Source organism: Desulfoconvexum algidum, from assembly GCF_055382125.1.
This window is the reverse complement of the sequence record NZ_AP042394.1, coordinates 3,630,001-3,745,343: the sequence shown is the minus strand read 5'-3', so window position 1 is coordinate 3,745,343 and position 115,343 is coordinate 3,630,001. Positions and strand designations below refer to the sequence as shown.

The window sequence follows — 115,343 nt, the reverse complement described above, 5'->3', positions numbered from 1 at the left end:
TATCTCATACGAAGACGTCGGTATCCGGTATAAAGGGAACAGCAGTTACCAGTCTCAATGGATAAAAAATCCGTTGAATATCAAGCTCGATTATCTTATTGAGGACCAAAATTTTGACGGGTACGGAACTCTTAAACTTGCAAACGTGTATAAAGATCCCAGCTTTGTCCGAGAAGTCCTCAGCTATGAAATCGCCGGGAAATACATGCCTGTGAGCCAGGCAAATTTTATCGATGTATATATAAACGAAATCCACATAGGGCTCTATACGAGCGTTCAGGATGTGGACAAATTTTTTCTTAAAAATCATTTCGGAAGTAAAAACAACCCCTGTTTTAAAGGAGAGGTCGATAATATATTCCAATCCGGGAATGTGTGGGGGTATATTGATGGGAGTGAGGAGAGTTATTACGACTATTACGAGATTGAATCAGATGACGGCTGGGATGAGTTGATCGAATTTTTTTATGTTTTCAATAATTCCACATCCCAGGTAGAGGAGATTCTGAATGTGGATCGTCTGCTGTGGATGCTGGCTTTTGATATCCTGACAGTCAATCTGGATTCACCGATCAACATCGGCCATAATTTTTATCTGTACCAGGATGGGGCAGGCCGGTTTAATCCGATTCTATGGGATTTGAATGAAAATTTCGGTGTTTTCAGCATGCTGATCGATGGGCCTCCTTTAAATATAAGCGGCCTGCAGCAACTGGACCCTTTTTTGAATTCAACTGACCCATCTTATCCCATCGTAAATAAAATTCTTACCAACGCCACTTATAAAAAAATGTACGTCGCACATATGAAAACCATCATTGATGAAAACTTTGAGGATGATTGGTACACAGACCGGGCATTTGAAATTCAGGGCATTATCGAAACCTATGTTCAGGCTGATGAGAATAAATTTTATACAGACAACGATTTTTTTAACAATGTTGAAGATTCAATCGGGCTCGGCCGGGATACTATCGTGGGCATCGCCCAGTTAATGGCATCAAGGGTCAGTTACCTGGATTCACAATCTGAATTCCAGGGCTCTCCCCCTTCTATTTCCGATATTTCCTCGCCGTCGAATGCGTCCTCACAGTCCACCATATGGTTTGCAGTCAATGTACAAGATGCCGTTCTGGTCCAACTTGGATACCGTCAGAGCGGTGTCTTTGTGAAAGTGCCGATGTATGATGACGGCAGTCACGGTGATGGGGCTGAAAATGACGGTGTCTACGGTGTTTCTCTCACCATCGGGTCGGGAGACCTTGCCTATTATATCTATGCGGAAAACAGCAGTGCGGCCGTATTCTCTCCGGCACGTGCGGAAAATGAATTTTATACCGTATCCGTTGCCGATACCCCAGGAGACCTGGTAATCAATGAGTTCATGGCCGATAACGAAACAATTGTCACCGATCAGGATGATGAGTATGACGACTGGATTGAACTGTACAATAACAGTGACAAGGATATCTCTTTAGAAGGCTGGTATCTCAGCGATGACAGTGCCGAGCCCACACAATGGATTTTTCCAGATGTATCAATTTCTGCAAATGGATATCTGATCATCTGGGCGGATAAGGATGAAGAACAGGAAGGATTACATGCAAATTTTAAACTTTCCGCTTCGGGTGAAACCATTTTACTGGCATCTCCCGACCAGACGATAATTGATGAGGTAAGTTTCGGAGAACAATCAGCAGATATAAGTATGGCTCGTTTTCCCAATGGCGGCGGTGAGTTTACACAAATGACGCCAACCTTTTTAGCAGAGAACAAACTGATTGCCGGAGACCTGGATGAAGACGGTGATGTTGACGGAGCGGATCTTGCTGTTTTTCTCTCAGATTTCGGCAGAACGGATTGCAGCGATGACTGCAGCGGCGACATGAATAACGACGGCAAAGTCGATGAAAGCGATCTTTTGGATTTTTCAGCCAATTTTGGTCAGACAGAAGATTAATCTTTTTTTTATTTGGGCCCACATACTCCTTGACAAAAAACAATTATTTTCTTTGCTAATTATCCTTCAATTTTTATTTTATTCTTTTTTGGGCTGGGCTGCATGCCCGGGGAATCTTGACGATACCATCAACACACCGGTATTCAATTATCAGGAAAGCTATACCAATGACAATACGGATCCTGACTTTTTTTCCAACACGAATGCCAACCGGGTGTCCGATGCACTGGATGACCATCATCAGTCTTTTACCGACCTGGGATTTCTGGCCCCTTTTTTCAACACGGATCCTGCCGAGGTCTGCTGCTATGACTCATCCAATATCGGAGGGGCAGATTTCTGCCGGATCTCTTTGGACACGCCGTATCTTCAGCCCCAGGCCGAACCCTGCCTTCGCCTTGTCACCGGGCATGAGCTCTTTCATCATGTTCAGTATGCTTATATCAACAACGGTTCCACCGGGTGCGGCAGCTGCGGCGGCACCTGGGGAAAATGGACATGTGAGGGTACAGCCCGGCTGATGCAGGACAAAATATACACGGATCTTGATCAAAATGGCGGGTGTATTACCTACCTTGATGAAATAAACGATTATCTGAGCAATCCCAATATCACCTTGACAAGCGCTTCCTACAAAGCTGCTCTTTTCTGGAATTATTTGACCGAGCAATTTGGCAGTATCCTTTCCGAGCCCGAGCGGGGTGTTGATGTGATTGAATCCTATTGGAATAATACCGATCCGGACAATCCCGATGCCATGGAGGTTCTCCGTGACACCCTCCATGGCTTTGAACCCGGATTGTCCCTGGAGAAGGTCTTTCAGGATTTTTCCATTACCAACTATACTAAAAACTTTGATCTTTCATCCATTTCTGATTCCCATCAGTATTTTTATATTGATGAGACCTTGAGCGGCGGTGGGACAGTTTATGATCAAGTTTCCCGAAGTTCTGTCGGTTTTTCAAATAGTCTGAGTTCCTCAAGTGTCAATGCCTGGGCCTCCCAGTATTTTGAGGTGGATGTCGACTCGTCCGGTGAATGCGAAATAATTGGTTTTCGCGGTGAAGCATCGGACAATGATGCGGATATCAGCTGGACTGTTATCGGAATTAAGGCTCCGGACCGGGTCGTGGAGCTTCACAAGGGACGGGGAAATTCTTTTTACAAGGCATTTATCAATAACCCTTCAGATCCATTTATTAAGATTGCAGCAGTTGTTACGGGTCTGAGTGAAGGCGGAAGTTTTGACTATGTTTTTGGAAGCGGCGCAGCAAAAATGGTCATCAAAAGACCGACTTTTTCCCGCCAGGCTTATGTTGGAGAGCATGCCGATCCGGATCGCTTCCAGGTTCGTCTGGAGGTTAATGGGCCCTCGGTCATTACCCCCGGCGGTACCGGCAGTATTTCGGTGAAAGGTCTTTCAAAGGAAAATTTTACTGTTTTTGTGAAAAATAGTTCCATCGGGTATTCAGAGGAGGCACCAGTGCTGACAGGTGCCTATGTGGGCGGGCAGTACTGGCTGTCTGTGCAGGCGCCCGTGGCCGATGCCTCCCAGGCCTTTTATGACCTGCGGGTATGCCTGTGTGAGGTTGAAGCAGGAGAGTGCGGGATTCAGTCCACCCAGCGAAACGCCATAGTATATGCCAAGCTGGTCCGCAATCAGATGCTTGTGATCGATAGATCGGGGAGCATGACCTTGCCGTCGGCCACCCCTAAAATAGATGCGGCAAAAGCCGCAGCCAATATTTTTGTTGATGCCGCGGCAGACTTGGATAAACTGGGGGTAATCAGTTTTACCGGAGATCTGAACGAGTGCAACGATGACGCCGAGCTGAGGCATGATCTTCAGGAGGTGAACGACGTCAGCAGAATAGATGCTAAAGATGAAATAAACAATATCAGTGCAGGTGGATGGACGGGAATCGGTGACGGCATGGTTCGTGCTCAGGATCGGCTGGATGCACAGGGAATCCCTTCTGCTGTTGACCATATTGTGCTGTTAAGCGACGGTATGGAAAACGAGGCCCGGTGCTGGGATTCCACTGTTCCTAACTGCAGCAATGGACCATCCCCCTGTGATGATGATGTGAAGCCGATTTTTACCACTGGCCCGGGCAGCGATACCATTATTGATACGATTGCTTTCGGGCCCCAGACTGATCAGAATCTCATGCAGGACATTGCTGCTGCAGGTACAGGGGATTATTACTATGTCGACGTAACAGATACATCTGCATCGGTCAGCGCCAAAAGTTCTCTATTCGGTATGACCATCGGAAATCGGATTTCTGATGTATATTTGTCCATTAACGATTCCATCCAGAAAAAAGACCGGATTTTCTTTGCCACCGGCATGACCGGCGGTATGGTGAATCAGGTCATTCATATTGATGAGGGAAAATTATCCATGGCTGTGTTTGCTTTCAGTTGGGAAAATCCAGGCGCTGTCGCCTATGTTAAACTCTTTGATCCTAATGGAAATGCCATCGGCCCCGGTGATGCTCAAATATTTCAAGATCAAACCCATGTGGTTTACCAGTTTCCTGGAATTGTCCCGGGCGGCAGCTGGCAGGCTGAAATTGTTGCGGATGAATCCACTCATTACATGGTGGCTGTTTCCGGTAAATTTACACAAGGCGTTCAAGCTGACTTATACTTCAGCCAGGCGCCTTCCCAGGATAACTGCCGCATCAGCGCCCAGTTTCTGGCCGGGCTTCCCATGACCGTTCTGGTGAGTCTGGCCGATGGGCGAGGGGAGGTTCTCAATGCAGACGTTCTGGCGAAAATCAGCACACCGGACGGCCAGCTTTTCTCCTTGCCGCTTTTTGATGACGGTCAGCATGATGACGGTGATGCCGACGATGGGGTATACGGGAATGTTTTCACCCGCACGGCTTCTTTTTCACAGCAGGGTGTGTCTGAAAGGGAAGCAGAAAAAAATCCCGGCACCCGGGGGAGCTATATTGTATCGGTTGTCGCTCAAGGTATCTCGAACCAGAAAGAAAAGTTTACCCGGCTTTTGAACCGGGCCTTCCAGGTGTTTGAATGCTATTCTGATATTAATCCTGACGCTGATTATGACGGGATGCCTGACAGGTTTGAATGGCGTTATTCCTGCCTTGACCCTTCCATCAAAGATGCGGATAAGGACCCCGACAATGACGGACTTTCCAGCGGAGCGGAATTTAAACTGGGGACCAACCCCTGTGACCCGGATACGGATAACGGTGGTGAAATCGACGGTTCGGAAGTGAACCGAAACGCCGATCCTCTGGACCCTGCAGACGACCTTTTGCCAAGGCCCTTTGACGCAGAAGTGATCACAACCCTGGGAGATGAAGATCCAACACCTCTTCTTTTTTCAAGAACCAACACAATTCGCTACCCCTCCCACGCTGCATATCGTATGCTTATCTTATTCCGGGGGATTTCTCCTAAAAGACTGATCCAGGTGGCAGAAATAGACCCGAAATCTGCAAAAATGCCGGGAATTTATCTTGACGAGGGCCTGGTAAACGGTCAGCAGTATTTCTATCAATTGATTGCAGTGGGAGAATATGAAAGCCGGAGTGTGCCCGGTCCCATTTTTACGGGAACTCCCAAAGAGGATCCCATACCCCCCAAGGGGTGGGTCACCATCAACCGGGGAACCATTTCCGCAACAGGGCCAATCGTTAAGCTGACTTTTGATACAGAACCCGACGATGCTTTTATCCGGGTTGCCAACAACACCCCGCTTTTCGGCAGTGAACCCTTTACCCGTTTTGCAACGGACTGGATGGAAAATCCTGGTGAAATGGAATGGGAGCTTGAGCCGAATGAAAACGGCTATGCAACTGTCTATGTACAATATATGGACAAGGCTGGAAACATATCCGTGACCTATCACGACAGTATCATTGTGGATCCGGATGAGGATCTTGATAATGATAAAGTAAAAGATGAACAAGACAACTGTCCCATGAGGTTCAACCCGGACCAGGATGACCGGGATGAGGACCAGGTTGGCGATGTCTGCGATAATTGTCCGGATACATTCAACCCAGACCAACGGGATTCAGACTTCAATGGAATTGGTAACGCCTGTGACTGCGCCGGCGGTGACAGGGACAGGGACGGTGACTCTGATGGACAGGATGTTTCTCTTCTGATACAAAATTTAACCGGAAACCTTTACGAATTGAGAGGTTTTGCTGCCGGCTTTGGAAAAATCGGTTGCTTTACTCCCCAAGACGCCAGATAAAAGCGTGAATTTCAGGTCAAGGGCGGCTCCAAACCATTGGGGCCGCCCTTTTTAATTCGCCCGGACCGCTTTCGCTATGGCCAATTCTTTTTTTAGTTGTTTCCGAACTCCCGGGCAAACCTGGCGACATCTTGATAATTAATGCGCCCATTTCCGTCTTTGTCTGCGTATGGCCTATTCAGGTTGGCGTAATCAACGATAAATTCGGAAAGGTCTTCCCCGTCGATATCATTGTCGCCATCCGTGACAAATCTGATTTCATATTCGCCGACAGCTGATGAGCCATTGTTCCCATCCTTAACCAAAACGGTATATGTACCTATTTCAGAGACTGTCCCGGAAATATGCGCAATATCATTGTCATAATCGGACATCAGGTAACTGCCTCCCGATGGGCCGTATAATTCGATCCGGGGAGTCAATTGACCAAGGGCACTTATATCAGTAACCTGGATATCAAAGTTCTCACCGACATTGGCGATGAAGGTGTAGGTATCCAGGTCTCCTAAATCAATGATTTCATATAGAGTATCGTCGTCGTAAATTAATCCCAGTTCATTTGCACCGGGTATTGAGGTAAAATAAATGTCATAGCTTCCTGTGGTCGGAGGACGCACGCTCCAGTGTTTTACCAGCAGGGTATAGGTTCCGCCTTCCGTGATGGTATAGGCAATAACACTGACAACATCCGCGTAGCTTTGCGCTAAGTAGTTACCCCCGGAAGGGCCATAGAGCTCAATGCGCGGATACAGATCGCCGGTGAGACTGGTATCGACCGCCCGGATTTCCACATGATCGCCGGGTTGCGCCTTAAAAGTGTAGGTGTCCAGGTCCCCAAGATCAATGGTTTCTGAAGTCACCGTGTCATTTTCAAGTGTCCCTAGTTCATTTGCACCGGGTATCTGGGCGAAATACACGTCATAGCTTCCTGTGGTCGGAGGACGCACGCTCCAGTGTTTTACCAGCAGGGTATAGGTTCCGCCTTCCGTGACGGTATAGGCAATAACACTGACAACATCCGCGTAGTTTTGCGCTAAGTAGTTACCTCCGGAAGGGCCATAGAGCTCCATTTGCGGATACAGATCGCCGGTGAGACTGGTATCGACCGCCCGGATTTCCACATGATCGCCGGGTTGCGCCTTAAAAGTGTAGGTGTCCAGGTCCCCAAGATCAATGGTTTCTGAAGTCACCGTGTCATTTTCAAGTGTCCCCAGTTCATTTGCACCGGGTATCTGGGCGAAATACACGTCATAGCTTCCTGTGGTCGGAGGACGCACGCTCCAGTGTTTTACCAGCAGGGTATAGGTTCCGCCTTCCGTGATGGTATAGGCAATAACACTGACAACATCCGCGTAGTTTTGCGCTAAGTAGTTACCCCCGGAAGGGCCATAGAGCTCCATTTGCGGATACAGATCGCCGGTGAGACTGGTATCGACCGCCCGGATTTCCACATGATCGCCGGGTTGCGCCTTAAAAGTGTAGGTGTCCAGGTCCCCAAGATCAATGGCTTCTGAAGTCACCGTGTCATTTTCAAGTGTCCCCAGTTCATTTGCACCGGGTATCTGGGCGAAATACACGTCATAGCTTCCTGTGGTCGGAGGACGCACGCTCCAGTGTTTTACCAGCAGGGTATAGGTTCCGCCTTCCGTGACGGTATAGGCAATAACACTGACAACATCCGCGTAGTTTTGCGCTAAGTAGTTACCTCCGGAAGGGCCATAGAGCTCCATTTGCGGATACAGATCGCCGGTGAGACTGGTATCGACCGCCCGGATTTCCACATGATCGCCGGGTTGCGCCTTAAAAGTGTAGGTGTCCAGGTCCCCAAGATCAATGGTTTCTGAAGTCACCGTGTCATTTTCAAGTGTCCCCAGTTCATTTGCACCGGGTATCCGGGCGAAATACACGTCATAGCTTCCTGTGGTCGGAGGACGCACGCTCCAGTGTTTTACCAGCAGGGTATAGGTTCCGCCTTCCCTGACGGTATAGGCAATAACACTGACAACATCCGCGTAGCTTTGCGCTAAGTAGTTACCCCCGGAAGGGCCATAGAGCTCCATTTGCGGATACAGATCGCCGGTGAGACTGGTATCGACCGCCCGGATTTCCACATGATCGCTGGGTTGTGCCGTAAATGTATAGATGTCCGCCTCATCAGCCAAAGAAATCACACCCGATACATGGCCTCCGTTGATCAATGCCGCCTGTGCACTCCCTGCCATGAAGAATAAAAGAACAGATAAAATAATACCAGCCATAGCCTTTTTTGTTTCCATTTAAGTTCTCCTTTTGATAGAGCAGATGAATATTGATTTTTAAACGGTTTTTTTAGAGGACAGAGTGATTTTCTGGAATAATATCAATAAGTTCTCAGAAACAGCGTAATTTCGGAGAGTAACCGTTCCTCTTACCGTTATGATGCATGCGTAAATTTATAGGAGATTAAAAGGCCGAGGTCAATCAGGGAAACCCTTATTTTTTGTTATAATCATAAGAACATAAACCTGGAAGCAGACACTTGATTCATTCCTATAATGAAAATCGCAACCAGGATATTTCGGTTTTGGGATTTAGTTGAAGCAGTCAGTCCTTCCAAATTCATTTGTAAAACTTTGAAGTTCGGACGGACCATAGCCTCCTGGTCCAGTTCCCTGGATGAACATCTGCAGATCCGCGCCATCCAAATCACCATCAGGCTCAAAATTCCAAACACATCCTCCCTGTGTCATTGTCTGCCAGAAACCGGACTTAAGGCTGAAATGATCGGATGCCATTGATTTGACAGGTGAGGACTGGCCCAGGGTGGAAAGGGTATCAAAATTTCCGGACCCCATGTCATTCCCGCCACTGGATACCACACTGGTTTGAATTTTATAATTTGAACTTTTCATGTCGGCGATTGCCGGAAGGACAGAAATCGGTAAAAGAACAGATATAAAAATTATGAGCAGAATTATTTTTTTCATAGATCTCTCCTGACGCGAATTTAGAATGTACGGTTCTTTATTTTTAATTGGCATTATTCATACACCCTTACCTCACCCCCGGTATAAATTTTAAGCTGCCCGTTAAGTTGCATGCCCTTGCCAGGGTTTGATCCGGAAACAAATTTAATGCCGCCGTTGGACCCGTCTGCATCCAGGTATGTTCCGTTTACGGTCAGCTTTGAGCTGTTTAGAAAGGACAGGTCTATGTATGGGTTTGTGGTGCTTGTATACAGTGTAAGGTGTCCGGACGGGACATAGATGCTGGATCTGACAAAATAGGGTCTGTGGTTCAACCGGTTGGGGACACCTGGAAGTGGTGAGATATCAAAGCCCAGGAAATTGAAATTATATTTAGAGCCTGAGATGCTTCTTTTCACCGTGGGCACATTGTCTCCGGAAAACTTAAGATCACCGTCTCCCCGGTACAACATACAATTTCGACCATCATCGGTGCAATTGGGGTAGGCAAGGTTGGCCTGGCCATAGGTATAGGCAACGGTATCCTGGGATAGCCCTTCCCTTCTGAACTCATGTTCAAATGTCCCGTTTCCTGTGCTGGCAAGTCCCATGCAACTTCCGATAAAGGCAAACCCCATGGGGGCATAGTTTTGAATCCAGGATAGATATCGTCGTCACATCTGTTTTTAAATGAGGTGGCCCCGCCGTGATCCAGTTCGTAAAACATGACCGTGCTATCAGACTGGATATGGCTCTGCACAACAGAACCCAGAGCACTGCCGTCCCGGATGGTGTCATAGCCCATGGTTTCAAACCAGTTATGGGCATTCTGGGCATGATCATACCATAGGGGAGCGGAATCATCACAATCCGGAGGATGGTCGGGTCCATGCATGGAAAACCCTTCATAGGGCGCTGGAAGTCCATACCCCAGTGGCTCACCTGTTACGGCATCAATGATATGAACTTTCCTTGCAGTGTCGTCAAGGGTTCGGATGATCCAGCAGGGATTTTGGGGCAAAGGTCTTATCTTAAATATTTTAGATTCAGGGGAAATGTAAACAAGTCTGGTGGACAAAACCTCACCTTCTACATTGGCTTCTGCCATGAATTGATCAATGACAGGCGGCAGTTCATCGGGCAGGTCCTGTCTCCACTTGCGGGTTTCTTCCACTTTTTCGCTGGTTTGGGTATCGAATTGATACCGGATAAAGTTGTTCTCTACAATTGCCTGACCTATTTTCCTCTGGTGGTAAAAGGACACCCGGTTGAGCAATTGATTTTCAAGTCTTATAAAAACACGATCGGTTTTATCAACTTTTCTATACATGGTGCCTGCCTCACATGCCTCCTGTTTATTGCAAGGTCACTATAACAAGAATCTTACCTGTTTTTCCTTTATTTAATATTGGACAGCCCTTGAGGGGACCTTTGACTGCAGCGAAGCCGAAAATATTGTTGCGGTCCAGGAAACAGAGACCAGGATCGACTTTGACCTGCCGTTGAAAACAAGGATTTACGGTAGGGTCAAGGAATCCCAGACCGGAAACTTCCGGGATGATGCCCTGGTGGAAATTCTATCCGCGGATCATTCCCGGGCAGGCTATAAAGTTACCACGGACATCAATGGGGAATATTCTATTTTTGTCGATCCTGGGAACTATTTCAGAATCGGATGGGACCTATACCATTGAGGGGTTGCCCTCGGGCAAATATGTGGTCAAGGCCGTGACCAGTGGGTATGCCATGCAGTGCCGGGAGGCTGAAGTGGTCATGCCCCAGACCACCCCGAATATTGATCTGAGCCTTGAGGCTTATCCCTATTCGGTGGCAACGGTGGCAGAACACATTATTTCACCGCAGGGCGGCAATATTTCCGTCGCAAATGAAACTTCAGGTTTCAATTTTGTCGGGATCGAAATCCCGAGCGGTTCTTTGAGCGAATACAGCCTGATGAGCGTCAGTGAGCTTCCCGCCGAGGTGGTTCCCATGCCCCAGGTTTTGACTGGTATCAATATCCCCATTCATTTAGGTCCTGAAGGGTCCTTGTTCAATGAGCCGGCTACCCTTCAGGTAGAATATACGGACCAGGATCTTGACGCTGCCGGGGCTTTCGATGCGTCGGAACTGGATGTATTCACCTTGAATACTGATACGTTTAAATGGGAAAAGGTGGAAGGCAATAAAATAGTGGATTATGTTCACAAGCGGATAGAAATTGAGCTGAGCCATTTTTTCATTTACCAACTGGCCCGTTCCACTGCGGCCAAAGGAGATTTTACAATGGATCAGGATGTGGACGGTCAGGACATTGCCGCCTACATCCGGCAGACGGCTGACGGCGGATCACCCTGGAGGATCTGGCCGATAACTTTGGCCAGGCAGGATTATAGCCCCTGACCCCCGACTTAGCAAAAAAGGCAAGTAAAAAAAAATGGGTCGGGTTGTCGGGTTGTTTGGGATCGGCTTTTGCTCCGGATTCAGTATTTGCAGCCGAATTTGGGAAAAGGGATTGTCTGGATTAAACATGACTAAGGACCGCAGATGAAATAAAGCCGTTTGATTGGAGATGAAATCTGCAATGGTTGTGAAATGTGGTCTTGTAGGGGCCTGGGAAAGAACCCTGTTGGTCAGGTTCTTTCCCGATTGTATGATAAATGCGGGTTGCTGTTTATTTGCGCCTTCTGAAAATCGCGACAAAAGGCTCGGCCAAAATCACTGGTTTGTCATAATAGTGTGCTGATTTGTTTACCGACTGCCGGTGCTTCCATATTCATCCGCAAAAATAATCAAATCTGCTCCATCGACTGTGCCGTCATTGTCAATATCTGCACTGCAGCTGTTCTGCGAATTGATCTGGATGTAGTAATGGTCATCGAAGGTTGCAGAACGGATGTGGGTATAACCATCCGTGGTCCGGGCCCAGGCCCGCAAATGGAATTGGTAGGCACAGCCGGGGTCCTTCCATGGATCAAGATGTCCGGCTTTCATGGCTGGCCAGGAATCAAGTGTTTTATTGATGCCTTTCCAAACGGGAGGGCTTCCGTCATTTGATCCAACATACTGATCCGCATCAACATATCCTGCATCCTTGTTTTTGCCATACAAAACGGAAAGTTTGTAGTTTCTAAGGAATCCGTTGGGGTGCAAGGCTGTCACGTAAAACTGCAGATTTTCTAGACTGTCGGCCAGATTGATGATACCGCACTCAGGAATAATGGTTCCGTCATCGTATTTCACATTATGAATGTTAGCCTCCACAGGTGTATTGTCAATTCTCAGGATAATACGCGACTGAGCATTTGGGTCTAATGAGACAAGATTTAATGCACTGTCGTATGCTTCATAGGTCAGTGAATACAGCCCATTTTCGAACCAGCTTGTATCCCAGACGATTTTTAAATCCCTGTGAGCCCAGTATCCGCTGTCGGTTCTTTTGTAAAAACCTTTGAGATTTTTCCAGTTTTTCAAAGGGCCGATGGTCTCCCGGGAAGCGGTAACGATGCCGTCTGTATTAACGGTATAAAACACCTTGGTCAGTGCATTTTCAAGGGGTTGATACTGTATTTTAAACGGAGACCATCTGCCCACCTTTATCCGGTAGTATCGAACATCATCGTCAAGGGGACCGAACAGGCCGCTGATCCACAATTTACCACCAAAAGGGGCATCCGCGTAGGGGTAGATATGCAGGTCCGTTGCCGCTTCCGGTGAGACATTGGCCAATCCGCCCTGATTTCCGGTTGTCTGGGAAATTTCTGAAACTGGAATCTTGCCCACCGTCGTAAATACAAAACCGCTCTCTACACTTGAAAAACCAGGGTTCGGCAATCCGTCCATGCCGCCGTAAGCTCCCATGTCGTTTCTGCTGCCATCAATGTCATTGTAGATGGGATTAGGATCTCCGGAATCAATGCAGGGCGATTCTTCATTCAGATAATATCCCCGGATAAAATTTGAGGCAGGCGGAATGAGCAGCGGATCTAAGGATATATCCCCAGTCCCTGGAGCAGATACACCGCCTGATTGTGAATTATAATTATCTGAATTGTTCCAGACGTCATTGTAAGATATTTTAGGTACAGCCAATGGGTCGTGAGAGGCGGCGATGCCGAATGAATTGTCGACAATAATATTATTTTTTATGGTCGGTGCAGATTTATAACACCAGATCCCATCGTCATCATTATCAACAATGGTATTATTGACAATTTGGGTCCCCAGTGAATCCAGCCAGCCGATGTATATGCCGGTACCGTTGGTCCGGGAAACAATATTATTGGTGATCAGCGGCGTGGAATTAAGACTGATGATCCCATAATCCAGAGTGCCGCCCGAGATACCGTTAATGGTGATGATGTTGTTTCTGATAATAGCTGAGGATCCACCGGTGATGCGTATACCGCTGATGTTGTTGGTGACCAGGTTGTTGCTGATCGCCAGACTGCCGCCGCTTATTCTTATCCCGGCATAACCGCTGTCCTGCCTGCTGTCGGTAATTGCGAATCCGTCAAAAACAGCATTGTCCACATTAGATGCAGAAATAACGTTGGACAAATGGCCGCCTTTAATGATGGTGGTCTCAAACCCGGCCCCAAGAATATCTACGCCGCTTTTCAATACAAGATTTTCATTATAGGTGCCGGGTTCCACAAGTATCGTATCACCGTAACCGGCATCATTAATTGCAGCCTGGATGCTTGAATAATCATCAGGCACCGTATACGTTGCTGCCTGAGCCGTCGCGGCCAAAAACAGGACCGATAGGATAAATGTTAAAAATCGTTTCTTTTTCATAAGATTCCTTTAAAATAAAAACAAATGGACCACAATCCAGAGGTTATATATTCGGAATATAAAACCACTTATTTACATTTTCAATATTGACCAAAAATATCGGTTTCTAAGCTGGAGATCAAATGAACTCCATTCCGAGGATCTCACCCAACAACCACGCCGCTCTCCTGAAATCCGTCTTTCATATTTTCGTTGTTCCGGCTTTTCAGAATCAATGTTGAGTTGTCTGCGATTTATATTGCTTCTGGGATCAATATTTGACCTTAATAAGTTCATATGGCTCTTAACCACCTTGTATGACAGGATAAAAAATATGTGCAATTTTTTTCAGGAATACAATATTGATATCAAATCAAAAAAATAAATTCAATCGGGGAAACCCTTAGTTTTGATAAAAATTGCCTATTATTTTCAGAGGTCACCCAGGCAACTTCGTTGCGAACATATCCTGCTTGGAACTCCAGACCCATATCAACCAGCAAATTAGTTTAGAGAATATGTGTCTGAATTCTCATTCGTGGAATGGTTTCAGGCCGCCGCTTGGACGTTTGTGGTTGGCAGCCTGTTTATTTTTAAAGAAGGGCCTTGCTTTTTGGCGGTTTTTCTGATGATTCAATAGAGCACGGGAGACAGTATTTAAAAATGGAGGATAAAATGAGCAGGTTTCTGAAACAAATGTTATTTTTTCTGGCAATTTTTTGCCTGGCAATTGAACTGCATGCAGCCCAGATGGATAAAACACAGGTCCGGCAGGCAGCCCAGAACTGGTTGGACCGAAATAAAATCTTTCAGCATGAAGCAGACAAAGGGAACACGTATCGTGTGGAAACCGTATCCGAAATTGCTAAGGATCAGCAAAACAACCCCTTGGCCTTCCATGTAAATCTTTCTCCCAAAGGATATCTAATCATCTCAGGCAACGATCTTATCTTCCCGGTGATTACGTTCAGTGCGAAAAGCGATCTCAATCTTCTTGATCATCCTGATAATGCATTCAGAACCCTGTTGTTGGGTGATCTGGACCAGTGCCGCCGGGCTTTGGCAGAAATAGTAAGCAAGGGGGTGGCAGGGGGGACCCCCCAAAATAACACTGGTTCAAAAAATCAACTGCTTTGGCAGAAATTGCTTACCCAGGAAAACAGTTTAGAAAATCTCATTGTCAAGGCAGCCAGTGACAGTCCCCTTATTGGTCCTTTTATGACCACGACCTGGAATCAGAATCGTCATTATAACGCGCTGTGTCCCACGGACTCCCAGGCATCCACCTATTATTACGGCCGGATGCCGACCGGATGTGTGGCCACAGCTGGAGGTCAGTTGATGAAATATTACAACTGGCCGACCCGGGGGACAGGCTCCCATTCCTATTTTGATGAGATAGAGGGCGTGGACACTTTTCTGGCGGCTGGTTTTTCTGATCCCTACGACTGGGCAGCCATGCTGGATGCCTATAATCCATGGTATGAGGAATCGCAGGAGAATGTCGATGCGGTGTCAGAGCTTCTCTATGAATTAGGTGTCGCCATTGAAATAAATTATGACCACAATGGTTCCAGTGCTTCAATCGTTGATTTGAATTCGTCTTTGAATTCTCATTTTTATTATGAGGCCGGCAGCTTTATTAACCGCAGTGACGATGAGGCCGCCTTTGATGCTGCTGTGCGTAATAATATAATTGCACAACAGGTAGTAGTGACAACTTATCCGGGACACGCTGTCGTGGTGGACGGGCTCGATGAGGAAGACGGTGAAGGCTACTATCATATCAATTATGGCTGGGGCGGATTAAATAATGGCTGGTATAAACTGACAGAGGTTCTTATTGACTCTTCTTCCGGTTCGGGAACACGTTCGCTTTTATCCGGTCTTTTTAATATCCGACCACAATTTTTACCTCTGCTTGAGGAATTTTCTGATCAAATCGATACAGACGGTGAAATAGATATCATCTGGAGTTTTCCTGCTGTCAGGCGGACAGAGGTAATACAATTTCAGATCCTTAAAGGCCAATATGAGGCCGAGGAATTTTTCGATTCCTGTGACGATCTCACCGATTGGACGGGGTCTTCTCACTGGGAGGTGGCTTCAGGTGAAGGATATTCAGGAAATGGATTTTTTTTACCGCCGGATATTTTGGGAAACCTTGACCTGAACCTGGCTGAATCGGTCAGGGCAAATGCAGATACCACGCTGAGTTTCCGGTACAAAGCCGTGTTGCTCGATGCCCGTCTCCTTTTACAGACATCGGCTGATAATGGTGAGACCTGGGTCACACGTTTCGATGTGACAGACACAGAATGGGACCAGGGATGGCTTGAGGTCGAAATTGATCTTGCCGATCAACCTGAAGATCTTTTGATCCGGTTTCGATCTGACTTCGAGACTGGCAGCTACTGGGGCTCTCCCTATGGTGGTATATGGATAGATGATATTGCCATCAGCGGTGCTGAACTTATTGTCTGGCAAGTGGCAGCTGATTCTCTGCCTCCAAGTGCAGATCAATACCAGTTCAGCCTGCAAAATGGATCCTATTATTTTAGTGTGCAGGCTGCCAACAGCCAGGGTTGGGGTCCCAAATCACCCATCACCGGTATTGTTGTACAAATTTCAGGTGTGTATGCAGATTTCGACCTGGACAATGACGTGGATGGACTTGATCTCAAGGCGTTTACCATTAATGGTGCCTTGGAAAAACTTTCAGAGTTGGCGGGTGATTTCGGGCGCCAAGAGTAAAAACTAAAGGCAGTCTTTTCAGATAGTGAATGCCCGATTAAAACCGTTGATTTTTTTGAAATCTGCAAAATGGTGTAATTATCGATGGGTAGTGATTGCCAGGCTCTATTATAACGGTATATTTTTTGTAAATACTCACATAATATATTGAAATAACATTAATAGTGTGAACGATTGATTAATTTTTCCATCAGAGAGGTGAAATGCGAAAATTTTATATTTTTTACATATTCTTTTTCATATGGATGACACAGGTTTCCGGAAGCGCCAAAACCTTCATAGAAGATGTGGGAAATCCGGATATACTCTCAGGTATTATTCTGATCAGTTCAGAAAGCGATACCATTTACAATAATTTTGTCCAATTTCTCAGTGAAGATATCCAGATGTTTCTCGGCTATTCAGCTGGGCTACATAAAGAATTCCCATTTCAGTGATATAAAATTTAGCATCTGATAACAAATATGAAAGGGTACTTACACTTTTTTCCTTCAACCACATACGGCTTATTTCAGTAAGATTGAACTTAGCTCCCAGTCAATGTCATAAACTTAACGGCAAGGTTTATAATTCATGTAATGCTCACGCTTATTCACTTTGTGATTTCGTTCGAATTTCCGTCCTGGCCGTATGGGTTCAGTCGCAAATATGAAAACCGCATAAATTTGTTGAATTAACTGCACTATTTTTTCAGCAGGTCTTTTGAAAAGTAAAAATAGTGTATCTTTGGATTTTGAAATGGCTTGAGTCATATTTAATTGTCGTTCCTGCTTGTCTTCTTCCCTTGTTTTTTCAACAGAGTCTTGGGCTGGTGAAGCAAGAACCCAAATAAGATTTTTAGTGAAGACCTTTGAATGGAAATCTTGATAAACCGATAGTGAAGATTCCCCTGAGAAGTTTCCAACTTGAATGCGCTCCTTCATAAATAAATAATCAACTTCTACCGGCCAGCGCAGATGATACAAATTTTTGAATATTTCTTGGGGAAATTTTTTTTCATCGGTTAGTGATGTGATAAGAACTTCAATTTGGCCGGTTTCAAGCTCAACACGGATGAGACGTAAACGTAAAGGCAATATATCAAGCCCCATCTCCAGGCATTCTTTTTTTGATTGATACGAGGCATGAAGATTTACAATAGTTTCGTTTGATCCGGATTCGATAAAGTTTTTTACTATTTTCCATTGTTTGGAAATCCTGGCACAAAAATTTCCACCACGCGATATTATCAGATTAAAAACCCAATATGCAGGATATCCCCGATCCAAGAGTAACAAATCGTTTGGCATCAAATTAAGCATGTGTTGGTGTAATAATTCTCTTTCACCGACATGATAGGGGCTGATAATGGCATCAATAGTTAATTTATTTAGGACATCAAACATTTGAGATACGCGTGCCATTGGAACCTCGGGGCCTTTATTTGGTTTCATCACTCCGAAATGATCTCTGATATCGTTATATTTAAATAATTTGAGAGTCGTACCATCTACCCCTAAGAGATTGAATCCGTGCCATGTCTTGATAATTTTGAAATGTTTGTAGAAAAATTCGATCAGGTGCTGGTTGAGTTCAACAAAAGCAGAATATTCAAGCTTCCTACGTGCAAGACATAATGCCATTTTGGAGACCACAGCAACAGCGACATCTAATTTGAACAAAGCCTTAAAAAAATGGTCTAACTCATCTTGATATGATCCTTTCGGCAAGTTTATGAAATAAAGAAAAAGCATTTGAAAGGTGAGTAGTCGATGGCGTATAAAGTCTTTTGGAGATCTTTTGTGTCGATTAACAAAATCTTGAGAATATAGAATTTTTTTGAGAAATTTGATCAACTCGGCACATGTCTTGAAATGCAGCTTCCATGCCAACTATTGTATTTTCTTTTAATTTTTTTGACATTTTTTCTCCTTATTTTTATGATGTTAGACGCTCCAATAACATTCACTATTATACCATAAAAACCTATAAAATCAAAAGCTTATTTAACAATCTTAACTTTATGACATTGAGCTCCCAGTACCAATGCAGTCGCTATTAAAGTAAGATTACTAAATTGAATATTTGTAAGAGCTGGCTGCAAAAATGACAAACCAGTGACAATGAACGGGAGACGTTTGGCGCATGGAATTTTCATGGTCATAATTAACTCACAAAAAAATGTTTGATTATAGTACGCCACTTAATCATCTCATATTGTGTTTAGAATGTTTATAGCCATTTTTCGAAAACTCAAGTTTATCCTGTCTTTTTATCAAAACTAAGGGTTTCCCTGATTGACAAGTCACTGCGGGCTTACTAAAAATATAATTTACGTAAAAAACAAACTTGTGACGATGCAGGATCGGAAAATCACGAGCCTATTTACTATACAAGGCGCTGTGAAACCATTCATTCACCAAGATATTGGAAGGCAATGAGATTATGACGACGCCCTTAATCGGAATTAGCAAATCAATAATAAAAATAACTGAATTGATTAATAATGTAGCTAATACAGGTCTGAATGTATTAATAACTGGTGAAACGGGTGTCGGTAAGGAAGTCATTGCGCAAAATCTTTATGCAAATTCCAACAGGGCTGCAAAAAAATTTGTAACCATAAATTGCGCTGCACTGCCTGAAACCCTGCTTGAAAGCGAACTATTTGGATATGAGAAAGGCGCTTTCACTGGAGCTGATAAAAATCGGCTTGGTAGATTTAAAACGGCTGACAAAGGGGTTCTTTTCCTTGATGAAATCGGTGATATGCCAATACTATTGCAATCAAAAATACTCCATGTGCTTCAAAGCGGTGAATTTTCCCCCCTTGGATCGGATCAGGAGCATAAATCAGATGTCTGGGTGATTGCAGCGACAAACCAGAATCTCGAAGAGAAAATAAAGAATAGAACCTTTCGGGAAGACCTTTTTTATCGGTTGAATATTATCAATATTCACATTCCTCCTCTGCGGAAAAGGAAAGAGGATATCCCGTCTCTAATTGAATATTTCTACAGATCAAACCAATTGAATCACCCTCAAAGTCAATGCAGTATGCCTGATTCACAGACCCTTACCCGGCTTTGCGATTACCCGTGGCCTGGAAATGTTCGCCAGCTTAAAAATTGTATGAAAATGCAGTTGGTTTACAATTCATGGGAAAAAATTCTTGAAGAACTGCCAAGGGAGTGTCCGGAAACAAACCTTACTATCCAAAAAGAAGGGCAAAGCAAAGGCGCAAAGCCTGTTGTAGACGATTCTACAAGAATCATATCGCAATTTATAGATATTTCTACAAGTTCTGACAAACTATTTGAAGATATCTCATTAAAAAAGATTAAAAAACTTGCTTCTGGTAGAGTGGAAAAAGAAGTTATTGCTTTTGTTCTGGAGAAGGTTGGTTGGAACAAATCCCGTGCTGCAAAAATTCTGGAGATTAGTTACAAGGCGTTACTTTACAAAATAAAAGAATTTGAAGTTCAACCTCTTACATAAAGATAAACAGCCGAACCATTCGAATGAAAAAGCGGATCTGCATGTGAAGGGGTAGACACAGCATGTGCTGAATGTTCAGAGGCGTCTTATGGTAAAGAAAATTAGTACATAGAAATGAAAAAAAAGAAAAATAATTTTTTACCTCATGCTCGCAAAATGGATATGAATATCGCTTTAACTGAATAAAATGAAATGTTAAGAAACAAAGCGAAACAGGTTGAGGAGACAGGGACGGAAAATTTTGTTCCGCCAACACTGTCATCTTTTTTAAAAGGCGCGAAACCTGGAAGCGATATCGGCGGAATCCAGGCCCTTGCCTGGGACAAAGGGTTATCGTTTGAATACGTCGGACAAGAAACATTGACAATGGCCAATGGCCGGTCTAGGATCAAAAGTCATGTGCGAATTTGGCTAAAAAGAGTATTCATGGATCAAGGGCGGCTTCTTCTCTCTCCTGACCGCGTTGTAAGATTTTGATGTCGAAAAAGTGGCAATCGGATTAAACCGCCATATCAATACATCAGACCAAGGAGGACATCATGAAAACAAAACACTTTAATTTTTATTTGGGGATTCTTGCTATCCTGGCTTCTGTTTTTTTGCTCGGAACAGAAACCCTGGCAGCAATCCGTACAGTCGGCAGCGGCGGGGCAGCACCTAATTATACAACCATTGCCTCGGCCATGGCTGCCGCATCTTCCGGAGATACCATCCAGGTACTTCCAGGGACGTATTATGAAGATGTTGTTTTAACGCCTCAGGTGCTTTTGTTCGGGAGCGGACCGGAACAGACCACCATTCACGGGACCTATTCAGGGACAGGATCCGGGTCACCCGCAGTCTTAATGGCCGAAGGCAGCATGATCAGCGGGTTCAGGGTCACTGGCGGTTTCGTGGGAATCAGCAGTTGGGACTGCACCTCCATCATTGCCAATAATGTGGTCACCGCCAATTACCATATGGGGGTTTCCCTGATTGCCGATGCAGATTATTCCGTGGTGAACAGCCTGGTCATCAACAACACCATTGCCGATAATATCCCGGCTTCAGGGAGCGAATTTTGTGCTGGAATTTATACGGAACCCCAGGGGGCTTATACAGAAGCCTCACCCATAATCATGAACAATGTCATCACCGGACATAAATTTGGAATATCTCCCTATTTGGCCACCCCGAAATTGTCTTATAACAATATTTGGGACAATTGGGAAAATTATGGATATTCCTCGGTTCCGGGTCCCGGGGATATTTCGGAAAATCCACAGTATACAGACAGCAACTATCACCTGGCCCTGACTTCCCCCTGTATTGATGCGGGAAATCCAGGCCCCCAGTACATTGACCAGGACGGTACTGTCAACGACATTGGCGCTTATGGAGGCGTGGCCGGTCCAGGATACGGGGACGGATTTCACACGGGCTCCGGGTTTATATTCACAAGTGTCGGCAAAATCCCAACTTCGGAAATCACCCAGGATGATGGGGATCCGTCCTTTGGCCTGGCCAATGTATCTGATAAGGCCGCAGCCATTTTTCGGATTCCAAAATACAAAGACTCCCCCTTTGGCGGGAATTTATGGCTCCACGGATTGTTCGGGCAAAGCGACAATGTGGCCTATTATCAGATCCTGGTGGGCGAGTGGGTAGGCAGGAATAAGCCCACAACTTATGTTCCCCTGAACGATCCCTTGGGGAAGGTGAGATATACCATCAACCCTGACGGCACCGTAAGTCATCAATATGTTAACCTCGGGCCTAAAGAAATAAGCGGAATCCCAAGCCTTTATCAACTGACCACCAGTGGATTCTGGAGTCACATTGACTTGCGCATGATCTGGAACACCCGGTTGTGGCCCAACGGAAAATATACCCTGGTCTACAGGGCCTATAATGGATATTTGAATCGGTTGAGACTGCCAGCCAATGATCTGGACCATCTCACCATTATCGTGGACAACAGCCCTGTAGATGCTCAGATTCATCATGTTAAATACGACCCGTCAAGCCCGTTTTATGATCCGGGTTCAGACGGTGAAATCCCTGAATGCGGCATGATTTATCTGACCCATGACCAGGAAAATTTAAGATTCACCATCACGGCCCGACACCCCAACGGATACCTGAAAAATTATGTTCTGGACGCACTCTACGGAAAGAACAAATATGCAGGCGTCATTAAAAGCGCAGCTTACCCGCCGGCATTTTACAAGCCGCCTTTTTGGTACGGAATTCAGGAGGCCCAGTACAATTCGGCTGATGCAACCAGCCTGGATCCCTGGCGGCGGTGCGCCTATCAGTTCCGGCTCAGGGTGTATTCACGGACCACAGACGGATACCATTACATCATCAGTAAAGAGTTCAACGATCATTACTTTCTGGAACTTAAACAATGCCTTGCCGATCTGGATAATGACGGAGACGTGGACGGGGATGACCTGAATCGGATGGCTGACGAATTCGGCTCTGCTGCTTGCATGCCTTAAATTTTATATCCATTCTGGACCCGGGCGGCCTGCCCGGGTCCATTTCTAACCTAGGTTAAAAATTTGTGACCTGTGCGGTTAGGCAGGTCTCCAATTTAGCTGGAACCGTCATTCCTCCCAAATGCTGTTAAAAAATCTTCAAGGTCGGAGGCATTAAAACCAGTACCTCCAAACCCCTGTATAAAGGTCACCAGATCCGCACCATCCACATCACCGTCTGCATCCAGATCACCGGCAAAATCGCCCGGCATCGTGGCCACGATCATAACTCCGCTGTCGGGAAGATCATCGTTGGGCAGCAATATTCCATTGCCGCCGCCCCAACTGGCTGTGCGCACCAGGATGTCCACGGGCCCGGCAGGCAAGCTGATACTTTCCAGGGGCAGGGTCAGAAAAAGCCGGTTGGCCAGGGTGGGAGTTGCCGACTGGTGGAAGGTTATCACCGATTCCGGCGGCACGGTACGATACAAATGGGTCATCTGCTTCAGGTCGTTGTAATCCCAATAGCTGCACAGCACATATTCGGCACCGATGGTGGTATCACCGGCCAGGTTGGTAACAGACGATCCGGTATCGGGATTGTGATCCGTATCCAGATAGATCAGGGTTGCGCCGTCGCTGGTCAATGAATAACTTTTATAGTCGATTGCAAACAGCAGTGCCTGATCCCCCAGACAAATGGAGGCGTGTACCAGTTCATTGTTGTCTGTATAGAATCCACCCGGGGTGTCATCGTCGGGATCATCCACCTCCCGGGAGGCTGCCAAGCAAGTCTGGAAAGGCAGCAGGGAATCCTTCGACAGGTCCCATGCGCCGCTGTCCGGCAGTCGGTCGATGGTACCGGTGAGAATTTCCCGGGTGTTGAGATTGGTCACGGCGAGGGCACCAGCCCCGTCGCTGTTGTTCAGGTAGACCAGCGGAATTTTCAAGATGATTCGGTTGTCGTCTAATCGCATGAACATGTCGTTGCTTGGCAACCCCATGGGAAAAGTTTCCGGCTCGGCGTCACCAGCATCCTTGCGTAACTCGGGAACGATGCCAGCCAGGTCATCGATCTGTAGGCGCAACTGGTGGTCAATTCCCATGGTCGGCGGTAGGACCCACCGCATGGTCGATGGCCCAGAACAGGTCCATGGCCGTATCGTTGTTCAGCAGAGAGAGGGGGATAGAATAGGTGAGTGTATTGCTGTTCAAGACGGCGCTGGCCAACGTATGCCTGCCGGTTTCGTTTTCCAGGGTGACCACCGAATAAAAGGTCTGATACACTAGGCTGAGCATGGCTTCTGTGCCGGGAAGCGACATATTACCGCCGGTGGTGGCAGGGTTCTGATCCAGGTCGATACCCATCAGAAGGCTGACTGTGCTGGATGGCGGTTGTGAAAAGGTGACGGCCACATTCAGGTTTACCCTCGGACCTTCCTATTGATCTGCTGACTAAGCTTTAATCAAGTGGGATTCACACCCACTGGGTAACAATAACAAATTTCAAAGAGTTGATTCCCTCCTTTCCCGATGTTCCGGGCATATCTTGACGCAAATATAATTGAATGAAAAGCTATTGAAAACCAACTGTTGTATCCGGAACATTTTTTTTTAAAAAATAGGATTTTTATTTATTGACGAACCCATTTAAATTTACTAAGGGATTGTAAAACATTAAAAATTCATGACAAAGCCAAACCTGTTGAGAAGCAGGGACGGAAACAGGAAATTTATTCTGCCTTAGAGATATGTTCTCACCCAGGCGAGATGGTCAAGAAAGTAATAAACAAAAGTAGTGCCATAACAAACCCCTTAAAAATGCAACAGTCTGTAATTATAATAACTTTCAATTTTCACTCAAAAAGATGGGTTAAGGTAATCCGGTTTTTTATTAATTATCGTTGTTAAAAGGAGAAAAAAATGAAACGTTTCAAATTTTTTGCGGTCTGTCTTTTTATCATGTATTCTATAGTAATTGTTTCTATCGCCTTTGCCGACGGTCTGCCCAGGGAATGGACGGAGATAAACCCTGCAGATTATGGATTTGAAATGGATGGACTTACACCAGCCTGCTCAGGCGCCCCTGGCACCCCTGACGATGAGTTCACTTTCTTTGTAAAAAAGGGGAAGAAAAGTGGGAAGAAAAAGCTGGTCATCTTTTTTCAGGGAGGCGGCGCATGCTGGGACACCATGAACTGTATTGTTGCTCCCACATATACTCAGTTTCAGTCCGAAAAATTATGGATGTTTTCCAAAGATAACAAGGGAATGGGAATATTTGATCAAACTAAGAAGAATAATCCATTTAAAGATTGGGGGTTTGTATATATTCCGTACTGTACCGGCGACCTATTTTGGGGCGCAAATGATCATGATTATGTTGTTAAGAATCCTGATACCGGTGAGGAAATTTCTGAAACCATCCAGCATCGCGGGTTTGTAAATTTTCAAGCCGTATTAAAATATTTGGAAAAAAATACTGGCAAACTAAATAAAGTCTTTGTCACCGGTTCCAGTGCCGGTAGTTATGGGGCGACCATGGCTTTTCCATATATAAAAGAGGCCTTCCCCAAATCAAAAGCCTACCTTCTGGGTGATGCTGGTAATGGAGTCATGGGTGGGACTTTCCCTTTTGAAGGTATTTATAATTGGGATGTTCAAATGCCGAATTGGATTTTTCCAGATGGCTACAATTCAGACATGACAGTACAAGATATGTACACAGATATTGCTGCCGAATATCCATTGAGCCAACTCGCTCAGTATACTACGGCCTTTGATGAAACACAGATTTTTTTCTACAACGTAATGTTAAATATATACAGTCCACCTATGTGGAATGACCCGACAAAACTGGCGGAGGAAGCTTGTGTTTGGCATCTTACTATGCTTGATTACGCCTATGAGACAGCAGCGGTATCTCCCAATTACCGTTACTACATAGCGGCTGGCACTGATCATACGGTCTTGATGTCTCCCAAATTTTATACCGAGGATTCGGCAGAGGGTATTCCTTTCGTCGAATGGATTGATAGAATGATTAGAACTCCCAAGAATCCAATGAAATGGAAAAATCTTGAGTGCGAAGATTGTCTGCCGGCTCAACACGTGCCTGAATATGATTTCGATGGCGATGGCGACATAGACGGTGCCGATTTGGAAAATTTCATAGACTCCTTTCTCGCGGAGGATTTGGATGGCTTTGCAGCTGAATTCGGGTGGCAGCTCTGCTTTTAAGAGCGGTTGATTATATGCTCCCCACCCCTATATTGCAAAATAATTAGCCAAGATATTTCATGACAATTTCAGGCGTTTGTGTTGAAATAAGATTGTCTTTCATTCTCGTTATCATGATATCAGATAGTAATGGGCTTCGAGCCAACTTCCTCTGTTACCAGCAGGTTTCTATTTCGACGTGCATTACTATCAATGTTTTTGTGGGAAGCTCGGTTGACAATGGAGCCCTTTGCTTACGCCTGGAAAAAGAAACGTGAGAAGACCTCAAGGCGTTCAATTATATGAACCAGACCCGCCATCATAAAGCATTCTTTTGCATTCAACTCAATATATCAAAAACATTTTGCCGTTTCTGAACAATTATTTTCCGGGGCCTGGACCAAAATCTGGTTACTCTCCAATTATGTTGAATGATATTTTGGCTCTATTGATTTTGATTTTTCCCATATAGTATAATTTCAAATCTGAAAATTAAAAGATTTTTGATACCATGTTTCCATCGAGAAATTAGATTATATCTATTCATTTATCGTGTTGTTTATGAAAAAACTTCCTAATATTTCAGTCTATTAAAAAAAATTCATTTTTTATGCAAACTAAGGGTTTTTCTGATTGAAATTGAGTTTTTAAGATGATACCAATGTATAAATCCAAGAGAAATTGCATATATTTTCATCCCGACTATTTAGAAAGGCTAAGAATCCGATGAAAGTATCCAGGTTAGGCATTGATCGCAGAAGCAATATAAACCGCAGGCAACTGGACATTAGTCATGGAAAGTCAAAACGGCGAAAATGTGAAAGGCGAAGTTCAGCAGAGCGGCGAGGTTGCTGGGTGAGATCCTCGGAATGGAGTTCGTATGATATCCAGATCAGAAACCGATATTTCTGGTCAATATTGGGAAATAAGTGATGGGTTTTATCGCCAGGATAACAATTTCCTGACCGAGGTCCATCCGTTTTATTTTAAAAGAACCTTATTGGCTTCTCTTGTTGAACTGATTGCATTTTATTCTATACGTCTACTTGTAAAATGGAGAAATGTTATGAAGAATTTGATTAAGCACATTGCCCAAGCTCTGGTTGATAAGGCAGATCAGGTTTCTGTTCAGGAGATATCAGCACAAAATGCTCTTATCCTGGAATTACGAGTTGCAAAAGATGATACTGGGAAAGTCATTGGCAAAAAAGGCAGGACAGCCGAGGCCATGCGAACTATTTTGTCCTGCGCATCTGCAAAAGAAAATAAAACTGCCATCCTGGAAATAGTTGAATGACACCCGCAAAAAAAAGATTTTTTGGTGACTGTACAGAAATTGAATTACTGATGTTCATCAATGTAAAAATAACCTTTGACACCTTTCAGGGATAGAAATATTGCAAAATTCTATAACCGGTCAAAAACAATACGTGAAAAACATTTGCCAACAATGCAATAGGGAATTTATAGATCTTTATGAGGGTATCTGTCATCAATGCTGGAGTATCATAAATAGAGATTCTATTACTGGGGATAAGGAGCTTACGGTATACCGCTGCCCTAACTGTGATAAACTGCTCTTTAAGGGAAATGTTTCAAGTTTGGCCATGACATGCCACAACTGCAATGGATTTGTACAACTGCAATTTTATTAGCATGTGAATACTATTTTATCAGACTGAGATAATCAAATATCATTACGGAGTTTCATGAAATCACTTCATTCATCGAAATATTGAAAGGCAATTAAATTATGATTACGCCCTTAATCGGAATCAGTAAATCAATAATAAAAATAAATGAACTTATTAAACATGTAGCCAATACAGGTTTGAATGTATTAATAACGGGTGAAACCGGTGTTGGTAAGGAAGTCGTTGCTCAAAAACTTTATGCCGAATCTACCAGAGCTACAAAAAACTTTGTAAAAATAAATTGTGCTGCACTGCCTGAAACTCTTCTTGAAAGCGAACTCTTTGGATATAAGAAAGGGGCTTTCACTGGAGCTGATAAAAACCGGCCTGGTAAATTCCAAACGGCTGACAAAGGTGTTCTTTTCCTTGATGAAATCGGTGATATGCCAATACTATTACAATCAAAAATGCTCCATGTGCTTCAAAGTGGTGAATTTTCGCCCCTTGGATCGGATCGGGAGTTTAAATCCGATGTCTGGGTGATAGCGGCAACGAATCAGGATCTCGAAGAGAAAATCAAAAATAGAACCTTTCGGGAAGACCTTTTTTATCGGTTGAATATTATCAATATTCCCATTCCTCCTCTGCGGAAGAGGAAAGAAGATATTCCACCTCTTATTGAATATTTTCACAAATCTAACAAATTAAAATACCCCCAAAGTCAATACAATGAACCGGACTCACAGACACTTACCAAACTCTGCAATTATCCATGGCCAGGAAATGTTCGCCAGCTTAAAAATAGTATAGAGAAACAAATGGTTTTCAACTCATGGGAAAAAGTCCTTGAAGAATTGCCAAGGGAGTGCTCGGAAACAAGACTTAATATCCAAGAAGAAGGGAACATCAAAGGCGCAAAGTCGAGTGTAAAAGATTCTACAAGAGTCCTATCACAATTTATCGATATATCTACAAGTTCTGACAAGTTATTTGAAGATATATCATTAAAAAAGATTAAAAAAATTGCTTCTGGCAGAGTCGAAAAAGAAATTATTATTTTTGTTCTGGAGAAAGTTGGTTGGAACAGATCCCGTGCTGCACAAATTCTCAAAATTAGTTACAAGGCGTTACTTTACAAAATGAAGGAATTTGAAGTTCACCCTCCTATAGAAAATGAGCAGTTAAACTTTGCGCACTTAAAAAATTAAAAGAGAATGGACAATAACGGCAGGCGTTTAGGGAATGATAAATGGATTTTTTATATACAGAGCATTCTCCTAAAAGAAGATTCGGTAAAGACCGAAGATCTGGTTTTGATAGACGTTGTAAACCAAGATAGTTATTAGTCAAAAAATATGAGCAGGATCAGAAATGTTTCTGTTTTTTTATTTTCTTTCGATAGTTTTAAAATTTAGGTTAAACTGAGCCAGAAACAGCACTATAAGCCATTCTTCCGCAATGATTTTTATATACATCATATTTTGGCAGATTTTAAAAAAATCTTTTCCGAGGCCTGGACCAAAATCTGCTCTAATAAGCGATCTATATCAGTTTCTGGTTACAAAGGAGATGCAAAGGGAATCGTTTTTGGCAACCGGTTTTGGCAATGAAAGGACTTGGAACAAGGTGCCGTCATACATGACAAGATCTTTATGGATCAAGCTGCTCCGGGCAAAAATATAATCGTCTTCCTTAAGCCCTAGGGTGGCACAAATGGTTCTGTCCCCGTAAAAGGAAAGTTCATTCCGGTCCGAGGCCAATATAATGGAATAGTAAGATCAATTCGCCTTAGTTCCATATTATTAATAATTAGAAAAAAATCAGGGTTTCCCTGATTGACAAATTATCTCAGCTTTGCTAAACAAATAAGACTGTAATCAATCTTCACAATCAACTCTGTTCAGACCTCGCCGATCAATTGAAATTATTTTTTTATTTGCATGATTTCCTTTACCACGGTTTCTGTTAAGACGATCCTGGTTTTTTATTTGGTAAACAATTCTTTTGAAAAGGAGAATAAAGAATGGAGAAAAATATTTTAAGTTTTCTAAGCCCTCTTTTATTGCTTCTATTTTTAAACATAAATCTTGCTTATGCAATTATTCCACAGATTGAAAGAGAAGCACTAATTTCGTTTTATAATGCGACAAATGGTGACAATTGGAATGATAACAGCGGGTGGAAAGAACCACCGCTTCAAGATGGGTTTGCAATGCATGGTACGGAGAATAGTTGGTATGGCATTTCTCTTAATGTCGAGAATAGTTTTGTGACAGAAATTAATTATTATGATAACTTGTTGACCGGTATTATCCCTCCAGAACTTGGTAATTTATCAAATCTTCAGGAACTTTCTTTTAGTTCCAATCAACTGATGGGTAGCATCCCTATCGAGATTGGTAATCTGACTAATCTCACATGGTTTGATCTTTATAGCAATCAACTGACGGGTAGCATCCCTCCTGAGATTGGTAATTTATCAAATCTTCAGGGACTTTCTTTTAGTTCCAATCAACTGACCGGTAGCATCCCTATCGAGATTGGTAATTTATCAAAACTTGAGATACTTTGGCTTGATTACAATCAACTGACGGGTAGCATCCCTCCTGAGATTGGTAATTTATCAAAACTTCAGGTACTTTGGCTTGATGACAATCAACTGACGGGGCCAGTACCAGAAGAAATGATTAACCTTATAAGTCTGATTGATAACCAAAGCGATTTTTGTGGTAATTCTTTGTTCACCGACCGTTCTATCGTTAGAAACTTTCTAAATTTAAAACAAATAGGTGGTAATTGGGAGGGTTGTCAAATTTTTTCATGTATAGCTGATTTAGAAGGAAATGATAATGATGTTGATGGAGCAGATATTTCAATTTTGGCAAATAATCCTTCATTAATAGATTTGGGGATTTTCGCTGCAGAATTTGGCACTATTAACTGTATGCAATGATAAAAATAAGACCGGTAACGGATACTCTTCTTTTCCCAAATCAGAGTTTAGCTTATTGGTTTTGCTGCTGGAAAAATATTTTTTTTCATATGGCGTTATACTATATAAATCAAGAACATTATTTTAAGACAGTCTTCCATGTTCAAGATTCCACTATATGAGCCTCAGCCGCTGTTACAAGACAATCTTGCATAATAATTTTGATAATACATTAAACTTTATTTCAAGAGATTTTAAAAAAAATATTTCCCGGGTTCTGATCATAATCTACTGTATCCATAAAGATTACAGGGGCCTTGGTAAATTTTATTTTGCCTTATCCCATATGTTTGAACCGCTCTTTACAATCGGAATATCTCTTGATACAAATTCATTAACAGTTGTAGCTGGATAATATTTTGAATTGAATAACATCCAAGTTTTTACAACTATTTATTAAGACCATTTACCATAGAATAAGGAGATATGAATGGGCGATGATGCAGAATATTATATGGAACAGCAAGCAGAGGCAGCACAATTCTCTCGTGCATGTGAGCAAGCCGTTTTAGCCCAAAAACAAAAATCTCTATTCTGTTGGGTAAATGGGTGCGAACAAGATTTGTTGTGGAACTGGGAACCAATGAGCAGAGTTCTTGGTGTTTTTTCAAATCTCCATAATTTTTTCGAACTGATTAAGACGAAAGTTTCCGGGACTTATCACGATTTTTGCAGCTGAATTTGGGAAAAGCGATTGCCTGGACTCAACATGATTTAGTTGGGACCGTCATTCCTCCCAAACGCTGTTGCAAAATTTTTAAGGTCGGAGGCATTAAAACCAGTACCTCCAAACCCCTGTATAAAGGTCACCAGATCCGCACCATCCACATCACCGTCTGCATCCAGATCACCGGCAAAATCGCCCGGCATCGTGGCCACGATCATAACTCCGCTGTCGGGAAGATCATCGTTGGGCAGCAATATTCCATTGCCGCCGCCCCAACTGGCTGTGCGCACCAGGATGTCCACGGGCCCGGCAGGCAAGCTGATACTTTCCAGGGGCAGGGTCAGAAAAAGCCGGTTGGCCAGGGTGGGAGTTGCCGACTGGTGGAAGGTTATCACCGATTCCGGCGGCACGGTACGATACAAATGGGTCATCTGCTTCAGGTCGTTGTAATCCCAATAGCTGCACAGCACATATTCGGCACCGATGGTGGTATCACCGGTCAGGTTGGTAACAGACGATCCGGTATCGGGATTGTGATCCGTATCCAGATAGATCAGGGTTGCGCCGTCGCTGGTCAATGAATAACTTTTATAGTCGATTGCAAACAGCAGTGCCTGATCCCCCAGACAAATGGAGGCGTGTACCAGTTCATTGTTGTCTGTATAGAATCCACCCGGGGTGTCATCATCGGGATCGTCCACCTCCCGGGAGGCTGCCAAGCAAGTCTGGAAAGGCAGCAGGGTATCCTTCGACAGGTCCCATGCGCCGCTGTCCGGCAGTCGGTCGATGGTACCGGTGAGAATTTCCCGGGTGTTGAGATTGGTCACGGCGAGGGCACCAGCCCCGTCGCTGTTGTTCAGGTAGACCAGCGGAATTCTCAAGATGATCTGGTTGTCGTCTAATCGCATGAACATGTCGTTGCTTGGCAGCCCCATGGGAGAAGTTTCCGGTTCGGCGTCACCAGCATCCTTGCGCAACTCGGGAACGATACCAGCCAGGTCATCGATCTGGAGGCGCAACTGGTGGTCAATTCCCATGGCCGGCGGTGTCTGGCCAGTGTTAGCAAACCCGGTGGACAGACGTCGGTCCCTGTCTATGTCGACCCATACAAACAACCCGTCACCATTCAAGGGAAGGTGCATCACATCGATGCTGTGAGCATAGGTCAGGGTCAGGTGAAGTTGATCCCCAACCACCCGGCCGTTCAGCTGCTGAATGTCTGGAAATTCACCTTCCACCGGATCATTTACAACCACCTGGATGGATTCATCACCGGGAAGCCGGACTTCGACGGTTTCCGTATCCGTGGCATACACGCCCACGTCCGGTGCACGGTCAAAGTCGGCGGTAGGGCCCACCGCATGGTCGATGGCCCAGAACAGGTCCATGGCCGTATCGTTGTTCAGCAGAGAGAGGGGGATAGAATAGGTGAGTGTATTGCTGTTCAAGACGGCGCCGGCCAACGTATGCCTGCCGGTTTCGTTTTCCAGGGTGACCACCGAATAAAAGGTCTGATAAACAAGGCTGAGCATGGCTTCTGTGCCGGGAAGTGACGTATTAACGCCGGTGGTAGTCGGGTCCTGATCCAGGTCGATACCCATCAGAAGGCTGACTGTGCTGGATGGCGGTTGTGAAAAGGTGACGGCCACATTCAGGTTTCCCTCGGATACGGCAGCGGTCAGATGAACCGCATCCAGGTAATTGTCGCCCACGGTGTCGTAGAAACTGTGGGGCGGTTCTCCGGTAAAGGTGAAGGCAGCGTTGCCGGTGTTGTTGTCTGGATCGTCATCATACGGCGGGAACAGGGGGTAGTAGATCATCAGCCCGAAATAGGAGGGTGTCTTTGGATCTGCAAAGGCCGGGACGGTTATGGATTGGGAAGTAATGGTACTGCCGCCGGAGTACAGGTAGTCATTCAAGGTCACCAGGGGGCCCAGGGCCATATCTTCGGTAGAAATCAACTCATCGGAAGACAGATACCACTGGACTTGAATGAAATTTGCCATACCAGGACCATTGTTCGCGATTCTTACCTGAAGGGTCACCGTATCGCCGGCCGCTCCCTCGGACGGCGTCACCGTCACCGAGTCGACGGACAGATCTTCGGCCCCTAGGGGGTTCAGAAAGCACGTCAGAAACACACTGCACGCGACAACTATCCAAAAAATATTTATACGCTTTATAGCAGTGATGCTCACCTGAAGTCTCTTGGGGGTGTCGTGCATTGTGGGGGTCATTCATGGCCTCTTCTTTATAGATATAATTGCTTTATTCTTTAAGCCGACAACTGGAATTTAAGATATTAGAAAATTAGATTTTTCAATTGATATGGATGCAAGAAATACACCATTCTTACCCCACAATAATCGCTATATTTAATAGTATTTACAGTAGTTTAAAGCAATTTTTTTCCTATGAAATAAATGTCATACTGTGAAAATATATACATATATTTGAGAAAATAATATAGAATTTTCCTGGTAGACCATTTACAAAAACGGTGGTGCCTACGGAGGTGTAGCCGGTCCAGGATACCGAGACGGGTTTCATTCGGGCTCTGGGTTCAGACGGTGAAATTCCTGAATACGGCATGATTTATCTGACCCATGAGCAGGAAAATTTGAGATTCACCATCACGGCCCGACACCCCAACGGATACCTGAAAAATTATATCCTGGACGCACTCTACGGAAAGAACAAATATGCTGGTTCATTAAAAGTGCAGCTTACCCGCCGGCATTTTATATGCCTCCTTTTTGGTATGGAGTCCAGGAGGCCCAGTACAATTCAGCTGATGCAATTATACTGAATCCCTGGCGGCGGTGGGCCTATCAGTTCCGGCTCAGGGTGTATTCACGGACCACAGACGGATACCATTATATCATCGGTAAAGAGTTCAAGGATCATTACTCTCTGGAACTTAGACAATGCCTTGCTGATCTGGATAATGACGGAGACGTGGACGGGGATGAACTGAACCGAATGGCTGACGAATTCGCCTGCCTTAAATTTCATTTTCAAAAAAAGAATAAGGTCAGCAAAAATATTTAGGAAAATATTTATCAACACCTGTAACATTTTTGATCTGTTTTATTACATTTAATTCCGATAAAAAAAGTATCTAAAATTCCTGTAAATACTACCAAATTAGGCTCATGCCATTGTAAAATATCGGTATATTTTTTGCACGAAACACAGGCAGAGATAAAGCCGTACCTACCGAAAAGAAGGAACAGAAAACAACGGATCCTGGAGATAATCGAGTTGTTTTAAATCAATACTATTTGTTAAAACTATAAGGAGGACAGAATGTCTTATTTAAAATTTTTTGTCAAAAGATCTAACTATTTTTTTGTTTGTCTGTTCGTTTTTTGGGTAATCGTTTTATTGAACGGGTCGGCATTGGGCTGCGACTCTTGTTTATCTGATTTAGATGCTGATGGTAATGTCGATGGTAATGATCTGGCTTTATTTTCCTCAGCATATGGGATTACAGGTTGCGATGGGAATATATATGTCGATGCAACAATAGGTGAGGATAAGCCTGAAAATGGCTGTGCGCCTGATGCCCCTTTAAAAACAATTTCTTATGCCATCTCCAAGTCATCTATCTGTTCTGATACCATTATCCATGTTACTCCGGGAATATATAATGAAACGCTTCTCATAAAAACAAATAATATAACTTTGCAAAAAAGAGAAGGATTTATGGGAAATGTGATTATTGATGGGGGCGAACAAGATATAATTACAATTGATGGTGCAAAAGGGATTGTATTAACTGATATCAGTGTTCAAAACGGAAAAGATGGTATCAAGGCGAAAAACGGGGCGGCTGTCAGGATAGAAAATTCTACAGTTCAAAATGTATCGGAAGATGGAATCCAGCTTGAAGGCAACACCTCTGGAGTCATTTCAGGTTGTTCAGTCCAGGATGCTGATGGCAATGGCTATTTTATTTATAGCATTTCCTATGCAGTCTTCACAGGGGTTATAACCGCTAGTAACAACGACAAGGATGGAATTCAAATCCATGGATCATATGCTTTGTTCTGGTCAGCCGATATCATAGCAGAGAAAAACGGAAAAAGAGGACTGCATATTATAAGAAATGCGACTGTAAACAGTTATAATTCAAAATTACAGGCAGGGCAAAATTCCGATCTGGGAATGGCATTGTTTTCAAATTCAACCCTTAGCCTAAATGATTCAGATGATTATCTTTGTGAAAACAATGTAAAAGGCGGTGTTCAATTAAGCGTGCAATGTTCCTTATATATGAAAACCGGAACTTCACTGGTCGCAAACAGCAATTCTGATCGAGGCATTAGAATTCTAAGTAATTCTATTCTTAAAACTTATGGTACCCTTACTGCCAGTGGGAATATAGACAAAGGTATGGATGTCAGAGTGTCCTCCAGTTTTGAAGCAATTTCTCCGGCAAATGTAACCATTAGTGGAACTACAGGCCAAGGGTTCGGCGTCATGGTCATAGATTCCTCCTCTTTCGTTTTCTACGGTGGTTCTCTTATCATTGAAAATAATACGGGTATTTATGGTACAGGTCTGCAAATCCAAGGAAATTCTCAAGCAAGTATCTATGATTCTACACCGGCAGCCCAGATTAGGAACAACACCATCGGGGTTGGGGTCTATGGTCTTTCCAGTGCAAGTTTTAATGGTGATACTCAAGTGAATAATAACAGTGACATGGGTATATGGCTCAATGGGAATTCACAACTTCATGGGTACAATTTGAGGGTGGAAGCCAATACAAACAGAGGTATTTTTGCTCAAGACGGCGTTAGCGTGGGGCTGGATACTCCAACAGTTAAAAACAACGGAGTTGATATCAAACTTGAATTTCAGGCAAGGCTGACCATGATCGGAACCATAGATGTCGGAACAACTGACTATGAGGACCCAAGCTTGGTGAGACAGTAATTATTGGCCTCTATTCTAATAATAAATTGAACGTAAGACTTTGGTATAAAATATTAAAGGCGATTTGAAGAAGGTTCTTTAAGGGTTGGAGATTTGAATAGTTGAACATTGGCAGAATCAAGATTGATAGTTCCTTGACTACTGGACAACCAAACTCTGTATTTAGTTTTTCTGTTGCTTTTTGCTGGCAGGGATGATTGACAATAAGGTCTTGATCGAATATCCCAATTATTTCCAGTCACATATCACTTGATTGAACGTTTTTGGCGTTTTGTCAAAGAGCATCTTGTAAAAAATAAGTACCATAAAAAATATAAATCATTTCGTTCTAAGGTATTTCAATTTCTCAACCATATTATGGTTATACGAAAAGATATGTATAAACACTTAGGAAAAATAGTTCTTAATTTATAACATTTTTTTCTAAGCAAAGAATTAACCAAAAATACCGTAAATACTATGGGGTAAGCGCTTTGAGTACTCCAGGGGAAGGTATGATTATTGCTTCTTTGTCTTGAAGAAATAGATAAAGTTAAACCTGTTGAAAAGCAAACTCGGAAAGCCGCAGGTCCTACGACAGATGGATTGCCATTAAATTTTTTATAACTATCTTATAAAAAAAGGAACTCTACTATGATGAAAAAAATCTATTTAGTTGGTTTGTTATGTTGCTTCTTAATATTTCCATTTCAGGTATCTGCAGCCTCTTTTGATAACATTATATCTTTAGGTGATAGCTTAACCGATAATGGAAGTGGGAACGGGCGTTATACAGATGGTCTCATTTGGACTGAAAACTTAGCTTCACAAATGGGAGGAGCCCGCTTATTGAATGTAGCTTATGGTGGCTCTACCACTGGCGTTGATCCTCTGGTCCCTGACTATCCCATACCAACGCTTTTTGATCAGACTCTTTTGGTTCCAGCAAGCGCCCCGAGTACTCTTTATACGGTATGGAGTGGTGCAAATAATTTTTTGCGTCCCCTCTCTAACATGTTGCCGCCTGGTGACCCATTTTTGGCTGCTAGGCAAGTATTTGATGCAATAAATATCCTTGAAAGTTCATATTCAGCTACAGATATTTTATTTTTAAATCTCCCTGACTTAGGACTTACTCCTCGATTTTATGATGGCGCGTATCAGTCTTTTGCTAGTGACTGGGTTACTGCTTACAACGTGAGTTTAGATGACTTATTTAGAACGTATGCTGGTGGTGCTAATCTCTATTTTCTAGATGCTTATGAACTTTTTAATGGGTTTTTACAATTACAACCTGATGGTACTACTATCGGACTATCCCAAACCGAACATTATAGCCTTTTCCTTCCGCTCGATCCGCCATATGAAGATGGAATTCATCCCCGACAACTCGGTCATGAATTGTTAGCAGATGGTGCATGGTTGGCCTTGGGAAATCCTTCTCCAGTACCAATTCCTGGTTCAGTCTGGCTTTTAGGGGCAGGTTTTCTTGGGTTTATTGGATACAGGCGTAAATTAAAATAGTAACAGCATAAACAAATTACAAGCATACAAAGCAGGGCCATTTATTCAACTGCTTCACCAATTTCCTTGACTTACAAAACCGCTTCAATTAAGGTTTTTCTATAGCGTGTGCTGTATCATTAGTTTTCATCTCTTCTTGATAATTTTCAGGTCCGCCTGTCGAATCACTGTTCTTTATCACTTCTCCTTATCAATCAACCTGTCTGTAATAACACTAAAAATGCTTGAATTTTTTGGAAAAGCATTTTGATACATTGTGTATTGATATTTCAAAAAGGAGGACAACATGAATAAAATCAAAAAAAATTTAGTGGCATCTAAGATAATATACGGCTTCGTTACGGCTGCATTTCTGATTTTGCCTTTTCTCTGTATGGCAGCAGAAGGGAACAACCTTTGGAATTATGACAGTGTTCAGGTTGCAGCGACATATGATGACCAGAAAAAAGTAACGCTTGCCAGTGACGGCATTGGCGGTGCCATCATTGTCTGGCATGAATATGAATATTTTTTCGACGATAACTGGAAGGTCAAGGTCCAGCGACTTGATGAAGACGGCAACCCACTCTGGACAGCAGGCGGTGTAGAGATTTCTTCTTCCGGAGCTTATCCGATAATTGCCGCAGATGATGTCGGAGGGGCGGTTATTGCCTGGCAGGATTCATCCTCAGACGATATTTATGCCCAGCGGATTAATGCAAGCGGCACACCTCTCTGGGGTGTGGACGGCGTATTGATCGGAACGGGCGGTTATGTTTCCGCAATCGTCGGGGATGGGTCTGGCGGGGCTTTTATTGTTTTTTCCCTGTCGCCGAAGATTGCACATATCAACAGCAGCGGCGTTCCGACATCCCCCGGCTTTGACGGTATCAGCCTCGGGGGTGGCGTTCTTGCCCTTGGTGATCCGGTTATCACCCAAGCCGGAAGCAATGAAGCCATTGTCGCCTGGACCAATGGTGTTAAAAACATCTTGGCCCAAAAGGTCACTTCAAGCCTTACCCTTCCCTGGGGGGCAACACCGGTTCTTATCAGCGACAATGCAAGAAAAGAAATCCGCTCTGAAATAGCTGCTGATGGGTCTGGCGGCGCTATTATTACCTGGGCCCGGCAACCTGAGGTGACTCAAAGTACTGCCTATGTTGTTGCCCAGCGAATTTCCCATGACGGAATTTGTCTCTGGACGCCGGGAGGTGTTATCCTTGTTGACTCAAGTATTGTGGGAGGAAGTGATTCTGCCTGGAGAACCTATGAGGTTGCTCCGGTGGTTGCTGCGGGTCCGATTGGCGGGGCCATTATTGCCTGGAATGACTGGCGTGATGAGTCAGCTACCGGCGGCAATGATGATTTATATGCCCAGCGCCTTGATGAATTAGGTGTGCCCCAGTGGGCTGCAAATGGGATAAAACTTCACACTGATTCGGGCAATACCAGCCAGAGACGGCCCCGGATAGCCAGTGACGGCGGATACGGCGCCATTGTGACCTTCCAGGATATGATTTTTTATGCGTACAGCATTTATGCTGTCATACTGGATGCAGACGGGATAGAGTGGAGAAACTATGTGTATTATGACGGTGATCTTGATGATCCGGGCAATAACCAGACAGATCCTGTCATCACCTTTGACGGAACAGGGCCGGATCCTACCGGTGCCATCATTGCATGGATTGATGAACGCGGTTCCAGCGACAATATCTATGCCCAGAAAATTGAAAAAGAACACATCACACTTTTTCCGGACCTAATTGTTGAATCCATTGTCATCAATCCACCCTTGCCTGACCCTTACGAGGCCTTCACGGTTGATATCACCTTCAGGAACCAAAGCGCAATCAATGCCGGAGTGATTATCAAATGCGGCTTTAATCCAGGCTACAAACCATTTTCATTCTGGGATTACTGGTATCTTCTCGGCCTGGAAGCGGGTGGAACCAGTACAAGACGTTTTGATTATCCGGACGGGCGGGCAGCCGACACCTATACCTTGAGCGCAACCATCGATCCTGATAACAGCCTGACTGAATCAGATGAAACAAACAACTACCTGTCTGTGCCGCTTATTATTATCCCTTCCGACACAGACCCGCCCACCCCCAGTCCAATGACATGGGAACTTGAACCCTATCAAACCAGCACATCATCAATTTTCATGGAGGCCACTACAGCAAATGATCCATCCCCACCGATCCGTTATTTTTATAATTTTACAACCAGCCCTACCGGCGGATCAGGGGGGAGTGATTCTCCCGGTTGGTCACTTTCCACAGGTTTTGTAAATGGAGGTCTTTCAACCAATCACCAGTATGGATATCAGGTTAAGGCAAGGGATGCCCTTGTGAATGAAACCGCATATTCTGCTATCAGTTATGAATATACAAATATTGAGACCCCAACAGGGATCAGGTTCGGCGAAATTACCCCCCAGTCCATCCAGGCGATGATACTTAATAAATTATCAGGTCTGACGTTGAGCAATTCCGGATGGTACATACAAAATTCCACGGCAAGGACCGACTCAGGGTGGAAACAGGACAGTGATTACTGGCTGAACAAGGGTTTATCACCCAATACCCGTTATGACTTCATGGCCAAAGCAAGAAACGGTGATGGTCAGGAGACCTCCTGGTGCACCAGTGCAAACACCTGCACCCTGGCAGCCGTTCCCAGAGCAGATTCTTTTTACGATGTCAGCCGGACCGGCATCACGGCCAATTGGAATCTCAATGGAAATCCTAAAACCACTGCGTTCTATTGTGAAAATATGACCGCCGGGACAAATTCAGGATGGATCATGGGGTCATCATGGGTCTGCAAAGGATTGAGCTGCAATATTGCCTATACTTTCAGGGTCAAGGCCAAAAATTTAGATGGGGTTGAGACTGAATGGTGTAAACTGGGTTCACAATCCACTTTGCCGTGCCCGGGGTATTACGGTGATTTTGATGAAGACGGCGATGTGGATGGGTCTGACCTGAAGCGGTTGGCAAATGACACAAGCCTTCTGGCGTTGTCATCTTTTGCAGCGAATTTCGGCAGATCAGACTGATTGTATTGGATTAAGGTCTATATTTTTTACCCACATTGTGCCATGCACCCGAATAGGTTATGTTTGGGGTATTCCATATATCCCAATTGATCCACATCAAAATCGTTTATGGAAACCCCGTTTCCAGCGGTCCAGGTTCGACAGATTTGGTTTGATGTACAAGAAGTTTTTTCCCATTTTTCTGCAAGAGGCTTGGTGTTAAAATAGTACTTTTTTTGCCCAATTTCTGTAAAATAGTTCCTCTTTTTTTGGGAGATTAAATTTACATAAATCTTATAAAATCCTTTAACCCTTGCCAATAGGCATTGTTTGTATAGTGGCACGATGTTTGCTTTCTAATCCTTATAACGTAACGATAAAAATGCGAATCTGGGAAGAATAGGAGAGTTCACCTTGCAAATTTTTAAAGATATCTTGCTGACCATCATTCTGGTACTGATTATTGAAATTTCGGTTCAATCTATTGCAGCACAGTCTTTCGGGTTTGACGAAATCATACGTTATCAGGTTTCAGGACCACTGACCTTTTTATTGTTTGGGGTATGGCTTCTCAGTCTGGCCGGCCTCGGAAGAAAAATGCTTAAAAAACAGAGTCAATCAAGTCGTGAATTTAACCACCCCTTTTTGATGATAAAAGAACATCGTAATTTATCTGTCAAACATCAATAAACACGATATTCTAAAAAAAAATAGAATAGAGGCGATTATTGAATTAGTACTCACTTGACAGATAGAATTCGCTTGCATTTTTGTGGTTAAATGTTTTAAGTCAAAAGTTACCATTGGTTATCCATGTAACCGAAAGGGCGGAGCTATCCCCCCCCTTCTTTATTTTTCAACCGATTTCGATGGCCCTTAGGAGGAAAACAATATGTTTAATTAAAGGCGAAAAATCGATGTTTTTTCGCCAAAAAGTTTTCATCGTCTCCCTGTTTTCCCCAGACCTTTATCGTCAATACTATTACTGAGAATCAAATGAAAATACACCAATGGACAATCGTGCTGTTGCTTTATCTTATCATAGGGAGTCTTTTTACCGTTTCCGCTCAGGAAACCGTTGCTTTCGGTGGCGGACCGAACGGGGGAACCTTTATTACCTTTGCAAATGGGGTGCAATCGTGTGAACCGGTCATGAATGCCGAAGATTTTGAGGTTCAGGTTCAATCTTCCTGGGGTTCAGTGGAAAACCTTCATAAAACTGATTCAGACGTTTTCCAGATGAGTGTCGTTTATTCCGGCCATGTCTATCTTGGAAGAAATGGGTTAATGACCAATGATCCCCAGCTGTATACCAATGTAATGGCCTTGGCATGGCTATACGGCGCTCCTGCCCAGTTGGTTGTCAGGCAAGATTCCGGAATAACGGATGTCTCAGAACTGGTCGGAAAAAAAGTTGGCGTCGGGAATGTAGGTTCCGGTGCCTACGCCAATTGTGAGAAATTTTTCAGCCACCTGAACCTCTGGGATTCGATTGATCAATATGCCATGGGTTACAATGATTCTGCCCAGGCACTGATCAATAATGAACTTGATGCTTTCTGGCTGTTTACCGCATTTCCGTCCAGTGCCGTTATCACTGCGGCAGCATCGGTTGATATTGCACTTCTGGATGTAGACACCCCGGCAGAAGCCAGTGGATATTACCTTCAATTCCCATATTTTGATAAAATCACGATCCCGATGAACACCTATGAAGGCGTAGATTATGATACATCCAGTTTCATGGACTCAGCCTTGTGGGTGGCCAACGCAACGCTGTCTGCCAATATCGTATATGATATGCTCTCCATGATTTATTCAGAGGAAGGTCTGGCACATATTAAGGCCCAGAAACTGACATTTAAAGATATGTCTGTTGCCACAGGGACAAAAGGGGTTGTAACCCCCTTTCATCCGGGAGCCAAAAGGTTCTGGAAAGAACAAGGATATGGATTTTGTCTCGGAAATTTAAATGAAGATCATGTTGTGGACGGGCGTGATATCGTCAGTTTTATTACGAATGATATTGATGTGGAAACGTTTGCAGATGAATTTGGAAATATAAATTGCATATAAGCTTTTTCTGAAATAGAAACAGAGACAGGCATCATATGATGTTGATGAAGATGACCTGTTGATAATCAACGTGTGGACCCTGAGGATTTGAGATTATTTTGCCGGCAGATGGGTCTTTAAGTCTCAAGTAAATATTAAAGATTATCTAAATACATATAGAAAGATTTGACTATGAAAAAAGCACTTATTACAGGAATAACAGGTCAGGACGGCGCCTATCTGGCTGAATTTTTACTCGCAAAGGGATATGAGGTTCACGGGATCAAGAGACGCGCCTCTCTTTTTAATACTGACCGCATTGATCATCTTTACCAGGACCCCCATGAAAAAAACCGGCACATGGTGCTCCATTACGGAGATCTTTCCGATGCGAGCAACCTGATCCGCATCCTGCAGCAGGTTCAGCCCGATAAGGGGAGAAACCTTTGTGACGCGCAAGATTACAAGAGCTTTGTGCCGGATACACCTTGGCATGAAGGACTGCCTCTTTCTGGGGAATATGAATGCCCTGCGTGACTGGGTCCATGCAAGAGACTACGTTGAAATGCAGTGGCTCATGCTCCAGCAGGACAGTCCGGAAGACTATGTCATCGCCACAGGAGAGCAGCATTCGGTCCGGGAGTTTGTGGAAGTTTGTGCAAGGCAATTGGGTCTTGCCATCAAGTGGGAAGGGGAGGGGGCTGAAGAAAAAGGCATTAATGTGGCCAACGGCAAAGTCATTGTGGCGGTGGATGCAAGGTATTTTCGCCCCACTGAGGTGGAAACCCTTCTGGGTGATCCTTCAAAGGCAAAGCAGAACCTTGGCTGGGAACCCAAAATTACCTTTGATGAGCTTGTAAAAGAAATGACCCGGTCAGACCTTGAAGAAACTAAAAAAGATGAACTCTGCCAGCGGGCAGGATTTCAGGTATTTAATCATAATGAATAAACAATCAAAAATTTTTATCACTGGAGCTTCCGGCATGGTGGGCAGCGCCATTATCCGAAATCTGTTAAAAAAAGGATATACCAATCTTGTCGGCAGTTATCATTCAAATATTCTTGAGGAACACAAAAATCTGCCCTTGAAACTGGTTCAGATTGATCTTAAAAACCAGGAAGCTGTGAATCAGTTTTTTAAAACCCAAAAGCCGGACTATGTCTTTCTTGCCGCTGCAAAAGTAGGCGGGATTCATGCCAACAATACCTATCCAGCCCAGTTCATCCATAACAACCTGACCATACAGACCAATATCATCCATGCTGCCTATGAAAACCAGGTCAAGCGCCTGCTGTTTCTGGGATCTTCCTGCATTTACCCGAAACTCGCACCCCAGCCCATGAAAGAGGAGCATCTGCTCACAGGCATTCTGGAACCTACAAACGAACCCTATGCCATTGCAAAGATCGCGGGCATCAAGATGTGTGAAGCCTATAACCGCCAATACGGCACCCGGTTTCTGGCAGTCATGCCAACCAATCTCTATGGACCCAATGACAATTTTGACCTTGAAACCTCCCATGTCCTGCCAGCCCTGATCCGAAAATTCCATGAGGCAAAATTGTCCGGAGCCAAAGAAGTTGTCATTTGGGGAACCGGTTCTCCCCGAAGGGAATTCCTCCATGTGGACGATATGGCAGAAGCCAGTGTCTTTGTCATGTCCATGACCAATGACGCAATTGATGAGCACCTGACAAATTATCCGTTTCCCTGCTTTATGAATGTTGGAACTGGCACAGACTGCACCATCAAAGAACTTGCCCTGCTGATCAAAAAACAGGTGGGTTACAAAGGCGATCTTGTATTTGACACCACCAAACCAGACGGCACTGCCTTAAAGCTTTTAGATGTATCCCGCCTGAAAAAGTTTGGCTGGCAGGCTGAAATTTCTTTGGAAGACGGTGTGAAAGACACCTATCATTGGTTCGTTTCTTCATTATAACACCTGCCGGGTTCCTTATCGTTTTAGCTGGTCAAATACAAAACAAGCTTTTAAGGATTCCTTCAAGATCTTTGGTTTTTTTGTGCCGGTTTTATGAAGTTGTTGTGTCAATTGAATAAACAAACAAACCACATTGATAATCTATTTACAAGGTCTTATTATTTATGAAGATTTTTTTAATCGCAGGTGCCAGGCCCAATTTTATGAAAATTGCCCCCATTGCCAGGGCATTTGATAAACACAGCCAGATCAACTATAAAGTTGTCCACACAGGCCAGCACTATGACAAGAACATGAGCGATATCTTTTTTGAAGAACTTGGCATAAGACTTCCAGATTACCACCTGGGAGCTGGTGGCGGAACCCATGCCCAGCAAACTGCTAAAATCATGACTGGGTTTGAAGAGATCTGTGAAAAAGACAGACCTGATCTTGTCATTGTAGTAGGAGATGTAAATTCCACTCTTGCCTGCTCAATTGTAGCCAAAAAAATGTACATAAAAGTGGCTCATGTTGAAGCAGGCCTCCGCAGTTTCGACCTTTCAATGCCGGAAGAGATAAACCGCATGGTCACAGATTCCATATCTGATCTGTTTTTTGTAACAGAAGAGCAGGGTATGACAAATCTTCTAAAAGAAGGTAAAATACTGGAAAAATTGCATTTTGTGGGTCATGTCATGATTGATAATCTTTTTTATCAATTAGAAAAGCTTAAAAAAATGGACACCACCTGCTTCCCGACAACTCAATTTAAACAAGAACATACACAATACGGCGTGGTTACCCTTCATCGTCCTTCTAACGTAGACGATAAAGAAAACCTTGAAATCATTTTTGAAACACTATCAGAAATTTCAAAAACCCTTCCCTTGATATTTCCGATTCATCCCAGAACCAGGAAGAACATGGAAGCGTTTAATATAAAAATAGGAGCCAATATAAAACTGACTGAACCGTTGTCTTACATGGAGTTTTTAAATCTATGGAAAGATGCAAAACTGGCGTTGACAGATTCCGGTGGCCTTCAGGAAGAAACAACCGCTCTGGGGATTCCCTGCCTGACCATCCGGGAGAATACAGAACGACCCATAACCATAACGCAGGGTACCAATGAACTCATGGGCACCTCAAGAAAAAAGATCTTGAAATCATTTGATGAAATCATTGGTGGTAACTGGAAGGTAGGACAAAAACCACAATTTTGGGACGGGAATGCTGCAGAGCGAATCACGGCTTTAATTTTAAGATAAACAGGGCCTCTTTTTTATTTGCACATTCCCAAGGAGACATGATGGGTAACACTATTGAAAAACAAAGGTGTACAACTTGTATTCTAACGGAAGATTATCCAAAAATAACATTCGATGAAAAGGGTGAATGTAATTATTGTAGAAAATGGAAAAAAGTATGGAAAGACATAGATTTTTCTCAACAGTCAATAAAACTTGAGGGTATACTAAATAAATTTAAGGGTAAAAGTAAACCTTATGATTGCCTGCTTGGACTTAGTGGGGGAAAAGATTCATGTTATGCTGCCTATGTGTTAAAAGACATGGGGATGAACCCACTTGCTTGTACATATGATAATGGGTTTATGACTGATGTCGCGATGTCTAATATAAAAAATACGGTTGAAAGTCTTTCTCTTGGCCATGTTCTCATAAAGCATGATAGAGACTATTTGCTTAAATTGTATAAACATTTTGTTATGACATCTGGTGAATTTTGCTCGGTGTGTAATGTTGGTATAAGGTCTGCACTATACAGAGTGGCAAAAAATTTTAAACTTAAACTTATTGTTTCAGGCCAGTCAACTCGTACAGAGGCGAATTCACCACAGGAATTTTTTTCTTGTTCTTCTGGGTATTTTTGTAATGTCTCTAAAAATTTAATGGATAAAAAGGAAGCCGATTCTTTTGTTTATGTAAGTCAAATTAAAAGAGCAATTGATCATGTTTTAGGTTCAAGCTACTACCTGCAGTTACCGTCATTTATTCCCTGGCGGGAAGAAATTTTTATTGAACTAATTAAAGATAAATTGAATTGGAAAGGGGCCTTCGGAGAGCAACACACTGATTGCCAAATGAGTGATGCTAAGGAGTTCTTGAAGCTCAAACAGTTTCATTTGACAGAACTAACGGCTAAAGTTTCCAGTTTGATACGTGATTCTCAGATCAATCGTAAAGAAGCTTTAGAAAAAACGAAACAACATATTGACTATTTGTTGGATAAAGAAGATTTAATCATTGAACACATTATGAGTGTTTTGGATATGACAAGAGACGAGGTTAAAAAATCTGCAAGGTTATCACATACTCCATTTATAGCTAAATCGGACATGTTACTTTCCGATTTAAAGAAAAGTATTCGTTCACAGGGTTAATGAAACATTGTTGTTGGCAATCGGAAAACAAGACAAAAATCAAAATTCTGGAATAGTAACGTTGCAGAACGATTCACAGTTTTTAATTTGGAATTAAATCGACTACAAAAGAATATATTTCATATGAACAAAAAAATTAATTCAATTTTGTTTCTAATTATTAGTGGGATTCAATTGGTTTTTGCCAACGCTTTAATTGCCAACGCTGAATTCATCAATGTTTATCCTTTGAATCCAATATCTCGGAAAAGAATTCTTCCAAACACAGATCCTATTCCAGCCTTAGTTCAAAACCAAATAGAGATGAAAGCCTGCAGAAAAGAATTTAAACCTGCGTCTTTTGTCATTAGAGCCAAGAAAGCCCTTACTGATGTAAGAATTACTATAACTGATTTCAGCAGTACGAAAAAGGTGAAACTTCCTTCAAGCATACTCGATATCAAACTTGTAAAATGCTGGTATCAATCAGGTGAGAATACCATAGAAAATAAAAAGAAAAAAGTATTAGTTCCTGAACTGTTGTTGAATGACAGTTCTCTCATAAAAGTGGATTATGATAAAAAAATTAACTATATTAAAGTTTTTGATAATTGCAATGACAGAATGGGAAAATATATTGATATTTCTTCACAAGATGAAGCGTTTCCGAAAAACGTAGTGATTAAAGATTCGGATACGCTAAAATCTTTTAATATGGACGCAGATACAAATATACAAATATGGCTCACAATTCATGTGCCGGAAGATACTGAATCAGGCCTTTATTCTGGAACGATTGATATCCGTTCTAATGAAGGTGTCTCATCCCAAGTATTTCTTTTATTAACAGTATTACCTTTTGATCTTGATGAGCCTCTTTTGGAATACGGGCTTTACTATACAGGGAAGTTAACATCAACAACACAAAAAGAGATTAATTCTGAATGGAAGGATATTGATCAATACTCCATTGAATTGCAAAATATTTTTAATCACGGTGTCTCTTTTCCTACGCTTTATCAAGAGTTAAAAAGTAATCAAGTCCATAACGCTTTAAAAATACGTGAAGCGCTTGGCTTCCCGGTTGAACATCTGTATGTCTACGGGACAAGAACAGATGACGTCGATAACCCTAAAATAAAAAATCAGGTTTTAAAACAAGTTGCAAGCTGGATGGAGATCGCTTCGCAGTATTCCTATTCAAATGTTTATTTCTATGGGCGGGATGAAGCGGTAGGTAAAAAGTTGAAAGCCCAACGTCAGACCTGGGAAGAGATCCATCTGATGGGTGCAAAAGTTTTTGCCGCCTGTAGTGGAGGAGCCGTTGATATCGTGGGTGATATTCTTGATAAACCTATTCTTGCTGGCAATTATAATTTCAGAAAAAAGGATCTTCAAAAATGGATTTCAAAAGGAAAATCTGTATTAAGCTATGATAACCCTCAGGTTGTGATTGAAAACCCCGAAATTTACCGCTTGAATTATGGCTTTAAATTGTTGAGTGAAGGATATGCAGGTGCAATGCCTTTTGCTTATCAACATTCTTTTGGTCATATCTGGAATGACTATGATCATAAAAAATTCAGAGACCATGTTTTTGCTTATCCTACCAGTGCGGGAGTTATTGATACAATACAATGGGAAGGTTTTCGAGAAGCAGTCAATGATATAAGATATATCTCAACATTTATTAATAAAAACGAAGGAAGAAAGAACGATATCCTTAAATGGCTACGAAAAGAATTAAAAAACAAAACGGATTTATCAGAAATTAGAAATAAGATCATAGAAAAGATAAAGAGTATAAATTAAGAGACCTGTGAATAATTTAATGTTTTATAGCCGCATCGTTTTTTTAAAGGATAATAACTAATAACACGAATGGACGTTTCTTCGAATGCCACTGTCAAGAATATCCTTGCTAGTTTTTTGCAATTTGGTGTGCGTTTTATTATTGGCATACTTTTTATTCGGTTTTTAATAGAGTCATTAGGGCCGGAACTCTATGGCATGGTGGCATTATCAAATAATTTTATTAATTATTATGCACTAATAACCTTGGTTATGAATGCACCCGCTGGACGCTATTTGATTGTCGCGATGAGTCGAAATCAGGCCGAAGCAAAGGTTGTTTTCAATAGTTTTTTCTGGGGGTTGAGTGTTTTATCAGGTATCGTAATGGTCTTTTCAATCGGGGTTGCAATATTTGCCCCCTACATTTTTAAAATACCTGCGGTTCACCATGCTGATGTAAGAGTTCTTTTCCTTGCCACAGGAATTACCTTTTCTTTTTCCACACTATTTAATGCCTTTGGGTTATCAACATATGTTACAAATAAGCTTTATTTAAACAGTTTTAAAGAGATAATCAGGGATATTGTTCGGGTTACAATAGTATTCCTTTTAATCGTTTTATTTCATTGGAAAATCAATGCTATTGCTACTGGAATTGTCTGCTCTGCTTTTATTTCAATCCTATTAAGTCTTGTATATTGGAAGGCTCTGACTCCAGAGTTAACAATTAATTATAACTTAATCAGTATTACAAAACTTAAAGAAATGATTGGTTTTGGGGGATGGGTATTTATAAATCAAATAGGGGCTCTTCTGTTCCTCAATACGGAAATATTAATTGTCAATTTGCTTTATGGGGCAAAGATGACAGGTATGTATGCACCTCTTTTATTGTTTTCAAGTACAATACGAACGATGGCCGCTATGTTAAATAATACTTTAGCCCCAATGATATTTGACAGATATTCTCGTGATGATAAAGAAGGTCTTTTAAAATTAGCTTGTCGAGCTATCCGGTTCCTTGGTTTAACTATTGTGTTACCAATAGGCCTTGTTTCAGGCTTTTCAAAATCATTATTATTTGTATGGTTAGGACCTGAATTTTCTGAATTTAGGCTTATCCTTATGGTTCTAACAATACATCTTTGCGTTAACCTCACTGTGACGCCATTGTTTCATATTCAGGTTGCTTTTAAAAAAGTGAAAATTCCTGCACTCGTAACGTTAGTAATGGGAATTGTTAATGTTCTATTGGCTTTTTTATTAGGCTCTCCCCAATTTGGTATTGGACTTATTGGAGTCGCTTTGGCGGGTGCAATTAGTCTCACATTAAAAAATGCTTTTTTTACTCCATTTTATACAGGATTTATCCTTGGTCAAAATAACCGAATGATAATTAATGCTGTGGCATCAGTTATTACTGGTTTTTTGTATGTTTTTCTTCTAAGTATTACAGTTGAAAAAATATATTTCATTAATAATTTGTTTGAATTGATTCTTTCTTTCTCAGTGATTTCATCTACTTACTTAGTATTAGCGTGGTTTATTCTGTTGCCTAAAGATGAAAAAGTTTGGTTTAAAAATATCTTTTTTCAGATGATATTTAAAATTAAAAATGTGGGTTAAAAGAAAACCAATAAATTGTTCGACTAAAACCCGCATCCACTACAAACTGGAGACTGAATATCCAGGTAGGGTTATAGCTACTGCCTTACGATCAAAAAGGAATGGCTTATTATGAAAATTTTTGGAATTGGATTACAGAAAACAGGCACTTCTACCTTAGGTGTTTGTTTAAAAAAAATGGGATACCAACATATTAGCTATAATGACAATGCTATCTCATATTTCAGAGAGGCTAATTTTCAGAAACTACAAAGTCTTATAGAACGATATGACAGTTTTGAGGATGAGCCATGGGCTCACGCTTTTCATTATCTTTATTCGTGGTATCCACGCGCTAAGTTTGTTTTAACCGTAAGAAAAGATCCTGAAGCATGGTTCAATTCAATGTGTCAACATTGTCAAAGAATACCACACAACCCTCATAGAAGGTTTTTTTTTGGGCACGATACTCCTTTTGACCATAAAGATGAATATATTAAAGTATACAAAAATCATATTCAAAACGTGCTAAGAACGTTTAAAGAAGATAAAGATAAATTACTTGTTGTTTGCTGGGAGGAAAATGATGGTTGGAAACAAATTTGTGATTTTTTAAATACACAGGTTCCTGATATACCATTTCCTCATGCAAATAAAAAACCACCAATGAATATTAAATTTTTATCAAAATTTCGTAATATGATAAACAGAATTAGTATCAAAAGCAAAAATTAAAAATGATTATTCAACAAAAATATAATGAAGAAACACTAAACGAGAAAAAAAATGTACTAACTGAAATTGTGTCAAAAAATTTATGTATTGGTTGTGGTGTATGTGTCGCAATGTGTCCTAATAAAGCATTGGTTATAAAAAAAACCGACTATGGGGAATATAAACCATATAGTGTACAAAATTGTTTAAAAAAATGTAAAATATGTCTTCAGGTTTGTCCTTTTTATCATAACAATATTAGTGAAAATGAAATTGGGCTTAAAACCTTCGGACAATCTTCTTCAATTAAATTTTCACACACACTCGGTTACTATTTTAATACCTATGTCGGATATGTTCAAAATGAAGAAAAACGGAAAAAATCTTCGTCTGGAGGTTTGGCAACCTGGTTCCTAACAGAACTTATCCGAAATGAAATTGTTGATTATGTGGTTTGCGTTTCACAATTTCAAGATTCTATGATATTCCGTTTTGAAATTTGCAAAACCATTGAAGAGATAATTAGTTGTTCTGGATCTAATTATTGCCCAGTTGAAAGCTCGTCTGTTCTTTCTGAGATAAAAAAAAAACCTGGCCGGTACGCCTTTACAGGGTTACCATGTCAACTTAAGTCTTTGAGACTTGCTACAGAACATAATAAAATTTTGAGAGAGAGTATTATTATGTTTGTGGGATTAACATGCGGGCAACTAAAAACGATGAACTATACTTGTTACCTTAAAGCATTGTCCGGTGTCAGTGATAAGCAGATAAAAATAAAATATAGAGAAAAAATTAGTGGAGTTCCTGTTAACAATTTTTGTTTTACTACTATAAACAGAGCTGGTGAAAGGTCACAATTGTTTTTTGGTGATGGCCCTCACGAAGCATGGACGAATAAGTGGTTTACACCTAATCCGTGTAATTATTGTGATGATATTTTTGCAGAAGTTGCTGACGTCTCCTTTATGGATGCATGGCTGCCTGAATATATGCGCAATGAGGCAGGAACAAATATATTGATCGTGAGGTCTATAGTTGCAAAAGATATCTTTCAAAAAGGACTAAATGAAAACGTAATACATATAGAGGATATTGGGCCAGACAAGGTGTTACAAAGTCAGGAAGGAGTAGTGTTAAACAAAAGAAAACAGCTTGCTTACAGATTGTATTTGCTTAAAAGAGAATACGGAATTAGTCTTAATAAAAGAGTTATGCCCAAGCGCACATTTAACCTACTAATAATATATGAAAACTTTCTAAAAGAGAAAATGAGAGTTTTGAGCCAGGATTCTTTTTTGCGGCATTATGATAATACAAATTGCACCTTAAACTTAGAAAAGTTTAATAGCGAGTTAAGACCGGCTTTATATAAAGTAAACGTATTAAATATATTAAAAAAAATTATTATAATTAAGAGGGTATTCGCAAAGTTCAAAAAGATGCTATCTTTTTCATTTAACAAAAATCCATAGCACTGTCGTTAACCAAATCAATCCGTTTTTTTTCGCTTTTGCAAGGTAGTCTTGATGGCTCATGAATGGCTTGTAACAGGAATTTCAAATTTGTATTTTAATTAGGAGTAATATGAAGAAAAAATATAATTTTTTGCTGTCAGGTCATGGTGGGTGCATAAATAGAGGATGTGAAGCTATTTTACGCTGTACTATCGATATTATAAATCGTCATTTTAGTAATCCAAATATTAATTTAATTTCAAGTAATCCAGAATCAGATTTTATTGCTTTAAAGAAGACAAACTCAATAAAGAAAACATATCAGTCATTTTGTTATGGGCAGAGGTATTCTGTAAATTGGTTTATAAATACAATAAGTCGTTTCTTGTTGCAAGGTTCAACAAAAATTTATCTTTTTAAAAATAGAAGAATATATAAAGAAGCGGATATATTTATTCATATCGGTGGGGATAATTTTTGCTATGGAGGGGAACAATTATGGTTTGACGAACTCAATTTTGTTAGGCGCCTTGGTGCGAAGACAATAATATGGGGGGCATCAATTGGGCCTTTTTCCAAGAAGGATGAATGTAAATGGGCACATGAGTTGAGAAAGGTTGACCTGATTACTGTTCGTGAGACAAAAACATTAAACTATCTCAATGAGATAGGAGTTTCCAGTAATGTTAAACTTATTGCTGACCCTGCGTTTTTGCTTCCTGTTGAGGAGATTGGTAAAAATCAATTTAAGCATAAAAAAAATGGTGAAATCGTCGTGGGATTGGGGATGAGCAGTCTAGTGTCAAAATATAGTATCAATCACGATAAATATATAGATTCTTTTTTTGCTTTTGCACAAAAGATATTAAAGAATGAAAATATTAAAATTATTATAATCCCACATGTTTATGATGCAATAAATAAAACAGAAGATTTAAAAACATGTCAAATTTTATATAAAAAATTAAATGATAATACTCGAATTATTCTTTGTGAAGAAAATTATAATGCATGCCAGTTAAAATATATAATCAGTTCCTGCGATTTTTTTATCGGTGCTCGGACACATTCAACTATTGCAAGTATATCAACAAAGATACCAACTATTAGCATCGCATATAGTACAAAAGCTTATGGTTTGAATCAAACTTTATTCGGGCACACTGATTATGTGGTGCCAATTGAAGATATTGATCAGGCTATATTATTTGATAAATTTAATCTGTTGTTAAAGAATCGTGATCAAATCATTCACCAAATAGAATCATCACTTGAAAAATTCAGAGAGATGGCGGAATCAGGTGGAATATATTTAAAAGAAATTATAAATGCAAAATAGCTGTTCATTAATAATGAAAAAAGAAAAATTAAAAATTTGTATTATTCAATCTCCGCAAAATCCACATATCGTTAGATGGGTTGAAGGATTGACGGAACTTGGACATAATGTCAAAGTCATCCCTCTCTATCAATATGGTTTGGATTTTATGATGGGAAGTGAGACTTCAAATAATGAAAAAAATCTTTTTGAAAAAATTAGAAAGCATTGTGTTTGGGTCCACCAGTGGCGAATAAAATATAGAGAATTTAAACCTGACATAGTTCATTTACATGAGCCAATGGGGACTTTGGATGAATACCTTGCATTACATAAAATTCCAAATCTTGTTGTATCTGTGTGGGGAACTGAAGTATCAGATGATACTTTTCAAGCATCCAGCCCAATCAAAAATTATTTCAAAAAAAAAATCCTTACTAAAGCGGATTGTGTTACAGCCACCTCTCCATTTTTGGTCGAATGTACAAGGAAATGGCTGAAAAATGGTGATATCCAAGTAATTCCATTTGGAGTAGATATCAACCAATTTATTTCAAACGATAGGAGCGAAATAGAAACAAACCCAATTCCTTGTATTGGGTTTTTAAAAGGCTTTATGCCGCGATATCGTCCAGATGTTTTTATTCGGGCAATGGCCTTAGTAAATAAAAGTATTCCAGGAGTTAAATCTGTGATGGGGGGGTGGTCACTACCTGAGTGTAAAAAAGAATGCATGGATTTGGCAAAAAAACTTAATATAATTGATCAAATTGAAGTCTTCCCAATGCTTCCACACAAAGATGTGCCAAAAATTTTAAAACAGATAGATGTTACAGTGGTATGTTCTGACTTTGAGAGTTTTGGGGTCATGGCTTTAGAATCCTTAGCTGCAAAAGTTCCAGTAATCGTTACGGCTGTTGGTGGACTTCAGGAACTAATTATTAATGGAATAACAGGGAAAATTGTCTCACCGGGTGACTATCATTCCATAGCGAATAGCATTATTGAAATTTTAAGCTCACCGGGCCTTAAAAGAAAAATGGGCGATGAAGGGCGGTGTTTTGTGGAAAAAAATTATAACTGGATTGAGAATGTAAAACAAATGGAACAAATATACTGGCGGCTATATGAAAATCAAACTAAATAACATTCCACTATGGCTTGTTTGTGGAATACTTTATTTACCACCGTGGTTATTTTCAGGGCATATCACCTATATACAGCCAATTGATATCGTTTTGTGTGTTTTAACAATCTCTGCGATTGTGTCAAACCACAGATATCAAGACGGAATAATGGATATAAAAGAAATGCAATTATCCTTTCTTTTTTTTATTTTACTTGGTTTCATAATAATTTTTTCTCAAATATTTAACAGTATTAATTATGGGTCTGATTTTCAATATAAGGATCTGCACTATACAATTACAATAATTAAATATGTTCTTTTCTTTTTTATAGCGGCTTCTTTTTCAGCTCGAATTAAAATACAGAATATTTATTATTTTATTCCATTTTTAATCGTTATTCAGATTTTGATAATGTTTTTTCAATACTACGATGTTGCAAATATTAATGATAAGTTTAGTCTATTGTACCAGCAATCCACGCTTTTTGAAGACGTAATGTACCGCCCAGAAGGCCGCAGGGTAACGGGGACATTCGGAAACCCAAATCATTCTTCATATATTCTAACTTTTGGCATGGCATGGTTATGTTCGATATTTTTTTACAGTAAAAGGATATTAATTAAAACAATTTGTGTGATAGTTGGGGCGTTGTCTATTCTCGCTATTTCTTTTTTGACTGGGTCAAGAAGTAATGGCTTTATTGTGCTTTCACTCATTCCCGTTACGGCAATCTTGTATTTTTTAAAATCAAAGAAAATAATTTTTATTCCGGTTTTAATATTCGGGATTATCGTAATTATAGTTGCACTTTCTTTCTCTGTTGAATTCATTAAGAGCATTGGTGTTCAGGACCGTGTGGTCAATGTTATTTCTGATTCAAGTAGCACACTCAATTCATTATCAAATCGTTTGCTTGTGGGTGAACGGAACTTTAAGAACGTTACATTATTTCAATTTTTTATTGGGGTCGGAGCAAAAACCAAATTTAATCAGATTTGTGATAATGGTTTTATCCAAATGTTTTTGTACGGTGGATTACCAGCCCTTTTAATTTATTTATTTTTTTTGGGAGGGATATTAAAATATTTCTTAAAAAAATATTTTGCAGAAGATGATAATGCAGAAGATGATAATGATAACCGCTTTATTTCTTTGGTTGGCGTATTGACTGTAATCTCATGGATTGTATATGAGTGGGTTGCAGATGCTTTCTGGAATTTTCAAACATGTCAATTATTTATTGTCACAGTTGCGATTTGTTTTGGATATCTGAATGGTTTTTATAGAAAACAAAATTTACTAATTCAAGAGAATACACAATGAAGGTTGTAATGATTAGCCGTGGATTTTGTGATTATTTGATTGGACTTTTAAATGCTCTCTCTTCCAAAGTCGAGCTTTATTTTATTGTTTCAAAAGCGGATGAGTGGATAGTGGAATATCTGAATAAAGATGTGAATGTTATTTATGCAAAAACACCTAATGTCAGTAGTATGAAAAATTTATTTGGTATGTATAAAATGGTAAGGGAAATAAGAAAAATATCGCCTGATATTATCCATTTTCAAAGTGGAATAGTATGGGAAAATCTCATATTCAAGTCAATTAAGTCAAAATTTGTGACCACGGTTCACGATATTGTTAAGCACCCAACTCGAACAAAAATGCGGTATATTCCTCAATGTGTCCTTGATATTTCTGTAACCCAATCTGATGCAATTATTGTACATGGTGAAAGCCTTCGTAAAAGAGCACAAAAGATTTTTAACCTGAAGAATATTTATTCTATCGATCATGGGGTTATTCAAAGATATGGTTCTGGTAAAGCTAAAATTGAGATTCAAACAAAAAATATTTTATTTTTTGGTTTTATTGATAAATGGAAAGGGATAGAAATTTTGGTTAAAGCCACCCCAATTATTGCCAAAGAGATACCAGATGTAAAAATTAAAATTGCGGGGGGGACAGGTAAAAGGGAATATTATAAGACTCTCCTTGAAGGCGAACCAATAATTGATGCTGATCTTTCACGACAATCTCATGAACAGGTTGCAATACTTTTCCAATGGGCGGATGTTTTAGTTTTACCTTATATCGAGGCTTCACAAAGTGGAGTGCTGCAGTTGGGAATGGCGTTTGGTGTTCCGCCTGTGGTAACGAATGTTGGCGGATTACCAGACGTAATAAAGAATGAAAAAACAGGGCTTATTGTAGAACCCGAGAATTCAGAAGAGCTTGCACATGCCGTTATCAGGTTGCTTATAGATACAAAGTTACGTGAAATTGTGATCAGTAATCTGTGTAAAGAACGATCTACTCGATTCAACTGGAACTGTTTAGCTGAAAAAACTTATCAGGTGTACAAAACTGTAGTCCATAGTGATTAGCTCTTAACCGAAATTAAATTTTTATTATTTTTAGGGACTTGATATGAAAATAATTTGGAAAGCAGTGTATCGATTCTTAAAGATTATTTGGTATTTTGATCACAAAATATATATGCGATTGCTTAGGTTGGTTTTGCCAAAACTTGGAATAGTGATTCAAGGTAAACCTATTTATATTGCGGCTACTGCGTCATTTGACTTTGCGAAACCGAATATGATTGAAATCCATGACAATGTCGTTATTTCAGGAGATGTTCGGGTTTTAATTCATGATTTTTCTATTTCAAGAGTGCTGTGTTATAAAGGAAAACTCAAAGGTGGGGAGAAAGAAGTCTCTGCATATAAAAAAGTTAAAATTGGAAAAAACTCTTTTATTGGTGCTAGAACGATTATACTTCCTGGTGCAGAAATAGGTGATAATGTAATTGTTGGTGCTGGTAGCGTAGTCAGAGGCAAGTTAGAAGAAAAATGTGTGTATATCGGTAATCCCGCAGTTAAAATTACAGATTTTGACCGGCTTTATGACAAATATTTGGATAATCTAAATTCCTACTCATAGGCAGATGTGATTTTAATTTTGAAAATTTTATTTGTTTGGGTCGTTATTTACAATGGTTTTTAAGGGTGGCGATAGTAGTTTATGAAAATACTTATTAATGCATCAAATCTTGTTATGGGTGGAGCTTTACAGGTTGCACGCGCGCTTTTGATTGAAATTCCAAACGTGGGGGGAAATCACAGGATAAAGGCTGTAGTATCACCACAACTTGCTGAAATACTGCCGGAAGCATATGATTCGATTGTCGTTGATCCAAGTCCTGCAAAAATAATTGCAGGTATATCCAGTCGTAAAAAACTGTACGAAATAGAAAAAAAATTCTCTCCCGATGTTGTGCTTTCTATATTCGGGCCAACTTACTGGAGGCCAAAATCTTTGCATGTGTGTGGCTTTGCAAATCCTTGGACATATACTTCAAATAAATATGCATGGAAAACACTTAGCTATTTTGAAAAAATTAAAGAAATATGTATTATTTTTTTAAAACGATTTGAATTGCAAAGAGAAAAGGTAAATACATATATTTGTGAAACAAAACATATGAGTGATGTCATACAAACAAAATTTCCTAATAAAAGTACATTTGTGGTTGGCAATAATTGCGGCCAACCATTCTATAATAAAATACAAAAGAATACAGATAGCCCTGTTATTCCCGAAAAAGGAAATGATGAGTATAGAATTGTAACTCTTTCACAATATTATCCACATAAAAATCTTGATTTGATTCCCTATGTAGCATTAGCAATTAAAAAGCAGTACCCATTGTTAAATTTTAAGTTTTATTTACCTTTAGATGTTCATTCGAAAGGATGGGAGAAAATTGATAGAATAGCGAAAAAAATGAATGTTGGTGATACGATTCAAACTGTTGGGACGGTTTCTCCTGAGGATGCACCACACTTTTATAAGAATGCTGATTTAATGTTTCTTCCTTCTGTATTAGAATGCTTTTCGGCTAATTATCCAGAGTCTATGACTTCTGGTGTGCCTATTGTTACAACAAATTTACCTTTTGCGAAAACCGTTTGTGAAGATGCAGCTTTGTATTTTGAACCAATGAATGCAAAAGATGCAGCTTCTAAAATAATACAAATATACATCAATAGAGAATTGCGTGAGGATTTGATTAGCAAGGGTTATAAAATAGCAAAAAAATATTTTTCACCTCAGAAAAAAATCGAAGAATACTTAAAAATTTGTGAGGAATTAGTTAGCAGCTATAATGATTGATTGCAATAATTTGTTCGGGAGCCAATAATTATGATCTATAATTTAAAATCCACTTACGACAGGCTGCCAAAAGGTAAATTAAAATTCTTAAAACATATACCGGACCGGATTTTGTTCGGAAAATCTTATAAAGAATGGTTTCATAAAATTTCGTTTGATGTAAAGATACTTGATCAAAATCTTTTAAATATTTTGAATTATTCGCGGGAAAATACGGATTTTGGTTGTGAAACAATTCCAAAAAAAATTAATTTAGTTGAGGTGAAAAATGTATTGGAGGAACTGCCATTAATCTCATCTACTGAATTATCAAGTAATTTGGCTCATTTCACATCTAAAAAATTTCAAAAAACAAATTCTTACTTAACTACGACAGGCGGAACAGGGCGTAATCCGACATCAATCTTGCTATCTAATGAGTCATTTGGGATTGAATGGGCACATATACACGAGATCTGGTCATATGCAGGCTACAAAAAAACAAGAGATTTGAAACTGACTCTTAGGGGAAAAAGTCTTAAAGACGATAAGCTCATAGAGTATAACCCTATCTATAATGAGTTGGTCGTAGATACATTTAAAGTTAGAGATGATAATTTTAAAATGTTCATTGAGCAGATGAGAAAGTACCCGGTAAGTTATATCCATGGACACCCCTCTTTAATAAAAGAGTTCATTGGTTATTTTGATAAATATAATTATTTACCAAAGATAAAAGGAATTCTTTTAGGAAGTGAAGGGGCAAGTGTCGAAGATAAAAAAAACTTTTCAGAATTTTTTGGTGCGAAAGTTATTCACTGGTATGGGCAAAGTGAAAAAGTGGCATTGGCAGTAGATATCGATTCAACTGATAAGTTTAGAGTATATACTTCATATGGATATCCTAGGGTCGTTGAAGGTGAGCTTATAGCGACATCCTTTGTCAATAAAGCATTACCGTTAATAAATTACAAAATGGGTGATGGCGCAGAAATAGTTGAGGATGGGGAATATTTATATATCAAAAATATACAAAGTAGATGGGGAAAGGATTTTGTTTATTTGAATCAAAAAAAGAAGATTTCAACCACAGCTATTAATCTGCATTCATTAATTCAAAATGAAATTCTTTTTTACCAGATAGTTCAAAAAGAGTTTGGGAAAATTGAAATAAAAGTTTTGCCAAAAATAAATAGCAAAATGTCACATGATAAAATATTGGTTATTGTCAGCAAGGAGATGAGAGAAAAGCTTAAGGATTTTAAAGTGGCTGTTCGGACTGTTGCTGAACATGAAATACAACGAAGTCATAGGGGGAAAATGATGCTTTTAGTACAAGAATTGAAGGTATAATGGAGAATAAATGAAACAAATAATACAATCATATAAAACAGGTGAAATGAAACTGGATGAAGTCCCACGGCCACAGGTTGGACCGGGGATGATCCTGGTTGAAACAAAAGCCTCCCTTGTGTCGGCAGGTACAGAAAAAATGCTGGTCGACCTTGCTAAAAAATCTTTGCTGGGTAAGGCAAAGGCCCGGCCCGATCTCGTGAAAAAAGTGATGGCCACAGCAAAAAAAGAAGGGATCAAAAATGCTTTTATTAAGGTTCGCAGCAAGTTGGACACGCCTATACCTTTGGGGTATTCCTGTGCGGGAATCGTAAGAGCAGTGGGTCAAGGGGTAGATAAATTCCAGGTGGGCGATATAGTTGCCTGTGGCGGGGCAGGGTACGCCAACCATGCGAATTACAATGTGGTTCCGAAAAACCTATGTGTCCATATTCCACGTTTTAAAACTGATGTGTCTGAAAAGCAGATATTTGAACAGGCTGCCTCTGCCACAGTGGGTGCAATTGCACTCCAGGGAATCCGTCAGGCAGAGCTTACTTTGGGTGAACGGGTCTGTGTGATCGGACTCGGACTTTTAGGTCAGATCGCTGTTCAACTCTGCAAGGCAAATGGCTGTAAGGTTATTGGTGCTGATATTGACCCAGTGAAAATTAAGTTGGCAAAAAAAATGGGGGCAGATATCGCTGTCCACAGTAGCCAGCTTGAAAAGGAAGTAACTGGATTTACACAAGGTTTCGGAGTGGATGCGGTTATTATTACCGCAGCAGCCCAAGGCAGCGAACTGGTTGCTCAGGCTGGGGAGATTTCACGGCAAAAAGGCAGGGTAGTGGTGGTTGGTTTTGTGGGAATGGATCTTCCAAGAGATGTTTACTATAAAAAAGAACTGGATTTGAGGTTGTCCATGTCCTATGGGCCCGGGCGGTATGATGCAGCATATGAGGAAAGGGGAAATGATTACCCGTTTTCTTATGTCAGATGGACGGAACAGAGAAATATGCAGACAATACTTGAACTTATTGCATCAGGTTCTCTTGATATCGGCTCTTTAATCACTCATCGATTTCCCTTTGAAAAAGCCCTTGAAACGTATGATATGATTCTGGCAGCAAAAGAAGCTTTCCTTGGTATTATTTTGGAATATGATGCATCAGATGAAGAGGGTAAAATTGTTTTAAAGGAATCAGCAGCAGAGCCAGCTGGGAAAGTTGGGCTTGGGGTGATCGGTGCCGGGAATTTTGCTAAAGGCGTTTTGCTGCCCCGGTTTAAAAAGATGCCACAAGTTGGACTTGAAGGGATCGTTACAGCACGAGGAATGAGTGCAAAAGATGTGGGATCGCAGTTCGGGTTCAGATATTGCGCAGATAATAATTCCACATTATATGATGATGAAAAAATCAATACTGTATTGATTGCAACCCGACATAATCTTCATGGAAATGAAGTTAAAAACGCTTTGGCTGCCGGAAAACATGTGTTTGTTGAAAAGCCGCTTTGCCTGAATGTCGAGGAACTTCAGGATATTGTCAGGATGTGTTCTGACAGGGTTTCACAAAATAATCCCCTTGTTGTCATGGTTGGGTTTAACCGAAGGTTTTCGCCGTTCATCCAAAAGATAAAAGACAACATTAAAGACCGGATTACACCTCTTGTTGCATCCTACAGGATAAATGCTGGGTTAATCCCCAAAGATTCATGGATTCAGGATATTAATGAAGGCGGCGGCAGGATTCTTGGAGAAGTCTGCCATTTTGTGGACCTTTTACGATACATTGTTGCAGCACCGGTGAGAACTGTCCATTCATCCTCTGTTCAGAGCAATGATCAAACCATTACTGACCGGGATTCGATTTCAATTACACTGACCTATGACGATGGTTCCCTTGCGAATATCATTTATCATGCATTCGGCAATGCTGATTATCCTAAAGAGGTTCTTGAGATTGCTGCGGACAGTACAACCATTATCATGAATGATTTTAGGCAACTTGAAATCTTTGGTAAAAAACATGACAATTCAAAATCAACCCAGAACAAAGGGTTTGATGAAGAAATTAAATTTTTTGTTGAGGCTGTAGAAAAAGGCAGTGGGTCACCAGTTCCGTTTAGCGAGATTGTTGAGTCAACACTGGTGACTTTTGCTGTACATAAATCTTTGGATACAGGGACGCTGGTAAACCTGAAAGATTTTGCAACAGAGCTTGAAATTTCCCTATAAAATTCCATGAAATTGAAGAAAATAAATCTGTTTATCAGAACGATTAGAAGCCTTAAAACTATTCAGGTTGTATATCGCCTGTGGTACCTGGTCAACTCAAAACTAAGAATGGTTCATGCTTCGCAGGCAGTAGGGAACCATGGATTGAGTTGGAATACCAATGTGATTAAAGTATTGTTTGTTTTTTACAGGCAGTGGACGAAAAAGGATATTGAAAACAAGCATTTTTGTTTTTTAAATAATGCTGTAACTTTTGATAACAAGATTGACTGGTGCATATCTGAAAAAGGTAGACTGTGGAAGTACAACTTGCATTATTTCCAGTATCTCCTGTTAAAAGAGGGGATTGATTCAGGGGTTGCCGTTGACCTTATAAAAGACTGGATAAAGAACAACCCGATAGGCAGTCAGGATGCCTGGGATCCTTTTCCCATATCTTTGCGGCTTGTAAACTGGATCAAGTTTTTTTGCCGGAATACAATTCCGGATGAAGATAGAAAAGTTATTGTTGACTCCATGGTTTTACAGGCTCGCTGGCTTGTAAAACATCTGGAATATCATCTGCTTGGCAACCATTTGTTTAAGAACGGTAAAGCCCTTATATTTATGGGGCTTTTTTTTAAAGGGGCTGAAGCAGAGAAATGGCTTAAAAAGGGTATGCAAATTATCCGCAGGGAACTTGATGAGCAGATATTGGATGACGGGGGGCATTTTGAGAGAAGCCCCATGTATCATTCAATGGTTCTGGAAGACTGCCTGGATCTGCAGAATATAATGGCTGTAAAAGAAAACCCGGTTTTGCGTAGCCTTGCCGGGAAATTGGAAGAAAAGACAGGAAGAATGATAGAATTCCTTGTATCCATGTGCCACCCTGACGATCGGATCAGCTTATTTAATGATGCGGCATTCGGGATTGAACCAGAGCTTGTGGAGCTTGTTTGTTACCATGAAAAGGTGACCGGAAGACAGATAAACAAGAACTCAGACTGTGTTCAGAAACATAAAGATACAGGGTATTATATTCTGGCGCCGGACAGTGATAACAAAATGATTCTGGATTGCGGTCATGTGGGGCCGGACTATCAGCCAGGTCATTCCCATTGTGATGCATTGAGTTTTGAATTGTCTGTAAAGGGCAGGAGGGTTATTGTCGATTCTGGTTGCTTTCAATATGAAGACGGAGATATCAGGGAATATAACCGGGGAAATATCGGGCACAATACCATTACCATTGATAATGAAAATCAGTCTGAGGTATGGGGAGCTCATCGGTGTGGAAGGAAAGCTGTGTCTTTAGATGCTGAATGCAGACAGAAGGAAAACGGGGCGCTTTTTTTCAGGGGAGGGCATGACGGGTATAAACGCCTGAAAGGAAAGCCGGTTCATTTCAGGGAAGTGACTTTCCAGGATCAGGTCTGGATGATTCATGACAGGGTTGAAGGCAAAGGGAAACATATAGTTCAATCAAGGCTCCATCTGCATCCTGCCGTGGAACTCGAATTTAAAGAGGATGATGTAATTGTAAGCAACAAAGGGGAAGGGCTTTTGAAAATTCGTTTGATCGGAAATGGTGAAATCGATGTGGAGAAAGGTTGGTATTGCCCGGAGTTCGGCAAAAAGTACGCATGTGATGTCCTTGTGTATCAGGTAAATAAAATTGATCTGCCCTTTGAGTGCGGGTGGCAATTCGAGTTGGAGGGATAGGGATGCATATTGTTTTTTTGTGCCATTATTTCCCGCCTGAAGTTAATGCACCGGCATCACGGATTTATGAAAATGCAAAAAGGTGGGTTAAAAAAGGGCATAAAGTTACCGTGATTACCTCTGTGCCCAATCATCCAAATGGAGTGGTCTATCCTGGGTATAAAAATAGGTTTTGGCAGTGGGATGAAAAAGATGGCATTAACATTTTAAGGGTTAAAACCTTTATAGGCCCTAATAAAGGTTTTTTTAAGCGAATTGCCAATTATGTTTCCTTTATGCTTTCTGCCATTTTTATGTGTCGGCTTGTGAAAAATGTGAATCTTGTTGTTTCAACATCACCGCAGTTTTTCTGCGGATTTTCAGGTTATTTTGTATCAAATGCTTTGAAAAGTCCATGGGTTCTTGAGATCAGGGATCTCTGGCCGGAATCCATAAAGGCTGTGGGTGCCATCCGGCAGAATGCCATTATTAAGCTGCTGGAATGCATTGAAACCTTTATGTATACTCATGCCAATCATATTGTTTCTCTGACTCATGCATTTAAACAGCACATCGTGGCAAGAGGAGTAAGGCCGGAATCTGTTTCCATTGTTACAAACGGAGCAGACCTTGATCAATTTAAACCAATTCCCGGCGAAAGTGAAGTAGAGCAGAAATATGGCCTCAAGGGTAAATTTGTCGTATCCTTTATTGGGACTCACGGGATGGCCCACGCACTTGATACAGTTTTGAGGGCAGCAAAAATCCTTAAAAATCAAAAAAATATTTTAATTTTAATGGTGGGCGGAGGGGCTGAAAGAGAACGGCTTTTAAAGCAAAAAGAATCTCTTGGGCTTGATAATGTTCTGATGCTTCCCCAGCAGGAAAAACGCTTGATGCCACATTTCCTTGCTTCATCCAATGCATGCATGGTGTTGCTTAGAAAGTCGGATCTTTTTAAAACAGTTATTCCTTCTAAAATATTTGAGGCCATGGCCATGGAACGGCCCATTATCCATGGTGTTGAAGGCGAGAGCAGAAAAATTATTGAGCAAGCCGACTGCGGTATCTGTATAGAACCGGAAAATGAAGTAGAACTGGCAAATGCTGTCATGATATTATTTAAGGAACCCATTCTTTGTCGAAGGCTTGCAGCCAACGGTAGAAATTATGTCTGTATGAATTATAGTCGGGATGATCTGGCGGATGATTATTTAAATATTTTAAAACAGATCTATAAAAAGGGTACTGAATGAAATCGCATTTTAAAAACCTTAATTTCTCAAAAGGTGTTATGGCTGTTTTTAGTATTTATGCTATTCTGTTTGCAGGCCTGTATTATTCTCCTTTTTCTGTAATGGTTAAATGGTGGGAACGGGATGATTATTCCTATTGTTATCTCATCCCGTTTATTGTGCTCTATCTTTTGTGGGAAAAGAAGAATTATTTTTTAGATAAAATTGCCATGCCGGATTGGAAGGGTATGATTCTTCTGGTTATCGGGATTGCCTTCTATTGGCTGGGGGAACTCGGTGGCGAATTTTATATTATTTATCTGTCTTCATGGTTTATTTTAGTGGGTATCTGTGTTCTTAACATGGGCATCCGTAAAGTTAAGACCATAATATTTCCTTTGTTTTTTATCCTGACCATGTTTCCTTTGCCTAATTTTTTTAATTTTAAAATCACCCTGATTTTAAAAATTATATCTTCTAAGCTGGGTGTTATGATGATGCAGGTATACGGGATGAGTGCCTACCGGGAAGGCAATGTAATTGACCTGGGATTTACAAAGCTACAGGTTGTTGATGCTTGCAGCGGGCTAAGATATTTGTTCCCCATGATCGTTTTAAGTATTCTCCTGGCTTATTTTTATAAAGCACGATGGTGGAAAAAACTTGTGCTTGTTCTGTCCTCAGTGCCGCTCACTATTTTGACCAACAGTCTGCGCATTGCGCTGACAGGAATTTTGTCAGAAAAATTTGGTTCAAAGGTTGTAGAAGGATTCTTCCATGATTTTGAAGGGTGGTTGATTTTTATGATCACACTGGGCATTTTGTTGGGTGAAATGTGGATACTGGAAAAGCTTTTCAAAAATAAAGATGCCATAGAAATAATTGATTACGGGGATAAGGAGAGCATTGATGCAGGGGAAGCCTTAAAACAAGGATCTGTTTTGATAAGGCCCCAGTTTCTTGTTTCTGTTGTACTCCTATCCCTTACTCTTGGACTGACCCAGGGGATTGAATTTCGGGAAGCTGTCCCCATGAACAGGTCTTTCAGCGAGTTTCCCATGAAAGTGGGGGAATGGGTGGGAAGCCGGCAACTAATGGAATTGAAATTTGTTGAAGAATTGGATTTCAGCGATTATATCATGGCCGATTACAAAGATGAGTCTGGAAAAATTGTTAATTTTTATGTGGCTTATTATGCGAGCCAGAGAAAAGGTGAGTCCATCCATTCACCGGCATCCTGCTTGAGGGGTGGCGGGTGGTCATTTAATCAGGCCGGCAGCGCACATATTGTTCTTAAAGACGGCAGCATGATGCCGGTGAACCGAGCCGTTATCGAAAAAGCGCCTGTAAAGCAGCTTTCTTATTATTGGTTCCCTTCCAGGGACAGGATTCTCACCAATGCATACCAGATGAAACTTTATAATTTTTGGGATGCGCTGACAAGACAGCGGACAGACGGTTCCCTTGTCAGGGTGATTACACTGGTTTACCCGGATGAGAGTCTTGAGGCTGCAGAAAAGAGAATGCAGGCGTTTATATCGGATATTAATCCTGTGCTGAAAGAGTTTTTACCCCGTTAAAATGAGACTTCCATAATGCAATTATTTACGGTCTTTATACTTTCGCTGTTCCTGACGATTGCCCTGGTGCCCATTGCCAGGCGCCTGGCCTTCAGGATGAATATTGTGGACCTTCCCGATGTACGGAAGGTTCATGTGACACCCATGCCGAAAATGGGCGGGGTTTCCATGGCTGTGGGTGCCTTTATCCCCATACTGCTGTGGGTTCCGAGGAATGATTTTGTAAATTCGGTAATTGTTGGTTCTTTCATTATTTTTATTTTCGGGCTTATTGATGATCTTAAACCTTTAAACGCAAAGCAGAAAATAATACCCCAGATTATTGCAGGCCTGGTGGTCATTTTATTCGGGGGCGTTAAAATAACCTGCCTGGGATCATTGGTCCCTGCAAATTGTATCCTGCCGTTATTTATTTCTGTTCCCCTGACCCTGTTGGTGATTATCGGTGTTACCAATGCCATCAACCTGTCTGATGGGTTGGACGGACTTGCCGGGGGGATTTCCATGCTCAGTTTTATTGCCATCGGGTTACTGGCCTTCCAGTGCGGGAACACCGGGATTGCCATCATGTCCATGGCCATCATCGGCAGTATTGTCGGTTTTTTGAGATACAATACCCATCCGGCTGTCCTTTTTATGGGGGACGCGGGCAGCCAGCTGCTGGGATTTTTGTCCATTGTCTTTGCCATTGTTCTTACACAGGCGAATACCCCTTACAGCAAGGTTCTTGCCCTTCCTTTAATCGGTTTTCCCATACTGGATACCCTGACCGTGATGATCGAGCGCCTGGTTAAAAAAAGGTCTCCTTTTTCGGCGGATAAAAATCATTTTCACCACAGACTTTTACGGTTTGGATTTTTTCATTCAGAAGCGGTATTCAGCATTTATATTATTCAGGCATGCTTTATCAGCTTTGCCATTGTGTTCAGATTTTATTCTGACTGGGTTCATGTTTCGTTCTTTTGTGTTTTTTCCGCTATCATTCTGTTACTGTTTTTTGTTGGGGGGGTGAACCAGTGGGTGTTCAGGAGGGACGGCAGTTTCGATACTTATTTTAAACGGCCGCTAAAAATAATAAAAGAAAAAAAAATCAGTATTAGAATTTGTTATGGTGCCTTGAGGTATGGCTTCCCGGTTTTGTTTATTGTTCAGACCATGATTCCTCAAAAAATCCCTTTGTATCTTTCTATTCCGGCAGGCTGCCTGGCCCTGTTGAACCTGGGCGCTTATTATTTTAATTGGAAAAAATATAAAGAGTATATCCTGAGATTTTCCATCTATCTTACAGGGCCCTTCTTGCTCTATCTTGTGGCAATAAGTCCGCACTCGCGAATTTTTGACCGATTGCTTGAAGTAAATACCATGGGCTTTTTTGTTCTTGCATTATTGGTGATCTCGACCTTGAACCTCACCCAGAGAAGAAACGGTTTTAAAATCAGCCCCATGGATATCCTGGTGCTTATTGTCCTTTTGATATTGCCGAATCTTCCAACAACGCACTTCCAGGCTCCCGGCATCGGCATAACCCTTGCCAAAACCCTGATTTTGTTTTTTGGTTATGATGTCCTGGTGGGTGAAATGAGAGGGGAGAGCGTGATGCTTGCCAGGCCTTTTATCGTCGGCTTTTGCGTGCTGGCTCTGAGAGGTTTGATTGGGTAAGAGGGCTAACGCCTCAGAAGTCATTGACATATTGCGGTTATATATTTTAAAGATTACAAATATTTGATTTAAAGGAGTTATGAATGAATAGGAGCTTTGCCAGGCCGATTATTATTGTTTTTATTTTTATTTCCGCGGTTTCCCTTTTTTGCATGGGCTGTTCAAGTCCGGAAGAAAAAAAACTGGATTTTCTTACCAAGGGAAAAACCTTGTTTGAACAGGGCGATTATGTCAAAGCCAAACTGGAATTTAAGAATGCAGCCCAGATAGACCCAAAGTTTGCCGATGCCTATTACATGCTCGGGAAAACCCAAATAAAGCTGAAAAATTACAAGGGCGCCTATGGCATGTTTTTAAAAGCGGTTGATCTTGATCCTGCCAACCAGGAAGCCAGGATTGATCTGGGGAAGATTTTGCTGGCGGGCAAGGCCGTTGACAGGGCAGACGAGCAAGTTGAGACAGTCCTGGCAGTTGATCCCGACCATCTTGACGCCAATCTTTTAAAAGCCTCTGTCTATTTTGTGAACAAGGAAATGGACCGGGGAACGGCCATTCTATTGAAACTCCGTGAACGAGGGGAGACCTCTCCGGATATGTATCTGATGCTGTCCAATATTGCACGGTTGAAACAGGATGCGCAGCAGATGCGGGCCTATCTCACAGAAGGCCTTGAAAAGAATCCTGATAATATTCCCCTTATTTTGACCATGGCCCAGCTTGGTGCGCAATCCAAGGACTTTGACGGGGCTGAGCTGAGTCTGAGAAAAGCCATCGCCTTAAAGCCCGATGCAATTAGTTATAAACTAAATCTTGCCAAGGTCCTTATGGCCCAGGGTAAAAAAGAGGCGGCCCAGGGGGTTTTAACCAAGATCCTTGAAGCGGATGCTGAAAATGAAGAAACCCGGCTTACCATTGCCAAGTTCTGGTTGTCCGGAAAAGAGGTCCAAAAGGCTGAAGACATTTTGAAAGAAGGTCTTGTGAAGATGCCGGACAGCTTTCAATACCGGCTTTTTTTAGCAGAAATCTATGCCGGGACCAAGCGGTTTGATGATGCTGAGATGATTTTAAGACAGGCATTAGACTTGAACAAAGATCCGGCAAATCCGGAAATTATTAAGTCAAAAATTGCCCTGGCAAAGATCTTGCTCTTCAAGGCCAATATAGATGAGGGGGAACAACTGGTTGACCAGGTGCTTGAAAATGATCCTAAAAATGTAGATGCCCATTTTTTAAAAGGCCGGCTTTACATGTCCAGAAGAGACGGGGGAAATGCAGTTCCTGAGTTCAGAATTCTTGTGGAGGACAGGCCCGGGATGGTTGAAGGTCATATTAACCTGGCCCTGGCCCACAGCCTCAACAAAGAGTATGACCTGGCACTTGACGTTCTTGAACTGGCCTACGCAAAAATGCCGACGGCGGTTGCCTTGTTAAAAACCATGGCCCAGGTAAATATCATGAAAAAAGATATGGATGCGGCAGAAGCCAATCTTGGAATGGCGGTTGAAGCCAACAAAGAAAATCTCCAGGCTGTTATTGACCTGGGTGATTTTTACCTGGCATTAAAAAAATATGACAAGGCCCTGGAACAATATGAAATTGTAAAAGAAAAACAACCGGAACATGCCGGCGGATACCTTAAAATTGCCTCTGCTTACTTGCGGCAAAAAAAGTATAAAAAGGCAGAAAAGATCCTTATGGCCGGATATGAAAAGATACCGGACTCTGCATTGATTGTCACCAACCTGGTACGGATTTATATCCAGGAACGAGAGTATGAGGCCGCGATAAAACTGTGTGAAAATCGTCTGGCAAAAAATGACAAAGAAGCATTCACCTGGAATCTGCTGGGCACTGTCTGTTTGGTGAAAAAAGATCTCAAAGCGGCACAGTCCGCCTTTGAAAAGGCAATTCAAATCCAGCCTGACTGGGGCAAACCCTATGACAGCCTTGCCAGGATCTATCTTGCCCGGGGAGAAAAGGAGACGGCCATTAAAAAATTTAACGATGCCCTTGTAAAGAACCCGAACAACGCCCAGGCGTGGATGATCCTTGGCAGCATCCATGAACGAGACAAAAATTATCTAAAAGCGATAGTCACCTATGAACAGGCCTTTGAAAAAAATCCGGGGTTATGGGCGGCTGCGAACAACCTGGCCGTTATCAAAAGCGAGTTCGCTCAATCTGCCTCGGATCTTGAAACGGCAATGGAATATGCCAGGAAGGCAGAAAAACTTAATCCCGGTGCCGGGGTTGTCCAGGACACCCTGGGATGGATCCAGTATAAAATGGGGAATCTGGACCTGGCATATACGGATATTAAACGAGCCCTTGAAGAGCTGCCGGAAAACAGCTCGCTTAATTATCACATGGGCGTGATTCTGGACAAACAGGGGAAACCCGAAGAAGCCAGGCTGTATCTGGAAAAAGCTCTGGTTGTGGAGAATGACTTTTTAGGTGCTGATGAAGCCAGGAAGATTCTGGCACAATATAAAACAGACAACTAGAATTGGGAGGCGTATGAATTTAAAAATTAAGATGTTTGGTGCTGCTGTGCTTGTGTTATTCCTGCTGGTATCCACTGCTGCCGCCGAAGGTTATAGGATCGGACCGGGGGATCTTCTGGAGATTTCGGTGTGGAAAAATCCGGATCTGACAAAGCAGCTGGTTGTCCTGCCCGACGGGAAGATTCAGTTTCCATTGGTCAAGGAACTTAATGTGGCGGGTAAATCAGTTGTCGAACTGGAAAAGGAACTGGTCGGAAAACTTGAAAAATATGTACCTGAACCCGATATTTCCATCAGTGTTGTCCAGGTAAACAGCATGCTGATCTATGTGATCGGCAAGGTCACGAAACCCGGACGGTTTTCCATAAACACCAATATCGATGTGCTCCAGGCCCTGGCGGTTGCGGGTGGGTTAAATCCCTTTGCCAAGGAAAAGGAAATCGGTATTTTCCGGAAAAATGACGGGAAAACCCTTACCTTTAATTTTAATTATGATGAAGTTTCAGAAGGTAAAAATTTAGAACAGAACATCACGCTTCAACGCGGTGATGTGATTGTTGTTCGATAGGAGCCATTATGAACCGGTTGAGATTTCTTTTTTTAGGTGTGGCATTCCTTTGTTTCGGCTTTGTTCTGCCGGCCTCAGGCGAACCGACAACTTTTAAGCCTTTTTTCTCCCTTGATCAGGAGTACAATGACAATATCCTTTTTTCAAATAGTAATGAGGAAGAGGATTTTATTACCACCCTGTCAGGCGGACTGGTCATTGAGCAGCGAACTGAAAGGGTGAATGCAAATCTTAGTGCCAGGCTTGACCAGCTGCTGTACTGGCATTTAGATGAACTCAATTCCCTGGATATGTTTTTTAAGGGTGATCTGGATTACAAAACCACTGAAAAACTTGGAGTGGGCGGTTCGGCCGAGTATTCAGAGGATTCTCGGGCGGACAGGGATACCGCCACAACCGGGCTGCTGGTAAATGGTGACAGGACAACCAAGCGGGCCTCACTGTCATCGAACTATTTGTTTTCAGAGCTTACAAGGGGAGAGGTGGAGGTTGGTTTTGGAAATGTTGAAACCACAAGAACATCCACGGATGAATCAAATGATACGTTGAGCGTTGATTTCTCTTTTTCCAGGAACCTTTCCCAGACCTTTAAGAATACCACTGGATTGTTAAATTTCAGTTACCTCCACTATACCTCAGACAATAACACTACAGGGACAACACCCGTCGTGTACCAGGATAATGCATCCGATGTGTTCCAGTTTTCCGGCGGTTTTTCAAAAGATATAACAGAATTGTACAATATTTACTGCCAGGCAGGTGCAAGCTATACGGAAACAACAGAAAATCTGAGAATTGGGAACATCGCAAGTCCCGATGTGGACTCTTCACAGTGGGGCGGGGTTTTGTCGGCTGGATTGAACTATGGCGGTGAGTATTATGATGCGGATCTTGCAATTTCCCAGGACATGAGGGGAGCCACGGGCACAGGCGGCGTTGTGCAGCGATCTATGATTTCCGGCAGTGTGAAAAGGCGGGTTACCGACAAATTCAGCCTAACCCTTACTGCCAGTGTCTTTTTAAATCAAAATGACAGGGCAATAGGAAGAGATACTGAAGATCTGACCTTTAATATCCAGCCCGGCTTGCGGTATAAAATTTTCAACGATCTTATCCTGTCTGCCAATTACAGATTCACAACTGTTGACAACAGAATCACAGACACCAACAGTGAAAGAAGCATGGTACATTTTGTAATCCGGAAGGAATTTGAACTTTAACCACATTGAGGCGGATTTATGGAAGAAAATATTTTAACACCAACTGATTATTTTTCGATTTTGAGAAGACGGAAATGGGCGCTGCTGGTTCCTTTTCTGCTGATTGTCGCTGTGGCTGCTGCTGTTGCACTTTTGTTACCCTCTGTGTACATGTCCACTTCAACCATATTGATTGAACAAAGGGAAATCCCTGCTGAATATGTTACAACCAGCATGACGACCTATGCGGAACAGCGGATTCAGAGTATTAACCAGCGGGTTTTGACATCCTCAAAGCTTCTGGAATTGATTAATCAATTTGATCTTTATACAGAGTTAAAGAAAAAAAAGACCATTGATGAAGTCATTGCAGTGATGAGGGAAGATATCCTCCTTGAACCGGTGAATGTTGAGGTTGCCGACAGGAGGTCGGGCAGGACAGTCTCGGCGACCATTGCCTTTACACTTTCCTATGAAGGGGAAAATCCGCAAAAGGTTCAGCGGGTGGCCAACACCATCACCTCTCTTTTTCTCAAGGAAGATTTAAAGGTCAGAAAAGATCAGGCCTCCAGTACCTACACGTTTCTGAAGGAAGAAAAAGAAAGGGTCCAGAAGAATCTGGCGGATTATGAAAAGGGGATGGCCGTCTTTAAGGAGAAGAATGCCAACTCTTTGCCGGAAATGTTTCAGGTCAACATGCAGACCATGGACAGTATCCAGAGAAATATCGAGAACAAGAAAGAAATCCTTCGTTCCCTCAAAGAGAAGAAAGAAGAACTTGAAGAACAGCTGGCCAATACGCCGGTTGACCTGGAGTCCATGGGGCTTCAGCGGGAGATCAAGGATGAAGACGAATTGCGCCTGGAAAGGCTGAAAATGGAGCTGATCAATCTTAAAACTAAGTTTTCGGATCTCTACCCGGATGTAAAGAAACTCAACCAGGAGATCCAGGAGCTGAGTGTAAAAGTAGAACAGTCCAAGGCAGAAAAAGAAGAAGAAAAAAAGGCCAACGAAGATACGTCCAAAAATCCAGCATATGTAACCCTGTCCTCCCGTTTGGCCGGCATGAAATCCGATGTGGAATCGACCATGAACCATATGAAGGATTTGGAAAAAGAAGCCACTGTTTACAAGGAAAGGCTGGCTGCAACTCCCGGTGTTGAAGAAAAGTACAACAATCTTTTAACGGAAAAGCAGAGCCTGACAGCAAAATATAATGATCTCCAGGCCAAGATGATGGAAGCAAAGGTGGCCCAGGGACTGGAATCACAGCAGAAAGGGGAGCGCTTTACCCTGGTTGAATCTGCACGGCTTCCGGAAAGTCCGGAAAAGCCTAACCGTCTGGCTATCCTTTTAATCGGGATTGTCCTTGGTATAGGTGCCGGTGTCGGGTTTGCTTCGATTATGGAGTTTTCTGATACCTCTTTTCGGGATTCAGAAACCCTTATCCGGGCAACCGGTTTCCCTGTTCTCACGGAAGTGCCCATTATTATCACCCGGGAAGACCGGGTTAAAAACCGGGTAAAAAGACTGGTTATCATTCTTGTGATTCTGGGGAGCATTGGGGCTGCAGTCATTTTGTTTCATATATATGTCATGGATCTTGACGTGCTCTGGGCCAAACTGATGCGCAGATTTTCATAATAATTTACAGGAGTGGAAAAAATAATGAAATTAAGAAAAGCGCTTGATAAGGCCAGGGACAGCAGAGACATTGATTCCATCGACCTTCCCATGGAAAAAGCGTCTGTAAAAATGGAAAATCAATGGCAGGCGCCTGAATATTCAAACTCAATTCAGTTGCGCATAGATCCGAAGATCCTGGAAAGGAACCGGGTCGGCAGCATTGATTCGGATTCAAAAGAGATTGAACGGTATAAAATATTGCGGACCCGGATTCACCAGCAGGCAAAAAACCGGAAGATGAAAACCATCATGATCACCAGCCCCAACCGGCATGAGGGGAAAACGGTGACCACCATTAATATGGGGTTTGCCTTTGCCAGGGATTTAAAACAAACGGTTTTGATGGTGGATTGTGATTTTAAAGGACAGGACATCCACCGATACCTTGGAATTGAGAGCAAGTACAGCCTGATTGATTATTTCCTGGACAGCACGCCCCTCGAGGAATTGATTATCTGGCCCGGGATTGAAAAATTAACACTGATATCCGGGGACCGGACGGCTTTCGATTCTTCAGAGCTTCTTTCCTCTGAAATGATGGAAAATCTGGTCAAAGAAATGGGCGAAAGATATGAGGACCGTTATGTGTTCTTTGATGCCCCGCCTGTTTTGGAATGTGCAGAGGCCATCTCCATGGCACCTTTTATGGACGGGATCATCATGGTGATTGAAGCAGGACAAACATCAAGGAAAGATGTCCGTAAAGCGGTCTCACTCATCCCTCAGGATAAGTTTCTGGGGTTTGTTCTTAACAAACAGGGGTAGTTCATGTACACCAAACATTTTGGGTTTAAAGAGAAACCATTTAACCTGGTTCCAAACCCGTCCTATCTTTTTTTAAGCTCAAAACATGCCAATGCCTTAACCTTCCTTGAATACGGTTTAACCGAAAAGGTGGGTTTTGTAATGCTCACCGGTGAAATCGGCATTGGAAAGACCACATTGATCCGGCATCTGTTAAATCAAATTGAATCGGACATGGATGTGGCGGTTATATTTAACACCAACGTGCTTTCCAATGATCTGATTAATTTGATACTCAACGAATTTGAAATTGAGTACAAGGATGGTATCAGCAAAGCAAAGGCTTTGGATGCGCTGTATTCCTTTCTCATAGAAAAATTTTCCAGTGGCAGAAAAGTTTTGCTGATTATTGATGAAGCCCAGAACCTGTCCGATGAGGTTTTAGAAGAAATCCGCATGCTCTCAAACCTCCAGACCGATGAAGAAATGCTGTTGCAGATTATGATCGTCGGGCAGCCGGAACTCAGGAATAAAATAAGCGATCCCAGGCTTGAACAGTTTGCCCAGAGAATAGCGGTCAGCTATCATCTGTCGGCAATGACATTTGAGGAAACCGGGGAATATATCGCCCATCGAATTGAAAAAGCCGGCGGAAACCCGGATCTTTTTTCCGCAAATGCAGTTGAAAAGATATATGATGCATCCATGGGTATTCCCAGAACCATCAATCTTCTGTGCGATGCCTCTCTTGTGTATGGGTATGCCGATGAAAAGCAAAAGATAGATCCTGATACGGTGAAACAGGTCATTGAAGACAAGGGAGGCATAGGGGTTTTTACCCGAAAAAAACTTGATGGGCAGTCCTCGGCTAAGACCGATTCTTCCACAGACTTAGATCAGACCTCCCGGGAATTTCTGTTGGAAAAAATTGTCAGTATGGAAAATAATTTTGTACAGCTCAAGGAATTCTACCATAACCATATCAAGGAATCGGAATCACGGGCAGAATTTTGCAGAGATGAAATGGTCGCTGCGTTGAAAAACGCCTTGAAATTGGAAAGAGAGAAAAATCAAAAAATAGCCATTGAATACGGAAGAATTAAGGAACGGTATAATATGATTCTAAGTAGAATCCAAAAAAATAAAATGCAAAAAGAAAAAAGTTGATAGTCATATTTAAGGTTCATATTCAAGGGAATATTTTTGGATAAATAAATACGGATCATTTATCTATTATAAAAAAAAGTCTGGCAACCTTATGGTTGCCAGACTTTTTTTTTGTTGGTGTGTTCTTTATTTTTTTCTTCTCATCCTGCCTATGATTGCAAATAATCCAGAACCGAGAAGGAACAGACTTGAAGGGATCGGCACCTGGGTGACGCCGAGGCCGACAGTCAAAGTGGCCAAATCTTTTGTAATCCATGTATCGAAATCACTGCCAACAGCGAAAAGGCTGTTGATGATGGAAACTGCAACAACAGATGGCTGGTCGTCGAAAATGGAATTGGGTAGAATCGGTGTGATTGACCACTCGCTCCCACTGTTTGGGAGAAAAGTCTGGCTAACAAAGTTAACCGGGACGTTGTTTACCACAATTGAACCGGTTGCGATTGCTACACCGTCAGATGCCGCACCAGAACCTATCTCGGTGTAGTTAAGGGCGTTGATATAATATCCCGCCGGTGCCGTGATCATCAATGAGAGCGTGTCAAGTGCTTGTATGGTGCCAAAGGTTGCCGTGAAGTCATTGAGCCCGATGTTAAGTATGTTGCCATCGCTTGGGTCCACTAGTGTAGTTGCTGGATCAAACAGTGATGCATCTCTGTTACCATCCAGAATGTCTGAGAAACTAACTACGGCGGCCTGAGTGGTGGTGGCAATCCCGATAAAGGCGATCGCTGCTAACAAACTCAACACCCAACTTGAAATTTTTCTGCTTTTGTTCATTCTTTTCCTCCTGCGTTAAATTGACGATTAAAGACCTCTTGATTTCTATCGGTTTTTGCCGATATTTTTTGGACACTCAAAGTGTCCAATCAGCTTACAAACAACTTAAAAAAGATATAACCGACTGAATTTATATAGCTTGAGGATTTGCGAGGGTCCATTTTTCCAGCAAAACTGCTTAGAATATCTTCTATAAAGCATCTTACGAACTTGAGAGGCTACCGAGTAACCATGTCTGTATTGTATTAAGTAATTCAAGCAATTTTCATTCCATATTTTAATGGGGGAAGACCTGATCTTCCTAAGAAGCGACCTGCTGGCGTTATGAAGAAAATTTTTTTTTTGAGGAGCCATATTTTAAAGAAAAATATTATTCGAATATGAAAAAAAAGTCCTAAGGAATGTGTAATTAATGTAACTAATCGTATGTAAATTTTTTCCTATTGAGTTGTCCCCGTCCTGTTTCCTGATTTTAATCGCCTTATTATATATGGATACCGCGGTCTGGTTTTTCGTTTCAGACCAATAACGATCAGGTATAAAAAGAAATATTTTACATAAAAAGAAACATTTTTTTCTCAACAAAAGTGATGTGTGTAATATTCTTCTTAAGGAAAAACCCTTAATTTTTCGTAATTCGTAATGTGTATGATAAACTAATATAAAAAAATATCCTGAAATGTTAATATTTTAGGATATTTTTAGGGGGTGTTTCAACAGGGGCACTTCAATTTTTTGAAGATAATAGCGTAAACGGTATGAATTTTGCATTTAATTCTATATCCTTATACTTCCTATCTCTCTGATCAGATGAATTAACCTCTTACTAATTAGGAAGAAAAGGATATCAATGTATGTTCGCTATCTATAATTTGAAATTCAGCTAAACAAAGGGGGTGATTTTTCAAAATTTACCAAAAAGAAATCTTTAACCACGTATTCATAAATCAATAAAGGAGTAAAAGTAAAAATGATTAAAAAATTATTAGGTTTTTTGTTCAGTTCATTGTTAATAATAGGCATTACTCAATCAGCATATGCTGTCACTGCGTTTACAAATAATTGGCAGTTTGATATTGATGGCGCCACCGGAGCTGCCCCAGAGGTAATCCTCGAGGTTATGGATCTCATATCTCCAAATCTTGTTGACATCACAACCACCACCGGTGGCTTTAGTTTTGACAATGATGGTATATTTTATTCTCTCGGTCATGATGGCGCACTCTTTTCATACGGAAACGGTTCCACGTTAACAGGAGCATATAAATTTTTCGGAACAGGTGATCCCAGCAACGGTACTCTTACTTTTGATGGTGGGACTTTTGATATATTTGTTGATAGAGCTTTTGCTGCTACTTCTGGAGGAACAAAAATTGCCAGCTTTGACTTGGTGACAGGAAACGGCAGTATTGATACCTTGAATGTTCCCAATGGTGATTTTACTATTGAGTACGTGGCATCATACATTGAATCGGGTTACTTTTTCACGCCTAGTGGAACAGATATGGCCACATTGGCACTTTCAAATGTTACGGCTTTTACAACAACCAACGCCTCCGTAACAACCCTTCTGAATTCTGAAATTGAAGCCGCATTAATAGCAGCTAATGGTGGGGATTTGACGTCCGAGGATTTTTTCTTAAGCTCCGGCGGTCAGTTTCGCATTAACGCTGTTCCGGTACCTTCTGCATTAATTCTTCTCGGTTCTGGTCTTGTCGGCCTTGTCGGCATATCAAGAAGGAAAAAAAGCTAACTGGATTTTTTTAAAGGGGCAGCACCTATGTGCTGCCCCTTTATCTTTTTTTAGAGTGTCATTCGCCAAAATTCTGAATCTAACCCCATGGGCCACCAAAGATGAATATACTGCAACAATTTAAAGATGCTATAGGCAATGAATTCGTATTGGATGATGAGCAAACCATCCGGCATTATGCGAGAACCACATTGGCAAAAGGGACAACCCCAAAAGCCGTCGTCAAACCCGAAAACACAAAAGAAATCAAAGAAATTGTAAAAATTGCAAATGAATGCCAGATTGGGATTTATCCCGTCAGTAAAGGGAAAAACTGGGGCTATGGGTCTGCATGCGCTGTTCAGGACGGTCAGATAATCCTGGATCTTTCAAGAATGAACAGAATAATTCAAGTCAATGAACAGCTTGCTTATGCTGTTGTTGAGCCTGGTGTAACACAAATACAGCTTGTTGACTATCTTAGGGAAAACAATATGCCCCTATGGCTTGACTGTACGGGTTCAGGACCGGATGCCAGCATTTTAGGGAATACAATTGAACGTGGTTTTGGCCACACACCCTATGGCGACCATTTTATGCATTCATGCGGGATGGAAGTTATCCTCGGCGATGGCCGGGAACTTAAAACAGGGTTCGGGCATTATGAAAACTCAGAGGCAAAGCATGTTTTTAAGTATGGCATTGGTCCTTATCTGGATGGACTTTTTACCCAATCAAATTTTGGTATTGTAACAAAAATAGGGATCTGGCTTATGCCGGAACCTGAATGTTTCAATATGTTTTATTGCGCTGTTCCCAAAGATGACGACCTCTCAGCCGTTGTTGAAGCACTTAGACCTCTTAAATTAAATGGCCAGATTAAAAGCCTGATACATATTGGAAACGATTTGCGGGTTATTTCTTCATTTAAACAATACCCTTGGGAAAAGGCGAAAAACAAAACACCATTAAGCGATGATATGCGGGAATATTTTTGTAAACGGGGTGGCTTTGGGGCTTGGAATATAAGCGGTGCCATATACGGATCAAAAAATCAAGTTCGCATGAACAAGAAAGAATTGAAAAAAGCCTTGAAAAGCCTTGGCAAAATGCAGTTTATCGGCGATCGGACCCTGGGTATTTTAAGACGTTTTTCAACTATACTTGAACGATTTACACTATTGCCTGAATTAAATATCAAACTTAAATCCCTTGATAAAGTTTATGGATTGCTTAAGGGAAATCCGACAGATGCATTCTTGTTTGGAACCTTATGGCGCGTTAAAGGCCCTTTGCAAACAGATTCAATTGATCCCCTTGACCATAATGCAGGTTTGATGTGGGTATCACCGATCATGCCGATGACCGGGGCTGCGGCCCAAAATCTTATTCAACTGGTTAATCCTGTATTCAAACAATACGGCTTTGAACCTTTGATAACGGTTTCGCTGATTACTGAACGTGCAATGGTGAGCGTTATCACAATTTCTTATGATAGGGATAATTCTGATGAAATATGTAAAGCGCAGAGCTGCTATGATGATCTTTTCAAGCTCATCATGTCCCAAGGATATATGCCGTATCGGACCAATATCCATACAATGGAAAAGCTTTCTGAAAACTCTAAAGTCTTCTGGGATATAACAAAAGAGATGAAAACCGTATTTGACCCAAATGGTATTATTGCGCCTGGTCGTTATCAGCCCTTTGATAACAAACGCTAATCCCCACCATATTTGAAAAAAAGATGGAATCCATTTTGTGGAATACGCTATTGAAAAAAAGTTAAATAACTGTGCCGGTGAGCTGGTAAAACCAAGAGCGATAAACCAATGGATCTTGAAAATTTTATAGGAAAAGTTCCCCTGTTTTCGTCCATACCGACCACGCAGATTCGGGAAGTTGCAGCTTTTTTTCACATTGTCAGGTTTAAAAAGGATGATATCATCTTCAACCAGGGCGATCAAAGTGGGGCAATGTATATTATTCGCTCGGGTGTCGTGCGCATTTACGGGCAAAAACCGGACGGCTATCGCCTTGAGATCGAGCTGCAAAGAGGCGACTTTTTCGGTGAAATCGCCCTGATTTCGGATCTTCCAAGAACTGCCGGTGCTAAGGTCTCTCTCGATGCCGTTCTCTTTTGTCTGAAGAAAAAAGATTTTAAGGTTCTCTTGAATCAAAACAGGCATATGGGATTGTTTTTAAGCAGGCTTTATGCCAGGCGGCTTTCTTGCCGAACAGGTTCGGAGTCCGGGATGCCTAAGCAGACCTATTTTGCCGTGAGTTCCACGGAAAAAGGCCTCGGGCTTTCACATTTTCTTTATTCAATGTCCTACCATATCGCTACGGAATCCGATAAAAATGTTCTGGTCATTGAGCCCCATCTGAAATGTGAATATATCATGGAAAAGTTCAATCTGAACATAATCCCGTGTCCCGATGAGAGCCTTTTCCGGTTGCTCCCATCCCATTTGATTTTATCCGACGATATTAAATGGTTTCACCACCCCTCAGGCTTCCATGTCCTGTGGATGTCCAAAAGTTTCAAAGAAAGTCTTTGTAACTTTCTTCCCCGATTACTGGAAACATGCAAGCTTAATTATGACATGATTTTTTTCAGCCTGGCCGATCATTTCGGTGGGTTTGAGCAGCAGGCGGTGAGGCTTTGCGATAAAAATATGTTGGTCATTAACAACACCCCTGAAGCTTTTTTGAAGACAAGACAAAAACTGGAACAAATCGAAGAAATAGCGGGTATCGGACTTGAACGGGTCAGGGTTGGGGTCAGTCATCTTCTCGGTTCCATTGGCATCCCAAGAGAAACCCTGGGAAAGAAATTAAACCTTTGTGAAACCCCTCAAATATGGGTGGAAAAATCGGACAAAGCCATGAACGATAAAATAGACACTGAAAAGCGGTTTCCAGTGAAGGGTTCCAGAGCTATTGCCAGAGAACTTGCCGGTGTTCGTGTCGGACTCGCTTTAGGAGCCGGCGCTGCAAGGGGGTGGGCTCATATCGGTGTATTGAAAGTCCTGGCCGATGAGGGTATCCATATCGACATGATTGCCGGGACTAGTATGGGGGCGTTGGTCGGCGCCATTTTTGCCACCAGAGGCTGTGTCGATCATTTAATTTCACAGACAATCCAGAAGGTATCTACGCGGACCTTGGCACGAAGAAAAATTTTTGACTACACCTTTCCTCTTAGAGGATTTTTACGGGGAAAAAAGGTCATGAACCTTGTGGCTGCTGCGGTTGAAAACGCTGATTTTATGGACCTATCTATTCCGACCTACATTGTGGGTGTTGACATCTTAAAAGGGGAAGAAGTCCTTTTCGAAACGGGGGATGTGGCCAAAGCCGTGAGGTCATCTCTTTCCATACCGGGGATTTTTGCTCCCTTTAAGTATCGGGGTCGGTGGATGGTGGACGGCGGTCTGCTGAATCCGATTCCGATTAACATACTCGAACAAAAAGGCGCGGATAAAATTATTGCCGTTTGTGTGGAAAATCCGTATGTCGCTGTCCGGGAGGAAAGTCGTTCACCCAACATCCTGAAAACAATCTTACAAACCATTAATATTGTTCATGGGCGGGCCACCCCTAGGTTTGCCCTCAACTCCGATGTTGTCATTTACCCGGAAACCCGGGGATTTTCCTGGGATGATTTCCACAAAGGGGCTCTGTTAATGCAAAAAGGAGAAGATGCTTGTCGGAAAAAAATAAAAGAAATCAAGGCGGTTGTTAACCCTTTGTCCTGAGGATAGGACGATATTTTTATCGAAAAAATATAGGAAAATATTAGGTTTATGGCATTTATTAAAAGGCAATTGTTTAAAATGCTTCCGGGTATCGTCAGACAAAAAATTGTTAGATCAAAATTACCGGATTTTTGCCTTAACCTTGACAATATAATATTCAGGCCGGCTATCAGCATTGATGACCAAATAAAATGTTTTCATCTTCTCCATGATGTCTATGTCCATTCCGGGTATATCGACCCTTCTGAAACAGAACTTAGAATCGTTCCCCAACACGCAAATCCCAGATCAAAGATCTTTTTGGGGTGCCATAAAAATGAGGATTGCCAGAGTACACCGATTTATACCATAAGTCTTTTTCCGGACTTTTGTGGAGGGCTTCCCATGGATGCGGTATTTAAAAACCAATTGGATGATTTACGATCCCAGGGGAGATCAATTGGAGAAGTCGGATGTCTTGCATCAAACCCATCCTTCAGAAGAAAAAATATGAACATTCCCATGCTGGGTAACAGGATCATTCATCAATATGCAACACAATTCCTTGATCTTGATGATCTGGTCATAGCGGTTCATCCTAAACATAAATGGATTTATGAGGATCTCCTTTTATTTCAAAAAATAGGAGCAGTCTCGAAATATTCATATGTAAAAAATCATCCCGCAATTGCCCTGAGGCTTGATTTGAGAAGCATAGAAAAGAAATATAAAAAGGCGTATGGTGCAAAACCCATTGAAAAGGATTTACATCATTTCTTTTTTTCGGCAAATTCTGATTCCATTGATTTGTTCAGTGAGGATTTGGACAAATGTGGCGATCCACAGGAAACATATTCTTGGAATTACGCGTTATCCTCTTTAAAAAATACAGGGTGATATTTCTTTTCAAGTCCGGTGAGCATTACTTTGAGCATTTCCGGGTTGTTTTTTATCAGTGCCTTTTCTATTTTTTCCATAACGCCAAGATAGGGGGTTCTCCATCCATGATACCAGATCGGCTCCCCTATTTTTTGGAATGAAAATCCATATTTTTTCAAGGCGAAAAAAACCTTTTCTTCGGTGATCATATACCAGTGGGTAATTCCTCTTCTCCTGCTCTCATGGTACATGGCCTGGAATAAGCCCAGTACGATAATTGGATTTTTTCTCCCTTTCATATCGTCCGGGAGGGGCTCTGGGCTATCGGGCAGAACACCCCCTTCTTTTTTTGTAATATATGACTCCACACCATGGATACCATCTTCCTTACGGCGCCTAAGATCGCGGCTTACAGTTAGCCTGGAAATTTCAGCTATTTTTTTTCTGTCCGGCATTTTATCTGGAAAATTGGTTTCAACCGCATGCTCAATGGGGAAACCTTTTTCTGAATCCAATACAAGCCTTATGGTTCCAACAACAGAATTATTTTGATTCAAGCAGGCAAAATGAACGGAATCATCTTCGTATGGATCGGTTTCAAATCCATCCGGATGATCCTCTTTTTTTTCAAACGCGAACTCTTTTACATAAACATCATACCGCATCCTGAAGGTGTCTTTTTTTACTTCGTCATCCTCAACGGTGCCGAATCTGAATTTGCCATATTCTATTAGATTTTTTATCATGGAAACCGTCTGTATTCAGCTGGTTAAAAAAAATGTGCCTGCCACAACTATACAATAGGATATTCGCTTTTGCAATTATTCTTTTGATTTATTCATACAAATTCAGGTGTTTAACTGAGTGGAATGATAAAATCAATTTGTTTTGCCAAACTCCATTGCCAAAATAGATAAAGATAGATCTGGGTCACCCGCAAATTTCACCAAATCAGTACCGTCAACATCACCATCTTCATCAAGGTCGGCATAGAGCCTGGGGCTGGATTGTTTTCCGAACTCCCGGGCAAAACTGTGTAAAGAAAACAGGTTAGGATTACCCGCAAATTTCACCAAATCAGTACCGTCAACATCACCATCACCATCAAGGTCGGCATAGGGCCTGAGGCAGGATTGTTTTCCGAACTCCCGGGCAAAGTAGAGTAACCCAAACAGGTTACCATCATCCGCAAGTTTCACCAAATCAGTACCGTCAACATCACCATCACCATCTCCATCAAACTCTAAAAATATTTTTGTGGAGAAAATAGTATAATACTCATCCAGATTGTTTATACCATCCCTGTCTATATCCCCTTTCGCATCATTCACATGGGGGTTCAGGTTATAGAAAACTTCCCACCCGTCAATCATGCCGTCATCATCACTGTCATAATCAACAGGATTGGTTCCTATGGTGTACTCTAACAGATTATACAGGCCATCTGAATCTGAATCTGAAAAAGCGCTTCTGATCCCGTAATGGGATTCCCAGTCATCTGCCATGCTGTCATTGTCATCATCATTTAAAACAATTGAATCAGAAATCAATGCATGCCCTTTATTGTCTGTGATATCAGAGACCCTCATTGTGAGGATGGTATATTCAGGAATGTACTGCATAAATAGCCGGTATGTCCTGTCTGTCCGGACAATTTTATGTGCAGAATTAAAAAGGATTGTTGGGCTGAACTCATAGTTATCTTTGACATCCGCGCCCAGCATGTTGCTCTCGTTAAAGGTAATATCGATGATATTATTTCCATGATCAACAAAAGGATACGGGACGATATTCGGACTGTCCGTATAAGAAACAGGTGAGGACAAAGGCCCCTCCTGATTTGTTGTTGAATACGCATTGACGGCAAAAAAGTATGTCTGGGTTGGTACAAGACCCAATAGGTCCAGATTATATGCGGTTGCAGCTCCCACATTGACCACCTGGGAATAGTCACCGGATATGGTGCCATAGTGAACTTTATAACCGGCAATGACACAATTTTCAGTTGATTCGACATGATTCCAATGAAGCCGAGCGGCAAAGGAAGAGGGAATAAACAAAAAAAAGTATATTATAGCAATAAAGTTAAACCAATTTTTACTCATGTTTTTTTCGCTAAATAAAAATGTTTAATGTTCTGTGTACCCGGTTTTGTTTTAAAACCCCATTATGATTGCAAGAATCACACCATGCTTATCGCACCCTAATATCCTTATTTTATCATATTTTTAAGTATTTAGGGTGTTTTTTTTCCTATGAAATAAATGTAATATTGGTACAAGATTTTCATATAATTGAGAAATAATTTCTATAGGGAAGATATCGTTTGCTATAATAAATAGCCCAAAGCCCGGCTATATATATTTTTTTGTCGAGGAGCCGTTCTCCCCAGTTCTGGATGATCAGTTCTCTGTTCATTTTGGTGGTTGGAAAGTTTTTGTCCTCATTGTTGGAGTACAGTGTGATTTGGCTGGTACCTCTGTCGGCAGCTGTGAGGCCAATTGATTTGATTCTCAACCCCCGATGGAATTGAATCTCAACTCCGGCTTGGATTGGGGAGTTACAAAAAAATCATGTGGGCAGGCATTGTGACTTCACTGTGAAAAATTTAATCAAGCAACTTGATTGTGGATTTAATAAAGTTACTGCAAAAACATGCGAAAAAATCATTGCTAAAGTACGAAGCGTTGAGGATGACTTTTGGACAACTGATATAAAAATGGATGCTCAATAATCAAATATTTTAGTATCAATTCATGCGCCAAGAACTATAATCCTATTAAAGGGAAACTTTCTGGATAGATAAATGCGGCTCATTTATCTTTTATAAAAAAAGTCTGGCAACCTTATGGTTGCCAGACTTTTTTTTGATGCCGGCACAACTATTTAACCGGGTAGATTTTCGGTGTGACTTATTTATATGGTGATGTCTTCTTTAGTTTTTTCTTCTCATCCTGCATGTGATTGCAAATAATCCCTCGTTGTGGATTGAGAACCGCTGCTCAACCTCTGGTGTCAATACGGTCCATGATATTTATTCCCTGGTTGACATTGCCGCTGATTAAAACAGGTTCTTTCTGGCCGGATTGTTTAGATGCAGCCCAAGGCATAGGGGACACTGAGCATGGGCCGAAAGGTGAAGGACTCGACCTCACCCTGTGTGTCTTCCAGGATGGCAATCAAGGGGCCCCGTGCGAATAGGCAGCCCCAAAAGGTTTGCAGCGAAATGCTTACGAGCTCCTGTGTCACATTCCACTAACTCGACACTGACCTTAATTTTGTATTTTGATATTTTATATTTCTACAATCTACCCGCACAGGTCGAAAAAAGCGGGCAAAAGATAAACAGGCTTTTGTATTATTTGATTTCTTTTTGGATTGTTGTTTAAAGACCGTCGGTTGTTGTGCTTCCGACGGTCTTTATTTTTATCAATAAGAGATCTTTTTATTTACGATGCCTCTATTATTTTATGATAGAGGCAGACAAAAGAAAATATCAATCTTTTTTGCGTCTTAATCCCGCTAAACCAATGAGGCCGGAGCCAAGTAACCAGATCGCACCGGGAACAGGCGTGGGCACAACGTCACTTGAGTTAACAGTGTGTATGGCCATTCCAAATGCGGAAAAGTTTGCGCCCCATATGTATTCTTGACCAAACCTCAAAGAATGCTGCCTAGCCTTACCGTCATAGTAGTATGTAGATGTCCAGTAATTTGAAGCATCTGTAATATTTGTAAAACCTTTTATGTTTAGTTCATCTGCAGTGTATGCACCATTTATCCCAGAACCTCCTCCTAAGACAAAACCAAATTCATTGAACCAGAGGTCATCAAATTCTCGCGCATAGTCAGGATATTGCCATCCAACTGGCAGGCGCCATGAACTGTCTCCCCAATCAATATCATAACCATATGTTTTAACGGTTAAGGTTGTGTCCAGTGTAGCTGCCCAATTATTTTGAGCAGCCCAGTTTGTCCAGTTATTAGTGTAATCAAGCCACACTACCATGTTGCCGTTGTTGTCGTCATCTAAGATCAGGTTGTAGTCAGTGCCTCCATAAGTTGCAGCACCAATGGTTGTGAGCGATGCCTGGGCAAGACTGGTAAAGCCTAACAAAATAATCCCCGCACAGATTGCTGTTAATCTCTTTTTCATCTCTTTTTTCCTCCTGTTATCGTAGATTGTAGATCTTTGATTTCTATCTTCATCTTTTATGGTTTCACTTTAAAACGATTCATAGCTGATGTATTCGCAAAGTCTGTGCCAGAAAATTAATATCTTTCTAAAGCCTTTATTGTCAGGTGTGTTGAAGGATCAATCAAAATTGAATAATTATAATTGATCCTTTTGTGGCTGATAACGGCCACTTTGGCTGCATGATATCAACCACTTCGTTAAAATTCATATTTATTTTATGGGTTGTTGTTATCTAACCAACTGATAATAATCTATTTTTATTAAAAATTTTATCCTGGTACAGGTATTGCTATTCTTAATAACGCAGGTGAACAAGGAATAAAGTGTTTTTTATTCATCACTGAAAAAAATAATGATTATACAGATATTGTTGAATTTGCTATTGGTAATTCAGGTGCTACAGATGCATGGGTTAATTGGAGCGAATCAGGAACTGAAAATTTAATATTTGGAGCAGTAGCCAACAAAGATTTGGATGGTAACTGGGCAACATATGTTCCGGGCTTATTGGTCTTTTTGGATTAAAACGCAGAAAAAATCTCTAACTCGATAGTATAGGAATTTGCATTTAGCCGTTAGCCGTTAGCCATTAGGTTTTAGCTAGCAGCTAATGGTTAAAAGCCCGCGCGTTAGCGCGCTAATTTAATTGATATCGGTTTGTTCTGATGCCTGTATGATTATGCAGGCACCACTTAAAAAATTATGATAAATATGTTTAACGAACAACGACATCAGACCCGGCGATCTATAGAAATGCCGGTTACCTTTTTCTTAAAAGAGAAAGAAGGCAGTATATCTGATTATTTTTTTGGCTGGACCAAAGATGTCAGCCCCCAGGGTGCTTGTATTGATACTAGGTTTAATAACATCCCTGACATTGGCAGTCTGTTGACATTGCTTGTGGCACCTGAAAAACAAAACAGATTTTCAGATTCAGATGTTTCTGTTCCGATTAAAGGAAAAGTGGTCTGGAATAATAATGAAAAACAAAGTTTTGGTGTCAGGTTTATATGAGAAATATCAGCAATAATTATTTTTTAATGCCGTATTTTTGAAGCCGATATCGAAGGGCACTTCTGGTAATCCCCAGTTCTTTAGCAGCATTTGACTGATTCCAGCCACATTGTTCCAATGCTGCCAGCAACAGCGTCTGCTCCTGTGTTGCCATATCCAATCCATGATTTTTTGTGTTTTGTGGCAATGGGTGGATGCCTTTTCTCTTGACGATTTCAGGCAAATTATCCCGGGTGATGGTTTCTTTATCACAGGTGAGCACTGCTCGTTCTATAACATTTTTAAGTTCCCTTATATTGCCGGGCCAGGAATAACTTTCCAGTGCCTGCAGGGCATTATCAGTAATTTTTAGCACTGGTTTTTTAAATTCCAGACAGAATTTTTTTGTAAAAAACAAAGCAAGTTCACTGATATCTGTTGGCTTGTCCCTTAAGGCAGGCATATTCAAGCAGACTGTGTTCAAGCGATAATAGAGATCGGCCCTGAATTTGGATTCATTGACCATTGTTTCAAGGTTCAGATTTGTAGCGGACAGGATTTTAATGGAAACAGGTATTGCACTGCTTGCACCGATGGGGGTAATTGTTTTTTCTTCCACTGCATGTAATAATTTGGGCTGAAGCTCAATGGGAAGATCACCGATTTCATCTAAAAAAAGGATGCCTTTATCTGCCAGCATAAACGCCCCTTTACGATCTTGTAAAGCGCCTGTAAATGACCCTTTCTTATGGCCGAACAATTCACTTTCAATCAATTCTCTGGGAATAGCAGCACAGTTAACCTTAACAAAAGGGCAGTTTTTTCTTTCGGATGCTTTATGAATTGATCTGGCGGCTATTTCCTTGCCTGTTCCGGATTCTCCAATAATCAAAACCGAACTGTCAGTTGATGCGAATAGAAGGATATCTTTTTTGATTTGTTCCATCTTTTTAGAAGAACCAATAAGTTCTTCCAAAGACGCAGGCTCATTTTTGTTTACGGCAAGGGCCTGATCAATGATTTCCAGCAATTGTTTATGATCAACGGGTTTGGAAAGAAAATCAAACGCACCGGTTTTCATGGCAATTACAGCCGTTTCTACTGATCCAAACGCTGTCAGGATAATCAGCGGTATTTGAGAAAAGTTAAGCCTGCCGAAATTTAAGACTTCCATGCCGTCAACGGGCCGCATTTTTAAATCAGTCACAACAACTTCAGGGTTCCATTGAGTCCAGATATCGATCCCCTGCCGGCCATCATTGGCTGTTTTGACCTGGTATCCATTGTCGGTAAGAACCATCTCTAAAATTCTGAGAAGTCTTGTTTCATCTTCAATTATAAGGACTTTATGTTTCATTAAATATTCCAAAAATTATGCGGGGATGATTGATTCCTGTAAATAGGGTCTGTCAATAGTAGCCAATGGTTTTATCGGCAGTCTGATACAGGCGATAGTTCCGTTCTGGCCGCTTTGAGAATTGTTTTTTAAGGATATTTCACCATTGTGACCATTGATAATCTGTTTACAGACAGCAAGACCCAGTCCAAGACCTTGTTTTTTAGTTGTAAAAAAATTTTGAAACACTTTGTCAAGGTTATCATCAGGAATGCCTGGTCCATTATCAGCTATTTTGATTTGGATAAAATCATTATCCTGTTTGACTTTAACAGTGATTTGTCCTCCTTTATCCATCATTTCTTCGCTGTTTCGGATCAGATTAAGCAATACCTGGCTCAGTTGCTTGAAATCAGCATAAATGTGAGGTAATGGTTCCAAAATATCTATGTTGATTTCAACATCAGTCCTGTGATTGTCAGAACGCTGCCATTGATTCATCAATAGATGAATCTGGTTTAAAAGATCTGTTTTCTCAAATTCAGGGGCTTTCTGCCTTGCAAGCTTTAATATGCTGTTGATGGATAAATTTAGATGTTTTACTTCACTCTTAATATAATGAAGCATTTCCTGTGTAACTTTTTTAGATTGTTTGCCGTCTGAAAGATACTGGGCAGAACTGTGAATAATACCCAGAGGATTTTTCAATTCATGCGCCAGAACAGATGTCATTTCTCCGATGGCTGCCATTTTCTCCGATTGAACTTTTTGATCGAACATATTTTCAAGCTGCTTTTTGCTTTCAATTAAAGATTCATGATGGATGGCATTTTCCAGGGCAATAGCTGCCTGGTTGGCAAAGTTAGCCAGCAAATGAATGTCTTTTTCATTGAAGAGTCCACCACTATTTTTGGGGCCGATAAATAAGAGTGCGGAAAGTGATTGTGAGCCTTTTAGTGGAAGAACAAGGGGAAACCCGCTTTTTTGTATCTCTCTAAGTTCTTTTTCAAGTTTACTGTCAGAAATCACCTGATAAGTGGAAAAGTATTCCACGGAGTTATCCTCAAATAGTGTGACAAGTTGGCTTTTTGGCCAGGGGCTTGTACCAAACCGAAGATGTTCCGGGAAAAGCCGGGATCGTTTTTTTTCAAGGGTCATGATAGCCGCGGATCTGATATTAATTGCCCGGGGAAGTTCATCTATGACCATGCGGGTAAGATCAGGAAGATAAAGTTTTGCAGATATCATATTGCTGAACGCATGCATGATTTTTACAGAGATTGACTGATGTTTGAAAAATATTTTTTTAATTAGATGATCAAGCTTTAAAACCACCGGATGAAAGATAATATTTATAAAGATAAGAAAAATAAGAAACAATTCGGTGGATAGCACCTGTTCACCGAAAATCCATTTCTTAAGCCCTGCAAGAAACAGTGAATAGATGATTGCAAGAAAAACGATAATAGTAAAATAGGACAGGGTCCGACTGATAATCTGGTCGACATTAAGGAGTCTGTATCGAAGAATTCCTACAAGGTATGCCATGGGGAGGATAAAAAAAGCAAATACGGCAATTCGAAATGAAATAAGAGGGGTGTCAAATACAAGATTGGGAAGAAGGTATAAGAATAGATAGGGTGCAAACGTCAACCAATAAGCAATCAAAGGAAGTTTGATCTGGTTTTTTTCCTGTTGTGTCGATATTTTTTTGTAGTCAACAACATGTTTAACAAAAACACCAATGATAATAAAGGGCAGGTATAGGTTTCTCAACCGCTGGACCCAGCCCCAGAACTCCGGTGTCAGGCCTGTAGCATACAAAGAAACACCAATCGTCGTAATGACCGGCAAAAGATATATGCTGGCAGGAATCCACCATCGGTGCACAATCAGGTCTCTTGTATCCGGAAACCTGAGTGCAAAGTGAAGCCAGAGACCAAATGATACCCAGTTGGCAACAGCATTCAGTATGAAAGCCATTGAAAATGTTAACGGGGACAAAAAATCTATTGAAGATGGAATCGTTGCGGTTAAAGAGGTTGAAAGGCTGCATAGCATCATAAAAAAAAGAAAAACCTGGGGGCTTGGGGGTGCCCGGTAAAGTGCTATTGAACCCAGGGTAAGGAAGACAACAATTAACATCAGTCTGGGCCAGATCAGTTCAAACAAAGAAATCCACGTAAATGGAATTGTTTTTATAGTGATATCTATTTTTTTTGAATCCCTGAGTATGGTCATGGTTCCAGGTTTTTTTACAGAAGTATTGGTTAAAGAAAAACCAAGGATTTCATGATAAGAAAGGCCATGTGCTGAAATGATTATATCGTTTAGTTCAACCGGATTAATCTGGGTTATGATTTTTGAAATCAAAAGACCTTTTTGGGTTTTATCAATTTTAAACCCTGCATTTCCATGTAAGAATGCGGCATTGATAAAGAAAATTACTGCTATGATCGGAAGAGCAAAAAAAATGCTTAAAAATAACCTGCGCATATCAATTACCTTGCCGCTTTTGTTTCAGTACCTGTTGAAAATAAGTAAACACACATACATCTGGTTATCAAATTTGCTAAAAATGTCAAGAATTATATCTGGATATTTGCCATAAGTACTGCTGGGTATTGGTGCTCCCGTTAAATCCAGAGCATTCTGCCGCATTGACTGAATTGTTGGTCCCGATGGAGATGGCGTTCACCCAGTTTATTGCGGATTAAATGTTTATTTGCATGTCATTGCTGCTGATGAATATTTTCTGGATGACAGCGATTCGTATACGACACCAGAGAGAAAAAACAAAATAGGAAAATATTGTTATATATTTATGAAATAAATGAATAACTATGAAAAAATTTTACCTTGACCGAAGGATTAATATCGTATTTTCCAACTATTTTTAATGGACCGTGCAGTGTGTATTCCTGGTCGGAGCAAACAATGCCAAGTCAGCCCCGTCATAATCAATATAGGCTGCCAAAGCTTACGGCAAAATAGGTGAGGCAGACAAGTTCCAGGTCAGATGCCATCTGGGTAATGTCCGCTCCATCGATATCTCCATCATTATCAAAATCGACAATACAGTCATTAAGAATAAGCGCTCCAAGAATTTTACCGCTGATATCTATATTGGGGCTTTTAATAACAATATATCCATATCCGCCATTGCCGCCGTAAGGAGTCAGTGATCCATCATAACTGCGGACACCGCCTTTTCCACCGCTGCAGTTAAGCGTTCCTTCTGATTCAATCATGATTGAATCAGCTGCCAGACGAATCATGCCCCCGCTGCCGCCGCCGCCAGGACCGCCACGGATGCCGCAAAGTGCAGAGGTATAGCAGTTATTCCCGTTTGCGCCATTGGCAATAATATTTCCGTTGATATAGATGGTCCAGGGTGTAGAAAGAAAAACAGCACCGCCTCCGTCACCACCGGAGCATCCCTTTACGTAGGCACCGCCGCCGCCACCACCGCCGCCACTACCCCCATCAAAGAGATCTGTTAAATAGGGAACAGCCGGTGTAGGAGGTAAAATCTCACTCAGACAGCTATCTATTTTGGTAGAGGTGCCTAAGGTTGCATAACTTGCACCGCCGCCGGGGTGACGGGCAATCCCGCCATAGCCACCGCCTGGGCCAAATCCTGGTATTCCGATTGCACCTTCGGAGCCGCCCGGGCCACCTCCATAGCCGCCCGGGCCTGCAGCCCCCGCTATCCCGCCGCGAAGATCAAGGGTACCATCAATGATGATGTCACCTGTCGCCAGGAAATAGACAGGTACATTGTCAAAGGAGTTTATAAAACTCACTTTCACGCCCTCTGGGATTGTAATAGTTGTAAAATTAAAAATATTGCCTTCTGTCAGGTCAATGACTGTGCTTTGAAGAGGATGAAACGGTCCGTCGGATCCATCCGATCCATCCGATATCATGCTGGCGTTTCCTGTTTTGGGAAGAAATATACTCAGACAGGCAAATAGGAATAAACATATAGCACCAAGGACATTCTTCTTTGAAGGAGATATTTTCATTTTCATAGGCACCTCATTTTTATAAGAATAATAATATGTAACTTTGACATCGGCACTATGGACGGCTAAAAAATTTCGTATTGCTTTTTTATTCTCAGCCCAAATTACTTTGTGTCTTTACCGGGCAGAGGATACAAATTTTTAAATAAGAAAGTGTTGATCAGGTCAGATATCAGATTTGATACGAATGTATTTTACCGTGAGCCCAGTTCAAATTCAGATTGGAGAGCCGTTTTATTTTAAGCTTTAAATATATACAAATTGGTTTTGACCGGGTCAAGAAATTGTTTATATTATTCATCTCTTGACAAAAATATATTTCTTGTTTTATTAGAGGATGACTCGGTAACTGTAGAGATTCATTTTCTATTTCTCTTCTCTCTGATGGACCATACATATGAGCCTGCCTCCTGAATTCTATTTGTAGATTTTACAGCCATAGCTATTTTTATTGGCAGCAGCGGGGGAAATTGGCGTAACGCTGCTAACTGGGACCTTGATGTGATACCCCATAATGCAGGTAGTGTGAGGTTTAATGTCGTTATTCCGGCAGGTACAATTGTAAACTTTTATGTTGTTGGGAATACCCAGATAGATACTTTGGAACTGGGGATAACAGTTCCAGTGACGTCAGTTTGAACCTCAACTCGGGATGTAATTTTGAAGTGGTCAATGAAGTTTATATTTACGGCACTGTTAATGGGGATGATAGTCAATTTGCGGCCAACAATACATCCAATGCATTACAAGGTGATCGGGCGATGATTTATGGAGAGAACGGAGTCATTATTGAAATAGCTGGTGATACATATTCATCAAAAGGCATCTGGCAGTCTTGGGATGCGAATGGCGGCAGTTACGGGGATGGGGTCGCAAACATTAATGACAATTGTGCCTTGGCATATAATCCTTATCAGGAAGATAGAAACAATGACGGTGTTGATATCTTTGAATTTAGATAGATAGGGGACGCCATTGACTACGGCTCAACTGCATCCTTTACAGCAGCGTCATCCTTTAATTAATTTTAAGCAAATGAAGGAGACATCAATGAAGAATTCTTTATTTTTTTTAACAACGCTCATGGTCATTGTAATCTGTGGCATTTTTGTATCAGCAGCAAACTTTGCTTTAGCACTTCAAACCATACCGGTGATGGTGGATCATTTTGATGTCGGAGAGGCATCGACTGTACCCTCCGGTATTGTTTTTATCCCGTCGACAAGGGGAGTTGCTGTGGTAGATGCCACTGTGGACATGGTCTTTATTTTCGACGCAGATAGGAAGCTTCAGGGCCAATTTAATACCAGTGTTTTTGGGGCGAGTGCGCCTTCAGGCATTACTTTCATCCCCTCTCTCAATTATTTTGCCATTGTTGACTCCAGCGCAGATGAGGTTTTTATCGTTGATTTTACGGGGGGGCTTATTGATCAGTTTGATACCAGTTCTCTGGGATCCAACTATCCATTGGGTATAACCTATATCCCCTCTCGCAACTATTTTGCCATTGTTGACTCCAGCGCGGATGAGGTTTTTATCGTTGATTTTACTGGGGGTCTTGTGAGTCAGTTTGATATTGCCTCAAGGGAGGCAAAATCTCCTGCGGGGATAACCTATATTCCATCATCAGATAATTTTGCCATCGTTGATAGCGGTGTTGACGATGTGTTTATTGTGACTTACGCGGGGTTGCCTGTGGATCGTTTTGATCTGCCGGTGTCTGTCGCGCCTTGCGGATTGTCCTATGACGCCGGTACTGACAACTATATGGTGGCTGACAGCAGTGAGGATGAAGTTTTTTTACTTAACATAGAAGGTGTCCTGGCAAAACAATGGAGCACTGCTTTTTTTGGCGCTACTTCTCCTGTTGGAATATGTTTTATGCACCAGTCTGGGAATTATGCTGTTCTGGACAGTGTCGGCTTGGAGGTCTATATTACAGATGATGACGGAAACCTTGAAAATCAGTTTGATATTAGTTCCTTTGCAAAAACTCCCGGCGGTATCGCTTATCTTCCGGCACAAGACAATTTTGCCATTATAGATAATTATTATGACGAAATTTTTATCTGTGACCGTTCCGGGACACTCCTGTATCAGCTTAACACGGCCACTTTCGGGATCAATTCCCTGAATCCAACCGGCCTGGCGTATCAACCTGAAACAGGCAACTTTGTCATCATCGATTCTTCTCGAGACGCTGCTTTTACAATTGACCCGGTTCGTTCGAAAAAACTGCTGTCCCAGATTTCAACCGAACCCCTTGCTTCAAATTCACCCAAGGGTGTCGCCCTGTTGGGTGCTTCTAACGCCAGTCACCTCATCATCGTGGATGATTCTTTGGATGAAGCGTTCATCGTCAGCCGTAAAGGAATCCTGCAGGCAAGATTTGATACCTCATATTTTTCTGATGTTCCCAGCGATATTGCCTATGATGCCAACAACAATCATATTGCCATTGTGGATATCGCTGATGCTGAGGTTTCAATTCTTAACCTTCCCAGTTTAATTCCTCTGCAGACCGTTTTTCAAGGTGATTTTGATGATGACGGTGATATCGATGGAATAGACCTCGATATTTTTGCTTCGGAATTTGGAAAAATTATGAATCCATAAGGATGGGCGTTAAATAGTGGGGTTGCTTACCTGGCAGACCAGTGCCCCATGAAAACCAACGCCATTTTTGATTTGGCCAAGGGATCAGTGGAAAAAGAACCACTGAAAAAAGACCGCCTTGTTTCAACCCAGACCTGCCCCTGGCGCAGGCGAACCCTGACAGGTGAAGTGGATGATGACAAAGCCTGGGCTGCAGGTGGTATAGAGGGGCATGCAGGCCTTTTTGGGGATGCGCTTTCCATTCATACCCTGTTCTGTGAGATTCTCACAGCCGTTTGCCATGGATCCCCCCATGTGTTAGATCCGGATATCCTTGCAGCTTTTGTCCGGAAAGACAGGGGGCGGGATTACATGGCGGGTTTTGTCACTCCCGGGCCAATCAAAAAATTAAAATTTTTAGACCCTTGCTCCATGATGTGGTTTCCATGGCCCTTGGGTAAATTATTATGCTGTCAGATTTTTAGCCTTGTAATAGTCATCTATTTTTGTTAGCAAATACCTTTTAATAGTATATCTGCAATATTTGTGTTAGTATGATAGATTATTTTAGCACTGAAAAAAAACTGAAAAAATATATTTTTTAAAAGAGGTGAAATGAACTTTATAACGGATACTTTGCTGGGTGCCTTTTCCAATGATCTTGCCATTGATCTTGGAACTGCCAACACATTGGTTTATGTAAAAGGGAAAGGAATCGTATTAAGCGAACCTTCTGTAGTAGCTGTCAGAACCGATGGTCGGGCAAAGAATAAGGTGTTGGCCGTGGGAGTGGAAGCCAAGCGGATGCTCGGCAGGACTCCGGGAAATATTGTGGCCATTCGACCCATGAGAGATGGCGTGATTGCAGACTTTGAAGTCACGGAAGCCATGTTAAAACATTTTATCCGCAAAGTTCATAACAACCGAAAAACCCTTGTTCGGCCCAGAATTATTATTGCGGTTCCGTCTGGGATTACCCAGGTTGAAAAGCGGGCAGTCCGGGAATCAGCAGAATCTGCAGGGGCCAGGGAAGTCTTTCTCATAGAGGAACCCATGGCTGCCGCCATTGGTGCAGGATTGCCCATAACCGAGCCCACCTGTAATATGGTGGTTGATATTGGCGGAGGCACCACGGAAGTGGCGGTTATCTCCCTTGCCGGTGTTGTTTATACACAATCGCTCAGGGTTGCCGGGGATAAAATGGATGCCTCCATCAGTCAGCACATCAAGCGTAAGTACAATCTGCTCATTGGTGAGCGAACCGCAGAAATCATCAAAACCACCATCGGCAATGCCTACCCAACCCCTGAAAACCTTGAAACCATTGAGGTCAAAGGACGGGATCTGGTATCCGGTATTCCCAAAATTCTGGCCATTGATTCTGAAGAGGTAAGGGTTGCCATTTCTGAACAGATTGATGCCATTGTTGAAACTGTTCGGATTGCCCTGGAACAGACCCCTCCGGAACTGGCGGCTGATATTGTTGATTCAGGTATTGTTTTGACAGGCGGCGGAGCCCTCTTGAAAAATCTTGATAAATTGCTCAGGGAAAAGACGGGACTTCCCATCATTGTGACGGATGACCCATTATCCACAGTGGCCCTTGGCTGCGGGAAAGCCCTTGATTGTATTGATATCTTAAGAGAAGTGGTCATAAACTGATCAAATGTTTTCACGGAATATGTTAATTTTCATTGGCGTGGCATTGTTTGTTGCGATTAATTTTACTGTAATCACAATGACCAGTCGGCAATCTTTGCCGGTTAGCAGCGTTGAGAGAATCGCTATTTCCCTAACCTCGCCCTTCCAACTTTTGGTGACACGAACAATAGGTTTTACGGAATCCATCTGGAAAACCTATTTTATGGCGGTTTTGGCGGTTAAGGAAAATAGCGAACTCAAGGCCCAACTCTCCGAGGCCATGGAAATTAAAAATCGCTGTGAGGAAATGGAACAGGAAAATTCACGGTTGAAAAAATTTGTGAATTTTACAAGTTCTGTTCCAGATGTCTATGTAGCAGCCCAGGTAATTGCAAGGGATCCGTCTCCCTGGGTTAAGACCATTATAATTGACAAAGGAGATTCCGACGGTGTTATTAAAGGGTCTCCTGTTCTGGTTTCAGAAGGGATTGTGGGTCAGATTATTAAGGTAGCGAACGACTATTCCACGGTGCTGCTTATCACGGATCGCAATTCGGCGGTGGATGCCCTGGTTCAAAATACCCGGGTCAGAGGAATGGTCAAGGGAAATAATCAAGAAAGCTGTACCTTTGTTTATGCCTTGAGAAAAGATGAAATAAGGCCTGGTGAAATGATTGTGTCCTCGGGACTTGATCAGGTGTTTTCCAAGGGGTTGAAAATTGGCAGGATTCTGGATGTTAAAAATACACATTCCCAGTTGTTTCAGGATATTACCATAGAGACCAGTGTTGATTTTGATAAACTTGAAGATGTGCTGGTATTCATAAATGCAAGATAATTATTTAAAAATTTTCACATGATGAATGCAATTTTTTTTGTTGCTGTCACGATTTCTCTGATTATTTTTCAAACCATTATTTTTCCTTCTTTTTCATGGTTTCCCCAGTGTTTTGATTTGATGATAGTGAATATTATTTTTTTAAGCCTTATTTATTCCCATTATGGTGTAATTTTAACGATTATCCTTATCGGCTGTATCATGGACAGCCTTTCAGGGGTTGCATTTTTCCTTCATATTTTTTCTTATCTGTGGATTTATCTGATCGTACAATTGTTTAAACAATTTGTTTTTAAACGAAATTTTATATTTATCTTGAGTGTCAGTCTGGTTTCTATCCTCATCCAGCAGGGATTGATCTTGTTCTCAGTTTTCATTGAACAGGGCAGGGAGGGTGTTGGGCAGATGGATATTTTATTGATGGTCAAACAGTTGGTTTGGGGAGGGATATTGATCCCCCCCTGTGTCTGGTTGATCGCTGGATTCCGGCAATATTGGATGTATCTTTTAAAAATATTCAAAAATCAGTTTGCCCATAGATACAGGGATTGATGTGAGCAGCTTAAACAAGAATGCGGATCGCGATTGGATAAAACAGCGCCTTATGGGGGCGAGCCTTTGTATCTTGATGGTATTTGCCCTGTTATTTTTAAGACTGGTATATCTTCAATTGATCAAGGGTGAGGAATACCGCCGTCTTTCCGAAACCAATTGCGTCCGGCTTAAAAGTATAAAATCTTCCCGGGGGCTTATTTATGATCGGCATCACACCCTTTTAGTGGAAAATCGTCCTGCCTTTGATTTGACCATTGTATTGGAAGATGCCCATCCCGTGAAAGAGACCATAGAAACACTTGCCGATCTGATTGATGTTTCCTTTGAAGATCTAATGGAGAGTATTAAAAAAGCGGGGAAATCTGCTTTTTACAAGCCCTTGACATTAAAAAGGGATATTTCAAGGGATCTGCTGGCCATTGTCGAGGCCCATAAGTTTGATCTGCCGGGTATCCATATCGATATTGAACCCACCCGCCATTATATTTATAAAAAAACAGCTGCCCATCTTTTGGGATATCTGGGTCAGATCAACCGTAAGGAGCTTGAAAGTGGTGGATACCCCACTGTTAGAACCGGGGATTCCATCGGACGCTATGGGATTGAAAAAAGCTTTGAGCCTTTTTTGCAGGGGAAAAGAGGGGGGCGCCAGGTGGAGGTGGATGCCAACGGCAGGCTTATCAAGGTGCTCAAAACTGTTCCCCCTGTTTCCGGGAATGATTTACACTTAACCCTTGATCTTGAGCTGCAGAAAACAGCGGAGCAATTGCTTGGGGAAAATGATGGGGCTGTGGTGGCCATTGATCCGTCCAACGGCGATGTTCTGGTCATGGCAAGTGCCCCCAGTTTTGATCAGAATGATTTTATTGGCGGCATCTCCACTAAAAAATGGCAGATACTAATGACCGATCCTGGTAAGCCCATGAGTAACAAGGCGATCCAGGCCGAGTATCCCCCGGCGTCCACCTATAAAATTTTAACCGCCATGGCTGCCCTTGAAGAACGAGTGATTGACGAACACGGCACTTTTTTTTGTCCGGGATATTATCGGTTTGGAAACCGGCGGTATCAATGTTGGAAAAGAAGTGGACATGGGGAAATGACGGTGGTGGATGCCCTTGCCCAGTCCTGCGATGTCTTTTTTTACCAGGCAGGAGAAAAAGTCGGGGTGGATTCTCTGGCCCAGTACGCCAATGGAAGTGGGTTTGGACGATCCACCGGAATTAAGCTGGCCCATGAAAGGCGGGGATTGATACCAACAGCAGCCTGGAAAAAAAAGCGATTCAAGGAAGCCTGGCAGGCAGGAGAAACCCTTTCCATCAGTATTGGGCAGGGGTTTAATCTGGTCACCCCCCTGCAGATGGCAGTTTTTATTGCCGCCGTGGGGAATGGCGGAACCCTTTACCGGCCCAGGCTTGTAACCTCAATTGTAGATAGTGACGGTAATATCGTTAAATCGATTCAGCCTGAAATTACCGGCGGGTTGCCGGCCAGCAAGGAAACGCTTGCCCTGGTTCAAAAAGGGCTTTTAGAGGTGGTCCAGGGGGAGAGAGGAACTGCCAGGCGGATCCGGATCAAGGGGATAAATATTGCCGGTAAAACGGGAACTGCTCAGGTATTCAGCCGAAAGGCCGGGGAAAAATTTGACAATGAAGCCATGAGACGAACCCTGAGGGACCATGCATGGTTTGTCAGTTATGCCCCTGCAGAAGCGCCTAAAATTGCCATCTGTGTAATTATTGAGCATGGAGAGCACGGTTCTTCTGCAGCAGCCCCTGTTGCAGGTGCCTTGATAGAAAAATATCTTCAAAAACAGCTCCAAAAACAGCAAGCAAAAACAGACACCATAAAACCCTGAAATACAGGAGTGTATCATGTTTGACAGACGGCTGATTGAAAATTTTGACTGGGGATTCCTGGTGGTTATCGGGTTGATCTGTTCTGTTGGCCTGGTCATTTTATACTCTGCTGTCACTGCAGGCTATGATGGAACGGATCTTCATCCTCTTTTTAAAAAACAGGGGGTCTGGATGGTCACGGGATTTTGTATCATGATGGCGTCTGTGGTGATTGATTTCAGAGAATTAGACAAATTGAATCTATTTATCTGGACAATTTGTGTGGGGCTGTTGGTCTCAATTTATCTATTTGGCCACATAGGGGGAGGTTCCCGCAGATGGCTGATAATCGGATTTGTTCGGATGCAGCCTTCCGAGTTGATGAAAATTGCCTTGATTATCAGCCTGGCCTCGGTTTATTCCAACTCTGTGTCTCCGGAAGGGTTAGGGTTTCAAAATCTCATCAAACCGGCCATTTTATGCCTCATTCCCTTTGGTTTGATTGTCAATCAGCCGGATCTTGGGTCAGGTCTCCTGCTGTTGTTGATTGCCGGATCCATTACCGTGTTTGTAAAAGTTGAAAAACGCGTCTTCTATTCCCTTGCCGGCATTGGCCTTTCCATTGTACCCCTGGTATGGTTTGTTGGCCTTAAAGCCTATCAGAAAGATAGGATACTGACATTTTTAGATCCTGACCGGGATCCCCTGGGGGCAGGCTACCATATTATCCAGTCCAAAATTGCCATCGGGTCTGGAATGCTGGTGGGAAAGGGGTTCTTAAAAGGAACCCAGAATGCATTGTCCTTTTTGCCAGAGCAGCATACGGACTTTATACTTTCCGTACTTGCAGAAGAGTGGGGGCTTGCCGGTTGCGCCGTGTTATTGATTTTGTATTTTATTCTTTTGATTTGGGGACTCAACATTTCCTATAATTGCCGCAATATGTTCGGCTCGATTTTAGCCTTTGGCATTACCGCCATGATTTTCTGGCAGATATTTATTAATATCGGTATGGTCATGGGGTTGATGCCGGTGGTGGGGGTTCCCTTGCCCCTGGTTTCCTATGGCGGGTCATCGGTGGTGACCAACATGGTTGGATTTGGGATCCTTATGAATATCAGTATGCGAAATTTCACAACAACCTAGCCCGAAAAAACCTCAGAAAAAGAGGTGTTAAAAACGGTAAATAATTTATTATTCAATGTTGACAAATGCTTACCTGGATGGTACTCAAGTCACGTTTTCAGTGGAATTTAGGCTGTCTTCGTAAAAGAACAGTCAGTAGGATATAAGTAGTTGATTTTTCTATAATTATTAACTGGCGGAGGGAATTTTATGATAACTGTGATTCCTGATATATCATTGGTATATCAGATGATCAATTTCTTTGTTCTGCTTTTTATGCTCAATCTGGTACTGTACAAACCGATCCGTAAAGTTCTTTTGGAAAGAAAAGCAAAGGTTGAAAGCCTTGAAGATGGCGTTGAACGAGCGTCTGCTGATCTTGATTCCCAGAAGGATTCCTACAAGAGCGGTTTGAAAGAAGCCAGATCCAAAGGTCTGAAGGAAAAAGAGATCTTTGTTGCAGCAGCATCAAAGGAAGAATTGGAAATAATCGACCAGATTAACAAGAAAGCTCAGGCCAATCTTGCTCAAATTAAAGAGCAGGTGGCATCTGAAACTGAGCAGGCCCGGAAAGCCCTTGAGGGCGAGGTTGAGGCGTATGCCAAGGCCATCGGCGAGAAGATCCTAGGGAGGGCTTTTTAATGGAAACTAAATTAAAAGGTAAATTAAGAAAAAGACACCTTAAGATCGTGGGGTTTGTTACGGTTCTTGTAACGGGTTTCGGGTCTGTTGTATTGGCGTCTGAGGCAGGGCATGTTGTCCACAACAGCTGGCTTGAAATCGATACCTGGAAGGTCTTAAACTTTGGTATCCTTGCCATAGCCGGGTTTTTTATTGCCAAAAAACCGGTTGTGCAGTTTTTCTCATCCCGTAAGCAAGAGATTGCAGATGAGTTGAGCAGTCTGGAGCAAAAACGAGCAGATGCTGAGAAGAAACTTGCTGAATACCAAGCAAAGTTTAAAAATCTGGATCAGGAATCCAAACTTATTGTTGCAGATTATATTAAACAAGGCGAAGAAGCCAAGGTTAGAATTCTTGAAGAAGCTGCGGCCCAGGCGGATAAGCTGGAAGACATGGCAAAGCGAACCATCGAACAGGAATTTAAAGCAGCCAAGGCAAGTCTTCAGCATGAAATTGCTGAGCTGGCAATGGAACAGGCAGAGGCAGTCATTAAAGAATCCATCTCATCTGAAGATCAGGATAACCTGGTTGATCAATATCTGAAAAAGGTGGTGGCATAATGAAAAATTTAGCAGTTTCAAGGCGTTATGCCAAGGCGTTGATTCTTATTGGCCAGGAAGATGGTCAGGCAGAACAATACAATGAAGAGTTGGGCGCTGTGGTGGGGCTTTTCGACACCCAGGACGGATTTGAACTCGCATTGACCAATCCCCTGTACAATAAAAACGATCGGAAAAAAGTGCTTCAAGCTGTTTTGGTGGCAACGGATTTGTCTGCCATAATGAAATCTTTTCTGGTGCTTTTGTTTGACAAGGGGAGAATCGGTTTTTTGCGGGAGATTGCTTCCTATTATAAGGATCTGGCCGATGAACTCAAAGGGGTTGTTAAGGCCAGTGTCATTTCAGCAACAGAGCTATCCTCTGACGCCATAGAGAAAATCAAGGAAGCCTTGTCTAAAAAAGCGGGAAAAACGATTGTTCTGAATGTTGAGCAGGATCCAAGCCTTATTGGCGGAGTGGTAACAAAAATCGGAGATCTTGTTCTGGATGGCAGCGTGAAAACTCAGCTGATTAATATGCGGGAAACATTAAAAAAAGGTGAGAGTGTCTAATGGAAATTAAAGCGGAAGAAATAAGCCAGATAATTAAAGACCAGATCAAAGGCTTTGACGCAGAAGTTGATCTGAGCGAAACAGGTGTTGTTCTCTCTGCGGGTGATGGTATTGCCCGTGTATATGGTTTAGAAAAAGTTAAGGCCATGGAGTTGGTTGAATTCCCCGGTGGAATTTTGGGCCTTGCATTGAACCTTGAATCAGACAATGTCGGTGTTGCCATCCTGGGTGATGATAAAGTTATCAAAGAGGGTGATGTGGTAAAAAGAACCGATCGTATTGCATCGGTTCCCGTGGGTGAGGCCCTTTTGGGTCGGGTTGTCACCACAACGGGTGAACCCGTTGACGGTAAAGGCCCCATCAACTCTGATATTTATATGAATATGGAATTGGTAGCTCCCGGTGTTATCGCCAGGAAAGGGGTTCATGAACCCTGCTACACCGGTTCCAAGGCCATTGACGGCATGACGCCTGTTGGTCGCGGCCAGCGTGAGCTGATCATTGGGGATCGGCAGATTGGTAAAACAGCCGTTGCCGTTGATGCCATTATCGCTCAAAAGGAAAGTGGCATCAAATGTATTTATGTTGCCTGCGGTCAGAAAAAATCTACTGTTGCCCAGGTTGTTGCCGCTCTTGAAGAGCATGGCGCCATGGAATACACAACCGTTGTCATTGCATCTGCTTCTGAATCTGCTGCCATGCAGTACCTGGCTCCCTATGCCGGTTGCGCCATGGGTGAGTATTACAGGGACAAGGGTGAACATGCCCTGATTATCTATGATGATCTTTCAAAACAGGCAGTTGCCTATCGTCAGGTATCCCTGCTGCTCAGACGTCCGCCGGGACGTGAGGCGTTTCCTGGTGATATTTTTTACAACCATTCGCGTTTGCTTGAAAGATCTGCAAAACTTTCCGATGCAGAAGGAGCCGGTTCTCTTACAGCCCTTCCTATCATTGAAACCCAGGAAGGGGATGTGTCCGCTTTTATTCCCACAAACGTTATTTCCATCACCGATGGTCAGATTTTTCTGGACAAGGATCTTTTCTTTGCCGGTATCAGACCTGCCATTGATGTTGGACTTTCCGTGTCAAGGGTTGGCGGCGCGGCCCAGGTAAAAGCCATGAAACAGGTAGCCGGTACCCTGCGCCTTGATTTGGCCCAGTTTCGTGAATTGGAAGCCTTTGCCGCATTCGGATCTGATCTTGATGCTGCGACTCAAAAACAGCTCACCCGTGGAGAAAGACTGGTTGAACTTTTGAAACAACCTCAGTTTAAACCCCTTTCCATGGAAAGAATGGTAACCGCTCTCTATGCAGGAACCAAGGGCTATATTGATAAATACCCAAGAGAAGCAGTTGCAAAATATGAAGCGGGTCTTTACCCCTTTGTTGAAAATCGGTTTCCTGAGATTTTCTCCGGCTTAAAAGAAAAACAGGAAATTACTGCGGAGATCGAAGGCAAACTTAAACAATGCCTTGAAGCCTATGACGAAGAATTCAAGGACACCATTTAGGGTCGTTTTGGATTTTATTGTGGAAATTTTCATTAAAATTAGGCGTAAAGGTGAGATCATATGGCAACTTTAAAAGAAGTACAATCGAAAATAGTCAGTGTCAAAAAGACTAGACAGATTACCTCTGCCATGAAGATGGTCGCCACTTCAAGATTGCGCGGGTCCCAGCTGAGGATGGAGGCGTTTGAACCCTATGCTTCCAAGTTTGCTGAAGTTTTGGGAAGCATTGCCGGTAAATCCGGTGAAGATGCAAGCCCCTTGCTTGTCCCCCGCGAAGAAGTCAAAAAGGTGGCCCTGATCCTCTGTACATCTGACAGAGGACTTTGTGGCGGTTTTAACAACAATTTGATTGCTAAAGCTGAAAAACTAATCGAATCCGAGCTTGCGGGCAAGGATGTCTCTATTATCTGTTTTGGTAAGAGAGGAAGAGACTGGGCAAAGAAAAGCCCCTTCCCCATCACAGATGAGTATTTGGGTGTGGTGGGTGGAAAGATCGATTTTTCGATCGCGTCCACCTCGGGACAAAAAATGATAGACAGTTTCCTTGACGGGGCTGTTGATGAAGTATATCTGATTTATTCCCTGTTCGAAAACATGGCAAGACAGACACCCACCTTAAAACAGGTGCTTCCCATCCCTTCCCTTGCGGATGTGGCCCTGGGAACAGAAGAAGCAACTGCAGAGGGAGAGTTCCTTCCCGAGCATATCTGCGAGCCTTCTTCCGATGCTCTGTTGGGTGAAATGCTGCCAAAGAATATTTTTATTCAGATATATGATGCGCTGCTCCAGACGTCCACCAGTGAACATGGGGCTCGAATGAGAGCCATGGAAAATGCAACAAAAGCATGTGAAGATATGGTGAACGAACTTCAGTCAATATTCAACAAAACACGGCAGGCAGGTATTACTTCTGATCTGATGGATATTGTTGGTGGTGCAGAGGCACTTAAGGGATAGAACAGACGATACTTAATTGGTAAAACAGCTTTTAAGGAGAAAAAGATGGCTGAAAATATAGGTAAAATAGCGCAGGTTTTGGGTGCTGTTATTGATGTTGAATTTGAGCCCGGAAACCTTCCTCCGGTCTTAACGGCTTTGAGCATTACAAACCCTGCTATCGGTGATATGGAAGACAACCTGATTGTCGAAGTGGCCCAGCATCTGGGGGATAATGTGGTTCGGTGTATCGGCATGGACGTAACCGACGGTCTTCAGAGGGGAATGGCGGTTAAGGATACCGGTTCTCCCATTATGATGCCCGTTGGTGAAGCATCCCTCGGACGGGTTCTTAACGTTGTGGGACGTCCTGTTGATGGTCTGGGGCCTATTTCCCAGGACAAAATGCTGCCCATTCACAGGCATGCACCTGCTTTTACCGAGCAGGATACAACGGTTCGTGTTCTTGAGACCGGCGTTAAGGTTATCGATCTTCTGGTTCCCTTTCCCCGTGGCGGTAAAATGGGTATGTTCGGTGGTGCCGGAGTTGGCAAAACCGTTATCATGATGGAAATGGTTAATAATATTGCCATGCAGCATGGTGGTATTTCCGTATTCGGCGGCGTAGGCGAGCGTACCCGTGAAGGTAATGACCTTTATCACGAGATGAAAGAATCCGGCGTTCTTCCCAAATGTGCCCTGGTGTATGGCCAGATGACAGAACCTCCGGGAGCACGTATGCGGGTGGCTTTGTCAGCTCTGACCTGTGCTGAATACTTCCGTGATGAAGAAGGTCAGGATGTGCTTCTCTTTGTTGATAATATTTTCCGTTTTACCCAGGCCGGTGCAGAAGTCTCTGCAACACTTGGTCGTATGCCGTCTGCTGTTGGGTATCAGCCCACACTGGCCGTTGACATGGGGGAACTTCAGGAACGTATTACATCAACGGACAAGGGATCTATTACCGCCGTCCAGTGCGTTTACGTACCGGCCGATGACTTGACGGATCCGGCCCCTGCCACTACATTTGCCCATCTTGACGGAACCGTTGTTTTGTCCCGTCAGATTGCAGAGCTGGGTATTTATCCTGCGGTGGATCCCCTGGATTCATCTTCCAGGATTTTGGATGCAGCCTACATTGGTGAAGAGCATTACAATGTTGCCCGGGTGGTTCAGCAGACCCTTCAAAAATACAAAGAGCTCCAGGACATTATTGCTATTCTGGGTATGGATGAGCTGTCCGACGAGGATAAAGTTACCGTGCAGCGCGCCAGAAAACTTCAGAAATTTTTGTCCCAGCCGTTCCATGTGGCAGAAACCTTTACCGGTATGCCCGGTAAATTTGTAAAGGTTGAAGACACTGTTAGATCATTCAAAGAAATCATTGATGGAAAACATGATGATCTGCCAGAAAATGCTTTCTATATGGTAGGTTCTATTGAAGAAGCCATTGAAAAGGCTAAATCAGCTTAAGCTGGAGGGATAACATGGCCGAAAAACTATTTCTTGAAGTAGTTACACCACAAGAAGCAATTGTCAGCGAAGAGGTTGAGATTGTAGTGGCGCCAGGGTCAGAGGGAGAATTCGGTGCGCTCAGAGGGCACACCACCTTCCTGACATCCTTGAAATTGGGGACGCTCCGGTATAAAGACGCCAATGGAAAAGAGAGGCTTCTTTTTATCAACGGCGGCTTTGCAGAAGTACTGCCCAACAAGGTAACCATCCTGGCTGAATCTGCCGAGCGCAGAAAGAATATCGATATCACACGGGCCCAAAAAGCAAAAGAGCGGGCTGAGGAACGCCTGGCTGCCAAAACTGCAGATCTTGATTTTTCAAGAGCTGAAGCTGCTTTAAGAAGGGCGATAGACCGAATTAAAATTGCCGGAACCATGAAATAATATGATTCTGGGGTTCTAATTTTTTAGAAAACTATCTGTCAGGCAGGTGAATTGCCAAATATACCAGATGAATGATGCCAGAATGACGGCAGATTAAAGAAAAAAAAGGGGGGATGCTTTTTCCATGGGAAAGCATCCCCTTTTTTTTAAAAAAAGAATACAGGATAGGCTAAAATAATGAATGCCAAAATCCTTGAGACTCATAAAAATGACACTAAAACCAGTGCTACTAAAACCAGTGCTACTAAAATATGGGATACTAACATTGAGAGAATCAAATGGATGATTTAGCGATTGTTATTCTTGCCGCCGGCAAGGGAACCCGGATGAAGTCTGATCTTCCCAAGGTGCTTCACAAGGTGGCGGGAAAAAGTATGGTGGTGCATGTCCTTGCGTGTGCCAGAAAACTGACACCAGATAACATCCATCTGGTGATCGGGCATCAGGCGCAGCTTGTTAAACAAGAGGTGTCCCAATATTTTTTGGTTAACTTTGTGATTCAACCCTCCTTGCTGGGAACCGGAGATGCGGTTAAGCAGGCCTTACCCGAACTGGCACCCAAAATAAAAGATGTGCTGGTGCTATGTGGCGATGTCCCCTTGATTCAAGAAGATACTTTAAAAGAGCTTATTGCCACCCATAGAACAACCCATGCCAAATTAACGGTTTTGGCGGTTAATATGGAGAGTCCAACCGGGTATGGCAGGATTATTCTGGATACATCGGGTGATATGATCTCTATTCGGGAGGAGTCCGATGCAACCCGTAAAGAAAAGCAGATAACTACCATCAATACTGGGATTTATTGTTTTGATAAAACTTTTTTGGAAGAGGCCATTGGATTGATACGCCCGGATAATAATCAGGCTGAATTCTATTTAACGGATATGGTGCAGATTGCAAGATCTAAAAGAGAAAAAATCAGTGTCCGGTTGATGGCAGATCCACGGCAGGTAATCGGGGTGAACAGCCCCAATGACCTTGAGCGAGTGGAAGCTTTGATTCAGCAGATTGAAAATGAATTATCTTGACTTTCCCAAATATTTTAAACTATACTGAACGCTAATTGAACACTTTACGAGACTATGAAATTGGGTAATGAGATTATTAAAAACAAGTTTGATGATATTGATATAAAAGTTGATTTTTTGATAGAGCTTTGCCAGATGCTACAGGTTGAGAACTTGGAATTGAGTTCAAAAATTAAAGACTTGGAGACAAAACTTGTCAAGAAAAATGAAACGGAAGAATTAAACCTTGAGCAGGAGGCGTTGATTCAATCAAAAATCGATGGCCTTTTGAATAAGTTGGATAGTTTTTCTAATAATTTATCAAATGATGCATTAAAAAATGAGCATCAATCAAACGTGTAACCGTGAAAAATCGGTAAAGGGATTTCATTGGATGAAATTGTTAAAATTGATCTTTTCGGGGAAGAGTTTAGATTTAAACCGGATGGGCAGGTAAAGGATCCGGATAAAGTTGCACAATATTTAAAAGATTATATTAAAGAAGCTGAAGGCTTGTTCCCGAATAAAACGAGTGGAAGGAACAAAATCGCCATATTGCTTCTTGCAGCCATGAATCTCTCAAGGGATTTTTATGAGCTCAAACAGCAACATTCTGAACTGAAAAGAGAGGTTGAGCAAAGGATTTCGTCTTTGATGAATAAAGTTGATGAAGGAATTGAATAAATAAATAGATAGGCTGATATAAACAATGCCCCTGCAATGTGCGTGATTGTCTAATAGGTTTTGTCCTAACGCATAGTAAAATGGGCGTTCACCCTGATACTGGTGAGCTATGTTCCTGATTGCAAGGAAAAGCCTAAAGGTATTATTGGACACCCACCTTTTGAACCAATGGTTCAAAGCCTTAGAGGGCAACACGGCAATTTGTGGGGGCTATTGTTTGTTGTTATTATTTTTTCCCTTAATCCATCTTCCCTGGATAATAATCCCATTCCATATTCATGCCATACGTTTATCCATATTCTAGTATATGGCAAGCAAGGTCATTTTTGCTGATGTTAACAGCATTTTAGGAGAATTATTGAATGGATACTGTGATGATACTCTCATCAACGATTGTTTTTTTGCTGGGATTGGGAATTGTTGCTTTTTTTGTGGTAAGAAAAAAAGTAAGCCAGGAAAATTTGAATATTGAAGAAGAACAGAAACAACTTGTCGAAGACGCCAGAAAAAAATCAGCGACACTTTTAAGAGAAGCCAAGCTCGAAGCAAAATCCAGACTTTTGGAAATGAAGAGTGATTTTGATGCGGAAACTGAAGAGACCCGTTCTGAAATGAAAAAGGAAGAAAGGCGTCTCGCAAAAAAAAGTGAAAAGCTGGATAGACTTGAAGATCAGTTTTTAAAACGCGATAAGGAACTTGTAAGAAAAGAGACTGAAATTTCAAGGGCGCTGGCTTCGGCCGAAGGAAGAGAAGAACAGTATAAAAGCCTTCTGGAGGAAACTAAAAAAGAACTTGAGAAAGTATCCGGTCTGACCCTGGATGAGGCCAAAGAACTTCTGCTTAAAGCTATGGAAGAAGAGGCAAAGCACGAAGGGGCAAAGTTGATCAAGAAAATTACCAGTGAAGCAAGGGAGCAGGCAGACAAAGAAGCCAAAAAAATCATTTCAACGGCAATCCAACGGTATGCCGGGGATTATGTGGCTGAAAGAACTGTTTCGGTTGTTCATTTGCCGGGAGATGAAATGAAGGGCCGGATTATTGGTCGTGAAGGTCGGAACATCAGGGCATTGGAAGCGGCAACGGGTATTGACCTTATCATTGACGACACGCCTGAGGCGGTAATTTTGTCCGGGTTCAATCCGATCCGCAGGGAAGTGGCAAGGATTGCCATTGAAAAATTGATTTCCGACGGCAGAATCCACCCGGCCCGGATTGAGGATGTGGTGGCACGGGCAACCGAAGAGGTTGAACTGATAACTAAAGAGGCAGGGGAACAGGCTGCCTTTGACCTTGGCGTTCATGGAATAGATCCCGAATTAATCAAGGTTCTGGGAAAATTAAAATTTCGGACATCCTATGCCCAGAATGTGCTACAGCATTCCATTGAAGTTGCTTTTTTATCCGGAACCATTGCAGCGGAACTTGGCTTGGACATAAAGCTTGCCAAGCGTATGGGGCTCCTACATGACATTGGAAAGGCCGTAGATCATGAGGTAGACGGGGCGCATGCCGTGATTGGTGCCAATCTTGCTAAAAAATATGGTGAGACAGAAGCCGTTGTCAATGCCATTGGTGCTCACCACGAAGACAGGATGCCCGAGACGGTTTATGATTATATTATCCAGGCGGCTGATGCCCTTTCCGGGGCTCGACCCGGGGCTAGAAAAGAAAGTCTGGAAAATTATGTCAAACGCCTTGAGGACCTTGAAAATATTGCCAATTCCTTTGAAGGGGTTGTCAATACCTATGCCATTCAGGCCGGGCGTGAGATTCGGGTTATCACCGAGAGTGAAAAAATAACAGATGAAAGAGCCGTGCTTCTTTCCAGGGATATTGCCCGCCAGATAGAAGAAAATCTGACCTTTCCCGGTCAGGTAAAAGTAGTGGTGATTCGGGAAACCCGTGCAGTGGAATATACGAAAAAATAAAGGTTGTAAATATACATGAGTGTTTTAACTATACTAAAAGAGCGTGGATTTGTTGACGCGGTTACCCATACACAAGAGCTCGAAGACTATCTTGATAACAATCGGGCCACCTGTTACATAGGGTTTGATCCAACAGCTTCCAGTCTCCATGTGGGAAGTCTGGTATGTATCATGGCTCTATCCCATATGCAAAGAAACGGGCACAGACCCATCGCCCTGGTTGGCGGTGGAACAGGATTGATCGGAGATCCGTCCGGTAAGACTGAATTGCGTAAGGTTATTACCCAGGAAGAGATCGATGAAAATAAGGCCGGTATACGCAACCAATTGGAACGGTTTCTTGATTTTACAGATGATAAGGCCCTGATGGAGGACAATGCAAAATGGCTGACCGCCCTTGAGTATATTCCGTTTTTAAGGGATATCGGGCGTCATTTTTCCGTAAACAGGATGATTAAGGCGGAAAGCTATAAAAGTAGAATGGAATCGGATGATGGCCTGACTTTTATTGAATTTAACTATATGCTCCTTCAGTCCTATGATTTTATGAAACTTGCGAAAACCCATGAGTGTTTGTTGCAAATGGGGGGCTCTGACCAATGGGGTAATATTGTGGCAGGAATTGACCTTGTTCGCAGGACCCTTGGCAAACAGGCATTTGGTATTACCTTTCCCTTGATTACCACGGCCAGTGGGATCAAGATGGGAAAAACACACAAAGGTGCTGTCTGGCTGGATCCTGACCGATTTTCTCCCTATGAATATTATCAGTTCTGGGTGAATTGTGAAGATGCTGATGTGTCGAGGTTTCTGGCGTTATTTACTTTTTTGTCCATGGAAGAGATTGAAACGGTAAAATCCCTTGAAGGGGCTGATTTGAATAAAGCCAAGGCCATCCTTGCCTATGAAGCCACCAAGATTGCTCATGGAGAACAAGAGGCTTTAAAGTCATTGAAAGCCTCGGTTTCCGTGTTTGGTCCCCTGGAAGTTTCCGATACGCTGTTGCCGGGGTCCACCATTCCCAGAGGAGTGCATTCTCCTGCCACTACTGACTCTGGCGAATCTGTTCCGTCGACCTTATATAATAAGGAAGAGGTGGTGGGCAAAGCGCTGGTGATTGATCTGTTGACCCAAGCTGGGTTATGCAAGTCCAAGTCCGATGCGAGGCGTCTGGTGAAACAGGGGGGAGCATATATCAATGGAGAACGCATTGCAGCAATGGATCAAATCGTTTCAAATACAGATGTGGATGGAGATGAGATCTTATTGAGAGCCGGTAAAAAAAAGTACCACAAAATAATTTTCGAATAATGTAAAAAAAGGTTTGACAAGACCGGGCGTCACATGTATATTGGCCTGGTTTTGGGGGTCAGACAAACCCGAAACAAAGAGTTTGATCTTTGAAAATTGGTCAGTGAGAAAAGAAAATGAGCGGGTCTAAGGACCTAAAAGTTTTATCAAAGGATTATAACTGGAGAGTTTGATCCTGGCTCAGAATGAACGCTGGCGGCGTGCTTAACACATGCAAGTCGAACGAGAACGGGATTGCTTGCAATCCTTAGTAGAGTGGCGCACGGGTGAGTAACACGTAGATAATCTACCTTCAAGCCTGGGATAACTATTCGAAAGGATGGCTAATACCGGATGAAGTATGTTGACATAAGTTGATATATGAAAGGTTGCCTCTTCTTGAAAGCAATTGTTTGGAGATGAGTCTGCGGACCATTAGTTTGTTGGTGGGGTAAAGGCCTACCAAGACTACGATGGTTAGCTGGTCTGAGAGGATGATCAGCCACACTGGAACTGACACACGGTCCAGACTCCTACGGGAGGCAGCAGTGAGGAATTTTGCGCAATGGGGGAAACCCTGACGCAGCAACGCCGCGTGAGTGAAGAAGGCCCTTGGGTCGTAAAGCTCTGTCGACAGGGAAGAAATTACTTCATATTAATAGTATGTTGTATTGACGGTACCTGTAGAGGAAGCACCGGCTAACTCCGTGCCAGCAGCCGCGGTAATACGGGGGGTGCAAGCGTTATTCGGAATTATTGGGCGTAAAGGGCGCGTAGGCGGTCTTGTCGGTCAGATGTGAAAGCCCGGGGCTCAACCCTGGAAGTGCATTTGAAACAGCAAGACTTGAATACTGGAGAGGAGAGCGGAATTCCTGGTGTAGAGGTGAAATTCGTAGATATCAGGAGGAACACCGATGGCGAAGGCAGCTCTCTGGACAGATATTGACGCTGAGGCGCGAAGGTGTGGGTAGCGAACAGGATTAGATACCCTGGTAGTCCACACAGTAAACGTTGTTCACTCGGTGTACCGGATATTAAAATCTGGTGTGCCCAAGCTAACGTGGTAAGTGAACCGCCTGGGGAGTACGGTCGCAAGACTAAAACTCAAAGGAATTGACGGGGGCCCGCACAAGCGGTGGAGCATGTGGTTTAATTCGACGCAACGCGAAGAACCTTACCTGGATTTGACATCCTGTGAATCTTTGAGAGATCAGAGAGTGCCTTCGGGAACACAGTGACAGGTGCTGCATGGCTGTCGTCAGCTCGTGTCGTGAGATGTTTGG

At 42.1% G+C, this 115,343-nt stretch carries 86 protein-coding genes, 1 rRNA gene, 1 other RNA gene and 1 riboswitch (2 of these 89 only partly in view); of the genes, 72 read left to right on the top strand and 16 right to left on the bottom strand.

Annotated features, from left to right (window positions below):
• Positions 1–1,960, top strand: the 3' portion of a protein-coding gene (locus ACZ45G_RS17110; protein WP_464171696.1) for a CotH kinase family protein. The gene continues 230 nt to the left of window position 1, outside the view; the window shows 1,960 of its 2,190 coding nt (coding positions 231–2,190); the start codon falls outside the window, past its left edge; it ends in the stop codon at positions 1,958–1,960.
• Positions 1,961–2,012: 52 nt separating this feature from the next.
• Positions 2,013–6,203, top strand: coding sequence for a VWA domain-containing protein (locus ACZ45G_RS17105; RefSeq protein WP_464171695.1), 4,191 nt, complete (start codon positions 2,013–2,015; stop codon positions 6,201–6,203).
• Positions 6,204–6,295: 92 nt separating this feature from the next.
• On the opposite strand, the gene ACZ45G_RS17100 is transcribed toward ACZ45G_RS17105, so the two are convergent.
• Positions 6,296–8,110, bottom strand: coding sequence for a hypothetical protein (locus ACZ45G_RS17100; protein WP_464171694.1), 1,815 nt, complete (start codon positions 8,108–8,110; stop codon positions 6,296–6,298).
• 153 nt (positions 8,111–8,263) lie between these two features.
• Here ACZ45G_RS17100 and ACZ45G_RS17095 point away from each other — a divergent pair, with 153 nt between their 5' ends.
• Entirely contained in the window at positions 8,264–8,434 is a 171-nt protein-coding gene (locus tag ACZ45G_RS17095) for a hypothetical protein (RefSeq protein ID WP_464171693.1), read from the top strand.
• Positions 8,435–8,773: 339 nt separating this feature from the next.
• Here the strand turns inward: ACZ45G_RS17095 and ACZ45G_RS17090 are convergent, their stop codons facing one another.
• Genes ACZ45G_RS17090 through ACZ45G_RS17080 form a run of 3 tightly spaced genes read right to left on the bottom strand, consistent with a single transcriptional unit; the run spans position 8,774 to position 10,478 of the window.
• Entirely contained in the window at positions 8,774–9,169 is a 396-nt protein-coding gene (locus tag ACZ45G_RS17090) for a hypothetical protein (RefSeq protein WP_464171692.1), read from the bottom strand.
• 53 nt (positions 9,170–9,222) lie between these two features.
• Positions 9,223–9,576: a hypothetical protein gene (locus tag ACZ45G_RS17085; RefSeq protein ID WP_464171691.1), complete on the bottom strand. Its 354-nt coding sequence runs from the start codon at positions 9,574–9,576 to the stop codon at positions 9,223–9,225.
• Positions 9,564–10,478: a hypothetical protein gene (locus tag ACZ45G_RS17080; RefSeq protein ID WP_464171690.1), complete on the bottom strand. Its 915-nt coding sequence runs from the start codon at positions 10,476–10,478 to the stop codon at positions 9,564–9,566. Before ACZ45G_RS17080 ends, ACZ45G_RS17085 begins: the two co-directional genes overlap by 13 nt.
• A gap of 296 nt (positions 10,479–10,774) precedes the next feature.
• Between ACZ45G_RS17080 and ACZ45G_RS17075 the strand changes: the two genes are divergently transcribed.
• Positions 10,775–11,548, top strand: coding sequence for a carboxypeptidase-like regulatory domain-containing protein (locus ACZ45G_RS17075; protein ID WP_464171689.1), 774 nt, complete (start codon positions 10,775–10,777; stop codon positions 11,546–11,548).
• Positions 11,549–11,896: 348 nt separating this feature from the next.
• Here ACZ45G_RS17075 and ACZ45G_RS17070 read toward each other — a convergent pair whose 3' ends face one another.
• Positions 11,897–13,945: a right-handed parallel beta-helix repeat-containing protein gene (locus ACZ45G_RS17070; RefSeq protein ID WP_464171688.1), complete on the bottom strand. Its 2,049-nt coding sequence runs from the start codon at positions 13,943–13,945 to the stop codon at positions 11,897–11,899.
• A 654-nt stretch (positions 13,946–14,599) separates the two neighbouring features.
• Between ACZ45G_RS17070 and ACZ45G_RS17065 the strand changes: the two genes are divergently transcribed.
• A complete protein-coding gene (locus tag ACZ45G_RS17065) occupies positions 14,600–16,678 on the top strand; it encodes a C10 family peptidase (RefSeq protein WP_464171687.1) in 2,079 nt (692 codons plus the stop codon).
• A 551-nt stretch (positions 16,679–17,229) separates the two neighbouring features.
• Here the strand turns inward: ACZ45G_RS17065 and ACZ45G_RS17060 are convergent.
• A complete protein-coding gene (locus tag ACZ45G_RS17060) occupies positions 17,230–18,513 on the bottom strand; it encodes an IS4 family transposase (protein WP_464179966.1) in 1,284 nt (427 codons plus the stop codon).
• Between the two features lie 589 nt (positions 18,514–19,102).
• Here ACZ45G_RS17060 and ACZ45G_RS17055 point away from each other — a divergent pair.
• Both ACZ45G_RS17055 and ACZ45G_RS17050 read left to right on the top strand, forming a co-directional pair.
• A complete protein-coding gene (locus tag ACZ45G_RS17055; RefSeq protein WP_464171686.1) occupies positions 19,103–20,155 on the top strand; it encodes a sigma-54 interaction domain-containing protein in 1,053 nt (350 codons plus the stop codon).
• Positions 20,156–20,694: 539 nt separating this feature from the next.
• Entirely contained in the window at positions 20,695–22,638 is a 1,944-nt protein-coding gene (locus ACZ45G_RS17050) for a right-handed parallel beta-helix repeat-containing protein (protein WP_464171685.1), read from the top strand.
• Positions 22,639–22,733: 95 nt separating this feature from the next.
• Here ACZ45G_RS17050 and ACZ45G_RS17045 read toward each other — a convergent pair whose 3' ends face one another.
• Both ACZ45G_RS17045 and ACZ45G_RS17040 read right to left on the bottom strand, forming a co-directional pair.
• Complete coding sequence (locus ACZ45G_RS17045) at positions 22,734–23,747, bottom strand: hypothetical protein (RefSeq protein WP_464171684.1); 1,014 nt, start codon at positions 23,745–23,747, stop codon at positions 22,734–22,736.
• On the bottom strand, positions 23,713–24,033 hold the full coding sequence (locus tag ACZ45G_RS17040) for a hypothetical protein (RefSeq protein WP_464171683.1): 321 nt from the start codon (positions 24,031–24,033) through the stop codon (positions 23,713–23,715). The genes ACZ45G_RS17045 and ACZ45G_RS17040 overlap by 35 nt, the downstream gene beginning before the upstream one ends.
• 269 nt (positions 24,034–24,302) lie before the next feature.
• Positions 24,303–24,363: riboswitch (cyclic di-GMP riboswitch) on the top strand.
• 177 nt (positions 24,364–24,540) lie between these two features.
• Here ACZ45G_RS17040 and ACZ45G_RS17035 point away from each other — a divergent pair.
• The 5 genes from ACZ45G_RS17035 to ACZ45G_RS17015 all read left to right on the top strand — a co-directional run bounded on the left by ACZ45G_RS17035 (position 24,541) and on the right by ACZ45G_RS17015 (position 31,141).
• Positions 24,541–25,857 (top strand): pectin acetylesterase-family hydrolase, encoded by a 1,317-nt coding sequence (locus tag ACZ45G_RS17035; protein WP_464171682.1) that lies wholly within the window; start codon positions 24,541–24,543, stop codon positions 25,855–25,857.
• Between the two features lie 1,045 nt (positions 25,858–26,902).
• A complete protein-coding gene (locus ACZ45G_RS17030) occupies positions 26,903–27,133 on the top strand; it encodes a KH domain-containing protein (protein ID WP_464171681.1) in 231 nt (76 codons plus the stop codon).
• A gap of 456 nt (positions 27,134–27,589) precedes the next feature.
• On the top strand, positions 27,590–28,678 hold the full coding sequence (locus ACZ45G_RS17025) for a sigma-54 interaction domain-containing protein (RefSeq protein WP_464171680.1): 1,089 nt from the start codon (positions 27,590–27,592) through the stop codon (positions 28,676–28,678).
• An 815-nt stretch (positions 28,679–29,493) separates the two neighbouring features.
• The gene (locus ACZ45G_RS17020; protein ID WP_464171679.1) at positions 29,494–30,423 is read left to right on the top strand and encodes a leucine-rich repeat domain-containing protein; all 930 of its coding nucleotides are present in this window, start codon (positions 29,494–29,496) and stop codon (positions 30,421–30,423) included.
• A gap of 469 nt (positions 30,424–30,892) precedes the next feature.
• The gene (locus ACZ45G_RS17015; protein ID WP_464171678.1) at positions 30,893–31,141 is read left to right on the top strand and encodes a hypothetical protein; all 249 of its coding nucleotides are present in this window, start codon (positions 30,893–30,895) and stop codon (positions 31,139–31,141) included.
• A 35-nt stretch (positions 31,142–31,176) separates the two neighbouring features.
• On the opposite strand, the gene ACZ45G_RS17010 is transcribed toward ACZ45G_RS17015, so the two are convergent.
• Positions 31,177–33,366, bottom strand: a complete 2,190-nt coding sequence (locus ACZ45G_RS17010; protein WP_464171677.1) for a hypothetical protein — start codon at positions 33,364–33,366, stop codon at positions 31,177–31,179.
• Between the two features lie 508 nt (positions 33,367–33,874).
• Between ACZ45G_RS17010 and ACZ45G_RS17005 the strand changes: the two genes are divergently transcribed.
• From ACZ45G_RS17005 to ACZ45G_RS16845, 33 genes are all read left to right on the top strand, one after another.
• The gene (locus ACZ45G_RS17005) at positions 33,875–34,180 is read left to right on the top strand and encodes a hypothetical protein (protein ID WP_464171676.1); all 306 of its coding nucleotides are present in this window, start codon (positions 33,875–33,877) and stop codon (positions 34,178–34,180) included.
• Between the two features lie 258 nt (positions 34,181–34,438).
• Positions 34,439–36,073: a right-handed parallel beta-helix repeat-containing protein gene (locus ACZ45G_RS17000; RefSeq protein ID WP_464171675.1), complete on the top strand. Its 1,635-nt coding sequence runs from the start codon at positions 34,439–34,441 to the stop codon at positions 36,071–36,073.
• A gap of 633 nt (positions 36,074–36,706) precedes the next feature.
• Complete coding sequence (locus ACZ45G_RS16995; RefSeq protein ID WP_464171674.1) at positions 36,707–37,576, top strand: SGNH/GDSL hydrolase family protein; 870 nt, start codon at positions 36,707–36,709, stop codon at positions 37,574–37,576.
• A 286-nt stretch (positions 37,577–37,862) separates the two neighbouring features.
• Positions 37,863–40,622: a CARDB domain-containing protein gene (locus ACZ45G_RS16990; protein WP_464171673.1), complete on the top strand. Its 2,760-nt coding sequence runs from the start codon at positions 37,863–37,865 to the stop codon at positions 40,620–40,622.
• Between the two features lie 393 nt (positions 40,623–41,015).
• Positions 41,016–41,291 carry a hypothetical protein gene (locus ACZ45G_RS16985; RefSeq protein ID WP_464171672.1) on the top strand — a complete coding sequence of 92 codons (276 nt, stop codon included), beginning with the start codon at positions 41,016–41,018 and terminating at the stop codon, positions 41,289–41,291.
• A 306-nt stretch (positions 41,292–41,597) separates the two neighbouring features.
• The gene (locus ACZ45G_RS16980; RefSeq protein ID WP_464171671.1) at positions 41,598–42,677 is read left to right on the top strand and encodes a TAXI family TRAP transporter solute-binding subunit; all 1,080 of its coding nucleotides are present in this window, start codon (positions 41,598–41,600) and stop codon (positions 42,675–42,677) included.
• Positions 42,678–42,848: 171 nt separating this feature from the next.
• On the top strand, positions 42,849–43,193 hold the full coding sequence (locus tag ACZ45G_RS16975; protein WP_464171670.1) for a GDP-mannose 4,6-dehydratase: 345 nt from the start codon (positions 42,849–42,851) through the stop codon (positions 43,191–43,193).
• A complete protein-coding gene (locus ACZ45G_RS16970; RefSeq protein WP_464171669.1) occupies positions 43,150–43,605 on the top strand; it encodes a GDP-mannose 4,6-dehydratase in 456 nt (151 codons plus the stop codon). The genes ACZ45G_RS16975 and ACZ45G_RS16970 overlap by 44 nt, the downstream gene beginning before the upstream one ends.
• Positions 43,598–44,599, top strand: a complete 1,002-nt coding sequence (locus tag ACZ45G_RS16965; protein WP_464171668.1) for a GDP-L-fucose synthase family protein — start codon at positions 43,598–43,600, stop codon at positions 44,597–44,599. Before ACZ45G_RS16970 ends, ACZ45G_RS16965 begins: the two co-directional genes overlap by 8 nt.
• 164 nt (positions 44,600–44,763) lie before the next feature.
• The gene (gene wecB / locus ACZ45G_RS16960) at positions 44,764–45,849 is read left to right on the top strand and encodes a non-hydrolyzing UDP-N-acetylglucosamine 2-epimerase (protein WP_464171667.1); all 1,086 of its coding nucleotides are present in this window, start codon (positions 44,764–44,766) and stop codon (positions 45,847–45,849) included.
• Between the two features lie 38 nt (positions 45,850–45,887).
• On the top strand, positions 45,888–46,982 hold the full coding sequence (locus ACZ45G_RS16955; protein WP_464171666.1) for an adenine nucleotide alpha hydrolase family protein: 1,095 nt from the start codon (positions 45,888–45,890) through the stop codon (positions 46,980–46,982).
• Between the two features lie 123 nt (positions 46,983–47,105).
• Complete coding sequence (locus tag ACZ45G_RS16950; protein ID WP_464171665.1) at positions 47,106–48,773, top strand: hypothetical protein; 1,668 nt, start codon at positions 47,106–47,108, stop codon at positions 48,771–48,773.
• A gap of 69 nt (positions 48,774–48,842) precedes the next feature.
• Positions 48,843–50,381, top strand: coding sequence for a lipopolysaccharide biosynthesis protein (locus tag ACZ45G_RS16945; RefSeq protein ID WP_464171664.1), 1,539 nt, complete (start codon positions 48,843–48,845; stop codon positions 50,379–50,381).
• A gap of 111 nt (positions 50,382–50,492) precedes the next feature.
• Complete coding sequence (locus tag ACZ45G_RS16940; RefSeq protein WP_464171663.1) at positions 50,493–51,095, top strand: sulfotransferase family protein; 603 nt, start codon at positions 50,493–50,495, stop codon at positions 51,093–51,095.
• Positions 51,096–51,097: 2 nt separating this feature from the next.
• Positions 51,098–52,549 carry a Coenzyme F420 hydrogenase/dehydrogenase, beta subunit C-terminal domain gene (locus tag ACZ45G_RS16935; protein ID WP_464171662.1) on the top strand — a complete coding sequence of 484 codons (1,452 nt, stop codon included), beginning with the start codon at positions 51,098–51,100 and terminating at the stop codon, positions 52,547–52,549.
• A gap of 112 nt (positions 52,550–52,661) precedes the next feature.
• Positions 52,662–53,870, top strand: a complete 1,209-nt coding sequence (locus ACZ45G_RS16930) for a polysaccharide pyruvyl transferase family protein (protein WP_464171661.1) — start codon at positions 52,662–52,664, stop codon at positions 53,868–53,870.
• 13 nt (positions 53,871–53,883) lie between these two features.
• Positions 53,884–54,996 carry a glycosyltransferase family 4 protein gene (locus ACZ45G_RS16925; RefSeq protein WP_464171660.1) on the top strand — a complete coding sequence of 371 codons (1,113 nt, stop codon included), beginning with the start codon at positions 53,884–53,886 and terminating at the stop codon, positions 54,994–54,996.
• Positions 54,977–56,302 (top strand): O-antigen ligase family protein, encoded by a 1,326-nt coding sequence (locus tag ACZ45G_RS16920; protein WP_464171659.1) that lies wholly within the window; start codon positions 54,977–54,979, stop codon positions 56,300–56,302. The genes ACZ45G_RS16925 and ACZ45G_RS16920 overlap by 20 nt, the downstream gene beginning before the upstream one ends.
• Positions 56,299–57,366, top strand: a complete 1,068-nt coding sequence (locus ACZ45G_RS16915) for a glycosyltransferase family 4 protein (RefSeq protein WP_464171658.1) — start codon at positions 56,299–56,301, stop codon at positions 57,364–57,366. Before ACZ45G_RS16920 ends, ACZ45G_RS16915 begins: the two co-directional genes overlap by 4 nt.
• A 43-nt stretch (positions 57,367–57,409) precedes the next feature.
• Positions 57,410–57,925, top strand: coding sequence for an acyltransferase (locus ACZ45G_RS16910; RefSeq protein ID WP_464171657.1), 516 nt, complete (start codon positions 57,410–57,412; stop codon positions 57,923–57,925).
• 81 nt (positions 57,926–58,006) lie between these two features.
• Positions 58,007–59,158 (top strand): glycosyltransferase, encoded by a 1,152-nt coding sequence (locus tag ACZ45G_RS16905; protein WP_464171656.1) that lies wholly within the window; start codon positions 58,007–58,009, stop codon positions 59,156–59,158.
• Between the two features lie 30 nt (positions 59,159–59,188).
• Complete coding sequence (locus ACZ45G_RS16900; RefSeq protein ID WP_464171655.1) at positions 59,189–60,490, top strand: phenylacetate--CoA ligase family protein; 1,302 nt, start codon at positions 59,189–59,191, stop codon at positions 60,488–60,490.
• Between the two features lie 10 nt (positions 60,491–60,500).
• Positions 60,501–62,705, top strand: a complete 2,205-nt coding sequence (locus ACZ45G_RS16895; RefSeq protein WP_464171654.1) for a bi-domain-containing oxidoreductase — start codon at positions 60,501–60,503, stop codon at positions 62,703–62,705.
• A gap of 144 nt (positions 62,706–62,849) precedes the next feature.
• On the top strand, positions 62,850–64,409 hold the full coding sequence (locus ACZ45G_RS16890) for a heparinase II/III family protein (protein ID WP_464171653.1): 1,560 nt from the start codon (positions 62,850–62,852) through the stop codon (positions 64,407–64,409).
• A gap of 2 nt (positions 64,410–64,411) precedes the next feature.
• Positions 64,412–65,644 (top strand): glycosyltransferase family 4 protein, encoded by a 1,233-nt coding sequence (locus ACZ45G_RS16885; RefSeq protein ID WP_464171652.1) that lies wholly within the window; start codon positions 64,412–64,414, stop codon positions 65,642–65,644.
• Positions 65,641–67,203, top strand: a complete 1,563-nt coding sequence (xrtD, locus tag ACZ45G_RS16880; protein ID WP_464171651.1) for a VPLPA-CTERM-specific exosortase XrtD — start codon at positions 65,641–65,643, stop codon at positions 67,201–67,203. Before ACZ45G_RS16885 ends, xrtD begins: the two co-directional genes overlap by 4 nt.
• A gap of 15 nt (positions 67,204–67,218) precedes the next feature.
• Positions 67,219–68,862 carry a glycosyltransferase family 4 protein gene (locus ACZ45G_RS16875; RefSeq protein WP_464171650.1) on the top strand — a complete coding sequence of 548 codons (1,644 nt, stop codon included), beginning with the start codon at positions 67,219–67,221 and terminating at the stop codon, positions 68,860–68,862.
• A gap of 83 nt (positions 68,863–68,945) precedes the next feature.
• On the top strand, positions 68,946–71,366 hold the full coding sequence (locus ACZ45G_RS16870; RefSeq protein WP_464171649.1) for a tetratricopeptide repeat protein: 2,421 nt from the start codon (positions 68,946–68,948) through the stop codon (positions 71,364–71,366).
• Positions 71,367–71,379: 13 nt separating this feature from the next.
• Positions 71,380–71,934 (top strand): polysaccharide biosynthesis/export family protein, encoded by a 555-nt coding sequence (locus ACZ45G_RS16865; protein ID WP_464171648.1) that lies wholly within the window; start codon positions 71,380–71,382, stop codon positions 71,932–71,934.
• A gap of 8 nt (positions 71,935–71,942) precedes the next feature.
• On the top strand, positions 71,943–73,154 hold the full coding sequence (locus ACZ45G_RS16860) for a hypothetical protein (protein WP_464171647.1): 1,212 nt from the start codon (positions 71,943–71,945) through the stop codon (positions 73,152–73,154).
• A gap of 18 nt (positions 73,155–73,172) precedes the next feature.
• A complete protein-coding gene (locus ACZ45G_RS16855; RefSeq protein WP_464171646.1) occupies positions 73,173–74,777 on the top strand; it encodes a GumC family protein in 1,605 nt (534 codons plus the stop codon).
• Positions 74,778–74,801: 24 nt separating this feature from the next.
• Positions 74,802–75,584 carry an AAA family ATPase gene (locus tag ACZ45G_RS16850; protein WP_464171645.1) on the top strand — a complete coding sequence of 261 codons (783 nt, stop codon included), beginning with the start codon at positions 74,802–74,804 and terminating at the stop codon, positions 75,582–75,584.
• A gap of 3 nt (positions 75,585–75,587) precedes the next feature.
• Positions 75,588–76,730 (top strand): ExeA family protein, encoded by a 1,143-nt coding sequence (locus ACZ45G_RS16845; protein ID WP_464171644.1) that lies wholly within the window; start codon positions 75,588–75,590, stop codon positions 76,728–76,730.
• A gap of 126 nt (positions 76,731–76,856) precedes the next feature.
• On the opposite strand, the gene ACZ45G_RS16840 is transcribed toward ACZ45G_RS16845, so the two are convergent.
• Positions 76,857–77,510: a hypothetical protein gene (locus ACZ45G_RS16840; RefSeq protein ID WP_464171643.1), complete on the bottom strand. Its 654-nt coding sequence runs from the start codon at positions 77,508–77,510 to the stop codon at positions 76,857–76,859.
• A gap of 970 nt (positions 77,511–78,480) precedes the next feature.
• Between ACZ45G_RS16840 and ACZ45G_RS16835 the strand changes: the two genes are divergently transcribed.
• The 4 genes from ACZ45G_RS16835 (at position 78,481) to ACZ45G_RS16820 (ending at position 83,879) form a co-directional block, all read left to right on the top strand.
• Positions 78,481–79,263, top strand: coding sequence for a PEP-CTERM sorting domain-containing protein (locus ACZ45G_RS16835; protein ID WP_464171642.1), 783 nt, complete (start codon positions 78,481–78,483; stop codon positions 79,261–79,263).
• Between the two features lie 101 nt (positions 79,264–79,364).
• Positions 79,365–80,966 (top strand): FAD-binding oxidoreductase, encoded by a 1,602-nt coding sequence (locus ACZ45G_RS16830; RefSeq protein WP_464171641.1) that lies wholly within the window; start codon positions 79,365–79,367, stop codon positions 80,964–80,966.
• 108 nt (positions 80,967–81,074) lie between these two features.
• Complete coding sequence (locus ACZ45G_RS16825) at positions 81,075–83,003, top strand: patatin-like phospholipase family protein (RefSeq protein ID WP_464171640.1); 1,929 nt, start codon at positions 81,075–81,077, stop codon at positions 83,001–83,003.
• 48 nt (positions 83,004–83,051) lie between these two features.
• Positions 83,052–83,879: an N-acyl amino acid synthase FeeM domain-containing protein gene (locus tag ACZ45G_RS16820; RefSeq protein ID WP_464171639.1), complete on the top strand. Its 828-nt coding sequence runs from the start codon at positions 83,052–83,054 to the stop codon at positions 83,877–83,879.
• Here the strand turns inward: ACZ45G_RS16820 and ACZ45G_RS16815 are convergent.
• The 3 genes from ACZ45G_RS16815 to ACZ45G_RS16805 form a co-directional block, all read right to left on the bottom strand.
• On the bottom strand, positions 83,846–84,607 hold the full coding sequence (locus ACZ45G_RS16815) for a PEP-CTERM/exosortase system-associated acyltransferase (protein WP_464171638.1): 762 nt from the start codon (positions 84,605–84,607) through the stop codon (positions 83,846–83,848). The two genes, ACZ45G_RS16820 and ACZ45G_RS16815, sit on opposite strands and share 34 nt — an antisense overlap.
• A 132-nt stretch (positions 84,608–84,739) precedes the next feature.
• Entirely contained in the window at positions 84,740–85,966 is a 1,227-nt protein-coding gene (locus tag ACZ45G_RS16810; RefSeq protein WP_464171637.1) for a fibronectin type III domain-containing protein, read from the bottom strand.
• A gap of 1,391 nt (positions 85,967–87,357) precedes the next feature.
• Positions 87,358–88,017: a VPLPA-CTERM sorting domain-containing protein gene (locus ACZ45G_RS16805; RefSeq protein WP_464171636.1), complete on the bottom strand. Its 660-nt coding sequence runs from the start codon at positions 88,015–88,017 to the stop codon at positions 87,358–87,360.
• 744 nt (positions 88,018–88,761) lie between these two features.
• Here ACZ45G_RS16805 and ACZ45G_RS16800 point away from each other — a divergent pair.
• A complete protein-coding gene (locus ACZ45G_RS16800; RefSeq protein WP_464171635.1) occupies positions 88,762–89,073 on the top strand; it encodes a PilZ domain-containing protein in 312 nt (103 codons plus the stop codon).
• A 16-nt stretch (positions 89,074–89,089) separates the two neighbouring features.
• Here the strand turns inward: ACZ45G_RS16800 and ACZ45G_RS16795 are convergent, their stop codons facing one another.
• The 3 genes from ACZ45G_RS16795 to ACZ45G_RS16785 all read right to left on the bottom strand — a co-directional run bounded on the left by ACZ45G_RS16795 (position 89,090) and on the right by ACZ45G_RS16785 (position 94,317).
• Positions 89,090–90,409 carry a sigma-54-dependent transcriptional regulator gene (locus tag ACZ45G_RS16795; protein ID WP_464171634.1) on the bottom strand — a complete coding sequence of 440 codons (1,320 nt, stop codon included), beginning with the start codon at positions 90,407–90,409 and terminating at the stop codon, positions 89,090–89,092.
• A gap of 15 nt (positions 90,410–90,424) precedes the next feature.
• Entirely contained in the window at positions 90,425–92,884 is a 2,460-nt protein-coding gene (locus ACZ45G_RS16790; RefSeq protein WP_464171633.1) for an ATP-binding protein, read from the bottom strand.
• 464 nt (positions 92,885–93,348) lie between these two features.
• Positions 93,349–94,317, bottom strand: a complete 969-nt coding sequence (locus ACZ45G_RS16785) for a hypothetical protein (RefSeq protein WP_464171632.1) — start codon at positions 94,315–94,317, stop codon at positions 93,349–93,351.
• Positions 94,318–95,081: 764 nt separating this feature from the next.
• On the opposite strand from ACZ45G_RS16785, the gene ACZ45G_RS16780 reads away from it, so the two are divergent.
• The 22 genes from ACZ45G_RS16780 to ACZ45G_RS16675 form a co-directional block, all read left to right on the top strand.
• Positions 95,082–95,378 carry a hypothetical protein gene (locus ACZ45G_RS16780; protein ID WP_464171631.1) on the top strand — a complete coding sequence of 99 codons (297 nt, stop codon included), beginning with the start codon at positions 95,082–95,084 and terminating at the stop codon, positions 95,376–95,378.
• A gap of 88 nt (positions 95,379–95,466) precedes the next feature.
• On the top strand, positions 95,467–97,032 hold the full coding sequence (locus ACZ45G_RS16775; protein ID WP_464171630.1) for an NHL repeat-containing protein: 1,566 nt from the start codon (positions 95,467–95,469) through the stop codon (positions 97,030–97,032).
• 48 nt (positions 97,033–97,080) lie between these two features.
• Complete coding sequence (locus tag ACZ45G_RS16770; protein ID WP_464171629.1) at positions 97,081–97,524, top strand: hypothetical protein; 444 nt, start codon at positions 97,081–97,083, stop codon at positions 97,522–97,524.
• Between the two features lie 102 nt (positions 97,525–97,626).
• On the top strand, positions 97,627–98,673 hold the full coding sequence (locus tag ACZ45G_RS16765; protein ID WP_464171628.1) for a rod shape-determining protein: 1,047 nt from the start codon (positions 97,627–97,629) through the stop codon (positions 98,671–98,673).
• A gap of 19 nt (positions 98,674–98,692) precedes the next feature.
• Positions 98,693–99,490, top strand: coding sequence for a rod shape-determining protein MreC (gene mreC / locus ACZ45G_RS16760; RefSeq protein WP_464171627.1), 798 nt, complete (start codon positions 98,693–98,695; stop codon positions 99,488–99,490).
• Positions 99,491–99,508: 18 nt separating this feature from the next.
• Positions 99,509–100,042 (top strand): hypothetical protein, encoded by a 534-nt coding sequence (locus tag ACZ45G_RS16755; RefSeq protein WP_464171626.1) that lies wholly within the window; start codon positions 99,509–99,511, stop codon positions 100,040–100,042.
• Between the two features lies 1 nt (position 100,043).
• A complete protein-coding gene (mrdA, locus tag ACZ45G_RS16750; protein WP_464171625.1) occupies positions 100,044–101,903 on the top strand; it encodes a penicillin-binding protein 2 in 1,860 nt (619 codons plus the stop codon).
• A gap of 16 nt (positions 101,904–101,919) precedes the next feature.
• The gene (gene rodA / locus ACZ45G_RS16745) at positions 101,920–103,029 is read left to right on the top strand and encodes a rod shape-determining protein RodA (protein ID WP_464171624.1); all 1,110 of its coding nucleotides are present in this window, start codon (positions 101,920–101,922) and stop codon (positions 103,027–103,029) included.
• A gap of 189 nt (positions 103,030–103,218) precedes the next feature.
• The gene (locus tag ACZ45G_RS16740; RefSeq protein ID WP_464171623.1) at positions 103,219–103,650 is read left to right on the top strand and encodes an ATP synthase F0 subunit B; all 432 of its coding nucleotides are present in this window, start codon (positions 103,219–103,221) and stop codon (positions 103,648–103,650) included.
• The gene (gene atpF / locus ACZ45G_RS16735; RefSeq protein WP_464171622.1) at positions 103,650–104,249 is read left to right on the top strand and encodes a F0F1 ATP synthase subunit B; all 600 of its coding nucleotides are present in this window, start codon (positions 103,650–103,652) and stop codon (positions 104,247–104,249) included. The genes ACZ45G_RS16740 and atpF overlap by 1 nt, the downstream gene beginning before the upstream one ends.
• A complete protein-coding gene (gene atpH, locus ACZ45G_RS16730; protein WP_464171621.1) occupies positions 104,249–104,800 on the top strand; it encodes an ATP synthase F1 subunit delta in 552 nt (183 codons plus the stop codon). The genes atpF and atpH overlap by 1 nt, the downstream gene beginning before the upstream one ends.
• Complete coding sequence (atpA, locus tag ACZ45G_RS16725; RefSeq protein WP_464171620.1) at positions 104,800–106,314, top strand: F0F1 ATP synthase subunit alpha; 1,515 nt, start codon at positions 104,800–104,802, stop codon at positions 106,312–106,314. The genes atpH and atpA overlap by 1 nt, the downstream gene beginning before the upstream one ends.
• Positions 106,315–106,374: 60 nt before the next feature.
• Positions 106,375–107,271: an ATP synthase F1 subunit gamma gene (gene atpG / locus ACZ45G_RS16720; RefSeq protein ID WP_464171619.1), complete on the top strand. Its 897-nt coding sequence runs from the start codon at positions 106,375–106,377 to the stop codon at positions 107,269–107,271.
• Between the two features lie 45 nt (positions 107,272–107,316).
• Positions 107,317–108,723, top strand: coding sequence for a F0F1 ATP synthase subunit beta (atpD, locus tag ACZ45G_RS16715; protein ID WP_464171618.1), 1,407 nt, complete (start codon positions 107,317–107,319; stop codon positions 108,721–108,723).
• A gap of 14 nt (positions 108,724–108,737) precedes the next feature.
• Positions 108,738–109,148 carry a F0F1 ATP synthase subunit epsilon gene (locus ACZ45G_RS16710; RefSeq protein WP_464171617.1) on the top strand — a complete coding sequence of 137 codons (411 nt, stop codon included), beginning with the start codon at positions 108,738–108,740 and terminating at the stop codon, positions 109,146–109,148.
• 278 nt (positions 109,149–109,426) lie between these two features.
• The gene (locus ACZ45G_RS16705) at positions 109,427–110,179 is read left to right on the top strand and encodes an NTP transferase domain-containing protein (protein ID WP_464171616.1); all 753 of its coding nucleotides are present in this window, start codon (positions 109,427–109,429) and stop codon (positions 110,177–110,179) included.
• A gap of 54 nt (positions 110,180–110,233) precedes the next feature.
• Complete coding sequence (locus tag ACZ45G_RS16700) at positions 110,234–110,521, top strand: DUF904 domain-containing protein (RefSeq protein ID WP_464171615.1); 288 nt, start codon at positions 110,234–110,236, stop codon at positions 110,519–110,521.
• A gap of 27 nt (positions 110,522–110,548) precedes the next feature.
• A complete protein-coding gene (locus ACZ45G_RS16695) occupies positions 110,549–110,842 on the top strand; it encodes a cell division protein ZapA (RefSeq protein WP_464171614.1) in 294 nt (97 codons plus the stop codon).
• 25 nt (positions 110,843–110,867) lie between these two features.
• Positions 110,868–111,056: non-coding RNA, 6S RNA (gene ssrS, locus ACZ45G_RS16690), on the top strand.
• Between the two features lie 148 nt (positions 111,057–111,204).
• The gene (rny, locus tag ACZ45G_RS16685; RefSeq protein WP_464171613.1) at positions 111,205–112,770 is read left to right on the top strand and encodes a ribonuclease Y; all 1,566 of its coding nucleotides are present in this window, start codon (positions 111,205–111,207) and stop codon (positions 112,768–112,770) included.
• A gap of 15 nt (positions 112,771–112,785) precedes the next feature.
• On the top strand, positions 112,786–114,081 hold the full coding sequence (gene tyrS, locus ACZ45G_RS16680; protein ID WP_464171612.1) for a tyrosine--tRNA ligase: 1,296 nt from the start codon (positions 112,786–112,788) through the stop codon (positions 114,079–114,081).
• A 157-nt stretch (positions 114,082–114,238) separates the two neighbouring features.
• Positions 114,239–115,343: ribosomal RNA gene (locus tag ACZ45G_RS16675) — 16S ribosomal RNA — on the top strand (it continues 455 nt past the right edge of the window).

Coding starts and splice junctions, on each gene's coding strand:
- ACZ45G_RS17090 (WP_464171692.1), bottom strand. CDS start 9,169: ATGAAAAAAATAATTCTGCTCATAATTTTTATATCTGTTCTTTTACCG.
- ACZ45G_RS17080 (WP_464171690.1), bottom strand. CDS start 10,478: ATGTATAGAAAAGTTGATAAAACCGATCGTGTTTTTATAAGACTTGAA.
- ACZ45G_RS17075 (WP_464171689.1), top strand. CDS start 10,775: ATGGGGAATATTCTATTTTTGTCGATCCTGGGAACTATTTCAGAATCG.
- ACZ45G_RS17070 (WP_464171688.1), bottom strand. CDS start 13,945: ATGAAAAAGAAACGATTTTTAACATTTATCCTATCGGTCCTGTTTTTG.
- ACZ45G_RS17065 (WP_464171687.1), top strand. CDS start 14,600: ATGAGCAGGTTTCTGAAACAAATGTTATTTTTTCTGGCAATTTTTTGC.
- ACZ45G_RS17055 (WP_464171686.1), top strand. CDS start 19,103: ATGACGACGCCCTTAATCGGAATTAGCAAATCAATAATAAAAATAACT.
- ACZ45G_RS17050 (WP_464171685.1), top strand. CDS start 20,695: ATGAAAACAAAACACTTTAATTTTTATTTGGGGATTCTTGCTATCCTG.
- ACZ45G_RS17045 (WP_464171684.1), bottom strand. CDS start 23,747: ATGCGGTGGGTCCTACCGCCGACCATGGGAATTGACCACCAGTTGCGC.
- ACZ45G_RS17035 (WP_464171682.1), top strand. CDS start 24,541: ATGAAACGTTTCAAATTTTTTGCGGTCTGTCTTTTTATCATGTATTCT.
- ACZ45G_RS17030 (WP_464171681.1), top strand. CDS start 26,903: ATGAAGAATTTGATTAAGCACATTGCCCAAGCTCTGGTTGATAAGGCA.
- ACZ45G_RS17025 (WP_464171680.1), top strand. CDS start 27,590: ATGATTACGCCCTTAATCGGAATCAGTAAATCAATAATAAAAATAAAT.
- ACZ45G_RS17020 (WP_464171679.1), top strand. CDS start 29,494: ATGGAGAAAAATATTTTAAGTTTTCTAAGCCCTCTTTTATTGCTTCTA.
- ACZ45G_RS17015 (WP_464171678.1), top strand. CDS start 30,893: ATGGGCGATGATGCAGAATATTATATGGAACAGCAAGCAGAGGCAGCA.
- ACZ45G_RS17010 (WP_464171677.1), bottom strand. CDS start 33,366: ATGACCCCCACAATGCACGACACCCCCAAGAGACTTCAGGTGAGCATC.
- ACZ45G_RS17005 (WP_464171676.1), top strand. CDS start 33,875: ATGCCTCCTTTTTGGTATGGAGTCCAGGAGGCCCAGTACAATTCAGCT.
- ACZ45G_RS17000 (WP_464171675.1), top strand. CDS start 34,439: ATGTCTTATTTAAAATTTTTTGTCAAAAGATCTAACTATTTTTTTGTT.
- ACZ45G_RS16995 (WP_464171674.1), top strand. CDS start 36,707: ATGATGAAAAAAATCTATTTAGTTGGTTTGTTATGTTGCTTCTTAATA.
- ACZ45G_RS16990 (WP_464171673.1), top strand. CDS start 37,863: ATGAATAAAATCAAAAAAAATTTAGTGGCATCTAAGATAATATACGGC.
- ACZ45G_RS16980 (WP_464171671.1), top strand. CDS start 41,598: ATGAAAATACACCAATGGACAATCGTGCTGTTGCTTTATCTTATCATA.
- ACZ45G_RS16975 (WP_464171670.1), top strand. CDS start 42,849: ATGAAAAAAGCACTTATTACAGGAATAACAGGTCAGGACGGCGCCTAT.
- ACZ45G_RS16970 (WP_464171669.1), top strand. CDS start 43,150: ATGAAGGACTGCCTCTTTCTGGGGAATATGAATGCCCTGCGTGACTGG.
- ACZ45G_RS16965 (WP_464171668.1), top strand. CDS start 43,598: ATGAATAAACAATCAAAAATTTTTATCACTGGAGCTTCCGGCATGGTG.
- wecB (WP_464171667.1), top strand. CDS start 44,764: ATGAAGATTTTTTTAATCGCAGGTGCCAGGCCCAATTTTATGAAAATT.
- ACZ45G_RS16955 (WP_464171666.1), top strand. CDS start 45,888: ATGATGGGTAACACTATTGAAAAACAAAGGTGTACAACTTGTATTCTA.
- ACZ45G_RS16950 (WP_464171665.1), top strand. CDS start 47,106: ATGAACAAAAAAATTAATTCAATTTTGTTTCTAATTATTAGTGGGATT.
- ACZ45G_RS16945 (WP_464171664.1), top strand. CDS start 48,843: ATGGACGTTTCTTCGAATGCCACTGTCAAGAATATCCTTGCTAGTTTT.
- ACZ45G_RS16940 (WP_464171663.1), top strand. CDS start 50,493: ATGAAAATTTTTGGAATTGGATTACAGAAAACAGGCACTTCTACCTTA.
- ACZ45G_RS16935 (WP_464171662.1), top strand. CDS start 51,098: ATGATTATTCAACAAAAATATAATGAAGAAACACTAAACGAGAAAAAA.
- ACZ45G_RS16930 (WP_464171661.1), top strand. CDS start 52,662: ATGAAGAAAAAATATAATTTTTTGCTGTCAGGTCATGGTGGGTGCATA.
- ACZ45G_RS16925 (WP_464171660.1), top strand. CDS start 53,884: ATGAAAAAAGAAAAATTAAAAATTTGTATTATTCAATCTCCGCAAAAT.
- ACZ45G_RS16920 (WP_464171659.1), top strand. CDS start 54,977: ATGAAAATCAAACTAAATAACATTCCACTATGGCTTGTTTGTGGAATA.
- ACZ45G_RS16915 (WP_464171658.1), top strand. CDS start 56,299: ATGAAGGTTGTAATGATTAGCCGTGGATTTTGTGATTATTTGATTGGA.
- ACZ45G_RS16910 (WP_464171657.1), top strand. CDS start 57,410: ATGAAAATAATTTGGAAAGCAGTGTATCGATTCTTAAAGATTATTTGG.
- ACZ45G_RS16905 (WP_464171656.1), top strand. CDS start 58,007: ATGAAAATACTTATTAATGCATCAAATCTTGTTATGGGTGGAGCTTTA.
- ACZ45G_RS16900 (WP_464171655.1), top strand. CDS start 59,189: ATGATCTATAATTTAAAATCCACTTACGACAGGCTGCCAAAAGGTAAA.
- ACZ45G_RS16895 (WP_464171654.1), top strand. CDS start 60,501: ATGAAACAAATAATACAATCATATAAAACAGGTGAAATGAAACTGGAT.
- ACZ45G_RS16885 (WP_464171652.1), top strand. CDS start 64,412: ATGCATATTGTTTTTTTGTGCCATTATTTCCCGCCTGAAGTTAATGCA.
- xrtD (WP_464171651.1), top strand. CDS start 65,641: ATGAAATCGCATTTTAAAAACCTTAATTTCTCAAAAGGTGTTATGGCT.
- ACZ45G_RS16875 (WP_464171650.1), top strand. CDS start 67,219: ATGCAATTATTTACGGTCTTTATACTTTCGCTGTTCCTGACGATTGCC.
- ACZ45G_RS16870 (WP_464171649.1), top strand. CDS start 68,946: ATGAATAGGAGCTTTGCCAGGCCGATTATTATTGTTTTTATTTTTATT.
- ACZ45G_RS16865 (WP_464171648.1), top strand. CDS start 71,380: ATGAATTTAAAAATTAAGATGTTTGGTGCTGCTGTGCTTGTGTTATTC.
- ACZ45G_RS16860 (WP_464171647.1), top strand. CDS start 71,943: ATGAACCGGTTGAGATTTCTTTTTTTAGGTGTGGCATTCCTTTGTTTC.
- ACZ45G_RS16855 (WP_464171646.1), top strand. CDS start 73,173: ATGGAAGAAAATATTTTAACACCAACTGATTATTTTTCGATTTTGAGA.
- ACZ45G_RS16850 (WP_464171645.1), top strand. CDS start 74,802: ATGAAATTAAGAAAAGCGCTTGATAAGGCCAGGGACAGCAGAGACATT.
- ACZ45G_RS16845 (WP_464171644.1), top strand. CDS start 75,588: ATGTACACCAAACATTTTGGGTTTAAAGAGAAACCATTTAACCTGGTT.
- ACZ45G_RS16840 (WP_464171643.1), bottom strand. CDS start 77,510: ATGAACAAAAGCAGAAAAATTTCAAGTTGGGTGTTGAGTTTGTTAGCA.
- ACZ45G_RS16835 (WP_464171642.1), top strand. CDS start 78,481: ATGATTAAAAAATTATTAGGTTTTTTGTTCAGTTCATTGTTAATAATA.
- ACZ45G_RS16830 (WP_464171641.1), top strand. CDS start 79,365: ATGAATATACTGCAACAATTTAAAGATGCTATAGGCAATGAATTCGTA.
- ACZ45G_RS16825 (WP_464171640.1), top strand. CDS start 81,075: ATGGATCTTGAAAATTTTATAGGAAAAGTTCCCCTGTTTTCGTCCATA.
- ACZ45G_RS16820 (WP_464171639.1), top strand. CDS start 83,052: ATGGCATTTATTAAAAGGCAATTGTTTAAAATGCTTCCGGGTATCGTC.
- ACZ45G_RS16815 (WP_464171638.1), bottom strand. CDS start 84,607: ATGATAAAAAATCTAATAGAATATGGCAAATTCAGATTCGGCACCGTT.
- ACZ45G_RS16810 (WP_464171637.1), bottom strand. CDS start 85,966: ATGAGTAAAAATTGGTTTAACTTTATTGCTATAATATACTTTTTTTTG.
- ACZ45G_RS16805 (WP_464171636.1), bottom strand. CDS start 88,017: ATGAAAAAGAGATTAACAGCAATCTGTGCGGGGATTATTTTGTTAGGC.
- ACZ45G_RS16800 (WP_464171635.1), top strand. CDS start 88,762: ATGATAAATATGTTTAACGAACAACGACATCAGACCCGGCGATCTATA.
- ACZ45G_RS16795 (WP_464171634.1), bottom strand. CDS start 90,409: ATGAAACATAAAGTCCTTATAATTGAAGATGAAACAAGACTTCTCAGA.
- ACZ45G_RS16790 (WP_464171633.1), bottom strand. CDS start 92,884: ATGCGCAGGTTATTTTTAAGCATTTTTTTTGCTCTTCCGATCATAGCA.
- ACZ45G_RS16785 (WP_464171632.1), bottom strand. CDS start 94,317: ATGATATCGGATGGATCGGATGGATCCGACGGACCGTTTCATCCTCTT.
- ACZ45G_RS16775 (WP_464171630.1), top strand. CDS start 95,467: ATGAAGAATTCTTTATTTTTTTTAACAACGCTCATGGTCATTGTAATC.
- ACZ45G_RS16770 (WP_464171629.1), top strand. CDS start 97,081: ATGAAAACCAACGCCATTTTTGATTTGGCCAAGGGATCAGTGGAAAAA.
- ACZ45G_RS16765 (WP_464171628.1), top strand. CDS start 97,627: ATGAACTTTATAACGGATACTTTGCTGGGTGCCTTTTCCAATGATCTT.
- mreC (WP_464171627.1), top strand. CDS start 98,693: ATGTTAATTTTCATTGGCGTGGCATTGTTTGTTGCGATTAATTTTACT.
- ACZ45G_RS16755 (WP_464171626.1), top strand. CDS start 99,509: ATGATGAATGCAATTTTTTTTGTTGCTGTCACGATTTCTCTGATTATT.
- rodA (WP_464171624.1), top strand. CDS start 101,920: ATGTTTGACAGACGGCTGATTGAAAATTTTGACTGGGGATTCCTGGTG.
- ACZ45G_RS16740 (WP_464171623.1), top strand. CDS start 103,219: ATGATAACTGTGATTCCTGATATATCATTGGTATATCAGATGATCAAT.
- atpF (WP_464171622.1), top strand. CDS start 103,650: ATGGAAACTAAATTAAAAGGTAAATTAAGAAAAAGACACCTTAAGATC.
- atpH (WP_464171621.1), top strand. CDS start 104,249: ATGAAAAATTTAGCAGTTTCAAGGCGTTATGCCAAGGCGTTGATTCTT.
- atpA (WP_464171620.1), top strand. CDS start 104,800: ATGGAAATTAAAGCGGAAGAAATAAGCCAGATAATTAAAGACCAGATC.
- atpG (WP_464171619.1), top strand. CDS start 106,375: ATGGCAACTTTAAAAGAAGTACAATCGAAAATAGTCAGTGTCAAAAAG.
- atpD (WP_464171618.1), top strand. CDS start 107,317: ATGGCTGAAAATATAGGTAAAATAGCGCAGGTTTTGGGTGCTGTTATT.
- ACZ45G_RS16710 (WP_464171617.1), top strand. CDS start 108,738: ATGGCCGAAAAACTATTTCTTGAAGTAGTTACACCACAAGAAGCAATT.
- ACZ45G_RS16705 (WP_464171616.1), top strand. CDS start 109,427: ATGGATGATTTAGCGATTGTTATTCTTGCCGCCGGCAAGGGAACCCGG.
- ACZ45G_RS16700 (WP_464171615.1), top strand. CDS start 110,234: ATGAAATTGGGTAATGAGATTATTAAAAACAAGTTTGATGATATTGAT.
- rny (WP_464171613.1), top strand. CDS start 111,205: ATGGATACTGTGATGATACTCTCATCAACGATTGTTTTTTTGCTGGGA.
- tyrS (WP_464171612.1), top strand. CDS start 112,786: ATGAGTGTTTTAACTATACTAAAAGAGCGTGGATTTGTTGACGCGGTT.